The sequence below is a fragment of the Streptomyces sp. NPDC091280 genome (assembly GCF_044768565.1).
GTDB lineage: Bacteria > Actinomycetota > Actinomycetes > Streptomycetales > Streptomycetaceae > Streptomyces.
Genome location: NZ_JBIVUZ010000013.1, coordinates 57672 through 170226, shown reverse-complemented (window position 1 = coordinate 170226; position 112555 = coordinate 57672). Strand labels below are relative to the sequence as shown.

Below are 112555 nucleotides of genomic sequence, written 5' to 3'. Positions count from 1 at the left end.
CTCCCTCGGCAGGTACTCCTGGAGGATCACGCCGGGGTGCTCGCCCCAGTCGCGGGCCAGCGCGAGGAGCCCCTCGCGGGTGGCGATCCTCGTGGTGCCGTGCACCGCGGGCCGGGAGCGTCGTACGAACGCCTCCCTGTTCTTCGCCACGATCGGGAAGCGGGCCTTCTCCGCGAAGTCGGCGATGTCGTCGTAGGACTGCGGGAAGGCGGCGGCGGGGCTCGGTATGCCGTGTTCCGCGCAGAGTTCGTGCAGTCCCTGTTTGCTGGCGAGGCGGCGCGGCAGCTTCGGCTCGACGCGGGGTAAGAGGAAACGGCCGGTGAGCGCGTCCTGGTGCTCGGCGATCAGGACGGCGGCCTCCTCGTCGGTGGGGATGAGGACGGCGGGACGGCCGATGCGGCGGCCGATGCGCAGCAGTCCGTCCACCAGTCGTCCGGGTTCCTCGGTTCCGCTCGTCGGCCAGACGAACGCGCGCTCCAGGTAACGGGACACCGCGGCCGGCGTGTAACGGTCCTCCGTGATCGCGTACATCGGCACGCCGAGGCGCCCCAGACTGCGGATCGCGCCCACCCCGCCGTGGTGCAGCGGATAGGCACCGAACTTCACGATCAGGCCCGGCACCGAGCGGTCGGCCTCGAAAGGCACACCGCTGGTGCTGTCGGCCACGGGTCCCCCCACGTGTCCCCCCTACGGACCGGACCCACCCCGTCCATGTCCCCCAAAGGACGCTAAGCCGGAATTGCCGCCTCCGACAAGACCTATTCGGACATTGCGAACTCTTTAGACACTGCCGGTCCGTGCAACTCACCCGTAACGTGTGGCGCGGCCACATGCGAGTACGTACGAGAGTGAGGCACCACCCATGCCCCCCTTCGATCTCCCCGAGGGTGATCCCTTCGGCCCGCACAACCTTCCCTACGGCGTTTTCTCGCCCCTCGGCTCGGACGAGCGGACCGTCGGCGTCCGGCTCGGCGACCAGGTGCTCGACGCGGGCGCCGCCGCCGCCGCGCTCGGCTCGCCGTACGTCTCCCTGCTCGCGCACCCCACCCTCGGCCCGCTGCTCGCCGCGGGCCGTACCGCCTGGTCGGACGTCCGGCGCGCGCTGACCGCGTGGGTGACGGTGCCCTCCCACCAGGAGACGATCGCCCCCTGTCTGCACCCGCTCGGCGAGGTGACCCTGCACCTCCCCTTCGAGGTCGCGGACTACGTCGACTTCTACGCCTCCGAGAACCACGCCCGCAACGTCGGCCGTATCTTCCGCCCGGACGCCCCGGACTCCCTCACCCCCAACTGGAAGCACCTGCCCATCGGTTACCACGGCCGCGCGGGCACGGTCGTGGTCTCGGGCACGGATGTCGTACGGCCCTCCGGGCAGCGCAAGTCCCCGTCCGACCCCGCGCCCGTGTTCGGCCCGTCCGTCCGCCTCGACATCGAGGCGGAGGTCGGCTTCGTGGTCGGAACCCCGTCGCGGCTGGGCGAGCCGGTGGCGCTCGCCGACTTCCGCGAGCACGTCTTCGGACTGTGCCTCCTCAACGACTGGTCGGCGCGCGACATCCAGGCCTGGGAGTACGTCCCCCTCGGCCCGTTCCTCGGCAAGTCCTTCGCGACGTCGGTGTCGGCGTGGATCACCCCGCTGGACGCGCTGGAGGACTCGCGCGTGGCCCCACCGCAGCGCACGCACGACCTCCTCCCCTATCTGGACGACTCGGCGGAGGAGCCCGGCGGCTACGACCTGCGCATCTCGGTCGCGGTCAACGGCCACGTCGTCGCCGAGCCGCCGTTCTCCACCATGTACTGGACCGCCGCGCAGCAACTCGCCCAGATGACGGTGAACGGCGCCTCCCTGCGCACGGGCGACCTCTACGGCTCGGGCACGGTCAGCGGGCCGACGGAACGTGAGCGCGGTTCGCTGCTCGAGCTGACCTGGAACGGCCGCGACACCCTCGAACTCCCGGACGGCAAGCGGACGTTCCTGGAGGACGGCGATGTCGTGACCCTGACGGCATGGGCCCCGGGCACGGACGGAACCCGGCTGGGCCTCGGCGAGGTCACGGGACGGATCGTGGCGCGGGGCTGAGGTGGGGGGCGGGGGTGAAGAGGAGGGTGAGGTGGAGGGCGGGGACGCGTGGGACTGCCTCGGGTCGCCGGCTTGCGGCGGGTCGGCGGTGCGGCCGGTGCTGCGACCGGTGGTGCGGTCGGTGCTCGCCGTACACCTGACTCCGGCCGCGCGGACCGTCATACTGACGGCGGGTGGGCCCACACCTCGTGCGCTCGCCCTCGGGTACAGCCGCACCCGCGCCCCCGTTCGCCCCTCTGTCTGTGCCGTTGACCAGGATCCGGAGCCCGTGGCATGACTGTCTGCCTGCTCCTGCTGAGCGTCGTCGCCCTCTCGGCCGCCGTGCCGGTGCCGCGCGCGCTGACCCGGGCCGTGTGGCCCGAGCGGGAACCCGTGGTCGGCCTGTGGGCGTGGCAGTGCCTGGTCGCGACGGTGCTGCTGTGCTGTCTGGGCGCCCTCGTGCTCGGCGCGGCGGCCGTCTTCCACACCGTCCGCGACCATGTCTTCGCCCCGGCCCCGCCCGCCGTCACCGCGGCCTACGACCTCTCCGGCGTCCCCGTCTGGGCCGTCGCCCTCACGCTGTCGCTGGCGTGCGGCGCGGCCTGGACGACCGCGATGCTGGCCCGCGAACTCGCCGAGGCCCGCCGCCGGCGCGGCCGGGCCCGCGCGCATCTGCGCGAGCGCGCCCCGGACCTGCCCGCCGGGCTGCCTCCGGCGCGCGGTCCGCTGCTCGTCCTGGAGGACGAGTACCCGGACGCGTGGTGGATGCCCGGCCATCCGCCCCAACTGGTCGTCACCACGGGTGCCCTGCACCGCCTCACCGGACACCAGCTCGACGCGGTCCTCACCCACGAACGCGGTCACGCCCGCGCCCACCACGACTGGTTGCTGCACCTGTCGACCGCGCTGGCCTCCGGCTTCCCGCGCGTCCCGCTGTTCGCCCACTTCTGCGACCAGACCCACCGCCTGGTGGAGCTCGCCGCCGACGACACCGCGTCCCGTCGCTGCGGCCACCTGACCACGGCACTGGCCCTGATCGAACTCAACAACCACCGCGGTGTCCTCTCCTGCGCCTCCAGCCACCGCCTCCTCGGCGAACGCGTCGACCGCCTCCTGACCCCGCGCCCGAGGCTGGGCCGCCGGCGCCGCGCCCTGACGACGACGGTGGCGGCGCTGATCCCCCTGCTGCCGCTGCTGATCGTGTTCGCACCGGGACTGACGGCACTGAGCTGACGGCGCCGGCCTGCCTACCCGCCGGTCGGCCGGCGCGGAAGCGGGGACTCGGAGGTGAGGGCCCGGAGGTGACGGCGCGGAGGTGACGGCGCGTGGCGCTGGTCGGCGAACGTGGCAGATCTCCCCCGCCCGTGACCATCCGCCCAGCTCAGCCGCCCCGTCGCCGGAGGTCCCGGTGGCGCAACACTCCCGCAACACCGCATTCCCTACCTGCTCGCTATGGTTCGGAACATGCCACCCACGGACCGCATCCGAGACCACGCCGGACAGGGCGCGACCACCGTCGCCGCCCACCGCGCGCGGCGACGGCTGCGGGCCGACCAGGCCCGGCAGCTCGCCGATCTGCTGCGCCACGAGCTGCTGGCCGACGGCTTCCCGGACGGCACGCTCCCGCACGAGAGCACCCTCGCCACGGAGTACGGCGCCTCCCGCAACACGGTCCGCCAGGCCCTGGACCTGCTGCGCGCGGAAGGCCTCGTCGACCGGCTGCCCGGCGTCGGCACGGTCGTCGTGGCGCGGAAGTACCCGCACGGCCTCGACCGCCTGATGGGCCTCGCGGAGACCCTGCACGAACACGGCCAGGTCACCAACGAGGTCCGCACCCTGGGCCCCGCCCCGGCACCGGCCACGGTCGCCGCCCGCCTCCGCGTCCCGCCCGGCGCCGACGTCCTCTACGTCGAACGCCTGCGCCGCCTGAACGGCATCCCCCTCTCCCTCGACCTCACCTATCTCCCGCTCGACATCGGCACCGCGCTGCTCGACGCCGACCTGGAGAACACCGACGTCTTCCGCCTCCTGGAGTCCGTCACGGGCCAGGGCCTCGGCCACGCCGAGATCACCCTGGAGGCCGTGAACGCGGACGCGCACTCCGCCGCCGTACTCGAAGCCCCGCGCGGCGCGGCCGTGTTGATGCTGGAACGCCTCACCCACCTCGCCGACGGCCGCCCGGTGGACCTGGAGTTCATCCGCTTCCGCGGCGACCGCATCACCATGAGCGGCCTGCTGCACCGCTCCCTCTGATCTCGCCCTCCTGCTCGTACCTCCCTGGAGACAGCCATGCCCTTGGCGCCCCAGCGGGCCGACGTGCCCGTGACCATCGACGAGTCGAAGTGCATCGACGGCTGCACCCTGTGCGTCGACATGTGCCCGCTGGACTCCCTGGCCATCGACGAGAGCAACGGCAAGGCCTACATGCACGTCGACGAGTGCTGGTACTGCGGCCCGTGCGCGGCCCGCTGTCCCACCGGAGCCGTCACGGTCAACATGCCCTATCTGCTCCGTTGAGAGGCCCGAACCCCCATGAAACGCACGGCAGTCGCCCTGTCCGCGGTCGCCCTGCTGCTGCCCCTGTCCGGCTGCGGCGGCAGCGCGCAGGCCGGTAGCGGCAGCACGGTGACGATCACGATCGGCTACCAGTCGAAGACCATCAACACCGTCACCGCCGGCACCCTCCTGCGCTCCCTCGGCTACTTCGAGCAGCGGCTCGACGCCCTGCACGACGGCCACACCTACAAGGTCGCCTGGCAGGACTACGCGACCGGCGCCCCCATCACCGCGCAGATGACCGCCGGGAAGATCGACATCGGCTCGATGGGCGACTTCCCGCTGCTCATCAACGCGGCCCGCGGCAAGCAGCTCGGCCAGCCCACCCGGCTGGTCTCCGTCACCGGCTACAACCTGCGCGGCGGCCTCAACACCATTGTCACCGCGCCGAGTTCGAAGCTGTCCTCCCTCACGGACCTCAAGGGCAAGAAGGTCTCCACGAGCGTCGGCTCCGCCGCCGACGGCACCCTCGTCCGCGCCCTGCAACGCGCCGGCATCGACCCCGACAAGGGCATCGAGAAGCTCAACCAGCAGCCCGCGGTGGGCGCTTCGGCCCTCACGGCGGGCAGCGCGGACGCGCTCTCCCAGTTCGTCGCCTGGCCCGGCCTGCTCGCCTACCAGGGCCGCGCGAAGGCCCTCTACGACGGTGCCCGACTGAACCTCCCCACCTTCCACGGCGTCACCGCCCGCGAGAACTTCGCGAAGCAGCACCCCGCCGTACTCGACGCGTTCCTCAAAGCCCAGGCCCAGGCGACCGACTACCTCACCGCGCACCCGGTGACCGCCGCCGAGAAGGTCGCCAAGGCCACCGGCCTGCCCGCCGAGGTCGTGTACCTCTACAACGGCGCCCACGGCATCGCCACCTTCGACCCGGCCCTCAAGCCCCAACTGGTCTCCGCCCTCAAGCAGGACGTCTCGGTCCTGAAGTCGGCGAAGCTCGTCGGGGACGTGGATGTCGACGCGTTCGTGGACGACAGCTACGTGAAGCGGGCCCTGGGCACGACGGCGTACGCCCGCCGGCTCGCCGCGACCCCGCCCGCCGCGGCGAGCGAGGCCTGGCCCAAGAACTCCGAGCGGACCCTCACCTTCAAGTCCCCCACGGAACTGCTGACTTACATCGCCGCCCACCGCACCGCCCTGCGCGCCGCCTATGTGCCGGACGCCACCACCGGCACGCTCTGGTTCGCCGACCGGGCGGTATGGGTGAGCGACGGGGCGAAGCTGCTGCCGTTCGTGACCCCGGAGACCGCGCGGACGTACGTCACCGCACACGGCGGCGCCCGGGTCGTCACGTACGCCGAGGCCCTGGAGCAGGCGTCGTGACCCGGTACGCAGCTCGGTATCCGAAGCGGGCGGGCCGCTACGCCCTCCGGCTCGGCTCGCTGGCCGCCGCCCTCGGCGTCTGGCAGCTGCTGACCAGCCTGAACGTCGATCTGTGGCTGCGCTTCTCGCAGTTCCCCACGGTCGCCGACGTGGCCCGCGCCTTCGCCGACCGGGTCACCGGCGACGACTACTGGACGGACCTCACCGACAGCCTCACCCGCATCCTCACGGGTTTCGCTCTCGCGGCCGTCCTCGGCGTGGCGGCCGGCGTGCTCGTGGCCCGCTCCCGTCTCGCCGAGGACCTGCTCGGCCCGCTCGTCGAGGTGCTGCGCCCGATCCCCGCCATCGCCCTGGTCCCGGTCGCGATCCTGCTCTTCCCCTCCAACGAACAGGGCATCGTCTTCATCACCTGCACGGCCGCCTTCTTCCCGGTCCTGGTCTCCACCCGGCACGCCGTCCGGGCGCTGACTCCCGTGTGGGAGGAGGCGGTCCGCACGATGGGCGGCGGCCGGTGGCGGGTCCTGTTCTCGGTGGTCCTGCCAGGCGCGCTGCCCGGCATCTTCGGCGGTCTGTCGGTCGGCATCGGTGTCTCGTGGATCTGTGTGATCTCCGCCGAGATGATCTCCGGCCAGTACGGCGTCGGTTACCGCACCTGGCAGGACTACACGGTCGTCGACTACCCGGGTGTCTTCGTCGGCATGGTCACGATCGGCCTGCTCGGCTGGCTCACGTCCACGGCCGTGGAACTCCTCGGCCGCCGCCTGACCCACTGGCTGCCGCGCACGTCGTACGTCCCGGCCGGCCGCGCCCCACGACCCGCGCACGGCACCGCACCGGCCGCACCGGCGAACGCCGCACCCCAGGAGGGCCCCGCATCCCAGGAGGGCCCGACACCCCAGGAGGGAGTACCCCATGAACAGCTCGCCTGAGGTCCGGTCGCCCTCCGGGACGCGCGCCGGGGGCGAGACGCGGGCCGACTCCCGTACCGGCGCGGCCCTGGCACTGCGCTCCGCCGCCCTCGGCCGCCCCGGTGCTCCCGTCCTGGACGCCGTCGACCTCGACGTCTCCCCCGGCGAGATCCTCACCGTCGTGGGCCCCTCGGGCTGCGGCAAGTCCACGCTGCTGCGCACCCTCGCCGGACTGCTGCCCCCGCTCTCCGGCGAGGTCACCCAGGACGGCCGCCCGCTGACCGGCCCCGGCGCCGACCGTGCCCTGATCTTCCAGGACGACGCCCTCCTGCCCTGGCGCAGCCTGCGCGCCAACGTCGAACTGCCGCTCGCCATCAAGAAGTCGCCGCGCGCCGAGCGCCGGACCCAGGCGGCGGCGTGGCTCGACCGGGTCGGACTCACCGCGCAGGCAAGCCAGTTGCCCCACCGCGTCTCCGGCGGACAGCGCCAGCGCGCCCAACTCGCCCGCGCCCTCGCCGGAACCCCGCGCGCCGTCCTGATGGACGAACCCTTCGGCGCCCTCGACGCCCAGACCCGCGCCGGCATGCAGGACCTGCTGGTCGAGGTGTTGCGCGGCACCGGCGCGACCGTCGTCTTCGTCACCCACGACGTGGACGAGGCCCTGTACCTCGGCGACCGCGTCGCCCTCCTCGGCGCCGGCCGGCTCCTCGCCGTACGCGAGGTACCGCGTCCACGGGACCGTGCCGCGCACGACGATCCCGCGCGCGCGGCGCTGCGCCGCGACGTCCTGACCTCGCTCGGTTCCTGAAAGGCCCCCTGGTGACCACCTCCGCGCACCCGCCCCTGGAGATCCCCTCGCTCGCCGAGGCCGAAGAGCTGACCTGCGACGTCCTGGTCATCGGCGGCGGCACGGCCGGCACCATGGCGGCCCTGACCGCCGCCGAGCACGGCGCGGACGTCCTCCTCCTGGAGAAGGCGCACGTCCGCCACTCCGGCGCGCTCGCCATGGGCATGGACGGCGTCAACAACGCGGTCATCCCCGGCCGCGCCGAACCCGACGACTACGTCGCCGAGATCACCCGCGCCAACGACGGCATCGTCGACCAGTCCACCGTCCGCCAGACCGCCACCCGCGGCTTCGCCATGGTGCAGCGCCTTGAGTCCTACGGCGTGAAGTTCGAGAAGGACGAGCACGGCGAGTACGCGGTCCGCCAGGTCCACCGCTCCGGCTCGTACGTGCTGCCGATGCCGGAGGGCAAGGACGTCAAGAAGGTCCTGTACCGGCAACTGCGGCGGCGGGAGATGCGGGAGCGGATCCGCATCGAGAACCGGGTGATGCCGGTGCGCGTACTCACCTCCGGTGGCCGCGCGGTGGGCGCGGCGGGCTTCAACACCCGTACCGGCGGCTTCGTCACGGTCCGCGCGGGCGCCGTGATCCTCGCGACCGGCGCCTGCGGACGCCTCGGCCTGCCCGCCTCCGGCTACCTGTACGGCACGTACGAGAACCCGACGAACGCGGGCGACGGCTACGCGATGGCCTACCACGCGGGCGCCGAGCTCACCGGCATCGAGTGCTTCCAGATCAACCCGCTGATCAAGGACTACAACGGCCCCGCCTGCGCCTACGTCGCCAACCCCTTCGGCGGCTACCAGGTCAACCGGCACGGTGAACGCTTCGTCGACTCCGACTACTGGTCCGGCCAGATGATGGCCGAGTTCGCGGCGGAGGTCGCGAGCGACCGGGGGCCCGTGTACCTGAAACTGAGCCACCTCCCGGAGGAGTCGATCTCCGCCCTGGAGTCGATCCTGCACTCCACGGAACGCCCCACCCGGGGCACCTTCCACGAAGGCCGCGGCCACGACTACCGCACCCACGACGTCGAGATGCACATCTCCGAGATCGGCCTGTGCGGCGGCCACTCGGCCTCGGGCGTACGGGTCGACGACCACGCCCGGACGACCGTCCCCCGGCTGTACGCCGCCGGCGACCTCGCGTGCGTCCCGCACAACTACATGATCGGCGCGTTCGTCTTCGGTGACCTCGCGGGCGCGGACGCGGCCCAGTACCGGCCCTACGAGGGCGAGTTGCCCGCCGACCAGCTGCGTGACGCGCACGAGCTGGTCTACCGCCCGCTGCGCAACCCGGACGGCGCGCCGCAGCCCCAGGTCGAGTACAAACTGCGCCGCTTCGTGAACGACTACGTGGCCCCGCCGAAGTCCGGCGCCCGCCTGTCGCTCGCCCTGGAGGCCTTCGAGCGGATGCGTGCGGACATCGCCGGGATGGGCGCCCGTACCCCGCACGAACTGATGCGCTGCGCCGAGGTCACCTTCATCCGCGACTGCGCGGAGATGGCGGCCCGCGCCTCCCTGGCCCGCACGGAGTCCCGCTGGGGCCTCTACCACGACCGCCTCGACCATCCGGCTCGCGACGACGTCTCCTGGTTCCACCACCTCGATCTGCACAAGTCCCCCTCCGGTGCGATGGAGTTCACGGCCCGACCCGTGGCCCCCTACCTGGTTCCGATCGAGGACTTCACCCCGACCGGTGGTCCCTCCCGCCGACTCGGCGAGATCCATCCCGAGAACGTCGCCACGGCGGGCTCGCGGGAACTCGCCCCGCTGGTGTCCCCCGCCGAGCCGCGGCCGACGTACTCCCTTACTGCTCCGGCTCCCGCCGCCGAAGAGTCCTCCTCCCGTCTCCTGGAACTCGTCGCCCTCGCCGAGCAGGAACCCGAACTCGACGCCCTGCGCCCCTACTTGACCGACCCGGCGGCGGCCGTCCGGCGCGAGGCGGTCACCGTCCTGACGGAGACCCTCCCCACCGGCACGGGCCCCGCCCTCGCCGAGGCCCTTCGCGACCCCGCCGCCGAAGTCCGCACGGCCGCCGCGGCCTCACTGCGCGAACTGGTGGAGACGCTGCCGCCCTCCCCCGCCCTCCGCGACGGCCTCGCCGCCGCCCTGGCCGAGCCCGACCCGGTCGTCCGCGCCGCCGCCCTCGACGTCCTGCGCGCGCTGCGCCTCGGCGACGCCGGCCTCTTCGCCCGCTCCCTCTCCGACCACGACACCGCCGTCCGCATCGAGGCCGTCCGCGCCCTCGTCTCGGTCGACGCCACCGCCGAACTGGCCCACGCGGCGCCGTCCGACCCCTCCCGCGAGGTGCGCGTCACCTTCGCGAAGGCACTGGGGACGGTGGCGGCGGGACGCCTTCTGGACACCCCCGCCGAGCCGGCGCTCACCGCCCTCACCACTCTCGCCGACGACCCGGACGCCCTGGTCCGCGCCGCCGCCTACGGTGCCCTGGGCACCACCGGCTGCCCGGCGCCGCTCACCGCCCGTGCCGTGGCCGCGTTGGCGGACGCGGCCTGGCAGGTGCGGGCCGGTGCGGCGACCGCGCTGTCCGCCGCCGACCCCGAGACAGCGGTCCCCGCCCTGGCCAAGACCCTGGCCGACCCGAACGCCGACGTACGCAAGGCCGCCGTGCTCGCGCTGACCCGGCACCGCACCACCGACGCCCGCGCGGCTCTCGCCACGGCGACGGCCGACTCGGACGCGGACGTCAGGGCGTACGCGACCCGCGCCCTGTAGGAGCTGCCCCCGCACGGGCCAGTCCCCCTACATCGAGTCCTCGGGCTCCGGCTCCGGTTCCGGCGCCAGCTTCGGCTTCGGCTTCGGCTCCTCTACATCCAGTCCTCGGGCTCCGGCTCCTCGTCCATCTCGGGCCAGTGGTCCGCTCCGGGATCGGCACCGGTCGCCGCCGAAGCCGCAGTCGGAGCCGCCGCCGGGGCGAGTGCTGGGGCGGGTGCCGGAGCCGGAGTCGCGTCCGGCGCCGCGCCCAGTGCGGCCAGGACTCCGACCACGCCCTCGCCGTACGTCGCCAGCTTCTTCTCGCCGACTCCGCTGATCTCTCCCAACTGCCCCACCGAGGTGGGCCACACCGTCGCGATCTCTCTCAGCGTGGCGTCGTGGAAGATGACGTACGCCGGGACGCCCTGCTCACGGGCCTGTTCGGCGCGCCAGGCGCGCAGGGCCTCGAAGGCGGGGCGGAGCGACTCGGGCAGTTCGGCCGCCGCGGCCTTGGCCTTGCGCTCGCCCCGGCCGGAGGACGAGGAACCCGACCGCGAGTTCGCCGGCTTCTTGGGCTCCTTGCGCAGCGGGACCTCCCGCTCGCGCCGCAGCACGGTGCCGCTCGCCTCGGTGAGCACCAGCGTGCCGTACTCCCCCTCTACCGCCAGCAGCCCCTGGGCGAGCAACTGCCGTACGACGCCCCGCCATTCGCCCTCGGCCAGGTCCTCGCCGATGCCGAACACGGAGAGCTGGTCGTGGTCGAACTGGATCACCTTGGCGGTGCGGCGCCCCATGAGGATGTCGACGATCTGCACGGCGCCGAACTTCTGGCCCCGCTCCCGCTGGAGCCGTACCACCGTCGACAGCACCTTCTGCGCGGCGACCGTGCCGTCCCAGGTCTCCGGCGGGGTGAGGCAGGTGTCGCAGTTGCCGCAGGCCGCCGCGTGAGGGTCCTGGCCGAAGTAGGCGAGCAGTTGGCCGCGCCTGCACTGCGCGGTCTCGCACAGCGCGAGCATGGCCTCCAGGTGGGCGGCGGCGCGGCGGCGGAACGCCTCGTCGCCCTCGCTGGACTGGATCATCTTGCGCTGCTGTATGACGTCGTTCAGGCCGTACGCCATCCAGGCCGTGGACCGCATTCCGTCGCGTCCGGCGCGGCCCGTCTCCTGGTAGTAGCCCTCGACCGACTTGGGCAGGTCGAGGTGGGCGACGAACCGTACGTCCGGCTTGTCGATGCCCATGCCGAAGGCGATGGTCGCGACGACGATCAGTCCGTCCTCGCGCAGGAACCGCGACTGGTGCGCCGCGCGGGTGCCCGCGTCGAGGCCCGCGTGGTACGGGACCGCCTCGATGCCGTTGCGGGACAGGAACTCGGCGGTGGTCTCGACCGACTTGCGCGACAGGCAGTACACGATGCCCGCGTCGCCCGCGTGCTCCTCGCGCAGGAAGCTCAGCAGCTGCTTCTTGGGGTCGGCCTTGGGCACGATCCGGTACTGGATGTTGGGGCGGTCGAAGCTCGCGACGAAGTGCCGGGCGTCCGGCATCCTCAGCCGCTGGGTGATCTCCTTGTGCGTGGCGTCCGTGGCCGTGGCCGTGAGGGCGATCCTCGGGACGTCGGGCCAGCGCTCGCCCAGGACGGAGAGGGAGAGGTAGTCGGGGCGGAAGTCGTGGCCCCACGAGGACACGCAGTGCGCCTCGTCGATCGCGAACACCGAGATCTTGCCGCGCGAGAGCAGGTCCAGGGTGGAGTCGAGCCGCAGCCGCTCCGGTGCGAGATAGATGAGGTCCAGTTCGCCGGCGAGGAACTCGGCCTCGACCACGCGCCGCTCGTCGAAGTCCTGCGTGGAGTTCATGAACCCGGCGCGCACGCCCAGTGCCCGCAGCGCGTCGACCTGGTCCTGCATCAGCGCGATGAGGGGGGAGACGACCACGCCCGTGCCGGCTCTGACCAGGGACGGGATCTGGTAGCACAGCGACTTGCCGCCGCCGGTCGGCATGAGGACCACGGCGTCGCCGCCGGCCACCACATGCTCGATGACCTCTTCCTGCGCGCCGCGGAAGCTGTCGTAGCCGAAGACCCGGTGGAGCGTGGCCAGGGCCTCGCTCTCGCCGTGTGCCGTCGGCGTCCGTACCTCGGTCGTCACAACCGTCCCGCCCATCCCGTGCATCGCTCGTCCCCCGTACGTCGTCCCTCGACCACTGCGTCCACGATAGGGGTCCGCGCTGACAGCGTCGGAGTTATCCACAGGCGGGCGGCGGGGACCGGGTGCGGTCAGTCGAATGGCTCCCGTCGCATGGCGCGGCCTGTGCGGCCGGAAGATGCTGCTCGGGCGGGCCGGGGGAGGTCCGCCACGCCATCGAACGGACGGCGCGCCCTGCGCGGACGCCTCCCGAAGTCCAAGGAGCCCCACCATGTTCCCTCGGCCGCTGTCCCTTCGGCCGCTGTCCCCTCGGCCTCCGTCCGCCCGGTTCTCGCGGGGCGCGGTCAAGACCGCCGTCGCGGTGGCGACGGCCGCGGCCTTCGCGCTGACCGCCGCCCCGGCCCAGGCCGTCTCCGGTCCGGACCCGGCGGTGTGGACGACGCTGAGCAAGACGTACCAGGCCACCTCGAAGTACGGGTACGAGGCGTTCGCCGCGGGCGGCGGCTACGCACGCACCGACACCTGTGTCTCCGACCCGGCCGAGGGCGGCATGGGCTACCACTACGTCAACCCGGCGAATATCGGTTCACTCGATCCGGCGAAACCGGCGGCCCTGCTGTACGCGGACGGGTCCGGGTTCGTCGAGGGGCGCCGGCTGGTCGCCGTGGAGTGGGTGGTGAAGGACTCGGGACAGGCCGCGCCGACGCTGTTCGGACAGACCTTCCAGAAGGACCAGCTGCCCGGCTATTTCACGCTCCACGCCTGGGTCTACGAACCGAACTCCAAGGGCCTGTTCGCGCCGTGGAACCCCGAGGTCGTCTGTCCCTCGGGCTGACCGCAGACACGCGAAGGCCCCGGCCCCCCTCGCGGGGACCGGGGCCTTCGGCTCGCGCTCAGCTCAGCGGGCGAAGATGCCCGCCTGGTTGGCCAGGTCGAGGAAGTACTGCGGGGCCACACCGAGGACGAGCGTGACGGCCACGCCGATCCCGATCGTCGCCATGGTCAGCGGGGACGGGACCGCGACGGTGGGGCCGTCGGGCCTCGGCTCGCTGAAGAACATGAGCACGATCACGCGGATGTAGAAGAACGCGGCGATGGCGGAGGAGAGCACACCGACCACGACCAGCGGGGCCGCGCCGCCTGCCGCCGCCGCCTTGAACACGGCGAACTTCCCGGCGAAGCCCGCCGTCAGCGGAATGCCCGCGAAGGACAGCAGGAACACGGCGAACACCGCCGCGACCAGTGGTGACCTCCGGCCGAGCCCGGCCCACTTGGACAGGTGGGTCGCCTCGCCGCCCGCGTCCCGTACAAGGGTGACGACCGCGAAGGCGCCGATCGTCACGAACGAGTACGCGCCCAGGTAGAAGAGCACGGACGAGACGCCGTCCCGGGTGGTCGCGATGACGCCCGCGAGGATGAAGCCCGCGTGCGCGATCGACGAGTACGCCAGGAGCCGCTTGATGTCGGTCTGGGTGATCGCGACGATCGCGCCGCCCAGCATCGTGATGATCGCCACGGCCCACATCACGGGCCGCCAGTCCCAGCGCAGACCCGGCAGCACGACGTAGAGGAGCCGGAGCAGCGCGCCGAAGGCGGCCACCTTGGTCGCGGCGGCCATGAAGCCGGTGACCGGGGTCGGGGCGCCCTGGTAGACGTCGGGCGTCCACATGTGGAACGGCACCGCGCCCACCTTGAACAGCAGCCCCATGACGATCATCGCGCCGCCGATGAGCAGCAGCGCGTCGTTGCCCATGGTGTCCGCGAGGGCGGGGTTGATGTTGGTGATGGAGCCGTCGACGACCTGCGCGATCGTGGCGTACGACATCGAGCCCGCGTAGCCGTAGAGCAGCGCGATGCCGAACAGGGTGAACGCGGAGGCGAAGGCGCCGAGGAGGAAGTACTTGACCGCGGCCTCCTGCGACAGGAGCCGCTTGCGGCGGGCCAGGGCGCACAGGAGGTAGAGCGGGAGGGAGAAGACCTCCAGGGCGACGAACAGGGTCAACAGGTCGTTGGCGGACGGGAAGACGAGCATTCCGGAGACCGCGAAGAGCAGGAGCGGGAACACCTCGGTGGTGGTGAACCCGGCCTTGACGGCGGCCTTCTCGCTGTCGCTGCCGGGCACGGACGCGCCCTGTGCGGCGAAGGAGTCGACCCGGTTGCCGTGCGCCTCGGGGTCGAGGCGCCGTTCGGCGAAGGTGAACAGGCCGAGGAGGCCGGAGAGCAGGATCACGCCCTGGAGGAACAGGGACGGTCCGTCGACCGCGATGGCGCCCATGGCCGCGATGTGCGCCTTGGTGGTGCCGTATCCGTCCGCGGCCAGCGCCACGACCGCCGCGAAGGCGGCGCAGAGCGCCACGACGGACACGAACACCTGGGCGTAGTAACGGGACTTGCGCGGCACGAACGCCTCGACCAGTACCCCGATGAGCGCCGCGCCGAGGATGATCAAGGTGGGCGACAACTGCCCGTACTCGATCTTCGGGGCGGGGATCTTCGAGATCGGGTCCACGGTCGCCGCCGTTGTCCACAGGCTGTGGACGGCTGTTGCGCTCACTTGGCCGCCTCCACCGAGGGCTTGGGATCCTTCTTGTGTACGTCGGACAGGGTCTGCTTGACCGACGGGTTCACGATGTCCGTGATCGGCTTCGGGTAGACGCCGAGGAAGATCAGCAGCACGATCAGCGGGGCGACGACCAGGAGTTCACGAGGTCGCAGGTCCGGCATCGTGGCGACCTCGGGCTTCACCGGGCCGGTCATCGTCCGCTGGTAGAGGACGAGGGTGTACAGCGCGGCCAGGACGATGCCGAAGGTCGCGATGATCCCGATCGCCGGGTAGCGCGAGAACGTGCCGACCAGGACCAGGAACTCGCTCACGAAGGGCGCCAGGCCCGGCAGCGACAGGGTGGCCAGACCGCCGATCAGGAAGGTGCCGGCGAGCACGGGGGCCACTTTCTGCACCCCTCCGTAGTCGGCGATCAGACGCGAGCCGCGCCGCGAGATCAGGAAGCCGGCGACCAGCATCAACGCGGCCGTGGAAATACCGTGGTTGACCATGTAGAGCGTCGCGCCGGACTGGCCCTGGCTGGTCATCGCGAAGATGCCCAGGATGATGAACCCGAAGTGCGAGATCGACGCGTACGCCACCAGCCGCTTGATGTCCCGCTGTCCGACCGCGAGCAGCGCCCCGTAGATGATGCTGATCAGGGCGAGGACGAGGATGACGGGCGTCGCCCATTTGCTGGCCTCGGGGAAGAGCTGGAGGCAGAAGCGGAGCATCGCGAAGGTGCCCACCTTGTCCACGACCGCCGTGATCAGTACGGCGACCGGGGCGGTGGACTCCTGCATGGCGTTGGGCAGCCAGGTGTGCAGCGGCCACAGCGGCGCCTTCACCGCGAAGGCGAAGAAGAAGCCGAGGAACAGCCAGCGTTCGGTGTTGGTCGCCATGTGCAGCGTGCCGTTGGCCCGCGCCTGGGCGATCTCCTGGAGGGAGAAGTTCCCGGCCACTACGTAGAGGCCGATCACGGCGGCCAGCATGATGAGTCCGCCGACCAGGTTGTAGAGCAGGAACTTGACGGCCGCGTACGAGCGTTGGGTGGCCGCCGCCTCGTCGCCGTGCTCGTGGGCCCGGTCCCCGAAGCCGCCGATGAGGAAGTACATCGGGATCAGCATGGCTTCGAAGAAGATGTAGAACAGGAAGACGTCGGTGGCCTCGAAGGAGATGATCACCATCGCCTCCACCGCGAGGATGAGGGCGAAGAAGCCCTGGGTGGGCCGCCAGCGCCTGCTGCCGGTCTCCAGGGGGTCGGCGTCGTGCCAGCCGGCCAGGATCACGAACGGGATCAGCAGGGCTGTGAGCGCGATGAGCGCGACCGCGATGCCGTCCACACCCAGCTCGTAGCGGACCCCGAAGTCGGCGATCCAGGCGTGGGACTCGGTGAGTTGGTAGCGGTCGCCGCCGGGGTCGAAGCGCACCAGGACGACGATGCCCAGCGCGAGCGTCGCCAGCGAGACGAGCAGCGCCAGCCATTTCGCGGCGGTGCGCCGGGCGGCCGGGACGGCGGCCGTGGCGACCGCCCCGAGGGCCGGGAGCGCCGCCGTCGCTGTCAGGAGGGGAAAGGACATCGGTATCAGACCGCCCTCATCAGCAGGGTCGCGGCGACGAGGATGGCCGCACCGCCGAACATCGAGACCGCGTACGACCGCGCGTAGCCGTTCTGGAGCTTGCGCAGCCTTCCGGAAAGGCCGCCCATGGAGGCCGCCGTGCCGTTGACGACGCCGTCGACCAGGGTGTGGTCGACGTAGACCAGGGAGCGGGTGAGGTGCTCGCCGCCGCGCACCAGGACGACGTGGTTGAAGTCGTCCTGGAGGAGGTCGCGGCGGGCGGCCCGGGTGAGCAGCGAACCGCGCGGTGCGACGGCCGGGACGGGACGGCGCCCGTACTGCGCCCAGGCGATGGCGACACCGACGACCAGCACGACCATGGTGGCCAGGGTGACCGTCAGGGCGCTGACCGGGGAGTGGCCCTCCTCGTGGCCCGTGATGGGCTCCAGCCAGTGCAGGAAGCGGTCGCCGATGCCGAAGATGCCGCCGGCGAAGACCGATCCGAAGGCCAGCACGATCATCGGGATCGTCATGGTCCTCGGGGACTCGTGCGGGTGCGGCTCGTTGCCGTTCTCGTCGGGCTGCCAGCGCTTCTCGCCGAAGAAGGTCATCAGCATCACGCGCGTCATGTAGTACGCCGTGATGGCCGCGCCCAGCAGGGCCGCGCCGCCGAGGATCCAGCCCTCGGTGCCGCCCTTGGCGAAGGCCGCCTCGATGATCTTGTCCTTGGAGAAGAAGCCGGACAGGCCCGGGAAGCCGATGATGGCGAGGTAGCCGAGGCCGAAGGTGATGAAGGTGACCGGCATGTACTTCCTGAGGCCGCCGTACTTCCTCATGTCGACCTCGTCGTTCATGCCGTGCATGACGGAGCCGGCGCCGAGGAAGAGCCCGGCCTTGAAGAAGCCGTGCGTCACCAGGTGCATGATCGCGAAGACGTAGCCGATGGGGCCGAGTCCGGCGGCGAGCACCATGTAGCCGATCTGCGACATCGTCGAGCCGGCGAGGGCCTTCTTGATGTCGTCCTTCGCGCAACCGACGATCGCACCGAACAGGAGCGTGACGGCGCCGACGACGGTGACGACGAGCTGCGCGTCCGGGGCCGCGTTGAAGATCGCTCCGGAACGGACGATCAGGTACACGCCCGCGGTCACCATGGTCGCCGCGTGGATGAGGGCCGAGACCGGGGTCGGGCCCTCCATCGCGTCGCCGAGCCAGGACTGGAGCGGCACCTGGGCGGACTTGCCGCAGGCGGCGAGCAGCAGCATCAGGGCGATGCCGGTGAGCTTGCCCTCGGAGGCGTCACCGACGTGGCTGAGGACCGGGCCGAAGGCGAAGGTCCCGAACGTCGTGAACATCAGCATGATGGCGATCGACAGGCCCATGTCGCCGACCCGGTTGACCAGGAAGGCCTTCTTCGCGGCGGTGGCCGCGCTGGGCTTGTGCTGCCAGAAACCGATCAGCAGGTAGGAGGCGAGACCGACGCCCTCCCAACCGACGTACAGCAGAAGGTAGTTGTCGGCGAGGACGAGGATCAGCATCGCCGCGAGGAACAGGTTCAGATAGCCGAAGAAGCGGCGGCGGCGCTCGTCGTGCTCCATGTACCCGACCGAGTACAGGTGGATGAGCGAGCCGACACCGGTGATCAGCAGGACGAAGGTCATCGACAGCTGGTCGAGGCGGAAGGCGACGTCCGCCTGGAAGCCCTCGACGGGGACCCAGGTCCACAGGTGCTGCAAGAGCGTCCGGTGCTCGGCGTTCTTCCCCAGCAGGTCGGTGAAGAGGACGACACCGATCACGAAGGAGGCGGACGACAGGAGCGTGCCGATCCAGTGGCCGACGGCATCGAGCCGCCGGCCGCCGCACAGCAGTACGACCGCTCCGAGCAGAGGCGCCGCTACCAGCAGCGCAATCAGGTTCTCCACGATTCAGCGACCCCTCAGAGCTTCATCAGGCTGGCGTCGTCGACCGAGGCCGAGTGGCGGGAACGGAACAGCGACACGATGATCGCGAGCCCGACCACGACCTCCGCGGCGGCGACGACCATCGTGAAGAAGGCGATGACCTGACCGTCGAGGTTGCCGTGCATCCGGGAGAAGGTGACGAACGCGAGGTTGCAGGCGTTGAGCATCAGCTCGACGCACATGAACACGACGATCGCGTTCCGCCTGATCAGGACGCCGGTGGCACCGATCGTGAACAACAGGGCGGAGAGATAGAGGTAGTTGACGGGGTTCACTTCGACGCCTCCTCGGTCCGCTTGAGGTTCGCCGGCTCGATCGCGGTCCGCTCCAGGCGCTCCTCGGCGCGCTGCTCCAGGGCCCGCAGGTCGTTGAGCGCCTCGTCGGACACGTCACGGATCTGGCCGCGGTCGCGGAGCGTCTTGCTGACCGTCAGCTCGGACGGGGTGCCGTCGGGCAACAGGCCCTGGACGTCCACCGCGTTGTGCCGGGCGTAGACGCCGGGGGCGGGGAGCGGCGGGACGTGCTTGCCCTCGCGGACGCGCTGCTCGGACAGCTCGCGCTGGGTCTTGGCCCGCTCGGTGCGCTCGCGGTGCGTGAGCACCATGGCGCCGACCGCGGCCGTGATCAGCAGGGCGCCGGTGATCTCGAAGGCGAAGACGTACTTGGTGAAGATGAGGGCGGCCAGGCCCTGCACATTGCCGTTCGCGTTGGCCGTGCTCAGGCCGTCGAACTGGTTGAGCGAGGCGTTCCCGATGCCCGCGACCAGCAGGATGCCGAAGCCGAGCCCGCAGAGAAGGGCCAGCCAGCGCTGGCCCTTGATGGTCTCCGTCAGGGAGTCGGCGGCCGTGACGCCGACCAGCATCACCACGAAGAGGAACAGCATCATGATCGCGCCGGTGTAGACGACGATCTGGACGACGCCCAGGAAGTAGGCGCCGTTGGCGAGGTAGAAGACCGCCAGGATGATCATGGTCCCGGCGAGGGAGAGGGCGCTGTGCACGGCCCTCTTCATGAGGATGGTGGACAGGGCACCGATCACCGCGACCGTGCCGAGGACCCAGAACTGGAAGGCCTCGCCGGTCGAGGTGGAGTAGGCAGCGGCGGCGAACTGCGGGCTCATGCCTCCACCTCCTCTCCGGCAGGCTTCTCGCCCTTGGTGACGGCGACCTGGCGCACCGTGCCGGGCGCGGCCTCCGTGACCAGGCCCCGGTAGTAGTCCTGTTCGTCCATCCCCGGGTAGATGGCGTGCGGGCTGTCGACCATCGTGTCGTCGAGGCCGGCCAGCAGCTGTTCCTTGGTGTAGATGAGGTTGGCGCGGCTGGAGTCGGCCAGTTCGAACTCGTTGGTCATCGTCAACGCGCGCGTGGGGCACGCCTCGATGCACAGGCCGCACAGGATGCAGCGGGCGTAGTTGATCTGGTAGACGCGGCCGTACCGCTCGCCCGGCGAGTAGCGCTCCTCGTCGGTGTTGTCGGCGCCCTCCACATAGATGGCGTCGGCGGGGCAGGCCCAGGCGCACAGCTCGCAGCCGACGCACTTCTCCAGGCCGTCCGGATGGCGGTTGAGCTGGTGCCGTCCGTGGAACCGGGGGGCTGTGGTCTTCTGCTGCTCCGGGTACTGCTCGGTCAGCCGCTTCTTGAACATGGCCTTGAAGGTCACGCCGAAGCCGGCCACGGGGTTCTGGAAACCGGGTGTGGTCTCCTTGGGCTCCTCAGCCATCGGACGCCTCCTTTCCATCCAGAGATCCGTCACTGCCAGTATCCGAGCCACCACTGACAATCAGCTCCCGCTCGCGTCGCGAGGGGCGCCGCGGCACCGGTGGCAACTCCTGTCCAGGCAGCGGCGGTACGGGGAATCCGCCCGCCATCGCGTCGAACCCGGCGGGTTCCTCGGCCACTCGCGCGTCGTCCTTGGCCTTCTGGCGGAACATGTCCGCGATGAAGGACAGCAACAGCAGGGCGAGCACACCGCCGCCGATGTAGAGGGCGATGTCGGCGAAGTCGTAGTTCTGGTTCCTGAGGGTCCGCACGGTCGCGACCAGCATCAGCCAGACCACGGAGACCGGGATGAGGACCTTCCAGCCGAGCTTCATCAACTGGTCGTAGCGCACGCGCGGGAGGGTGCCGCGGAGCCAGATGAAGAAGAACAGCAGCAGCTGGACCTTGACGACGAACCAGAGCATCGGCCACCAGCCGTGGTTCGCGCCCTCCCAGAAGGAGCTGATCGGCCACGGGGCCCGCCAGCCGCCCAGGAAGAGCGTGGTCGACACCGCGGAGACCGTCACCATGTTCACGTACTCGGCGAGCATGAAGAGCGCGAACTTGATGGACGAGTACTCGGTGTTGAAGCCGCCGACCAGGTCGCCCTCGGACTCCGGCATGTCGAAGGGGGCGCGGTTGGTCTCGCCGACCATCGTGACGACGTAGATGATGAAGGAGACCGGCAGCAGGATGATGTACCAGCGGTCGTGCTGTTGTTCAACGATCGTCGACGTCGACATCGACCCGGAGTAGAGGAACACCGAGGCGAACGCGGCGCCCATCGCGATCTCGTAGGAGATCATCTGGGCGCAGGAGCGCAGGCCGCCCAGGAGCGGGTAGGTGGAGCCGGAGCTCCAGCCCGCCAGGACGATGCCGTAGATGCCGACCGAGGCGACCGCGAGGATGTAGAGCATCGCGATCGGGAGGTCGGTGAGCTGCATCGTGGTGCGGTGGCCGAAGATCGACACCTCGTTGTCGGCCGGCCCGAAGGGGATGACCGCGATCGCCATGAAGGCCGGGATGGCCGCGACGACCGGCGCGAGGATGTACACCACCTTGTCGGCGCGCTTGACGATCAGGTCTTCCTTGAGCATCAGCTTCACGCCGTCGGCGAGCGACTGGAGCATGCCCCAGGGGCCGTGCCGGTTGGGGCCGATGCGCAGCTGCATCCAGGCGACGACCTTGCGTTCCCAGACGATCGAGAACAGCACGGTGACCATCAGGAAGGCGAAGCAGAACACCGCCTTGACGACGACCAGCCACCAGGGGTCGCGGCCGAACATCGAGAGGTCTTCCGCGGCGAAGTACAGATCGCTCATGCCTCCACCTCCTTGGGGGCTTCGCCCGCGAGCGTGGCCGGGCCGATGCGGACGAGTGCGCCGGGCAGCGCCCCGGTGTCGGAGGCGACGCCCCCGCCGGTGGAGTTCAGCGGGAGCCAGACCACGCGGTCGGGCATCTCCGTGATCCGCAGCGGGAGTTCGACGGTCCCGGAGGCGCCCGTCACGGCGAGGCTGTCGCCGTCCTTGACGCCCGCCTCGGCGGCGGTGGCGGCCGACACGCGCGCGTGGGCGGCGTGCCGGGTCCCGGCGAGCGCTTCGTCGCCCTCCTGGAGGGCGCCCTGATCGAGCAGCAGCCGGTGCCCGGCGAGCACGGCCTCCCCGGCGGCCGGCCGGGGCAGCACGCCCGCGCTCTCCAGCGGTTCGGTGGCCCGCACACCGTCCCAGGCGCCCAGCCGGTCCAACTCCGCGCGCGCGGTGCGCAGATCGGGCAGCCCCAGGTGTACGTCCATGGCGTCGGCCAGCATGTGCAGGACGCGCGCGTCGGTGGGAGCGAGGGTCCGGGTCATCTGGTCGGGCTTGAGCGCGGCCTCGAAGAAGCGCACCCTGCCCTCCCAGTTGAGGAAGGCGCCCGCCTTCTCGGCGACCGCCGCGACCGGGAGAACCACGTCCGCGTGCTCGGTGATCTCGCTGGGCCGCAGTTCGAGCGACACCAGGAAGCCCACTTCGTCGAGTGCGGCACGCGCGCGTGCCGGATCGGGCAGGTCGCCCGGCTCCACTCCGGCGACCAGCAGCGCCCGGAGTTCACCACCGGCGGCGGCCTCGACGATCTGGCCGGCGTCGCGGCCGTAGCGGTGCGGGAGTTCGGCGACACCCCAGGCGGCGGCGACCTCCTCCCGCGCGCGCGGGTCGGTCGCCGGACGCCCGCCCGGCAGCAGCGACGGCAGCGCCCCCGCCTCGATGGAACCGCGCTCCCCGGCCCGGCGCGGAATCCACACCAGCCGCGCACCGGTCGCGGACGCGGCCCGTACGGCGGCGGTGAGACCCCCGGCGACGGCGGCCAGCCGCTCGCCCACGACGATCACCGCGCCCTCGGAACGCAACGCCTCGGAGGCGCGCGCTCCGTCATCCTCAAGGCCGACCCCGCTGGCGAGCGCGTCCAGCCACTCGGTCTCGGTGCCGGGAGCGGCCGGCAGCAGTGTGCCGCCCGCCTTCTCCAGCCCGCGCGTGGCGAAGGTGGCCAGCGAGAACACCCGCTGCCCGTGCGTGCGCGAGGCCTTGCGCAGCCTCAGGAAGACGCCGGGCGCCTCCTCCTCGGACTCGAACCCGACCAGCAGGACGGCGGGCGCCTTCTCCAGGGAGGTGTACGTGACGCCGCTGCCGTCGAGGTCCCGGCCGCGGCCCGCGACCCGGGCGGCCAGGAAGTCGGCCTCCTCACTGCTGTGCACGCGCGCGCGGAAGTCGATGTCGTTCGTGTCGAGCGCCACGCGCGCGAACTTGCTGTACGCGTAGGCGTCCTCGATGGTGAGCCGGCCGCCGGTCAGGACACCGGTACGGCCCCGCGAGGCGAGCAGTCCCTGCGCGGCGATCTGGAGCGCCTCCGGCCAGGAGGCCGGGACGAGTTCGCCCTCGGGGTTGCGGATCAGCGGCGTCTGAAGCCGGTCGCGCTGCTGCGCGTACCGGAAGCCGAAGCGCCCCTTGTCGCAGATCCACTCCTCGTTGACCTCGGGGTCCACGGCCGCCAGGCGCCGCATGACCTTGCCGCGCCGGTGGTCGGTGCGGGTCGCGCAGCCCCCGGAGCAGTGCTCGCACACCGAGGGCGTGGAGACCAGGTCGAAGGGGCGGGAGCGGAATCGGTACGCCGCCGAGGTCAGCGCGCCCACCGGGCAGATCTGGATGGTGTTCCCGGAGAAGTACGACTCGAAGGGGTCGCCCTCACCGGTGCCGACCTGCTGGAGCGCGCCACGCTCCAGCAGCTCGATCATCGGGTCGCCCGCGATCTGGTTGGAGAAGCGGGTGCAGCGCGCGCACAGCACGCACCGCTCGCGGTCCAGCAGCACCTGGGTGGAGATCGGGACGGGCTTCTCGTAGGTCCGCTTGCGGCCCTCGAAGCGGGAGTCCGCCTGGCCGTGGGACATCGCCTGGTTCTGCAGGGGGCACTCGCCGCCCTTGTCGCAGACCGGGCAGTCCAACGGGTGGTTGATGAGGAGCAGTTCCATCACACCGTGCTGGGCCTTCTCGGCCACCGGCGAACTGAGCTGGGTCTTGACGACCATGCCGTCCGTGCACGTGATCGTGCAGGACGCCATCGGTTTGCGCTGGCCCTCGACCTCGACGATGCACTGACGGCAGGCGCCGGCCGGGTCGAGGAGAGGGTGGTCGCAGAACCGGGGGATCTCGATGCCGAGTTGCTCGGCGGCGCGGATGACCAGGGTGCCCTTGGGCACACTGATCTCGGCGCCGTCGATGGTCAGCGAGACGAGATCTTCCGGCGGGACCGCCGCCTCTCCCCCACCCGCGGGAGCGCTCGTGGTCACCGTCATGCGTTCACCTCCGTGCGGTCGGCCCAGGCCGTGGACTTGGCCGGGTCGAAGGGGCAGCCCCGGCCCGTGATGTGCTGCTCGTACTCCTCGCGGAAGTACTTGAGCGAGGAGAAGATCGGCGAGGCGGCGCCGTCACCGAGGGCGCAGAAGGACTTGCCGTTGATGTTGTCGGCGATGTCGTTCAGCTTGTCGAGGTCGGACATCGCGCCCTTGCCGGCCTCGATGTCGCGCAGCAACTGCACGAGCCAGTACGTCCCTTCGCGGCACGGTGTGCACTTGCCGCAGGACTCGTGGGCGTAGAACTCGGTCCAGCGGGTGACGGCACGCACGACGCAGGTCGTCTCGTCGAAACACTGGAGTGCTTTTGTGCCGAGCATGGAACCCGCGGCACCCACTCCTTCGTAATCAAGAGGGACGTCGAGGTGCTCGTCGGTGAACATCGGCGTGGAAGAGCCGCCCGGCGTCCAGAACTTGAGGCGGTGCCCGGCGCGCATCCCGCCGCTCATGTCGAGCAGTTGGCGGAGTGTGATGCCGAGCGGCGCCTCGTACTGGCCGGGACTGGTGACATGGCCGCTGAGCGAGTAGAGCGTGAAGCCCGGAGACTTCTCGCTGCCCATCGACCTGAACCATTCCTTGCCTTTTTGCAGAATCGCGGGAACTGACGCGATCGACTCGACGTTATTCACAACAGTCGGGCACGCATAGAGGCCCGCGACGGCAGGGAAAGGGGGACGAAGCCGCGGTTGACCACGGCGGCCTTCGAGCGAGTCGAGCAGTGCGGTCTCTTCACCGCAGATGTACGCGCCGGCGCCCGCGTGCACGGTGAGTTGCAGGTCAAGGCCACTGCCGAGGATGTTCTCGCCGAGGTAGCCCGCCGCGTAGGCCTCACGTACGGCCTCGTGCAACCGTCGCAGAACGGGGACGACTTCACCACGCAGATAGATGAACGCATGCGAAGACCTGATGGCATAACACGCGATGACAATGCCCTCGATGAGGCTGTGCGGGTTCGCGAAGAGGAGCGGGATGTCCTTACAGGTTCCGGGCTCCGACTCGTCGGCGTTGACAACTAGATAGTGTGGTTTTCCATCCCCTTGGGGAATGAATTGCCATTTCATTCCGGTGGGGAAGCCTGCGCCACCGCGACCGCGCAGACCGGAGTCCTTCACATAGGCGATGAGGTCGTCCGGCGACATGGCGAGCGCCTTGCGGAGCCCCTCGTATCCCTCGTGCCTTCGGTACGTGTCCAGAGTCCAGGACTCGTCCTCGTCCCAGAAGGCCGACAGCACGGGTGCGAGCAGCTTCTCGGGGCTGTGGTCTTTCAGTTCGGGTGCCAAGGTCATCACTCCCCCTCCTCGGCGACAGGCCCCGCCGGGTGGGCGGGGTCGGAGGCCGACGTGTCCTGCGGCGCATCGTGCGAACTGAGGTGCTCGGTCGGCGAGTTCAAGGACGCCGAGGACGTCGGCGACTGGTCCTGGGGCGCCGCGGAGCCGCGCGGATGGACCACGCGCGCGGGTGCGGTCTCTCCCCTGGCCAGGCGGAGGCCCACCAGCGACGCGGGTCCCGCACCGCCACTTGCCTCGACGGCCCCTGGCCGCTCGTCGGGGAAGCCGGCGAGGATCCGCGCGGTCTCCTTGAAGGTGCAGATCGGCGCCCCGCGCGTGGGTTCCACGGGGGCGCCCGCGCGCAGGTCGTCGACGAGGCGCCGGGCGCTGGCGGGGGTCTGGTTGTCGAAGAACTCCCAGTTGACCATCACCACCGGCGCGAAGTCGCAGGCGGCGTTGCACTCGATGTGCTCCAGGGTGACCTTGCCGTCGCCGGTGGTCTCGCCGTTGCCGACGCCCAGGTGCTCCTGGAGGGACTCGAAGATGGCGTCGCCGCCCATCACCGCGCACAGCGTGTTGGTGCAGACCCCGACCTGGTAGTCGCCGCTCGGCCGGCGCCGGTACATCGAGTAGAAGGTCGCGACGGCGGCGACCTCGGCCGTGGTCAGCTCCAGCAAGTCGGCGCAGAACTGCTGTCCTGTGCGCGTGACATGGCCTTCCTCCGCCTGCACGAGATGCAGCAACGGCAGGAGGGCCGAGCGGGAGTCCGGGTAGCGGGCGATGATCTCCCGCCCGTCGGCCTCCAGCCGGGCCCGGACGTCGTCCGGGTAAGCGGGCGCGGGCAGTTGGGGCATGCCCAGGCTGACGCCCTGCTCCGAAGAACTGGTGGTCACCGGTCGACGCCTCCCATCACGGGGTCGATGGACGCGACGGCGACGATGACGTCGGCGACCTGGCCGCCCTCGCACATCGCCGCCATGGCCTGAAGGTTGGTGAAGGACGGGTCCCTGAAGTGGACCCGGTAGGGGCGGGTGCCTCCGTCGGACACGGCGTGCACCCCGAGTTCGCCCTTGGGCGACTCGACCGCCGCGTACGCCTGTCCCGGCGGTACGCGGAAGCCCTCGGTCACCAGCTTGAAGTGGTGGATCAGGGCCTCCATGGAGGTGCCCATGATCTTCTTGATGTGGTCGAGCGAGTTGCCCAATCCGTCCGGCCCGAGGGCGAGTTGGGCGGGCCAGGCGATCTTCTTGTCGGCGACCATGACCGGGCCCGGCTGGAGCCGGTCCAGGCACTGTTCGACGATCCGCAGCGACTGGCGCATCTCCTCAAGGCGGATGAGGAAGCGGCCGTAGGAGTCGCAGGTGTCGGCGGTCGGGACGTCGAAGTCGTAGGTCTCGTAGCCGCAGTACGGCTGCGCCTTGCGCAGGTCGTGCGGCAGACCGGTGGAGCGCAGGATCGGGCCGGTGGCGCCGAGGGCCATGCAGCCGGCCAGGTCGAGGTAACCGACGTCCTGCATACGGGCCTTGAAGATGGGGTTCCCGGTGGCGAGCTTGTCGTACTCGGGGAGGTTCTTCTTCATCTTCTTCACGAACTCGCGGATCTGGTCCACCGCGCCGGGCGGCAGGTCCTGGGCGAGTCCGCCGGGGCGGATGTACGCGTGGTTCATCCGCAGGCCCGTGATGAGCTCGTAGATGTCGAGAATCATTTCACGATCGCGGAATCCGTAGATCATGATCGTGGTGGCGCCGAGTTCCATCCCGCCGGTGGCGATGCACACCAGGTGGGAGGACATCCGGTTCAGCTCCATCAGGAGCACCCGGATGATCTTCGCCCGCTCGGTGATCTGGTCCTCGACACCGAGGAGTTTCTCGACGGCGAGACAGTAGGCGGTCTCGTTGAAGAAGGACGTCAGGTAGTCCATGCGCGTCACGAACGTGGTGCCCTGCGTCCACGTTCGGTATTCGAGGTTCTTCTCGATACCGGTGTGCAGGTAGCCGATGCCGCAGCGGGCCTCGGTGACCGTCTCGCCGTCGATCTCCAGGATGAGCCGGAGCACACCGTGCGTGGAGGGGTGCTGGGGCCCCATGTTGACGACGATGCGCTCGTCGTCGGCCCGGGCCGCGGACTGGACGACCTCGTCCCAGTCGCCACCGGTGACCGTATATACGGTGCCCTCGGTGGTCTCGCGCGCCGAAGCGGCGGAAGCGGCCGAAGCGGATGCTGACTGCGTGCTCACGAGTACGACCTCCGCTGGTCCGGAGCCGGGATCTGGGCGCCCTTGTACTCGACGGCGATGCCGCCGAGGGGGTAGTCCTTGCGCTGCGGGTGGCCCGGCCAGTCGTCCGGCATCATGATCCGCGTCAGCGCCGGGTGGCCGTCGAAGACGATGCCGAAGAAGTCGTAGGTCTCGCGCTCGTGCCAGTCGTTGGTCGGATAGACCGGGACCAGTGACGGGATGTGCGGATCGCTGTCCGGGGCACTGACTTCGAGGCGGATCAGCCGGTTGTGGGTGATCGAGCGCAGGTGGTAGACGGCGTGCAGCTCGCGGCCCTTGTCGTGCGGGTAGTGCACCGCGCTGACACCCGTGCAGAGTTCGAAGCGCAGGGCCGGGTCGTCGCGCAGGGTGCGGGCGACGCGCAGCAGGTGCTCGCGCTCGATGTGGAAGGTGACCTCACCGCGGTCCACGATCGTCTTCTCGATCGCGTTGTCGGGCAGCAGTCCCTGTTCCTCCAGGGCGCCTTCCAGTTCGTCGGCGACCTCGTCGAACCAACCGCCGTAGGGCCGGCTGGCGGCTCCGGGCAGGCGGACCGAGCGGACCAGGCCGCCGTAACCGGAGGTGTCACCGCCGTTGTTGGCGCCGAACATGCCGCGCTGGACGCGGATCTCCTCACCCTCGCCGCGCTGGCCGGGAAGGTTGGAGGCGCCCGGATCCTGGTCCGGGGCGGCTCCGTTGGTGCCGTTCGCGTCGCTCACCGCAGCAGGCCCTTCATCTCGATGGTGGGCAGTGCCTTGAGCGCCGCCTCCTCCGCCTCGCGGGCCGCCTCCTCGGCGTTCACGCCGAGCTTGGAGGACTGGATCTTCTGGTGGAGCTTGAGGATCGCGTCCATCAGCATCTCGGGCCGTGGCGGGCAGCCCGGGAGGTAGATGTCGACCGGGACGATGTGGTCGACGCCCTGGACGATCGCGTAGTTGTTGAACATGCCGCCCGACGAGGCGCAGACCCCCATGGAGATCACCCACTTGGGGTTCGGCATCTGGTCGTAGACCTGCCGCAGCACCGGCGCCATCTTCTGGCTGACCCGGCCCGCGACGATCATCAGGTCGGCCTGGCGCGGAGAGCCGCGGAAGACCTCCATGCCGAAGCGCGCCAGGTCGTAGCGTCCGGCGCCGGTCGTCATCATCTCGATGGCGCAGCAGGCGAGTCCGAACGTGGCCGGGAAGACGGACGCCTTGCGCACCCAGCCCGCGGCCTGCTCGACGGTGGTGAGCAGAAAGCCGCTCGGCAGCTTTTCTTCGAGTCCCATGAGTTAAAGGCCCCTCAGTCCCATTCCAGGCCGCCGCGCCGCCATACGTACGCGTACGCGACGAAGACGGTGAGCACGAAGAGCAGCATCTCCACGAGCCCGAAAACACCCAGGGCGTCGAAGGTGACGGCCCAGGGGTAGAGGAAGACGATCTCGATGTCGAAGACGATGAAGAGCATCGCCGTCAGGTAGTACTTGATGGGGAAGCGCCCGCCGCCGGCCGGCGTGGGGGTCGGCTCGATGCCGCACTCGTACGCTTCGAGCTTGGCCCGGTTGTAACGCTTCGGACCGATCAGCGTGGCCATGACCACGGAGAAGATCGCAAAGCCTGCCCCGAGGGCTCCCAGTACGAGGATGGGCGCATACGCGTTCACCGCTCCTCGCTCCTCTCAGTCGGCACTGACTGCTGGCGATGGCGTCGGACTCACACCCACCTCACACCCTCGGCAACTCCCGCCCGTCCCGGCGAAGATCGCGAACATGTGAAGCAGGTCACAAGCCCAACCGCTCCGCATCTTATGCCCGTCGCTCTGTGATCTGCGACACGGGGTATTGCACAAGCTTTGTGATCTCCACCACCCGGCGAAGGATCACCGCGTCGGGCGGGCGGCGATCTTCGCACGCGAAGCGCCCGAGCGATCACCAGACGTCACATTTGCGCTCGTCACCGCAGGCGGAAAGCGGCGTCTCAATATCAAGAGACTTCTCTTGCATGCAAATTGGAGTTGGACGCGACCGCTTGATAGTGGGAGCCCGTTCACACGTCGGAAGGAGTCGGTCGGCACGGTGTGGACGCGTGCACGCGTTCACGAAGTCGACCGCCCGGGGTACCCACGCGAGACGCGAGCATTCCGGTAACCGTTCCGTGACCTGCACCACACCCATGAGAGGCCGATGAGAACCGGGCTTGGCCACCTGTCCCAACCAGTGGTAGGCGGCGGGCAATTCGGGCGTAACGACGAAAGACCGTGATCACCGGCCTGATCGGGCAGGTCCGCAATGTCCGTTACGGCGTCAATAAGGAACGGCGGACCCGAAGTTCGCGGTGCCCGTTGAACAATTGTGGCGCAGCACACGTTTCTTGAAGGTATGGAGGAGCCCCTGATACCGGTTGGTCTCATGTCCCACACCGCTCACATACGCAGCCACCGGAAACCCCGCCGCAGCGCGACGACGAACATCGCCGTGCGTGCCGGAGTTGCCGGTGGCGTTCTCAGCATGGCGGCGGCGGGCGCGGCCTCGGCCAACGCGGCCGAGACGACGCAGACCCTGCAACTGCCCACCCTGACGGCCGATCTGTCGACCCAGGTCGCGCAGTCCGCCGAAGCCACCCAGCAGGCCGCGGCGAACTACCAGCTGCGCGCCGAGCGCGACGCGGCTGCCGCAAACGCCGCGAAGCAGGCCAAGGCGGACCTCGCGGACGCCAAGAAGAAGGCGGAGGCGAAGAAGAAGGCCCAGGAGGACGCCCGTAAGGCCGCTGCGGAGCGCGCCACGTCCCGCAGCACCGAGCGGACCACCCTGTCCGCTTCCACGGGCACCAGCACGTCCACGAGCTCGTCCACGGCCACCGGTTCGGCCGCGGCCGTCGTCGCCTTCGTCAAGGCACAGATCGGCAAGTCCTACGTCCTGGGCGCCACCGGCCCCAGCGCCTACGACTGCTCGGGCCTCGTCCGTGCCGCCTTCAACCAGGTCGGCATCAGCCTGCCGCGCGTCTCCCAGGACCAGTCGACCGCCGGAACTCAGGTGTCCCTGAGCAACCTTCAGGTCGGCGACATCCTGTACTGGGGCAGCGCGGGCAGCGCGTACCACGTGGCGGTGTACGTCGGCGACGGCATGTTCGTCGGCGCGCAGAACCCCTCCACGGGCATCGTGGAGCGACCGCTGTCCTACGACCCGCCGACCGGCGCGGTGCGGGTGCTCTGAGCCCGCGTACGACGCCGTGAGCTTGGGACCGTTGCCTCGGGGGCAGCGGTCCCCTCGGCGTACCCGCTACTCGGCCTGCCCCTACCGGAGTTCACCGCTCTGCTGAAAGGCTCTTCTCTCAAGGTTCTCAGGTTCGGCTGACCACTCAGCCGGACACCAAACCCGAGGAGAGCAACTCATGCCACGTGTCTTCGTCCAGGGACGTCCCGTCGGCTCCCACCCCCGCCCCGCGCCCGAGGCCGGGCGCGGCCGGGTGCGCCGCGTCACCGAGGTCGGCGAGGAGGTCCTGCACCGGCCGAGCCGGGACGTCACCGAGTTCGGACCCGACCTCGCCGCGCTCATCGACGACATGTTCCTCACCATGTACGTCGCCGACGGAGCCGGCCTCGCGGCCAATCAAGTGGGCGTGGATCTGCGCCTGTTCGTGTACGACTGCCCCGACGACGACGGTGTCCGACATGTCGGGCACATCGTCAACCCGGTCCTCGACCCGCTCGAACCGGCCGGGCGCCGGCTGCTCGACGAGGGCGAGGGGTGCCTCTCGGTGCCGGGCGCGGTGATGGACGTACCGCGCCCCGACCGGGCCGTGGTGCGCGGGCTCGACAAAGAGGGCAACGCGCTCGTGATCGAGGGCACGGGGTACTTCGCGCGCTGCCTCGCCCACGAGACCGACCACGTCAACGGCCGGGTCTACCTGGACCGGCTCTCCAAGCGGGACCGCAAGGAGGCGCTGCGGCAGGTAGCGGACCGGCGGGACGAGGTGTTCGCCCGCCGGGCCGCCAAGGCGGCGGCGCTCAGCGGCTGATCACGCCTTCGGCGCCACCTTGCTCAGCCCGTTGATGATCCGGTCCATCGCGTCGCCGCCCGTGGGGTCGGTGAGGTTGGCCAGCATCTTCAGGGTGAACTTCATCAGCAGGGGGTGCGTCAGGCCGCGCTGGGCCGCGATCTTCATGACCTTCGGGTTGCCGATGAGCTTCACGAAGGCGCGGCCCAGCGTGTAGTAGCCGCCGTAGGTGTCCTTGAGGACCTGCGGGTAGCGGCGCAGGGCCAGTTCGCGGCTCGCGGGGGTGGGGCGGGCGTGGGCCTGGACGATGACGTCGGCAGCGATCTGGCCGGACTCCATGGCGTAGGCGATGCCCTCGCCGTTGAAGGGGTTCACCAGGCCGCCGGCGTCACCGACCAACAACAACCCCTTCGTGTAGTGGGGCTGGCGGTTGAAGGCCATGGGGAGGGCGGCGCCGCGGATCGGGCCGGTCATGTTTTCGGGGGTGTAGCCCCAGTCCTCGGGCATGGACGCGCACCACGCCTTCAGCACCTCGCGCCAGTCCAACTCCTTGAAGGAGTCGGAGGTGTTGAGGACACCGAGGCCGACGTTCGAGGTGCCGTCGCCCATGCCGAAGATCCAGCCGTAGCCGGGCAGCAGGCGGTCCTGGGCGCCGCGGCGGTCCCACAGTTCCAGCCAGGACTCCAGGTAGTCGTCCTTGTGGCGGGGGCTCTCGAAGTAGGTCCGCACCGCCACGCCCATGGGGCGGTCCTCGCGGCGGTGCAGGCCCATCGCGAGGGAGAGGCGGGTGGAGTTGCCGTCGGCGGCGACCACCAGGGGCGCGTGGAAGGTGACTTCGCGCTTCTCCTCGCCCAACTTGGCGTGCACACCGGTGATGTGGCCGGTGCGCTCGTCGATGATCGGGGCGCCGACGTTGCAGCGCTCGTAGAGGCGGGCGCCCGCCTTCTGGGCGTTGCGGGCGAGTTGTTCGTCGAAGTCGTCGCGCTTACGGACGAGGCCGTAGTCCGGGAAGGAGGCGAGTTCCGGCCAGTCCAGCTGGAGGCGTACCCCTCCGCCGATGATGCGCAGGCCCTTGTTGCGCAGCCAGCCGGCCTCCTCGGAGATGTCGATGCCCATGGCCACGAGCTGTTTGGTGGCGCGCGGGGTGAGGCCGTCGCCGCAGACCTTCTCGCGCGGGAACTCGGTCTTCTCCAGCAGGAGGACGTCGAGCCCGGACTTGGCGAGGTGGTAGGCGGTGGCGGAGCCGGCTGGCCCCGCGCCGACGACGATCACATCGGCGGTGTTTTCGGAGAGGGGCTCGGTCACGGCGGGATCTCCCCAAGTTCGGAATCTGCGTGCCGACGGGCACTGGACATGGGCAGTCTATTCAGCGCCACTGATCACCCGGCTGAAGGGCTGCCCCGTGAACCGAGCTCTCCCCGCAGTACGGCTGCGTGTCCCCACCGACGAGGACGCCGTCGCCTGGCACCGGGTCTTCGACCACCCGGACGTCATGGAGTTCCACGGCGGCAGGCCCGCGGAACTGTCCGTCTACGAGGAGCTCACCGCCCGCCAGCGCCGGCACGACGCGGAACGCGGTTTCTGCCTGTGGACGATGCTCGACGACACCGACCGGGTGATCGGCTTCACCGGCGCCCAGCCGTGGCCGCAGGACTGGGGCCCGAAGGGCGAGATCGAGATCGGCTGGCGGCTGGGGCGGGAGTTCTGGGGCCAGGGGTATGCCACGGCGGCGGCGGAGATGACCCTGGAGCGGGTGCGCGCGGCGGGCGTGCCGAGCGTGGTGGCGATGGTGCTGGCCCGCAACGCCCGGTCGATCGCGGTGACCCGGCGGCTGGGGATGAGCCTCGACGAGGTGTTCACCACGCCCTCACGCGCGGAGGAGGGGCACTGCTACCGGCTCGTACTGTAACTGAGAGTAACTAACAGCTACAGAACGACACTTGGCGCTTCCGGTCGGGACCGGACCGGGGTTACCCTTCCGGTACCGCTGGGGGTGACATCTGTGCGCTTAACGCCCAAAACACCTGAAGTGCGCGTGCCGCGGCTCGTCGGCCTGATGGCCGTGGACGCGCGCGAGACGGCCCAGGCCCGCGGCCTGTTCATCAACGCGCCGGACCGGCCCGACTTCCATCTCGCCGTCGTCGACTACGTCGTACGGCAGTACCCGCAGCCCGATGCCGAGGTGCCGCGGGACTCCATGGTCTACGTGTGGTTCGACTTCGGTGAGGGGGACGGCGGGGGCGGTATGCGCGAGCCGCGGATTCCGAGGCCGCCGAGCGGCGGGATGCAGCGCGAGCTGGACGAGCCGCCGGGCGACACGTTCTTCGCGACGGTGATCAGCTGACCGGGTCGACGGAACCCTTGAAACCGCGGTGCAGGGCCACGATCCCGCCGCTGAGGTCGCGATGGGCGACCTTCGACCAGCCGGCCTCGCGCAGTCGCCCGGCCAGCGCGCGCTGGTCGGGCCAGGCGCGGATGGACTCGGCGAGATAGACGTAGGCGTCCGGGTTCGAGGAGACCGCGCGGGCCACCGGCGGCAGCGCGCGCATCAGGTACTCGGTGTAGACCGTGCGGAAGGGCGCCCAGGTCGGGTGCGAGAACTCGCAGATGACGACCCGGCCGCCGGGCTTGGTCACCCGGTACAGCTCGCGCAGCGCGGTGTCCGTGTCCTGCACGTTGCGCAGCCCGAAGGAGATCGTCACGGCGTCGAACGTGTCGTCCTTGAACGGCAGCCTCGTGGCATCGCCGGCCGTGAGCGGCAGCCAGGGGTGGCGCTTCTTGCCCACCTGGAGCATGCCGAGCGAGAAGTCGCAGGGGACGACATAGGCGCCGCTCTGGGCGAAGGGCAGCGAGGAGGTGGCCGTACCGGCGGCCAGGTCCAGGATCTTCTGCGCGGGGCGGGCGTCGACCGCCTTCGTGACCTCCTTGCGCCAGCGGCGGTCCTGGCCGAGCGAGAGCACGTCGTTGGTGAGGTCGTACCGTTCCGCCACGTCGTCGAACATCGAGGCGACTTCGTGCGGCTGCTTGTCCAGGGATGCGCGGGTCACGGGCCCATTGTGGCAGTAAGGGCCGGGCACCCCGAAGGCACCCGGCCCATAGGGCCTGTCCGAGCACCCGCGCCGAAGTGGAGACTCACCCCGGCAGCAGCTGAGGTTTCTTCTTCGCCGCCACGTCCTCCACCCAGCCGCAGAGCAGGATGAAGACGGCGATGAGGATCCAGCCGATGCCGAACATGAACCACTGGCTCTCCAGCGGCAGCCACTTCTCGAAGGCGGGCACCTTCCAGAACTGGTCGGTCAGCGGCACCGCGAGCACCAGCGCGATCTCGTGCCAGAGATAGATCGTCACGGCCCGGGAGTTGAAGATCGTGACGACCCGGTCGAGGCGCTTGAAGCGGGTCAGCCAGGCGAAGTCGATGTTGAAGTAGGCCTTGGCCCACATCAGCAGCATGACGTAACCGGCGGACCAGTAGGTCTGGGCGAGCGGGTTCTCGTCCAGGTCGTAGGTCCCGGCCTCGGCCTGGTGCGTGAAGGCGTACCAGCCGCCGAACACGATCGCGGCGACCGACAGCGTCACCACCAGGAAGGGCTTCAGCCTCTGGAGCACCCCGTCGCGGTGGGCGAAGCCGAGGATCCAGCAGAAGAGGTACGTCGACAGGTCCCACAGGGCGTTGCCGAAGCGGTTGTCCGGCCCCGACCACACGTACTTCAGGACGACGATCGGCACCAGCGTCAGCAGCAGCACCGGGATCGGCGCCTTGCGGAAGATCCACAGCAGCGCAGGGGAGAGCAGCACGAACCACAGATACGTCCGCAGGTACCAGAGGATCTCCCAGGCCTGGAGCCCCCAGGAGTTGCCCGGCGGATCCCCGACCGGCACCACCCAGAAGACGATCTGCCAGCCCGGCATCCAGTCGTGGATGAGCATCGCCAGGACCACGAAGAAGCCCCAGAACCAGAACGGCGGCAGCAGCCTCCGCATCCGGCTCTTGACCACCTTGAAGGCGGGCCGCTCCAGCGACTTCGCCATCAGCGTCCCGGCCAGCCCGAACATGATCCCCATCGAGGGGAACACCATCCCGCACCAGGCCCACCCGAAGGTGTGGTACGTCACGACCCGGATCAGCGCGACGGCCCGCAGGGTGTCGAAGTACCGGTCCCGACCGGCCGGTTTGGGCGCGGGCGCCGGCTCCTCCACAGCCGCCTCGACGACCTCCTCGGCAACCGCCTCGGCCTCCGGCCCGGACTGCGGCTCGACCGCCGGTTCCGACTCTGGTTCCGACTCCGGTTCTACGACGGGAAGCGGCGCCGTGGCGTACACCGGCTGCCCGTAGTCGACGTACTGCGGAGGCTGTTGCTGCTGTTGTGGATACGGGTACGGCTGCTGCGGCTGGCCGTATCCGTCGTAGCCGTAGGGCTGTTGGGGGTACTGCGGTTGCTGGGGGTACTGAGGTTGCTGGGGCTGTCCGTAGCCGCCGTACCCATGCTGCTGCTGTTCCCAGGTCATGAGCTCGCCCCCGCCGGTGTGCCGACCTCGCCGGTGCGCTTGAGTTTCTGCCAGCGCAGCCGGCCGCCGGTCAGGGCGGTGATGCTGGAGTGGATGAGGACCAGGTACATCATCTGGCGGTAGGCCAGTTGCTGGAGCGGCATCATCAGCAGGTAGCGGTACTTCTCCCGGTCCAGCCTGAACGCGTAGGCCGCGCACAGGAGTTGGATGGCGAGGACCGCGAACCACATCGCGAGGGACGCCCAGAAGTCGACGAAGATCATCGAGTAGACGGTGAAGACGTCGATCAGCGGGGCGAAGACCGGCGTGATGATCTGGAAGATCACCACCAGGGGCATGCCGACCCGGCCGAAGCGGCCCGAAGGACCCTTGTCCGTGAGGGACTTGCGGTGCTTCCACAGGGCCTGCATGGTGCCGTAGGACCAGCGGTAGCGCTGCGACCAGAGCTGCTTGAGGGAGGCCGGGGCCTCGGTCCAGGCCCTGGCGTGCTCCTGGTAGACGACCCGCCAGCCCTGGCGGTGCATGGCGATGGTGATGTCCGTGTCCTCGGCGAGGGTGTCCTCGCTCATGCCGCCGACCTGGAGCACCGCGTCACGGCGGAACGCGCCGATCGCGCCCGGGATGGTGGGCATGCAGCGCAGCAGGTCGTACATGCGGCGGTCGAGGTTGAAGCCCATCACGTACTCGATGTGCTGCCAGGCGCCGATGACCGTGTTGCGGTTGCCGACCTTGGCGTTGCCCGCGACCGCGCCGACCTCGGGGTCGGCGAAGGGCTGCACGAGCTGCCGTACGGTGTCGGGTTCGAAGACGGTGTCGCCGTCCATCATCACGACGATGTCGTAACTGGCGCTGCGGACGCCGTTGTTGAGGGCGGCGGGCTTGCCCGCGTTCTCCTGGCGGATGACCCGGACGTTCGTCATGCCGAAGGAGCGGGCCGCCTCGCGGGCGATCTCGGAGGTGCCGTCCGAGGAGCCGTCGTCGACGACGATGATCTCGATCGGGTGGGTGCTCTTCGCCAGCGACTCAAGGGTGTTGGCGATGCACTCCTTCTCGTTGTACGCCGGGACGATCACCGTCACCGGGCGGGTGACGGTCGGACCCCAGCTGAACCGGCGTTTGTTGCGCTGTCTGTAGTGGCGCCGGGCGAGGACCAGCATCATCCCGAACCGGCCCATGACGGCCACGCCGACGACCGTGAGGCCGGCCGCGAGTCCCGGCACCACCCATTCGGCGACCGTGACGGCGTAGATGAGCGCCTTGCCCTCGTAGAGGGTCATGCCGGTGGCCTCGCGGTGGGCGCCCTGCTGGACCGAGATCCCGCGGGTGCCGCTGCGGGTGCCGCCCGTGCCGCCGACGGCCGAGCCGACCGTCTGGCCGCCGGACGTGCCTCCGCCGGACGTGCTGCTGCCGGGCGCGCTGCCGTCGGCGTTGACGGACGGCGCGGCGGAGGGCGCGGCGGAGGGCTGCGCCCCGGCCTCCACGGTGCCGGTGCCCGAACCGGCGGCGGCACCCGCGCCGGTGCCCGCGCCCGTGCCGTTGGCGGCCCGCTGGGCGGAGGCGTTCTTGGCGATGGCGCCGCTCACCGTGGTGAACGTGTAGCCCTTCGCCTTCATCTTCTCGATGTACTTCGGCAGCGCCTTCATGGTCTGCGAGCGCACCCCGCCGGCGTCGTGGAAGAGCACCGAGGAGCCCGAAGTCCCGGACGGCGTCGCCCACTTGATGATCTTCGCGACACCGGGCTGCTTCCAGTCGTCGCTGTCGGTGTCGACGAAGACGCTGGTGTAGCCGGAGGCGCCGAGCTTCTTGTAGACGGGGTAGCTGTAGTTGTCGATGGCGTCCGTCTCCGAGGAGTACGGCGCGCGGAACAGCGTCGTCGTGATGCCGGCCGCGCCCGCGAGCGCGAGCTGGGTCTGCTCCATTTCCCGCTTGACGCGGGCGTCGCTCTGGTAGGAGAGGTCGACGTGGGTGAAGGTGTGGATGCCGACCTCGTTGCCCTGCGCGACCATCTGCTTCACGATGTCCGGATAGCGCGAGACCATCGAGCCCACCAGGAAGAACGTGCCCGGCACGTCGTACTTCTGGAGGATCTTCAGGACCGTGGGCGTGTAGGTGGGGTTCGGTCCGTCGTCGAACGTGAGGACGATGGTCTTCTTCGGGATGCTCTGGGTGACCGGCTTGCCGTCCCGGAAGGTCAGGATCGGGCCGCCGTTGAGCACCTTGTCGGGGACCTTGCTGGCGCTCGCGCCGTCCCGGACGCGCTGGTCGCCGCCGACTTCCGCGCGCAGGTAGCCGTCGAGCAGCATCACGCAGGTGAGGCCGAGGAGAAGCAGCAGGGCGAGGATCACCCGGGGGCGTTGCAGCGCGGCGGCCTTGCCGGCCGCGCGCTCCATCCGGGTGGGGGCGCGTCGGCGCCCGCGCGAGGGAGTCGTCGTAGTCATGGCTGCGGTGGCGCTCCGGTCAGTGTGCGGTGGCTGAGGAGGACGGGGCCGCACCCGTGGGGGTGCCCGAGGGGAGGTCGGTCGGGGCGCCGCTCGGAACACCGGAGGGCGCTACGCCGCCTCTGCCACCGTCGGGGCCGTAGCCGCCGCCGGGAGCCGAACCGGCCTGGCCGCCGCCGAAGGGCAGCAGCGAGGAGGGGTTGAGCGAGGTGCCCCAGCCCATGAACGCCATGCCGAGTACGAACGCGTACCCGAGGCAGACGACGCCCATGAGGAGGCCGATCCGGCGCAGCACCTTTGACCGGCGGCCGGAGTTGTCGACGAACACGGGGCCTTCCGCGGACCCGTTGCCGGCTTTGCGACGGCGACCGCGCGCAGAGCTGTGGTTATCGATGGCGGACTCGGATTGCATTCCCCAGACATTAGGTCGCCTTTATGTGACAGAAACTCTGGTTCTCTTGTGAGCCCGCCAAGAGAAACGCCGCAACCTGTGCCTTCACTTAGAGAACCCAGGAAATGCCTTATGAACGACCGGTGTCAGTAGTGTCCTCAATCTTCCGCTTCGTCGCCCGACTTGACCGATTCGAGCGACGATACCCGTGGGTTTCCTATGTTTTATCTGTCTTCGTAAGACACAGCCCCATGTGCTTCATTTAAGCTTCGGAAACCGACTCTGTTTCCATTCTGAGACAGAAATCACCGTCCCGAGACGAAAAGGGTGCATGCTCATATGAGGAGTTTCCTGAAACCGGCGGCCGGGCTCACCTGCTTGTTTGCCCTGACGGTCACCGGCTGCTCCTCCAGCTCCGACAGCTCGTCGGACGCGGCACCCAGAGCCACGGAGAAGGCCGACACCACGCCCTCCGAAAGCGCCTCTTCGACGTCCTCGGCCGCCGCGTCGGGCACGGCGTCGGGCACCGCCTACGCACCGTACGTCAGCGTCAGCACCGCCGCCGACACCGACAGCGCGGGCTCCCCGACGACGTACAACCTCGCCTTCGCCATCGCCTCCGGCAGCAGCTGCACCCCGAAGTGGAACGGTACGACCGCGATCGGCGACGCGGCCGTGAAGTCCCGGATCGCGGCGCTCAAGACGTCCGGCGCGAGCGTCCGGGTCTCCTTCGGCGGGGCGTCCGGCAAGGAACTGGCCGAGACCTGTACCAGCGCGACCGCCCTCGCGAAGGCCTACGGCGCGGCGCTGGACGCGGCCGGTTCGACGCAGGCCGACTTCGACATCGAGGGCGACGCGCTCACCGACTCGACCTCGGTCGCCCTGCGCTCCAAGGCGATAGCGCTGCTCCAGAAGGAACGCACCGGCCTCAAGGTCTCCTTCACCCTGCCCGTGATGCCGTCCGGTCTCGACTCCGACAGCCTGGCGCTGCTGGAGTCCGCGAACGACCACGCGGTCCAGGTCTCCACGGTCAACATCATGACGATGAACTACGGCGAGTCGTACACCAAGGACATGGGTGACTACGCGATCACGTCCGCCACGGCCGCGCACACCCAGTTGAAGAAGGTCTTCGGGCTCTCGGACGCGGGGGCCTGGCAGGGAATGGCGCTCACTTCGATGATCGGCGTCAACGACGTTTCCGGGGAGACGTTCTCGCTCTCGGACGCGGCGCAGGTGCGGAAATTCGCCGAGGAGAAGAGCATCGCGTGGGTGTCGATGTGGTCGACGTTCCGGGATCAGCAGTGCGAGAGCGGAACGTCGGACGACGACGCGGCCACCGATTGCAGTGGGGTGAAGCAGACGTCCGGGGCGTTCGGGGAGGCGTTCGCGGGATGACGGGAGAAATCCGCGCCTAGCGGCGTCTGTGCACCAGCCGGCCCGCGCACACCGTCGCGACGCACTCGCCGGCCTCGTCGAACACGGCGAGGTCGGCCCGGCCGGGGTCGGTGGCGGTCGGGTGGGTGAGGATCAGGACGTCGTTGCGCTTCGCCGCCGACCGGAGTTCGGCCGAGTCGACGTACCGCTCCAGGACGGCCGTGGCGCCCGACTTGAGGACGGCGTGGACGCGCTCGCGCGGGCTCGGGGCGTCCGGGAGCGGGCCCTCGTGCACGCGGGCGGGACCCAGGGTGCCCGGCCAACTCCGCACCCGCGCGCGCGGGAAGCGCTCCTGGATCTCCGCCAGTGTGCCGACGCCCGCGATCCGGGTGCCCTCGACGGCGACGGCCCCGCCCCGTTCCGCCGTGTGAATGGTCAGCACGGCCGGGTCAGTTGGCCGACAGGAGCTTCAACTCGGGGTGCGCCGTGCCGCCTTCGATCGCCGTGGACGAGATGTGCGACATGACCCGCTCGTCGACGGGGTCGTCCGCCGGGTCGTCGTGGACGACGATGTGCTCGTAGGTGGTGGTGCGTTGGGCCGGGACGCGGCCCGCCTTGCGGATCAGGTCGATGATCTCCAGGCGGTTGGAGCGGTGCTTGGCACCGGCCGAGGAGACCACGTTCTCCTCCAGCATGATCGAGCCGAGGTCGTCCGCGCCGTAGTGCAGGGAGAGTTGGCCGACCTCCTTGCCGGTGGTGAGCCAACTGCCCTGGATGTGGGCGATGTTGTCCATGAACAGGCGCGCGATGGCGATCATCCGCAGGTACTCGAAGAGCGTGGCCTGCGTGCGGCCCTTCAGGTGGTTGTTCTCGGGCTGGTAGGTGTACGGGATGAAGGCCCGGAAGCCGCCCGTCCGGTCCTGCACGTCACGGATCATCCGCAGGTGCTCGATGCGCTCGGCGTTGGTCTCGCCGGTGCCCATGAGCATGGTGGACGTGGACTCGACGCCCAGCCCGTGCGCGATCTCCATGATCTCCAGCCAGCGCTCGCCGGACTCCTTGAGGGGCGCGATGGCCTTGCGGGGGCGCGCGGGGAGGAGTTCCGCTCCGGCACCGGCGAAGGAGTCGAGACCGGCCGTGTGGATGCGCGAGATCGCCTCCTCGACGGAGACCTTCGAGATGCGGGCCATGTGCTCGACCTCGGACGCGCCGAGGGAGTGGATGACCAGCTGGGGGTACGCGGCCTTGATCGCGGCGAAGTGCTTCTCGTAGTACTCGACGCCGTAGTCCGGGTGGTGTCCGCCCTGGAACATGATCTGCGTGCCGCCCAGTTCGACGGTCTCCGCGCAGCGGCGCAGGATGTCGTCGAGGTCACGCGTCCAGCCCTTGGCGGTGTCCTTCGGAGCGGCGTAGAAGGCGCAGAACTTGCACGCCGTGACGCACACGTTCGTGTAGTTGATGTTCCGCTCGATGATGTACGTCGCGATGTGCTCCGTACCCGCGTACCGCCGCTTGCGTACGGCGTCGGCGGCGGCGCCGAGCGCGTGCAGCGGGGCGTCGCGGTAGAGGTCGAGCGCCTCTTCGGGGGTGATGCGCCCGCCCTCGGCGGCACGGTCGAGGACGGACTGAAGCTCGGCCTTCTCGGTCACCGGGAGGTCCCTTTCGTCAAGGGTTGTGGACGGACCTCGCCAGCCTACGCCAGCGGATTTCCCACCCCGACCTCAGGCCGTGCCCGCCCTGACCTCAGGCCGTGTACGCGCCGACCAGCAGACCGAGGAGGGCGCCCGCGAGCAGAAACGGCCCGAAACGGACATCGGCCCGCCGTCTCCGGCCGAGGACACCCCCGTAGCGCCCATGGAACCCGTAGCGCGCATAGAACCCGTAGCACCCCCTGAGCACGAACCCCGCGAACGCGCCCAGCATCAGCGTCGGCCAGCCGTACCACCCGAGGGCCACGCCCGCGCCGACCGCGAGTCTCACCTCTCCCGGGCCCAGACCGCCCCCGCCGGGGTCGAGGCGGGACAGCCCGTAGTACCCGGCGCCGAGCGCGAGCGCCCCGAGCAGCGCGGTCGTCCAGTGTCCGGCGTGTTCGGGCAGGAGACGCACGATGCCGAGGAGGGCGAGGGCGACGCCCGTGGCCGGGAGCGCCAGGTCGGTGGCGGCGGGCAGGAGCGCGATCGGCGCGAGCAGCAGCCAGACCGCCAGTTCGGGTCTGATCCCGGTGGCGACGGCGAGGGCCACGCACACCAGGACCACGAGGAGCGCGGTCCCGGCGCCGCGCCGCCCGGCCCGCGCGACCACCGCGCCCGCACCGGCGCCCCACACTCCCGCGAGGGCGATGAGCACATGGTCGTAGTCCACGCGGCGGCTACCCGACCTTGGAGAGGCGGGCGGTCGGGGAGCCCTCGGCGGAGCTGTCCGACGCGTAGGTGAGGTCGTCGCCGGTGGGGGTGAGGGTGACCGTGTGGGCGGCCTGGTTGCACACGTCGCGGTTGGTCTTCGCGCCCGCCGCGCTCGCGACGAGCCGGGTACTGGTCACCTGCTTCAGGGTCAGTACGTCGTCGCAGACGCCGCCGAGCTGGTCGGTCTGCCGCAGGACACCGAGCTGCTGCCCGACGCTCGCCCTGGAGACGGTGAGCCGGAAGGTGCCGTCCGGGAGGGTGCCGCCGAGCGCGGTGCCCTCGCCCTCCCAGGTGCCGAGGTAGGCGGCGGGGACGGACTGCGCCGAGGTGGCGCCCGGCGAACTCGGCGCACGGGTCGGCTCGGCGCTGGTTCCGGTACTGGTTCCGGTGCTGGGCTCCGTGCTGGGTTCGGCGCCGGACGTGCTGCCCGGCCCGCCGGTCGAGGTCGCGCTGGGGGCCGAGCCCGCGGAGGTGTCCGTGCCCTTGTCGCCCGGCAGCATCCGGTACAGGAAGACGGAGCCCACGGTCACCGCCGCGAGCGCCCCGGCGACGGCGAGCGCGAGGGTGCAACTGACCCTGCGCCCACGGCCGTCGGCCCCCGGAGCGGCCGTGGCGGCGAGGGAGACGGAGACCTTCCCCGGGGCGCGGTCGGGCGCCGGGGGAAGGGTGTCGTGCGGGCGCGCGTCACGGGGTTCGGGCACGAGACCGGGCGTGACCGTGGGCGGGACCGGCATCACCGGCGCCGGCCCGAACACCCCCGCCCCTGTACCTCCGGTCGCGCCGACCCCCGCCCCCACCGAGGGGCTGCTGAACCCCACCGGCCCGGACGGCAGCCCCTCGGCCACCCCCGCCGCTTCAAGATTCAGCAGCTGTACGGCACTTCGGCTGACCTGCTCGACCAGCGCGCCCGGCAGCCAGCCACCGGCGACCAGCCGGGCGGCGCCCTCCGGGGCGAGCCGCCGGGACACCTCGCCCGGAGTCGGCCGCGAGGCAGGGGTCTTGGCGAGACAGGCCACCGCCAGCTCCCGCAACTCGCCGTCCGTCCGGCCCAGTTCGGGCTCCTCGTGGACGACCTTGTAGAGCAGCGCGGCCGAGGAGTCGCCGGGGAATGGGGACTCCCCCGTGGCCGCGTACACCAGCACCGCCCCCAGGGAGAAGACGTCCGACGCGCCGGTCGCCCCCTTCCCGAGGATCTGCTCGGGGGCCATGTAGCCGGGCGAGCCGACGGAGACACCGGTGGAGGTGAGGGAGGCCGTGCCGTCCGTGGCGCGGGCGATCCCGAAGTCGATGAGGAGGGGGCCGTCGAGCGTGAGGAGGACGTTGGACGGCTTCACGTCCCGGTGCACGAGCCCCAGTTCGTGGACGGCGGTCAGCGCCTCGGCGAGCCCCGCGCCCAGCGCCCGTACGGTGGCCGTGGGCAGGGGGCCGCCGTCCGCGACGGCGGCGGCGAGCGACGGACCGGCCGCGTAGGCGGTGGCGACCCACGGCACCGCGGCCTCCGGATCGGCGTCCAGGACGGGCGCGGTCCAGGCGCCGCCGACCCGGCGCGCGGCGTCGACCTCGCGGCGGAAGCGGGCGCGGAACTCCTCGTCGAGCGCGAAGTGCGGATGCACGATCTTGACCGCGACCGTACGGCCGCCCGCGCTGCGCCCGAGATAGACCCGGCCCATCCCGCCGGAGCCGAGCCGTCCGAGCAGCCGGTAGGGCCCCACGACCGTGGGTTCGTCGCTGCCGAGCGGTTGCATGCCGTCCACCCCTCCCCCGTACGACTTCCAGCAGGGTAGTGCGCGGTGCGCCGCCGTGATTACGGCTGGAGCAGATCCACCGTCACGTCGGCCGGGAAGCCGGTCGTCGCGCCCACCCGGCGGGCGAACTCGGTGACCGCGGCGAGCTGGGGCGCGCCGAAGCGGAAGTCGAGGGTGGTGAAGTAGCGCTCCAGGACCTCCTCGTCGAAGTCCTCCCAGCGGGCGGCCTGTTCGGCGACCTTGCCGACCTCTTCGAGGGAGAGGTTGCGGGAGGCGAGGAAGGCCTCGTGCACCTTGCGGGTGATGACCGGTTCGCGCTCCAGGTAGTCGCGGCGGGCGGCCCAGACGGCGAAGACGAACGGCAGCCCGGTCCACTCCTTCCAGAGCGTGCCGAGGTCGTGCACTTCGAGCCCGAAGCGCGGCCCGTCGAGCAGGTTGGCGCGCAGCGCCGCGTCTCCGATGAGTACGGCGGCCTCGGCCTCCTGCATCATCAGGCTCAGGTCGGGCGGGCAGGTGTAGTAGTCGGGGCGGACGCCGTAGCGCTCGGCCAGCAGCAGCTGGGCCAGGCGCACCGAGGTGCGCGAGGTGGAGCCGAGGGCGACCCGGCGGCCGTCGAGCTGGTCCAGCGGGACCTGCGAGACGATCACGCAGGACATCACCGGGCCGTCGCAGCCGACGGCGATGTCGGGGAAGGCGACCAGGTCGTCCGCGTTGCGGAGGAACTCGACGAGCGTGATGGGCCCGATGTCGAGGTCCCCCTGCACCAACTGCTCGCTGAGCTTCTCCGGGGTGTCCTTGGTGAGCTCGAAGTCGAGGAGCGTGCCCGTTCTCGCGAGCCCCCAGTACAGGGGCAGGCAGTTCAGGAACTGGATGTGGCCGACGCGCGGCCGGGTGCGAGAATTGTCCACAACGTGAGGCTAGACCTCATGAGGTACGCTCCATACTTCGGCCCCACAGTCAAGCCTCTGGCGATCTTCAAACGTCCGGGTGATGTGATCTTGGCCTCTATTGCTTTCGGCTGCCCGCGTGCTAGGCTCGCCGCAAGTTGCAGTTTGGTTTCCCTTGCAGTACAGAGCCTGCGGAGCATGTAACCGCAGGCTCTAGTCGTTTTCAGACGTATGCAGTAGTGCGGGACTTGTTTTCACACTTGCAGGGTTCTGGAGCAGGGCAACCCTTTGGGCCCAAGGAGGGCTTATGGCTACCGGAACCGTGAAGTGGTTCAACGCCGAAAAGGGCTTTGGCTTCATCGCCCAAGAAGGCGGCGGCCCCGACGTCTTCGTTCACTACTCCGCGATCAACGCGAGCGGCTTCCGTTCGCTGGAGGAGAACCAGCAGGTCTCCTTCGACGTGACCCAGGGTCCGAAGGGCCCGCAGGCGGAGAACGTCACCCCCGTCTGAGTCACACGATCGTAGTTATTCGGTCTCGGAGCCTGGTGCTTTGATCCGGAACAGATAGCAGTACCCAAGGAGCCCCGTGCCGTCAGGCAACGGGGCTCCTGCCTTTGCCTCCGGCGGTCGGGCGGAGAGTGTCGGTGCGGCAGCTTCGCCGAGCTGGTCGGTGCGGGCGGAGGCGTAGAAGTAGGCGAAGGCGTGGGTGGAGAGGTAGGCGTAGGCGAAGGTGGAGAGGTAGGCGCAGGCGACGGTGTTGGCAGGGGTGGGCTGGTCGCTGACCTCGGTTGTGGGCCGGGGCGGACGACCGCGTATCTCGCCTCGCTCGGGCTGGACGTCCTCGGGGTCGACCTGTCCGGGGCGATGCTCGCCATCGCCCGGCGCGAGAACCCGGGCCTGTGCTTCCGGCAGGGTTCGATGCTGGAGCTGGACGTCCCGGACGGGGCGCTCGCGGGGGTGGTCTCCTGGTACTCGTCCATCCACACCCCGGTGGACCGGCTCCCGTCACTCTTCGCGGAGTTCCACCGGGTCCTGGCACCCGGCGGTCATCTGCTGCTCGCCTTCCAGGCCGGCGACCGGCCCCTCACCCTCGACCGGCCCTTCGGCCACCCGGTCCGGCTGGACTTCGAACGGCGGCGGCCGGAGGCGATGGCCGGGCTGCTGGAGGCGGCGGGATTCACGCTGCGGTCGCGGACCGTACGGGAGGCGAACCCGGAGCTAGGCGAGTCGTCACCGCAGGCGTTTCTGACCGCCCACAAGCCGGTCCCGGTTCGCCAGAGCCCGGCGGGCGCCGACCTCGCTGGGGTATTCGCGGACGGTGAAGGCGGCGGCCAGTGTGCCGAGGCTCCAGGCGAAGAGTGACGGCACGACCGGGATCACGAGCAGTGCGGGGATGAGCGCGGCGCGGCCGAGGTTCTGCCCGCGCCGGGAGTCGTAGCGCCTGTCCGTCCAGGCCTGGGCGGGGGTCGGCGGGTTCAGCAGCTTCTCGCGGATGGCGCGGCGCTGCCGCATCCAGCCCCGGGCCGCGAATCCGCACGACGCGGCCACCTGCGTCCAGTCCCACACCACGCGCGGGGCAGGGGGCAGGTGGACGCGGAAGGACCGGTAGAGCTCGACGACGACGGCGCACATCATGGCCGTCAGCACGAGCCAGAGGAGCGCGCCGGAGGCACGGCGCAGCCAGTAGCCCGCGCCGCGCCGGTACCAGGTCCTGCCGAGTCCGGGGAGCTTCGGGATGTCGGGCGGGATCATGTTCCGGAGGGGTGCTCCTGGAGCCAGCGGCGGGCGCCGACCTCGCTGGGGTACTCGCGGACGGTGAGCATGGCGGCACACCAGCCGACGGCCCACGCGGCGAGCGCCGGCAGGACGGGGGCGGCGAGGACCACCGCGAAGCGGCCCACGAGGGCCAGGCCCGTCGTACGGCGGGCCTCGGCGCGCTTGCGGCTGCGGAACTCGTCGGGGGCGGGCGGGTCCTGGAGGTCCCGGTGATGGCTCCGGCGCTGCACGACCCAGCCCCAGACGGGCGCGCCGCAGGAGGCGATCACCTGCGCCCAGTCCCACACCGTGCGCACGCCCGGCGGCAGCACCGTCCGGAAGCCCCGGTAGAGGCTGATCGCGGCAAAGCAGAGGAAGGCCATGACGAGCAGCAGGAGTACGGCGGTGCGCACCCGCCGCAGCCAGTAGCGCGTCCCGCGCTCGTACCAGGTCGTGCCGAGCCCCGGCAGGGCCGGGATCCTGGCGGGCGTCCGGGAGGCCGCGTCAGAAGAGGCTTGTGACCCCATGCCACACGTCCTTTCCCAGTCGTTCGAAGTCCTGGCCCGTCTCGGACAGGACGTTGCCGGTGCCGTGCAGCACTCCGCCGACCACACCGTGGTCGTGGATGTCCTCGCTCCAGTGCTCGTGCAGGGAGTGGTCGATGAGGCCGGTCGCTCCGATCACCACGAGGCCGCCGCCCGCGGCGACGGCGAGCGCGGGGACCTCGACGGGCAGGGCGGCCACCACGGCGGCGGTGGCCGCCGCGCCGACCACCAGCCCGGCCACGTTCGCACCTCCGTCCACGGCGACGGAGTGCTGCCAGGACCAGCCCTTGTCGTGGTCGTCGGATGCCTCCAGCAACCCGCAGGCACCGGCGGCGGCGACGTCCAGGACCGGGATCTCCTTGAGGAAGTCCGGCAGTTTCTCCAGGCTCTCGCCCGCGCGCAGCGCGTCCGCGGCGTCGGCCAGCTTGACGTTGAGGACACGGTCGTACGGGAGCTTCGTACTGCCGTTGTCCGCGGCGGCGATGTCGTCCTCCAGGGACCGCACCTTGGCGACCGCGTCGGCGTAGGCACCCTTGGCCGGAAGATCCTTCGGCAGGGCGCGGCCCGCCTTCTGGAACGCCTTGCGTTCCGCGCGGAGTTCCTTCTTCGCGGCCTGCGCCTGGGACCTCGCGTCGTCGATCTTCGTGCGGGCCTTGGCGCCGTCGACCCGGGTGTCCTCGGCGTCGAACGCGTACAGGCCCCGCAGATAGTCCGCGACGGTGACCTTGTCACCGGGCGACACGGCGGCGGTCACCTCCTCGTACAGTCCGGCGAGTCGGTCGGCGGCCACCAGCCGGGCCTGCTGGGCGGTGTGCAGAACCTCCGTGCGGACCGTGTCGTACTCGGTCATCGCGGAGATCGCCTTCTGTTCCGCGGCACTGGGCGGGTTCGCCGTGACCATGGACAGCGGCACGCCCTTGTCCCCCATGGGCACGCCCTTGCCCGTGGCGACGTGTTCGGCGTTCTGGAGGGCCGTCTCGCACGCGGACAGCGCGTCGGCGAGGGTGTCCAGGATCTCTCCGGCCGAGTGCACCAGTCCGGCGAAGGCACCGGCCGTCACCGCGTCCTCGGTGTACGTGGCGCGGAAGGACTCGGCCGACTCGCCCTTCCAGCCCGCGTCGTCGACGAGGGCGTCCACCGCCCGGGTGAGCGGGGTGATGACGTCGTCGAGCTTGTCCTTGGCGTTCTTGTACGTCGTGGCCATCGTGCGGAGCCCGCCGATGTCGCCGCCCACCCAGCTGTCGGTCATCGGCTCCTCATCCCGCCATCAGGTCTTCGAACACGCCGTGGACGTCGACGTCGTGCCGGTGGAAGGAGTCGCGGGCGTACGCGACCTTGTCGCCCCGGTCGTCCAGCCGGTCGGCGAAGCCGATGTGGAGGGCGACGATGAGGTCGGCGACCTCCTTGATGGCGTGGTCGAGGCCGGAGTCCCCGCCGCTCACCACGGGCGGGGACACCTGGTCGCGCAGCTTCCGGTAGTCCGTGGCCTGGTCGTGGAACGTCGTGGCCATCGAGGTCAGGTCGCTCATGACCGCTTTGAAGTCGGCCGACATCAGCGCACCTCCCGCGCGTAGGCGGCCAGATCGGCCGGTCGCCAGTTGGGTTGCCCGGGGGTCACCCGGGGGTCGAGCAGCACGGTGACTCCCTGTTCGGCGACGCCTTCGGCCAGCGGGCCGAGGGAGGTGGCGACCCACGGCTGGGCCTCGCCGAGCGCGCCGACCAGCTTCTCCAGGGTGGTGAAGGCGAAGGCCGCGGTCCCGTTCGCGTCGGTGGGGTGCGCGAAGAGTTCGTACGCGATGAACGGCACGCGGACCGGCCGCCCGTCGTCGTACGTCGTGTCGACGTACCGAGGATGGGCCGGCACGAAGACGGGTGTCTCGTACGGCGGAACCCCCGGTCGCGGTCCCGGCCGCCCCGCTGTCGTCGGGTCCGGGGGCGGGGTCGCCTCCGCGTAGTCGAGCAGGCTGGAACGGCGTGGCTCGGGCGCGGCCGGTGTCGTCGGGTCCTGCGCGTACTCAAGAAGGCGTGAACGGTTCGGCTCCCCCACCGCCGTCTCCTCTTCCCCGTGATGCGCTGTGATGCGCTGTGATGCGTGTTCGCGCCATCACAGTAGCGACCGGCCGAGGAGGCAAATCCGGCTATGTCCGCCCTGTGGGCCCGTTGCATGCGCAATGCATACGGCCGCTTGGGCACGGCCTGGTCATCCCTTGACCGGTTGATGACCTGGCCGTGCCCGTGGCGCCGCGCCCCCTACAGCGCCCCCGCCAGATCCAGCGCCGCCACATACCCGAACGTCATCGCGGGGCCGATCGTCGAGCCCGCGCCCGCGTAGCTGTGGCCCATCACCGCCGCGCTCGCGTTGCCCGCCGCGTACAGGCCGGGGATCACCGAACCGTCCGCCCGCAGCACCCGCGCCCGTGCGTCCGTGCGCATGCCGCCCTTGGTGCCGAGGTCGCCGGGGACGATGCGGAGGGCGTAGTACGGGGGCAGCCAGAGCGGGGCGAGGCAGGAGTTGGGGAGGATCGCGGGGTCCGTGTAGTAGTGGTCGTAGGCGCTGTCGCCGCGTCCGAAGTCGGTGTCCTTGCCGCTCGCCGCAAGGGAGTTGAAGCGGGTGACGGTGGCGCGGAGGGCTGCCGCCGGGACGCCGATCGAGGAGGCCAGGGCGTCCCAGGTCCACGCCTTGTACGCCGCGCCCGAGCTGTACCAGGCGTCGGGGAAGGGGAGCGTCGGCAGGATGTCCCGGAAGAGGTAGCGGTTGCGGTAGTTCTGGTCGACGATCAGCCAGGCCGGGATGTCGGGGGCGGTGGGATCGCGGTCGTACATCGTGTGGACGACGTCGCTGTAGGGGGCGGCCTCGTTGACGAAGCGGGCACCGGCCTGGTTGATCAACAGGCCGCCGGGGAGGGTGCGTTCGGCGAGGCAGAAGTACGGGTCGGCGGGGAGCGGGATGGCCGGTCCCCACCAGGCGTCGTCCATCAGCGCGAGCGCGGCGCCCGCCCGCTGGCCGGCCAGGATGCCGTCGCCGGTGTTCTCCTTCGCGCCGACCGTCCAGTCCGTGCCGATGGGCCCGCGCTGGTACTGGGCGCGCATGGCCGCGTTGTGCTCGAAGCCGCCGGAGCCGACCACGACCCCGCGCCGGGCCCGGACCAGTCCGGCGGTTCCGTCGCGGGTGACGACGGCTCCGGTGACCGCGCCGCCCTCCGTGTACAGGTCCGTCAAAGGGGTGTTGAGCCATACGGGCACCTGCGCGGACTGGAGTCCGGCGCGCAGTCCGGCGGCGAGGGACTGTCCCATGGTGAGCGGCTTCTGTCCGAGCAGGGCCGCCTGTGTGCCGCGGGCCAGGCACGCGGTCGCCACGGCGGCGCCCTTGGCGTTCACGGCGGCCAGGTCGAGCCATTTGTAGTCGGCGCTGAAGACGACCATGCCGGCCGGGACGGCGAGGTACGGCGGGTTGAGGTGGGCGAGTTCGGCGCCGAGGATGTTGCCGTCGAGCTGGTCGGGTTCGATGGAACGGCCGCCCGGGAGACCGCCCGGCAGCTCCGGGTAGTAGTCGCTGTAGCCCTCCATCCAGCGGAAGCGCAGCGGGCTGTTGGCCATGACGAAGGAGATCATGGCGGGGCCGTGGGCGAGGAAGGACTGCTGGCGGTCGGCGGAGACGTCGGTGCCGACGACCGCGGCGAGGTAGGTGGCCGCTTTGGCGGGGGTGTCGGGGACTCCGGCGGCGAGGATCACCGGGTTGTTGGGGATCCAGATCCCGGCCCCCGAGCGGGCGGCCGAGCCTCCGAAGGTCGGCGCCTTCTCGACCACGACACAGCTGAGGCCCTGCTGGGCGGCGGTCAGCGCGGCGGTCATCCCGGCGGCTCCCGACCCGATCACCACGACGTCGTAGGTGCCGAGGAGGGGAAGGTCGGCCGCGCGGGCCGAGGAGGGGACTCCGGCGACGGCGAGCGCGGCGACCGCACCACCGGCCAACACGCTTCTTCTGCGCGGGAGTTCCGCATGTGCGTCGGTGTTCGGGGTCATGGCCGCTCCAGCCCGACGGGGAAAGGGGCTGGGAATGTCGCGCGGGGGTCTTGTGAAGTCAATAACCAGGCCTGCACCAATACGCCAAATCGCCCCGAACGGCGCTTAGTTCGCGTACAGCGCCTCGACATCCTTCGCGAAGTCCCGCATCACGACCTCGCGCCGCAGCTTCATCGAGGGTGTCAGATGGCCGGCCGCCTCGGTGAAGTCCACCGGGAGGACGCTGAAGCGGCGGATGGACTCGGGGCGGGAGACGAGCTTGTTGGCGTCGTCGACGGCGCGTTGCAGGACCGATCTCAACTCCTCGTCCTGGACCAGGAGTTCGGCGGGGACCGGGTGTTTGCCGTTCATCTGGCGCCAGTGGGTGATGCCTTCGAGGTCGAGGGTGATGAGGGCGGCGACATAGGGGCGGCGGTCGCCGACGACGATGCACTGGGCGATCAGCGGGTGGGAGCGCAGCCAGTTCTCCAGCGGGGCCGGGGCGACGTTCTTGCCGCCGGCGGTGATCAGGATCTCCTTCTTGCGGCCGGTGATGGTCAGATAGCCGTCGTCGTCGAGGTGGCCGATGTCGCCGGTGGCGAGCCAGCCGTCCTGGGAGGCGGGGGCGACCCCTTCGCCGTGCGGGTCCCAGTAGCCCCGGAAGACCTGGGCGCCGGCGAGCAGGATCTCGCCGTCTGAGGCGATCCGGACCTTGGTGCCGGGCATCGGCCAACCCACCGTCCCCAGCCGGGGTTTGAGGGGTGGCGTGCAGGTGGCCGCCGCGGTGGTCTCGGTGAGGCCGTAGCCCTCGAAGATCTCGATGCCCGCGCCGGCGTAGAACGCGGCGAGACGGCGGCCCAGCGGGGAGCCGCCGCAGATGACGTAACGGAGCTTGCCGCCCAGGGCGTTGCGGATCTTGCGGTAGACGAGCGGGTCGTAGAAGGCGCGGGCCGTCTTCAGCGGGCCGCTGGGGCCCGAGCCCTTGCCGGACTGGCGGGCCTCCAGTGCCTCGCCGTAGCGGCAGGCCACGTTGGTGGCGCGGTCGAAGACCTTGCTCCGGCCGCCCCTCTCGGCCTTGGCGCGGGCGTTGTTGAAGACCTTCTCCAGCATGTACGGGATGGCGAGGAGGAAGGTGGGCTGGAAGCTCGCCAGGTCCGCGAGCAGGTCCTCGGACTTGAGGCTCGCGGCGTGGCCGAGGCGGACCCGGGCGCGGATGCAGGCGACCGCGACCATCCGGCCGAAGACATGGGAGTAGGGCAGGAAGAGGAGGGTGGAGGGTTCCTCGTTCTGCTTGTTCTTGAAGACTCCGTAGAGGAGTTCGATCGCGTTGTCGACCTCGGCGAGGAAGTTGCCGTGGGTGATCGCGCAGCCCCGGGGGCGGCCGGTGGTGCCCGAGGTGTAGATGACGGTGGCGAGCGTGTCGGGCAGCAACACCCCGCGGCGTACGGCGACTTCCTGGTCCGGGACGGTCCGGCCCAGTTCGGCCAGCCGGTCCAGGTGGCCCTTCTCGAAGACCCACATGTGGCGCAGGTCGGGCAGCCGGGGTGTCTCCGGGCCGAGCGAGGAGGCCTGTGCGACGGTCTCGGCGGCCATCGCCACCGCGCCGGTGTCCTGGAGGATCCAGCGGATCTGGAAGAGGGAGGAGGTCGGGTAGATGGGGACGGTGACCAGACCGGCCGCCCACGCGGCGAAGTCGAGGAGGGTCCACTCGTACGAGGTGCGCGCCATGACCGCGATCCGGTCGCCCGGCGCGAGGCCCTCGGCGATCAGTCCCTTGGCGACGGCCTGCACCTGCTCGGCGAACTCGGCGGCCGTGACGTCCACCCAACTCCCGTCCTCCGCCTGCCTGCTGAGGACCAGGTGGTCGGGGGCCGCCGCCGCGTTCTCGAACGGCACGTCGGCGAGCGAGCCGTGGGTGGCCGGCGGCACCAGCGGCGGTACGGAGACCTCGCGCACGACGCCGTCCAGCCGTCGTATCTCGGGCTCGACGAGTACGGGCACGCCGTCGTAGTCGTAGCCGGACGGGTACGCGAGGGACATGGCAGCTCCTGAGGCGCGCAGCTTGTACCGCTCTGCTGCATTAGGTACGCATGGCGCGTACCGAGGTGTTCATCCAGACCCACGGCCGGGTGTTACCTCGGGTCAGGTCGAAGATCGTACGGGCCCCTCGTGGGGACTTTGTGCGGGTTCGGGGGTGGTACGGAGCCGGGCCTGTGCAACCTCGGCGGGTTCGCAGGGCTTTGTCGGCCATGCGCCCGCCAGGTGCGGCCGGTGCGTCGCCCATGCATCCGCCATGGGTCGTCCGGCTCGCCCCACTTGGACTTACCTGCGGTAACCTTACTCCGAAGTAAGCCGAAAAGAGCCGCCCAGGACACGACCCGGGAGTGGGACATGGCCGACCCCTATCCGCCGCTCACCGAGACCCCCGCGCTCACCCCGCTCCTGCTCCGCGGTGCCCTCCTCTCCCCCTTCAAGCGGCCCCGCGCCGACGCCGAGTTCCCCCGCACCCGGCTCGTGCTGCCCGGTGTCCGCGTGGACCTGGGCCGGCTGGCCGCCTACGAGCGGGTCTGCGGCTTCCCGACCGGCGACGACGCCCTGCCCGTCACCTATCCGCACGTCCTCGGCTTCCCGCTGGCCATGCGCCTGATGAGCCGCCGGGCCTTCCCGCTGCCGCTGCTCGGCCTGGTCCACACCTCGGTCGAGATCACCCGGCACACGGCGACACCCGCCACCGGGGAGTACGAACTCACGGTCTACGTCGACGAGTTGGCACCGCACCGGCGCGGCACGCAGGCGACGGTCAGCACCGAGATGCGGACCGGGGACGCCCTCGTCTGGGAGTCACGGAGCACCTATCTCGCCCGGCACCGCACCGAGGACCGCACACCCAGGCCCACCGAGGAGCCGAGCCCGCTGCCCACCGTCGCCGAGTGGCGGCTCGGCGAGGACGTGGGCCGGCGCTACGGCGCCGCGTCCGGCGACCGCAACCCCATCCACCTCTACCCGCTCACCGCCCGCCTGTTCGGCTTCCCGCGCGCCATCGCGCACGGCATGTGGACGGCGGCCCGCTGCCTGGCCGCCCACGGGACCCCCGAACGCGCGCTGGTCCGGGCCGAGTTCAGGGCACCCGTACTGTTGCCGGGCACCGTCGAGTACGCGGCGCTCGACGACCGCTTCGCCCTGCGGGACGCGACCGGCCGGATCCACGTGGAGGGGTTCGCGCGTCCGGCCGTTGCCTGAACCCGAATGAACACTGGGCGAACAAAAAACGTCCAGTTCTTTGCGGTCTCTCGCGAAATCCCAGGCGAACAAAGGGCCCTTGAGGATTCCGCACAGGAAAACCCCAGCTCACCCAAGGCACTTTCAAGACATCGCTCATACGTTCCTCAGGGTTCCTTCTTACCCTCGCCTCACTTCGCCGGACCCGCCAGGAAGGGCCCCTGAGCCATGCCGCCCAGACGCATCGCCGTACTCGCCGACTCGGACACCCGCTGGAAGTGGGGCGCATCCGTGGCACAGCAGATCGCCCCCGGGCACGCCCTCGACGCGTACTTCCTGCGCGGCCGGTCGACCCCGACCGAGCGGCAGCTCGCCGAGATCGGCATCGAGCCCGACAGCCGGCGCGAACTCCCCGCCGCCGAACTGGTCGACGACGCGGAACTGGCCGACGCCGACATCGTCGTCATGGCCGTCTCCGGCGGCACGGTCCTCGCCCTCACCCACAGCCTCGGCCTCGCCTGGGCCGGCCGCGAGCACCGGCCGATCACCGTCACCGGCTACGTCGGCGTCGTCTACGAGAAGATGGTCGACGGCCTGCTCACCCGCGGCGGCAGCGACATCGTCCTCGCCAACTCCACCTACGACGCGCACCGGTTCGGCGCCGCGTTCGCGAGCGTCGGCGTCGACCCGGACTCGGTCGTGGAGTGCGCGCTGCCCTTCCTCGGCGGCGAGCCCTACCGGCCGTCCACCGAGCGGCCGTTCACCCTCACCTTCGCCGTCCAGCCCTCCGTCCCCAAGAGCAAGCAGGACCGGCTGCGGCTCCTGGAGCGGGCCGCCGCGCACGCCCGGCGCCACCCCGACCGCCAGGTCCTGATGAAGCTGCGCAGCCTCCCCGGCGAACACACCACCCACGTCGAGGCCGACCCCTACCAGCTCCTCGTCCAGAGCCTCGCCGAACCCGCCCCCGCCAACCTCCAGTTGGTCTACGGCAACATGGGCGAGGTCCTCGACCGCACCGACCTCCTGGTCACCGTCAGCTCCACCGCCGCGCTGGAGTCGATGCAGCGGGGCATCCCCACCGCGATCCTCACCGACTTCGGCGTCCGCGAGGCGCACGGCAACCACTACTTCATCCACTCCGGCTGCCTGGCCTCCTGGGACGAACTCGACGCGGGCGCCCTGCCGTTGCCCGACCCCGCCTGGGCCGACGCGCAGGGCATCGGCAAGAGCGACCCCTACGCCGCCGCCCGCACCCGGGTGGCCGCGCTGCGCGCCGCGGGACCGCTGCCGACGCTGCGCCCCTACTACACCCCCGAACGCGCCGGCATCTACCTGAGCGGCCTGCTGACCCGCAACGGCTTCGACGAGAAGGGCCGCCCGCTCGACACCCCGCTGGGCGCGGGCGGTTCGGGCCGGGTCAAGCGAGCCGTACGGGGAGTGGCCCGGCGCGGCGCCAAGGCGGTGTACCGGGTGGGCTACCAGCGGGTCGCACCGACACTGCGCAAGTGGGGAGCCGTCTGAGGCGGGCCGGGAACGGGCCTACGGCCGGTCCTCGGGGCCGGCCGGCGGGGACCAGGGGCGCCCCTCCACCAGGTTGCCCAGGCCCGCCCAGGCGAAGTTCATCAGGGTCGCCGCCGTCTGCCGGGCGGTGACGCCCTCGGTCGCGTTGGACCAGGCGGCGAGCGACTCGGCGGCACCGACCAGCGCCTCCGCGAGACCGGCCACCTCGCGCTCGGCGAGGTCGGGGTCGCGGTCGCGGTGCGCCTCGCGGGCCGTGATGGCGATCAACTCGGTGACGAACGCGACGAGTTCGGCGCGCAGCGCGGCCACCTCGGCCGCGAAGGGCTCACCGTGGGTGCGGGCCTGGAGATGCAGGACGGACCAGCCGTCCGGGTGCTGGGCGGTGTGGGTGAAGAACGCCCGCAGTCCGTCCCAGAGTTGGCGGTCGGCGGGCGAACGGGTGTCGACCCCGGCCCGCACCGCCTCGGTGAGCGCGTGCCCCTCGCGCCGGATGCACGCGGTGAACAGGTCTTCCTTCGAGTTCAGGTAGAGATACACCAACGGCTTGGACACGCCCGCCAGTTCGGCTATCTCGTCCATCGACGCGGCCATGTAGCCGCGCTGTCCGAAGGTCCGCACGGCGGCGTCGAGCATCTGCTGCTCACGGACCGCGCGCGGCATCCGTTTGGTCTTCACGGCACCCATGGGGGCAAGGGTAGTTCGACCCCAGGTGTCAGGAAGTCTGGCCCTGCGGGTGGGGCGTGGGCTGGGCGGCGTCGACGGTCTCGTCCTCCTGGCTGCGGTTGGCGTCCAGGTTGGCCTTCATCCGGTCGACCCGCTCGACGATCTGCACCGAGGCCTGGTCGCGCACCCCGCGCAGCACCACGAAGCTGATCGGCGCCGAGATCACCAGCGCCAGCAGGACGATCCACATGCCGTTGGACTCACCGAAGCCGCGCGGGAAGACGCCGAGATAGACGAGGCCCCAGACGACGCCGAGGCAGCCCGCGAAGACTCCGAGGCGCCACAGGGTGTAGCGGAACATCTCAATCCACTCTTCCGATTCGGGACAAGGGCATCCATCAGTGAAGCACGGTGCCGCACGGATCTTGCAAGGGGGTCACAGCAGGGGCAGCAGCATGAAGATGTCGTCCCGGTCGTCCCCCGGCGCGACCCGGATCGCGCCGGGCACCCGGCCGACCTCCTTGTAGCCGCAGGAGCCGTAGAACCGTTCCAGGCCGTGGCCGCCCCGGCAGGTGAGGCGGATCGCCTCGATACCGTCGATACCGCGGGCCGCCTGTTCGGCGGCGGCCAGCAGGTCCCGTCCGTAGCCCTGGCCCTGGTGGCGGGGGTGGACCATCACCGTGTAGAGCCACAGCCAGTGCCGCATCAGCCGGTGGGTGTTGAAGGCGAGGAACACGGTCGCGGCGACCGTGCCCGTCTCGTCCCGGCCGACCAGCAGCCGGGTGCGGCCCTCCGCCATCGCGACGAAGTGCTTGATCAGCTCGGGCCGTATCTCGTCCGCCGTGACCGGCGCGACGAAGCCGACCGAGCCGCCCGCGTTCGACACGTCCGCCCACAGGGCGAGGATCTCCTCGCGCAGGGCAGGGGTCGTCGCGGGATCGAGTTCGAAAGTGAGCGCCATCGTTCCGTTCTCACACTCGCATCGGCTGCGGGGACTCGCGCCGCGCCGGGTCCGGGCCGTCGTACTCGCGGATGATCTCGTAGCGCGTGTTCCGCTCGACCGGCCGGAAACCGGCGTCCCGGATCAGGTCGAGGAGGTCGTCGCGGGTGAGCTTGTTCGGGGTCCCGTAGTTGTCGGCGTCGTGCGTGATCTTGTACTCGACGACCGAGCCGTCCATGTCGTCCGCGCCGTGCTGGAGGGCGAGTTGGGCGGTCTGGACGCCGTGCATGACCCAGAAGACCTTGACGTGCGGGACGTTGTCGAAGAGCAGCCGCGAGACCGCGAAGGTCTTGAGGGCCTCCGCGCCGGTGGCCATCTGCGTGCGCGCCTGGAGGCGGTTGCGGACCTTGCCGTCCTTCATGTCCACGAAGTCGTGCTGGTAGCGCAGCGGGATGAAGACCTGGAACCCGCCGGTCTCGTCCTGGAGTTCACGCAGTCGCAGCACGTGGTCCACGCGGTGGCGCGGCTCCTCGATGTGGCCGTACAGCATGGTGCACGGGGTCTTCAGACCCTTCTCGTGCGCCAGCCGGTGGATGCGCGACCAGTCCTCCCAGTGCGTGCGGTGGTCCACGATGTGCTGCCGGACCTCCCAGTCGAAGATCTCCGCGCCACCGCCGGTGAGCGATTCGAGCCCGGCCTCGATCAGCTCGTCGAGGATGTCGCTCGCGCTCAGCCCCGAGATCGTCTCGAAGTGGTGGATCTCCGTGGCCGTGAACGCCTTCAGCGAGACGTCCGGCAGCGCCTTCTTCAGCTCGCTCAGCGACCGCGGGTAGTAGCGCCAGGGGAGGTTCGGGTGCAGGCCGTTGACGATGTGCAGCTCGGTGAGGTTCTCGCCCTCCATCGCCTTGGCGAGGCGGACGGCCTCCTCGATGCGCATCGTGTACGCGTCCTTCTCGCCCGGCTTGCGCTGGAACGAGCAGTAGGCGCAGGACGCGGTGCACACGTTCGTCATGTTCAGGTGGCGGTTGACGTTGAAGTGGACGACATCGCCGTTCTTCCGCGTCCGCACCTCGTGCGCCAGCCCGCCCAGCCAGGCCAGGTCGTCCGACTCGTACAGCGCGACGCCGTCCTCGCGGGACAGCCGCTCACCGGAGCGGACCTTCTGCTCCAGCTCGCGCTTGAGCCCGACATCCATGCCCTTACCTCTTCCTACGACAGACTCCGTCAACGGTACGCCCAACCCCCTACGCCTCTTCCGGCAGCTCCCCGACCCGGTTCTCCCACTTCGTGGAGAGCACGATCGTCGTACGGGTACGGGAGACGCCCTTGGTCCCGGACAGCCGCCGGATGGTCTTCTCCAGCCCGTCCACGTCCGGTGCCCGCACCTTGAGCATGAACGAGTCCTCGCCCGCGATGAACCAGCAGTCCTCGATCTCGCTGAGGTCCTTCAGCCGGGCCGCCACGTCCTCGTGGTCGGCGGCGTCCGACAGGGAGATGCCGATCAGGGCGATCACGCCGAGGCCGAGGGAGGCCGAGTCGACGGTCGCGCGGTAGCCGGTGATGACACCGGCCGCCTCCAGCCGGTTGATGCGGTCGGTGACGCTGGGTCCCGACAGGCCGACGAGGCGCCCCAGCTCCGCGTAGGAGGCCCGGCCGTTCTCTCTCAGGGCCTGGATGAGCTGCCTGTCCACCGCGTCCATGCGATCGATTGCCTTCCGGTGATGACGAGTGATGACGAGTAGTGCCAAGTGATGACGAGTGATGCCGAGTGATGAGACGACGACGAATTCGCGGGTGCCCTACGTCAGTCGCCGGTGGGGCGGGAACCCCCGAGGTCGCCCTTCCACCGGCGGTACAGATCGTGCTCGACGCCCGCCGCGTCCAGGACCCGCCCGGCGACGAAGTCCACCAGGTCCTGGATGTGGGTGGCGCCGGCGTAGAAACCGGGCGAGGCCGGCACCACGGCCGCGCCCAGGTCGTCCAGGGTCACGAGGTGGCGCAGCGTCTGCCCGTTCAACGGGGTCTCGCGTACGGACACCACCAGCCTGCGGCGCTCCTTGAGGGTCACGCTCGCCGCGCGCTGGAGCAGGTCCTTGCTCAGCCCGAGGGCGACCCCGGCGACACAGGCGGTCGACGCGGGCACGATCAGCATGCCCTTCGCGGGATACGACCCCGAGGACGGCCCCGCCGCGAGGTCGCCCGCGCTCCAGTGCCGTACGGCGTCGGTGTCGATGGCGGGCTCGAAGGTGCCGGGCTTGCCGTCGGCGCCGCGGGCCAGCCATTCGCGCAGGTCGTCCTGCCAGTGCGCGTCCCTGAACGAGATCCCCGTCTCGTCCAGCAGGGTGAGCCGGGACGCCCGGGACACGACGAGGTCGACACTCTCGCCCGCGTCGAGGAGCCCGCGGAGCACCGCAGCCGCGTATGGGGTGCCGGAAGCGCCGGACACCCCTACGATCCAAGGCGTACGCGGCGTCTCTCCTGGCTTGACTGGGTTCACGGGACCGAGCCTAGCTGGCGTCCCGGAACGGGAACCGGTCAAGGGGGCCGGGGCGTTCTTCTGTGGGGACGAGTGGACCGTGGGGGGTGCCATGTCCGGTACGGGCTCGGAGTGGTCGCAGGGCGACCGCGCGAAGGCCGCGGCCAAGCTGATGGTGGGCTGGATCGCGCTGTTGTGGCTGCTCGAAGTGGTGGACGTGGTGTCCGGCCACGCGCTCGACAGCCTCGGGATCGTGCCGCGCGAGCCGTCCCAGCTGATCGACATCGTGCCGGCCGCGTTCATCCACTTCGGCTTCGCCCATGTGGCGGCGAACAGTGTGCCGCTGCTGGTGTTCGGTTTCCTCGCCGCGCTGGGCGGGATCCGGCGGTTCGCCGCGGTGTGCGCGCTGATCATCGTCGCGGACGGGCTCGGCGTCTGGCTGATATCCCCGGCCCACACCAACACCGCGGGCGCCTCCGGCCTGATCTTCGGCCTCTTCGGCTTCCTCCTGCTGACCGGCTTCGTCGAGCGCCGCCCACTGGGCATAGCGGTCGGCCTGCTGATCGGCGCGATCTGGGGCACGTCGATCCTGCTCGGCCTGGCCCCCACCCAGTCGGGGGTCAGCTGGCAGGGGCATCTGGTGGGGCTGGTGGCGGGGGTGGGGGCGGCGTTCGTGTTCCGGCGCCCCGCACAACGCCGGCCGACGCTTCAGGCCTGAGGACGGGCCTTCGGGTCGACCGGAAGGTGCGCGGTGGGGATCTTCAGCCTGCCCAGCGGGGAATCGACGGTGACCTCGGGACCGTAGGGGACGGTGTCGCGGCCCCGGTAGCCGTCCGGGCCGGGGTTCCACATCGTGACGGCGTGGCCCTGGAGAGGGTCGAGGACCAGGTAGTTGGCGATGCCTCTGGAGGCGTACCACTGGGCCTTGATTTCGTAGTCGCGGCGAATGCTTTCCGGGGACACGACCTCGGCGACGAACTCGATCAGGTCGAACGGGTAAGCACTCAGGTTCTCGGCCTCCGCCTCGGCGGGAATGACAGCGAGGTCGGGACAGAACTCGTTGGCGTCGTCGAAGGGAAACGCCACATCGCTCACCACGGCCCAGCCCGGCGGCAGTTGGTCCTCAACGACCGCCCACAGACGCTGAATGGTCCGTCCGTGGAACGCCCTGACCGGATTCATCACGATGCTGCCCTCGACAATCTCCGTCAGATAGCCGGGGAACATGCCCTCCAGCTTGCTGAGCTGCGAGTGCAGGCGGTCGATGCCCGAGACGGTCACACTGGCCTCCCTGGGGGTCCTGCTCTCGATGGTAAGCCGCACGCTACTCACACGGTCAGCCCCCGAACCAGCAGATCCAGCAGCGCGCACACGAACAGGGCGATCCCGATGAACCCGTTGACGCTGAAGAATGCCCTGTTCAGGCGGGACAGATCGTGCGGGCGGACGATCGAGTGCTCGTACACGAACGCGCCCGCGACGATCAGGAGGCCGAACCAGTAGAACGCGCCCGCGCCGGTCGTCGCGCCGTACCAGGCGAGGAGGGCCGTGGTGATCGTGTGGCAGACGCGGGCGCCCCAGATGGACGCCGGGACGCCGAAGCGGGCCGGGACCGACATGACGCCGGTCTCGCGGTCGGTCTCGATGTCCTGGCAGGCGTAGATCAGGTCGAAGCCGCCGATCCAGATGCCGACGGCGAGACCGAGGATCACCGCGTCCCAGGACCACTCGCCGGTGATCGCCAGCCAGCCGCCGACCGGGCCCATGGCCTGGGCGAGACCGAGGATGGCCTGCGGGAAGTTCGTGAACCGCTTGCCGTAGGGGTAGACCACCATCGGGATCACCGCGATGGGGGCGAGCGCCAGGCAGAGCGGGTTCAGCAGGGCCGCCGAGCCCAGGAACACGACGAGGGCGACGAGCGCGCCGGTCCACGCGTGCTTGACCGTCATCGCGCCGGTCACCAGCTCGCGGTGCGCGGTGCGCGGGTTACGGGCGTCGATCTCGCGGTCGATGATCCGGTTGACGGCCATCGCGAAGGTCCGCAGACCGACCATGCAGATCGTCACCAGGAGCAGCCGCCCCCAGTGGATGTTCTTGTCCAGCTCGAACATCGCGGTCAGCGCCGCGATGTAGGCGAAGGGCAGGGCGAAGACGGAGTGCTCGATCATGACGAGACGTAGGAACGCCTTGGTGCGCCCCGGCTGCGGGATCGCGGCTGATGCGCTGCTCACGAAAGTCCGTACTCCTTCCACCGGCGGTCGACCTTCGCCGCCGTCTCCGGGTCCGACAGCACCATCTCGGGCCAGCCGCCGTCCCGTGTGTAGCCCTCCTCGGGCCACTTCCTCGTCGCGTCGATACCCGCCTTGCCGCCCCAGAACTGCTGGTAGGAGGCGTGGTCGAGATGGTCGACGGGTCCTTCCACGACCGAGAGGTCGCGGGCGTAGTCCGTGTTGCCGAGAGCCCGCCACGCGACCTCGTGCAGATCGTGGACGTCGCAGTCGGAGTCGACGACCACGATCAGCTTGGTCAGGGACATCATGTGCGCACCCCAGACCGCGTGCATCACCTTCTGCGCGTGCTTCGGGTACTTCTTGTCGATCGACACGATCGCGCAGTTGTGGAATCCGCCCGCCTCGGGCAGGTGGTAGTCCACGATGTCCGGCACGATGATCTTCAGGAGGGGGAGGAAGAAGCGCTCGGTGGCCCGCCCCAGCGGTCCGTCCTCCGTCGGGGGCCGGCCCACGACGATCGACTGGAGCAACGGCCGCTTCCGCATCGTGACGCAGTCGATGGTGAGGGCGGGGAAGGGTTCCTGCGGGGTGTAGAACCCGGTGTGGTCGCCGAACGGCCCTTCCGGCAGCATCTCGCCGGGCTCCAGCCACCCCTCGATGACGACCTCGGCCTGCGCGGGCACCTGCAACGGCACGGTCTTGCAGTCGACCATCTCGATCCGCCTGCCCGCGATGAACCCGGCGAACAGGTACTCGTCGATGTCACCGGGGAGGGGGGCCGTCGAGGCGTAGGTCACGGCGGGCGGGCAGCCGAAGGCGATGGCGACCGGCAGCCGCTCCCCGCGCCGGGCGGCGACCTGGTAGTGGTTGCGGCTGTCCTTGTGGATCTGCCAGTGCATGCCGATGGTGCGCTTGTCGTGCCGCTGGAGCCGGTAGAGCCCGAGGTTGCGGATGCCGCTCTCCGGGTCCTTGGTGTGCGTGAGCCCGAGGTTGAAGAAGGACCCGCCGTCCTGCGGCCAGGTGAACAGCGCGGGCAGCGCGTCGAGATCGACGTCGTCGCCGTGCAGCACGACCTCCTGCACCGGCGCGTCCTTGACCTTCTTCGGCGGTACGTGGGTCATCGACCCGAGCTTCCCGAAGGCGTCCCGCACCCCCACGAACCCCTGCGGCAGCTCGGGCCGCAGCAGTCCGCCGATCTTGTCGGAGATGTCGCCGTACGACTTCAGCCCGAGCGCCTTCAGCAGTCGCCGGTCGGTCCCGAAGACGTTCATGGCGAGGGGCATCGAGGACCCCTTCACGTTCTCGAAGAGAAGCGCGGGCCCGCCGGCCTTCTGGACCCGGTCGACGATCTCCCCGACCTCCAGGTACGGGTCCACCTCGGCCTTGATGCGCTTGAGGTCTCCCTCGCGTTCCAGTGCCCTGAGCAGGGAGCGAAGATCGTCGTAAGCCATGTGTCCAAGTATCGGCCACCCGCTAACCTGACCCCGTCACCGGGGCCGTCTCACCTCTCTGGAGAATCTCGCCGCCATGCTCAGGTATCTGCCGTTCCTGCTGGTCCTGGCTCTGTGGATCTACGCCTTCGTGGACTGCCTGAACACGCCCGAGGAGGATGTGCGGGGCATGCCGAAGCTGGCGTGGGTGTTCGTGATCCTGCTCTTCGGTGAGGTCCTGGTGGGCCCGGTCGCCTGGCTGATCGCGGGCAGGCCGCGGCGCGACCCGGCCGGGGCGACGGCCGCGCCGGGCCGGTGGGTCGCGCCGGACGACAACCCCGAGTTCCTGAAGTCGCTGAACAAGGACGACCCCAAGCCGGACCCCAAGACCGAGTAGCGAGCGGCGAGCAGCGAGCGGTACGTGCAGGTTGTACGCAGGTGGGCGGCCCGGTACGGACATCGCGCCTCTGGGCCCGGACCGGCCGGAACCGGACACTTACCTCGCATGACGACTGCTCCCGCCGACTCCACCGGCACCCTCGCCCCCGCCTACGGTGACAAGGTCATCGCCGTCGAGACGGCGGGCGCCGAGCCCATCCCCGACGCCGAACGGCACGGCAGCCCGCTCCAGTTGCTCTGGACCTGGGCGTCCCCGAACATCGAGTTCGCGACCGTCTACATCGGCGTGATCTCGGTCCTCTTCTTCGGCCTGAGCTTCTGGCAGGCGACCGCGGCGATCGTCCTGGGCACCGGCCTCGGCGCGATCACCCAGGGCTTCCTGTCGCTGGACGGCCCGCGCTTCGGCGTCCCGCAGATGGTGATCGGCCGCTTCTCCTTCGGCTTCCGCGGCAACATCATTCCGTCGGCGGCCAACGGCCTGGTGGCGGGCGTCGGTTGGTTCGCGGTGAACAGCGTGAGCGCGGCCTTCGCACTGAACACCCTGACGGGCCTACGTCCCCTCCCATCCCTCCTCCTGGTGGTCGTCGCCGAGATCCTCATCGGGTTCATCGGCCACAACTTCGTGCACACCTTCGAGAAGTACGCGTTCCCGGCACTCGCGGTGATCTTCCTGCTGGCCGGGGTGTGGACCTTCAAGGACGCGCACCTCGGCGGGGGCGGCACGGGCGGCGGCGTGGGCGGCTTCCTGCTCGCCTTCAGCGCGGCCTGGGGCTACGCGGCCGGCTGGAACCCGTACGCCTCGGACTACGCGCGCTATCTCCCGCGTACGGCGGACAAGTTCAAGACGGTTCTGTACCCCGCGCTCGGCCTGTTCGTGTCGGTGACGTTCGTGGCGGTGATGGGCGCGGCCTCGGCGACGCTGCTGGCCCCCAAGGACGCGACCCCGACCGCCGCCTTCACCGGTCATCTCCCGTCCTGGCTGGGCGACTTGGTGCTGATCGCGATCATCCTCGGCGCGATCTCCGCGAACGCGCTCAACGTCTACTCCGGCGCGATCTCCCTCACCGCCCTCGGCCTGAAACTCCCGGCGTGGCTCAACCGCAGCGTCCTGGTGGTGGTCTCGGGCGTGGCCGGTACGGCGGCGGCCTGGGCGTCCCTGTCCGACGCGGGCTCGGCGTACGAGGCGTTCCTGCTGGTCATCGCGTACTGGGTGGCGCCCTGGCTGGGCGTGGTCCTGGTGGAGCGCTGGTACCAGTCCCGCATCCCCACCGACGAGCTGTCCCCCCGCCTGACCGACCCCAAGTTCACCAACTGGCCAGGCCTGGCGGCCCTGTTGATCGGCATCGCGGTCTCGGTCCCGCTCTTCTCCAACCAGGAGGACTACGTCGGCTACGTCCCGAAGCACTGGCCGTCGTTCGGCGACAGCACGCCGATCGTCGGGTTCGTGCTGAGCGCGGTGCTGTACGTGGTGCTGCGGGCGGCGCTGCGGCCGAAGGGGCCTCAGGAGCAGCAGGCGTAGGACCGGCGACGCGAGCGGCGGCTCTCCGTCTCAGCCGCCGCCGAGCCGGATCGCCCGGCGTACGTCGCGGACGTAGGCCTCGGGCTGTTCCCAGGCCGCGAAGTGGCCGCCGGCGCGGTGTTCCACGTAGTCGCGGACGTTCAGGAACACCTCGGCGTAGCTGCGCGGTTCCGGCTTGGTGTCGTGCGGGAACACGGAGAGCACGGTCGGTGTGTCGATCCGTCCGGGGAGGGAGACGGGTTCGGTGTAGGTGGCGAAAGAGGTGCCGATCGTGCCGGTGACCCAGTAGGCGGTGACCCAGGTGAGGAGTTCGTCCGGGGTGAAGGCCGACTCGTCGGACCAGGACTCCAGTTTCTCCACGATCCATGCCGCGAGGCCGGCCGGTGAGTCGCCGAGGGCGACGGCGAGCGTGTTGGGCCGCGTCGACTGTTCGGCGATGTACCCGCCCTCGGCCCGGAACCACTGCGCCGCCCGGCCGAGATAGGCCGCCGCGTCGGGCGCGAGCGTCGCCGGGTCCGCCGTGAACGCGTGCTGCGGGGCGATGTTCGTGAGGTGCAGGGCGGCCACCCGGTCGGGGTGTCGGGCCGCCAGGAGTTCCGCGACGGTGCCGCCCACGTCGCCGCCGGACACCGTGTAGCGCGAGTGACCGAGTTCGTCGAGCGCGTCCGCGACGATCCCGGCGATCCGGTCGGCCGACATGCCGGGGGCGGTGAGCGGGGCCGCGAACGGGAAGCCCGGCAGCGCGGGAACCACCACGTGGGCGTCCGTGAGCAGCGGCAGGACGCGCTCGAACCGCAGCACCGAGTCCGGCCAGCCGTGCAGCAGCACGACAACCGGGGCGCCCGGGTCCGCCGACCGCTGGTGGATCACCCGCAGGTCGGTGCCACCGGCCCGCACCGTCACCCAGGGCAGGGCCTCGATACGGCGCTCGTGCGCGCTCCAGTCGTAGCCGTTCGCCCAGTGTTCGAGCAGTTCGTCGAGGCGGGTGCCGCGGATGCCGCGCGTCCCGTCGTCACTCCACGGGGTCGTGACCCGCCGCGTCCGCCCGAGCCGTTCCCGTATGTCGCTCATCATGTGTATCACCGTACACATGATGTGTATGCTTGTACACATGACATCGCGCAACGCCGCCGCCACGAGGCAGCGCATCCTGGAGCACGCACAACGACAGTTCGCCCAGTACGGGTTTACGGCCATCACGGTCAAAGGTGTGGCCGACGCGGCCGAGGTGTCGCCGAACCTCATCACGCGCTACTTCGGCGGCAAGGACGGCCTTTTCCTGGCGGCGACCCAGGTGAAGATCCCGGTCTCCGCCTCCTTCGACGGCGACCGTTCCTCGTTGGGGTCGCGGCTCGCGGCGAGCATCGTCCAGCGCTGGTTCGGCGCGCCCGGGGAGGATCCGCTGCTGGTCCTGCAACGCGCGTCCGGCGAACGCCCTGAAGCGGCCGAGGCGTTGGCCGCCTTCCTCGACACGAACTCACTGGAGCCGCTGCACCGCTATCTGCGCGACAGCGGCCTGGACGACGCGGACGCCCGCAGCCGGGCGGCGGCGATCGACGCGTTCGTGCTCGGCGTCTCGACCCGCCGCCGAATCCTCCGCGCCGAACTCGGCGAACCCGCCGAACTCCAGGCCTGGTTGAGCACCACCATCCAACGCCTCGCCGACGGGTGACACACGTCCGGCGGGGACGTCAGCGCAGCGCGTCCATGAACGCGGACCAGGCGGAGCGGGTCACGAGCAGCACGGGTCCTTCGGAGACCTTGCTGTCACGCACCGGCACGACGACGGGGGAACCGGGGGCGATTTCCACGCAGTTGCCGCCGTTGTCGCCGCTGTAGCTGCTCTTGATCCAGGTCGCCGCGTTGAGGTCGTGCCTGTCCATGGTGCTCGTACCCCTCCATCACGTCGCTGATCAGAGCGGCGGATTCGCGGGCTGACGGGATGTCTGCCCTGAGCACATCATAGGTCTGGCTGTGGCGCGCGAAGGTGGTCGGATCGTTGTTGAAGTGCCCACGGTCCAGGGACTCCGAGTACACCCACCGCCCCTCCGGCAACTCGATCAACGACATCGAGTTGCGGGGACGGATGAGTCCGAAGAGACCTGCCGGAGCCACCTGAATACGGATGTTGGGACGCAGACCGACACTCAGTAGATGGGCGCACTGGTCCCGCATGACCTCCGGACTGCCCACCGCGTTGCGCAGACAACTCTCGTCCAGAACGGCGACGTACAACGGGCCCTCGTCGGCCAGGAAGCGCGGTTGACGACTCAACCGAGCCCGGACACGCGACTCGATCTCGTCAACGTCCGTGCGGTTACGGCCGAACAGGGCATACGCATAGCCCCGAGTCTGCAACAGGCCTGGGATGACCTGGTCTTGATACTCCCGCAGCGCAACGGCCCGCCCATCCATCTCCGCCCGGCGCTCGAACCAGTCCGGATGCTGTACCTCGGGATACCAGTCGATCTGGCGCCACATCCGCAGCAACGCCCCACCCGTACCCAGGATTTCGTCGCACTTCTTCGCGAACGACTCCTGCGGGACCCGCGTCCCCGCCTCGACCTTCGCCACATGGGAACGGTCGCAAGGGATCTGTCTGGCCAACGCCTCCTGGGTGAGCAACTCGGCTTCGCGATAGAAGCGGAGTAAGTCGCCGAACAGCACCGCGTTACTGACTCCGCCCGTGGCCTCCGCATTTCGCTGGGTCACAGAACCCGCCTCCCCTCCGTGGCAATGGCCCAGTGGCACGCGTCAAGCATTGATACGCACCGTTCCCGCACGCGACTCTCTATACACCCAGAGTGATCAAGTGGCCCCGGAGCGAACATGGTTGAGCCAAACCCGAAGCAGATCGAACAAGGAACGCTCGTGCACGACTCCCGTACGAACAAAGTAGGTGAGTACCGGGGCAAGGCGGGCCCCTACGCGATGCTGCGCCCGGTCGGCGGCGGCCGGGAGTGGGAGACCGACCCCGGGTCGATCCGCCCGGCGACCCGGGAGGAACGGCTGAGCGCCAGCGTGAAGGCGGCCAACTCCCGCTCCGGCGAAGGGAATTCCGTGCCGTACGACATCGGGACGCCACCCGCGCCCGTCCCCGACTGTGCCGCCTGCGCCGAGCTGGCCGCACTCCGGCACGAGGCCCGTACCCGTGGCGACGGAACCGCCGAGACCGACGCGAACGTGCTGCTGCGCCGGCACCAGCACCGGGACCACGACATCCGGCACCGGCGGATCTTCCGGTTCGTGCCGTACGCGATCACGCAGGACCCGGCGGCGGAACCGGAGTACGAGGCGCGTTGCGTCTCGGGGGACGAGGCCGACTGCGGAGCCGGTTCGGGGCCCCGGGCCGACCCGGCGGACGTCGAGGAGTGGCAGCGCCGTCACACCCAGGAGACCCGCCACACCCGCTACCGCCGCAGCTTCGCCGACTACGCGGTGCTGGAGGCAGGGACCCCGGCCTGAGGCCCCCGCAGTGGCGGTCGGCCGGGTCCGCAGCCGTCCGTATCCCCCGGAACGGACGGACGCGGGACCCGGCCACAGCCCAGTGTGAATCGGCGCGTTGTCGGACCGGAAGCAGGTTCTCGAAACCTACTCTAGAAATTCACTCTAGAAACGAGCCCCCTCCCCCCTTCAGTCCCACACGCTGATCCGTCGCGCACAGATCGAGATCGACTTCCTCGGCTTGGTGCTCGCGTAGACGAGAACCCTGTCGGAAGCGCTCAGGCATGTCGTCGAGTTGACCGAGACGACCTTGTAGTCCTGGTCCCACGGCACGGGGAACTGGCACGACTGGACATATCCAGAACCCTTGCCTCCGTCCTCGACACGGATGCAGTCACCGGCCTTGGCACCGAAGATGTCCCGCGAGTCGACATGGTTGTAGAAGATGAAGGCGACGGCCAGCACGCCCCCGAGGAACTTCAGCAGACCGAGGCCGGACGACTTCCCCGACGCCGGCGTCGACACCGGTATCGGCGTCGGTGTCGGCGTCGGCTGGATCAGGCCGAGGACATCCCCGACCACCACCGTCCTGCCCAACTCCGGCCCCACCTGCCGGAGTTGACCGTCCACCGGCGCGACGACCGAGGCGCGCGTCCGTCCGTCGGTCACCGAGCACAGGGCCTCGCCCTTGCCGACCGTGTCCCCCGGCCGCCGGTGCCAGCGCGTCAGCGTCACCCGTCCCGCCCCGGCCAACTCCCCTGCCAGCGGCGGCAGTCGCACCGGTACGACCCCGTCCGCGTCCGCCCTCCGCAGGAACAGCGCGCCCATCGCGTCCGCGAGGTCCCCCAGCAGCGCCTTGCGCACCACCGTGTCCGACGCGTCCGTACCCTCCTGCGGCATGAGCAGGGTCGCCATCAGCGCGCCCCGCCGCACGATCATCGTGGCGACCTCGTCGGGATTCCGGCGCGCGGCCGGGTCGTAGGCCTGCGTGGCCGCCGCGAAGCGGTCCAGGAGTTCCGGCGCGGTCGGCCGGTGCGCCGGGTCCTTCTCCAGGCAGGGCAGGAGCAGCGCGGCGAGCGCCGGGGGCACGCCGGTCAGGTCGGGGTCCTCGTAGACGACGCGGTGCAGTACGGCGAAGGTCGTGCCGTCGCCGAACGGGGTCCGCCCGGTGACCGCGTGGGCGAGCAGGCTCGCGAGGCTGAACACATCCGATCTGGGGCCGACTTGGCCGTCCCGCACCTGTTCCGGGGACATGAAGGCAGGGGTGCCGATCACTCCGTGGGTGGTCAGCCGGGGCGACGCGTCGAGGGCGCGGGCGATGCCGAAGTCGATGATCCGGGGGCCGTCCTCGGCCAGGATCACGTTGCCCGGTTTGAGGTCCCGGTGCACGAGTCCGCAGGCGTGGATGGCGGCCAGCCCCTCGGCGAGCCCGGCGCCGAGCGCGGTCACGTTCCCCACCGGCAGCGGGCCGAACGCGGCCACCGCCTCCTGGAGCGAGGGCCCGGGTATGTAGGCCGTGGCCAGCCAGGGCGTCCCGGCCTCGGGGTCGGCGTCCACCACGGGTGCGGTGTAGAAGCCGCCGACCTTGCGGGCCGCCTCGACCTCGGCACGGAAGCGGCGCCGGAAGCCGGGGTCCTGGGCGAGATGCGGCCGTACGACCTTCACCGCGACCAGCCGCCCGCCCCGCGACCTGGCCAGATACACATCGCCCATGCCACCCCCGCCCAGGCGGCGCAGCAGGTCGTACGGGCCGATCCGGGCGTCCGCGCGCAAGGCTTCTGGCATACGGGCATTCTGGACGACGAACGGCACTATCGAAACTATCTTCTAGAAAACAGTTCTAGAAATTCACGGAGTCGGGGGTGACACTATGGAGCCGTGAGACGCAAACAGCAGCGGGGTGAGGCCACCTACGAGCAACTGCTGGACGTCGCCTTGCGCGTGTACGTGGAGTCCGGCGACCAGGGGCTGACCGTCGGCGCCGTCACCAAGGCGAGCGGGGTGAGCCTGGGCAGTCTCTACCACCACTTCGGCAGCATCGACGGCCTGTTGAACGTGCTGATCACGCGCTGGCTCGGCCGGCTGCTGGAGACCACGGCCGCCGCCCTTGTGGGCACGCGCTCGGCCCGGACCGGCATCCAGGCCGTCGTCACCGCCTACCTGGGCTTCGTGCGGGAGCACCACGACGCCGCCCTGCTGCTGCACTCCGCCGACGCGGACCGCCGGGGCATGGCCGACGGCAAGGGGCTGCGGGACGCGCAGGAGGCCCGGCTCTCGCCGCTCGCGCAGTGGGTGCAGGGATATGTGGACGCCGGTGAACTCGCCCCGCTGCCCCCGGCGTTGATCGAGGTACTAGTCCTCGGCCCGGTGATCGGCGTGGCCCGGCGCTGGCTGTCCGGCGTCGACGACGTCGACCTGGAGGAGGCGGCCCGGCTGCTGCCGGAGCGGATCTGGCGCTCGGTCGCCGCGGACCCGACGTAGGCGACTCCTAGGCCACCGTCCGCAGGCCCCGGGACCGCACCGCCCCCATCCCCCGCACCACCCGGTGCGCGCACACCGCGGCCAGCAACTCCCCCAGCAGATCGGGGTCGTCGATCTCCAGGCCGAGCAACGACTCGATGCGTTCGAGGCGTTGGTAGAGCGACTGGCGGCCGATGTGCAGGAGGGACGCGGTGCGGGTGGGCGAGCAGCCGTGGCGCAGATGGACCTCCAACGTCCGCACCAGGTCGCTGGGATGGGCCGCCTCCCAGGCCAGCAGCGGGCCCAGCGTGTGCTGCACCAGCCGGGCCAGCCGGTCCCGGTTCGCGTCGACGCCGCCACGCGTCAGCTCGCGCTCCAGTGCCAGGGCCCGAGCCGAGGTCACCAACGGGCCCTCCGGCAGGGCGGGTTCGGCCGCCGGGACGGTCAGCGCCAGCTCCAGCGTCGTACGGGCCGCCCGCAGGGTGTCGCTCCAGCGCAGCCAGCCGCCGCCCGCCTCGACCGCGTGCCCGACCGCGACCGTCAGGCCCGGGTCGGCGGCCGTACGGAAGGCCTCCTGCACGGCGCGGACCGGGTCGCCGGAGACGGCGGCGGGCAGGGCGAGCAGGGCCAGGACGTCCCCGGGGAACGCGGCCCGCAGAACACTCGCGCCGCCCAGCAGCCGCACCGCCCGGTCGACGGAGGCCACCTCGCGCGCGCCGTGCACCGAGACCCCGATCAGCCGGGCGCCCGGTCCGGGGTGGAAGCCGGCGAGGGCGGACCGCGCCTCGACCTCCGGCTGGTTGAGGGCGGCCCGGTCGGCGAGGTCGGCCAGCAGGGCGGCGGTGTGGTCGTCGCCCCAGGGCCGTACGACGGAACGGCCGGACAGGCCGCGGGCCACGATCGCCCGGTTGGCGGCCTCGGTGATCCGCACGAAGGGGACGACCCGGTGCAGGGCCAGCAGCGGAAGGCCCAGGCGGCGGGCCTCGTCGGTGACCTCCGGCGGCATCGTCGGCAGCGAACGGCCGACCTCCACGGCCAGACCGGACGCGCCCCGGGCCGCCAGCTCGCGGACGTAGCGGCGGCGGATCTCGGCGTCCGTGTCGGTGAGGCCGAAGCCGTTGGTGAGGAGGAGTTCACCGCCGTCGAGGAAGTTCGCGCCCTCGTAGACCTCGCTGGAGTGGACCCAGCGCACGGGACGGTCCAGGGCGCTCTCCCCGGCGAGGAGTTCGGGCTCGCTGGCCCGGACCGGGTCGAGGGACAGGACCTCGCGGAGGGTGAGTGCGGGCACGGGAACCTCCAGAGGCGCGGACAGTTCGTCCGGGTACGGGTTCCGGGGAGAGTACTTTCCGCACGTTGCCCTCGTGTTTCGGCCACTGGAGAGTGAACACATGAAGCCTTTGGATCAGGCACAAGCAAGCGGCTGGCTCGCCACCGCCGTCGAGGAGGCCCGCGCCGGACTCGGCGAGGGCGGCATCCCGATCGGCGCCGCGCTCTACGGCGCCGACGGCACCCTGCTGGGGCGCGGCCACAACCGGCGCGTCCAGGACGACGACCCCTCCATGCACGCGGAGACCGCCGCCTTCCGGGCGGCGGGACGGCAGCGGTCGTACCGGGGCACGACGATGGTGACGACCCTCTCCCCCTGCTGGTACTGCTCCGGCCTGGTGCGCCAGTTCGGCATCTCACGGGTCGTGGTCGGCGAGGCCACGACCTTCCACGGCGGACACGACTGGCTGGCCGAGCACGGCGTGGAGATCATCCTGCTCGACGACGCCGAGTGCACCGGCCTGATGCGCGACTTCATCAAGGACCACCCGGCACTCTGGAACGAGGACATCGGTGACTGAGCCCCGCATTCCCACGATCGACCTGCGCCCATGGCTCACCGGTGACGAGGAGGCCCGCAAGGACATCGCGCGTACCGTCGACGACGCGCTCCAGACCGCCGGGTTCCTGCTCGTCACCGGGCACGGGGTCGATCCGGTGCTGCGGTCCCGGATCCGGGAGGCCGCGCGGGCCTTCTTCGCACTGCCCGTCGGGGTCAAGGAGCCGTACTCCGCGAAGGTCGGCGGGCGCGGGTGGCTCGGGCCCGGTGCCGAGGCCAACGGGTACTCGGAGGGGACCGAGACCCCGCCGGATCTGAAGGAGTCGCTGACGTTCGCCACGCACCGGCCGTTCGAGGACCCGGTGGTCAACGCGGAGTGGTACGCGCCCAACGTGTGGCCGACGGAGATCCCGGGACTCCAGGAGCTGTGCGAGGAGTACCTCGACCGGATGGGCGAGCTGGAGAAGCAGCTGCTGTCGCTGCTCGGGGAGGCGCTGGGGCTCGAACCCGACTTCTTCTCACGGCACATGGACCATCCGACGTACGGGTTCAACATCAACTGGTACCCGGGAGCGGAGGTCGTCGGGGAGCCGGAGCCGGGGCAGTTCCGGATCGGGCCGCACACCGACTTCGGGACGGTCACCATCCTCGACCGGCAGGCCGGGAAGGGGGGCCTTCAGGTCTTCACCGACGAGGGCGGCTGGGAGGACGCGCCGTTCGATCCGGCCGCGTTCACCATCAACATCGGTGATCTGATGGCCCGTTGGACCGGCGACCGGTGGCGGTCGGGGCGCCACCGCGTGCTGCCGCCGCCCGCCGACGCGCCCGCCGAGGAGCTGATGTCGCTGGTGTACTTCGGCGAGTGCACCCCGGGCACGCTGGTGGAGTCGGTGCCCGCGCCGGTCGGGCGGGTGGCGTACGAGGCTGTCGACTCGCATGTGTATCTGCGGGAGAAGCTGGACTCGATCACCGTCGAATAGATCATCCACCCGGCCGCCGTTCCGACATTTTCGTAACTCAACGGACACCACCCGACCTAGTCCGAACCAACTCCCCCTATTTACCCTGGTGTTGATAGACAGGTTCGGGTGTGCAGGGCAACCGCTCAGGGGGAGACGCGGTGAGTAGAGGGCTGCACGGCCGCGGGGCGCTGTTCGAGGCACAACCGCCCGGTCTCGCCTCGCGCCTGACCGGGCTGCGCCCCTACCAGCTGCTCACCTCGCCGTACGAACACCCGGAGCCGCCCTTCGTGGTGCTCGCGGGCGCGCGCGGGCTCGGCAAGAGCACGGTGCTGGCGGAGCTGCGCGCCGCCTACCGCGGGCACACGCCGGTCGCCCTGATCGACTGCGAGGCCGACCGGCTCGTACGGCTGCCGGACGGGCGGCCCGCGGCGACCTGGTCGCCGGTGTGGCAGGCGCTGACCACGGTCGCGGAGCAGCTGCGGGAGCCGGTGGTGCACGGCGCCGGCGCCATCGATTTCCCCCGTCTGGAGGCCGGGCTGCTGGCGGTCTGCGCGACCGGCTGGGACGCCCGGGACGAGGACAGCGCCCGTGCGGAGGCCCGGCGCATCCTGCTGCTGAGCGATCCGGCCCGGCGCTGGTCGGTGATCGCGCAGGGGTGGGCGGCCAAGGTCGCCTCCCGGCTGATCGCCAATGTGTCCGGTACCGGTCCGGTCGGCCAGGCCTTCATCGAGGCCACCCTCGACACCCTGTTCGACGTGGTGTGGACGCCGAACGGGCTGCTGAAGGCGGGTGCCGACTGGTACCGCGACTATCCGGGCGCGAGCGGCGACCCCAAGCGCGGGCTGATCGAGATCGCCCGGGACTTCCGTGCCGACGGCACCTCCCGTACGGACGCCGAACGCTGGCTGCTGCGCGCCCTGTTGGCCGATCTGGGCGACACCTACCGGCGGCGCTGGGAGCGGCTGCGCCGGGTCGGGCGGCCGGTCGTGCTGATCGACAACGTGCAGTCGGGGCCGGGGCCGGGCCTGATGAAGGCCGTGCTGAAGGAGCGTTCCGACGGGGTCGGCGACCAGGTGGCGTTCTTCGCCGCGCTGCGCGGGGACCGGCATCCCGATCTGCCGGACGCGGTACGTCATCCGCTGCCGGAGGTGGCGCGGGCGAGCGGCTGGGTGCCGGGGGCCTCGGCGTCCTCGCGGGCCCTGCTGGTGACGCTGCCGCCGCTGACTCCGGAGGAGACCCGGCGGGTCGTCGCGGACGTGTGCGCGACGGAGCAGACCCGGGTCGAGGTGCCGCCCCAACTGCCGTACGCCATCCACCGGTTGACGGCCGGCAGTCCGCTGGGGGCGGCGCTGCTCGGCGAGGCGGTACGGCAGACCCGGCCCGTGGGGGCCGTGAGTCCCGGGGAGTTGCTGACGGCGGGGCTGAAGCCGGAGGGGGACGCGGCGGGTGATCCGCGGCCGGTGTACCGGGAGTTGCTGGACCGGCTGGTGGCTCCGGGGATCGCGGAGGAGCTGGCCGTGCTGGCCACCGCGCACGACGGTGACTCGGCGCGGGCGCTGGCCCAGGGGCGGCGGCTGCGGGACAGTTTCGGCGCGTCCGGGGTCAACCGGCTGCGTACCCAGCTGACTTCGGAGGGGCTGCCGCCGGCGGCGGGCTACTTCGTGGGCGATTCGTTCCTGCGCACGCTGCTCCTGCTGCGGCTGCATCTGGACGACGCGGACCACGGGCGGTGGCGGGCCGTGCACCGTTCGCTGCTCTCGTACTACGAGGGGCTGCCCGGCAGCCCGGACGCCCCGGGCCGGGCCCGCTACCGGCTGCACCACGAACTCGCCCTCGGCGACACGGCGGACGCGGTGGAGTACCTGCGGGACAACTTCCGTCTCGTCGCGCCGCGCGCGTGGCTGGAGACACTGCTGTTCGTGACGGCCGCGCCCTACTACCACGCGCACGATCCGCACGGCCGGGACATCGGCGCGGCCGGCGACCACCGCAAGGCCGTCGCGCTGGCCCGCACGGACGCCCAGGAGCAGCCGCCGGAGGGCGTGGACCCGGTCCTGCATCTGACGGTACGGCGGCTGCTGCACGCGGTGTGGCAGGTGACCGATCCGCTGGTGCTGCCGGACGCGGAGGTCGCGGACCGGATGCACTTCGACCTGGAGCAGCTCTCCACGGTCTGGCCGGCGGGCAGCGAACTGCTGTGGCGGGCGGCGCGGCAGTGGCCGGAGCACGCGCTGGCGGGCCGCCCGCTGCGGGTCCCGGCGGACACGGACGGCGGCGACGACGGAAGCGGGGGGCCGCGGTGAGGCGACGGCTGCGCGAGCTGTTCGAGGAGATCCGGACCATCCCGGTGTACCGGTACACGGCCCTGGTGCTGGCGGCCGTCCTGGTCGCCGGACTGGTCGTGCTGGTCCGCACGGCCCTGCGCGAGGACCGTTCCTGCGCGGCCGGGGTGGCCCGGCCCGAGGGCAGCGACGAGTGCGTGGGGGTGTCGACGTCCGGCTTCGACTTCGGGCAGCGCCGGCTCGCCGACACGGTCCGGGCGGTGGCGCGCGAGAACGCCAGGCTGAAGGCGGGCACCTATGTCTCGGTCGCGCTCTACGAGCCGTTCACCGCGACCGACACCGACACGCTGAACGATGTCCAGCACGAGTTGCAGGGCGCCTATCTCGCGCAGTACGCGGCCAACCACGACGACAACGGCGAGACGCCGTACATCCGGCTGGTGCTCGCCAACCCCGGTGCCACGGGCTCCCATTGGGAGCGGGCGGTGGACCGGATCGTGGCGATGACGACCTCGTCGGACCGGTTGCGGGCGGTCACCGGGATAGGGACCAGCACCGACAACAACAAGAAGGCCGTGGCGAAGCTGACCCGGCTCGGCGTGCCGGTGGTCGGCTCCTCCATCACCGCCGACGACCTCGCCAACGGGCAGCACGGCAAGGACCCTTACCCCGGTCTGGCCCGGGTCTCCCCCACCAACACGGACGAGGCGCGTGCGCTGACCTCGTTCGCCAAGGTGGCGGCCGACCGGGCGCTGCTGGTCTACGACAAGCCGGGCGACCCGTACACCAAGACACTGCAACAGGCCTTCACCGCACTGCTGAAGGGATCGCCGTACGGCTCCTGGCCGTTCACCCCGCCCGCGGACCGCAGCCAGGAGGGCAGTACGCCCAACACGTTCCGGCAGATCACCGACCTCGTGTGCGACACGGACGCGAAGCTGGACACCGTGTTCTTCGCCGGGCGGCACACCCAACTGCGCCAGTTCATCAACGCGTTGGGCCGCCGCGGCTGCCAGTCACGGAAGTTCACGGTGCTCAGCGGCGACGAGGGCTCGTACCTGACCGGCGACAGCCGCCTCGACACCAGCGCCCTCCAGCACGGGGTCTCCGTGCGCTACACCGCGCTCGCCCACCCCGACGCCTGGCTCAAGAACGCCCCGGCGACCGGGGGTTCGGCCCGGGACTCGGCGGAACTCGACAGGCTGCTGGCCGCCGCCAAGGCCGCTCCGGTGGGCCCGATCGGCCCGGTCGCCCTCGACGACGGGCAGTCGATCATCGCCTACGACGCGATGCAACTCGCCGTCCACGGCGTCCGCGAGGCCACCCCCGCCCAGCGGAAGATCCCGCCGCTGTCCGACGTCGGCCTCCAATGGCCGCAGGTCAAGGGCTCGTTGCGGGTGAGCGGGGCGAGCGGCTGGATCTGCCTGGACGTCCACGGCAACCCGTACGACAAGGCCGTACCGATCGTGGAACTCACCCCGAAGGGCACCGCGCGCTTCGTGAAACTCGCCTGGCCGGAGGGCAGGCCCCCGTCGAAGGAGTGCCTGCCTCCGGCCTAGGCGGCGTAAGGGAGGAGCGTCTCAGACGCCGGCGTAGGAGTGCTTGCCGCCGACGAAGATGTTGACGCCGTAGTAGTTGAACAGCCAGCAGCCGAAGGCGATCAGGGCCAGGTAGGCGGCCTTGCGGCCCTTCCAGCCGGCCGTGGCGCGGGCGTGCAGGTAGCAGGCGTAGGCGACCCAGGTGATGAACGCCCAGGTCTCCTTCGGGTCCCAGCCCCAGTAGCGGCCCCACGCGGACTCGGCCCAGATGGCGCCCGCGATGATCGTGAACGTCCACAGCGGGAAGACGGCCGCGTTGACGCGGTAGGAGAACTTGTCGAGGTTCGCGGAGGCGGGCAGCCGCTCCATCACGGAGGTGGCGAAGGCGCCCGGCTTGCCGCCGCCTGCCAGCTTGTTCTCGTAGCTGTCCTTGAAGAGATAGAGCAGCGTGCCGACCGCGCCCACGTAGAAGACCGCGCCGCAGATGATCGCGGTCGAGACGTGGATGTACAGCCAGTACGAGTGGAGGGCGGGCACCAGCTGGTCGCTCGCGGTGTACAGGACGGTGACCGCGATACCGAGGTCGAGGAGGACCGTGGTGACCAGGAACAGGCCGAGCCAGCGCACGTTCTTCCGGAGCAGCAGCAGCGTGAGGTACACACCGACGGCGACCGTGGAGAAGGTGATGTTGAACTCGTACATGTTGCCCCAGGGCGCCCGCTCCACCGAGGCCGCGCGGGCGAGGACACCGCTCAGCTCGACGAGGAACGCGAGCACCGTGAGGGACACGGCGATCCGGCCGTAGAGGTCGCCCTGCTCGTCCCCGCCGTGCGCGCCGGGACCGTCCGGCACGTCACGGGCGCCGGACGCGGCCCGGACCACGACCTTCGGCCGCTCCAGGACGGCGGTGCCGCCCGCACTCTGCACGGTCACGGCGGGCGCGCCCGCCTTCTTCGCGGCGGCACCGGTCAGCGCGGCGGCCGTACGGCCGATCTTGCTGCGGCTGCCGAAGGTCCATTCGGCGATGTACGCCAGGAAGGCCAGGGTGTAGACGGCCATCGAGGAGTAGATCAGCGTGTTGCTGACATTGGCGAGATGTTCGTTGGTGGCGGCGGCGAGATTCATCACTGCTGCTCAGCCCCTTCGGCGGGTACGGGGAGGTCTTCGTCGGTCTTCGTCGGGGCCCGGTCGTGCACGAGTGCCGCCAGGTCGCCGAGTTCCTCGGGGAGTTTCGCGGACTCGCTGCGGCCGAGCCCGGCCATCTCGACGACGGTGCTGCCGTCGTCGCCGGTGGTGGCGCGCACCCAGACCCGGCGGCGCTGGATGAACAGGGAGGCGGCCAGACCGAAGATCGCGGTGAGCGCGCCGGTCAGCGCCCAGTCGGTGCCGGGCTGCTGGACGACCTGGAAGCCCGCCCACTCCTTGATCTGCTTGTCGAAGGTGATCGACCCGGCGCCGTTCGGCAGGGTCATCGTCTCGCCGGGCAGCAGCTGCTGCTTGAGGATGTTGCCCTTGGAGTCCTTGAACTGCTTCAGGTTCTTGGTCACCAGCTGGTACACGTTCTGCGGGATGCCCGAGTTGACGCCCAGGTCGCCGTGGTAGCCGGTGACATTGAGCACCGGGTAGTCCAGCCCCGGGTACTGGGAGAACATCGTCCCGCTGCTCTTGGCGTACGTCGGCACGAACACGGCCGCGAAGCCGAGCTGTTCGGAGACGCCCTGGGCGTTCTTGTAGCCGTCGAGGACCTTGATCGCGCCCTGCGAGGTGACGTTCGAGTCGAGCGGCAGCATCGGCACGGCCTGGTGGAAGACCACGTTGCCCTTGCCGTCCCGGACGGTGACGACGGGGGCGTAGCCGTGGCTGACCAGATAGACCTTCGAATCGCCGATCTCCAGCGGCTCGTTGACCTTGATGGTGTGCTTCTTGGCCTTGCCGTAGGCGCCGACGCTGTAGGTGATGTCGGCCTGGAAGGTGCGCGGGGTGCCGCGGTTGGGGCCGGTGCGCTCGTAGGTGCCGACGAAGTTCTTCAGGTTGAAGCTGAACGGGACGAGGTCGTCGTCGCTGAAGAGGTTGCCGGACTTGAAGTCGTCGTACTGGGTGAGGGTGTTGGAGAAGCCGTCGCCCTCGACGATCAGCTTGTCGCCCTCGGACTTGAAGAGCTGGCCCCACGCGAAGGCGATCAGCATCACGATCAGCGCGAGGTGGAAGAGCAGGTTGCCGGTCTCGCGCAGATAGCCCTTCTCGGCGGCCACGGCGTCACCCTCGACGTGGGCGCGGAAGCGGCGCTTCTTCAGCACCGCGAGGGCGACCTCGCGGACCTGCTCCGGCTCGGCCGCGGTACGCCAGGTCGCGTAGGCGGGAAGGCGGTCCAGACGTCTGGGGGCGCCCGGCGGACGGCCGCGGAGCTGGCCGACGAACTGCCAGGTGCGCGGGACGATGCAGCCGATCAGGGAGACGAACAGCAGGACGTAGATCGCGCCGAACCAGGCGGAGCCGTAGACGTGGAAGAGGCCGAGCTTCTCGTAGATCGGGCCCAGCGTCTTGTGCGCGGCCTGGAACTCGGACACCTTCAGCGCGTCGGTGCCGGTCTGCGGGATCAGCGAACCGGGGACCGCGCCCAGCGACAGCAGGAACAGCAGCATCAGCGCGACCCGCATCGAGGTCAGCTGCCGCCACGTCCAGCGCGCCCAGCCGAGCACTTCACGGCCGGTCCAGGCGAGCCAGCCGGTCAGGCCGGGCTTCCGGTTGCCGCCGAAGGAACCGGGCATCGCGGTCTCGACGGGGGCCGTGGAGAGCTGCGAACCGGCCGCGCCGAGGTCCTGCTCCTCGCCCGCCGGGTTCCCGGGCGCTTCCGTGGACGTCTTGCTCATCGATCAGATCCCTACAGTGAAGCCGTCGGACCAGCTCTGCATGTCCTGCACCAGCGCGTCCCACGCGCCGGTGAGCAGCAGCACGCCGGTCACGATCATCATGGTGCCGCCGACGCGCATCACCCAGACGTAGTGGCGCTTGACCCAGCCGAAGGCACCGAGGGCCTTGCGGAAGGCGACCGCGGTGAGGACGAAGGGGACACCCAGGCCGAGACAGTACGCGACGGTCAGTACGGCGCCGCGACCGGCACTGGCCTGGTTCATCGACAGCGCCTGCACGGAGGCGAGGGTCGGTCCGATGCACGGGGTCCAGCCGATGCCGAACAGGGCGCCCAGCAGCGGTGCTCCTATCAGGCCGGTCGTCGGCCGCTTGTGGAAGCGGAACTCACGCTGGGTCAGCCAGGGCATCAGCCCCATGAAGAACACGCCCATGACGATCATGAGCACCCCGAGCGTCTTCGACAGGACGTCCTTGTTCTCCTGGAGCGTCTGCCCGAAGTAGCCGAACAGGGCCCCGCCGGACACGAACACCACGGTGAAGCCGAGGACGAACAGGGAGGCGCCCGCGACCATCCGGCCGCGCCGGGCGTCGCCCAGGTCGGTGCCGCTGACGCCGGTGACGTAGGAGAGGTAGCCGGGGACCAGGGGCAGGACGCACGGGGAGAAGAAGGAGACGAGTCCGCCGAGCACGGCGATCGGCAGGGCGAGCAGCAGGGCCCCGCTGTAGACCGTCTCGTTCTGGCCCGGCAGGGCGGCGGCGGCGAGCAGCACGTCAGCTCACTTCTCCGCGATGACCGGGTCGAGCATCTCGCGCAGCTTCTCCTCGCTGAGTGCCTGGAGGGCGCGCGCCGCGATCTTGCCGTCCCGGTCGATGACGATCGTGGAGGGGATCGCCTGTGGGTTGAGGGTGCCCTTCTTGAACCGGAGCATCAGCTTGCCCGTCGGGTCGTACAGGCTGGGGTAGGGCACGGCGTACTTCTTCTCGAAGGCCACGGCCGGTTCGGTGCTGGTGTCGCGGGTGTTGAGGCCGACGAACTGGACGTCCTTGTCCGCGGTGGCCTTGGCGACCTGGACCAGGTTGTCCGCCTCGGCCCGGCACGGGGAGCACCAGGAGCCCCACACGTTGACGACGAGGACCTTGCCCTTGTAGTCGGCGGTGTCGAGCGTCCTGCCGTCGATGGTCTTGCCGGACAGGTCGGGGGCGGCCTGGCGGTCGCCCTTCTTGACGGTCGCGATGCCGTCGGAGCCGGTGATGAAGTTGGTGTTGCCGGAGCCTCCGGAGGTTCCTCCGGAGCTGCACGCGGAAAGCACCAACGCGGCGACCGCGACACCGGCGGTCGACAGGACGGCGCGGCTACGGGCGCGGGTACGAACGCGGCTGGCGGCACTCATGTGAAAAGTTTCGCATGCCCGTTCTGGGGATCTTGCGCGCCCCCCTCAAGGGCGTCCGACGGGCGGAAACCCGCATTTCAGACGATGTTTCAGGCAGCGCCGCCGGTCGCCGTGGAGGAAGCGGTCGGGCTCGCCGCCAGGTAGGACTTCCAGCCGCCGGCCGGTGCCTGGCCGACGTCGAGGCCGCGCAGCTTGGCCAGCACCTCGGGCTTCTGCACATCGATCCAGTCGGTGAACTGCTTGAAGGAGACCATGCGGACATCGGCGCCCTTCTCCTTCTCCGCCGCGATGTGCTTGAAGGCCTGCTCCACGGCGTCCATGTAGATGCCGCCGTTCCAGTGCTCGAAGTGGTTGCCGATGAAGAAGGGTGCGCGGTTCGTCTCGTACGCGCGCTGGAAGCCGGAGATGTAGGCCTGCGCGGCCTGCGTACGCCAGCCCGGGTAGTTGTAGGCGGGCGCGTTGGTGGAGTTGACCGACTGGTTGGCCAGCATGTTGTAGTCCATCGAGAGGACCTCGAAGGTGTGCCCGGGGAACGGGACGGCCTGGAGGGGGTAGTCCCACACGCCGTTCTTCTTCTCCGGCCAGACCTGCCGGCCGCCGGGCGAGGAGGCGTCGTAGCGCCAGCCGAGCGAACGGGCGGTGGGCAGCAGCTGGTTCTGGCCCAGGAGACAGGGCGTACGGCCGCCGACGAGCTCCTTGTCGTAGTCGAAGGGCAGGGACGGCAGGTCGTGCCAGCCGGTGTTGGTGCGCCACTCCTTGACGAAGGACTTGGCCTGGTCGATCTCGCTGCGCCACTGCTGGGGCGTCCAGTTGGCGACCGTGCCGTAGCCGGAGCAGAAGTGGCCGTTGAAGTGGGTGCCTATCTCGTGGCCCTCAAGCCAGGCGCGCCGCACGTTGGTGAGCGTGGCCTTGACGTGTTCGTCGGTGAGGTAGCCGATGTCGGAGGCGCCGCGCGGGTTGTTCGGCGGGTTGTACTGGCGCTTCTTCGACTCGGGCAGCAGATAGAGACCGGAGAGGAAGAAGGTCATGCTCGCGCCGTGCTGCTTGGCGAGGTCGAGGAAGCGGGGGAACAGACCGTTGCCGACCTCGCCCGCGCCGTCCCAGGAGAAGATCACGAACTGCGGCGGGGTCTGCCCGGCCTCCAGCGGCACGGGCTTCGCGGGCTGCTTCGGCTGGGTGCCGGTGAAGGACGTGGAGCCGTCACCGATGGGCTTGGCCCGCGGTTCCATGGACTTGGTGGGGCTGCCGGAACGGCCCTTGCCCGAGCCGGCGGAGGGGCTGTCGGATCCCTTCGAACCGAGTGTGCCGCAGCCCGCGAGTCCTACGGCCGCCGCGGCACCCGCACCGGCTCCGAGCACTCCCCGTCGCGTGAGACTCCGCATTGCTTCCCCATCCGTCGCATCCTCTGTGGTCTACCTGTGAGAGGACGCGACGGACAGGAAAGTTCGCCGGGAACGGTGTGGGTTCCGAAACAAATGTCACAGGCTCGTCCCGGCGACGGGCCTTGACGCACAACGGGACGGTGACGTCAGGCGCCGAACGCCTTGTCCTTACCCTTCACCGGCTTCGCGCCCGCGAGGAGATGCGCCGGGACCAGATCCCGGGCCGGCTCGGTGTAGCCGACGGACACGATCTTGTCGCCACGGTAGGTGAAGGTCGTCAGGGAGGCGAGCGTGCACTGCCGCTTGCGCGGGTCGTGCCACAGCCGGCGCCGCTCGACGTAGGACCGCACGATCCAGATCGGCAGCTGATGGCTGACCAGCACGGCTTCGTGCCCGCGCGCCGCGTCCTTGGCCGCGTCCAGCGCCCCCATCATCCGCACCACCTGGTCGACGTACGGCTCGCCCCAGGACGGCTTGAACGGATTGACCAGGTACTTCCAGTTGTCCGGCTTCTTCAGCGCGCCGTCGCCGACGCCGAAGGTCTTGCCCTGGAAGACGTTGTCGGCCTCGATGAGCCGCCCGTCGGTCGCGAGGTCGAGCCCGTGCGCCTTGGCGATCGGCGTCGCGGTCTCCTGCGCCCGCTCCAGCGGGGAGGCCACGACGTGCGTGACATCGCGGGAGGAGAGGTGCTCGGCGACCCGGTCGGCCATCCGCCGGCCGAGTTCGGAAAGGTGGTAGCCGGGCAGCCGCCCGTACAACACCCCTTCGGGATTGGCGACTTCGCCGTGCCGCATCACATGCACGACGGTGATGTCACTGTTGGTGCCGCTGCTCATCGGGTGGCCTCCGCCGCCGCTCGGGCCGCCGCCGGGAGGGCGTCGGCGATCCGCTGGATGGCCCGTTCGTCGTGGGCCGTGGACACGAACCAGGACTCGAAGGACGAGGGCGGCAGATAGACACCCTGCGCCAGCATCGAGTGGAAGAAGGCGGTGAAGCGGTACGACTCCTGCGCCTTGGCGTCCTCGTAGTCGCGCACGCTCCGATCGGTGAAGAACACGGAGAACATGTTGGACGCGTTCTGGATCCGGTGCGCGACCCCCTCCTTGCCGAGCGCCTCGGTGACCAGCGCCCGGACCTGCGCCGACACGGCGTCCACGGTCGCGTAGGCCGCGTCGTCGAGGAGCCGCAGCTGGGCGAGACCGGCGGCGGTGGCGACGGGGTTCCCGGAGAGGGTGCCCGCCTGGTACACCGGCCCGGCCGGGGCGAGGTGCGCCATGATGTCGGCCCGCCCGCCGAACGCGGCGGCGGGGAAACCGCCGCCCATCACCTTCCCGAAGGTCATCAGGTCCGGGACGACCCCGTCGATCCCGAACCACCCGGCACGGCTGGTCCGGAACCCGGTCATCACCTCGTCGGAGATGAAGAGCGCGCCGTTCTTGCGGCAGGCGTCCTTGAGCCCCTGGTTGAACCCGGCGACGGGCGGCACCACACCCATGTTCCCGGGCGAAGCCTCGGTGATGACGCACGCGATCTCACCGGGATGCCGATGGAAGGCCTCGTTCACGGCTTCGAGATCGTTGTACGGCAGCACGATCGTGTCGCCGGCCTGGGCGCCGGTGACGCCGGGGGTGTCGGGCAGCGCGAAGGTGGCGACACCGGAACCGGCGGCGGCCAGCAGCGCGTCGACGTGACCGTGGTAACACCCGGCGAACTTGATGACCTTGGGCCGCCCGGTGAACCCGCGGGCGAGCCGGATCGCGGACATGGTCGCCTCGGTGCCGCTGCTGACCAGCCGCACCTGCTGCACGGGCTCCACCCGGGCGACGATCTCCTCGGCGAGCGCGACCTCGCCCTCACCGGGGGTCCCGAAGGAGGTCCCGCGCGAGACGGCCTCCTGCACGGCGGCGATCACCTCGGGGTGCGAGTGCCCGAGGATCATCGGACCCCAGGAGCACACGAGGTCGACGTACTCGCGCCCGTCCGCGTCCGTCAGATACGGCCCCTTGCCCGACACCATGAACCGGGGCGTGCCGCCCACGGCACGGAAGGCGCGCACCGGGGAGTTCACACCGCCCGGCGTGACGACCGACGCACGGTCGAAAAGAGCCTGCGAGACGGGTGCTTCGTAGGGATAGGGCGGTGCGCCGGGCAGTACACCTGCCGGTTCGCTGGGCGTCTCGCGTGGCGTCTCGCTTGGCGTTTGGCTCATGACCTGCGACTTCTCCGACTTCTCGGACTCCGGGACCTCAGTTACCTCCACAGGGTAGGCGGCGGGAGCGCGGGCACGGCCCCCCACCCATCTGCGAGACTGGGAGGTGATACACACGGATACACACGGATACACACAGCTCGTGCGGGCGTCGGTGTTCAGGGCTTGCGCAGATCCTGCGGACAGGTGTTTCAGCGCACGTTTCGGCGGGCGGCCGTGGGGGAGGTCACTGACACGATGATCGGGTTGCGCGGCTGGGGCCACGCGTCCTAGAAAAGCAGTCGGGTGGAGATATGCATCGCGGTGGCGGACTGGGCGAGGGGACTGACGATCTGGGTCCTCGGCGTGCCCGGCGGGGGAAGCACCGACGCGACGCGGAGGAGGCCGAGGCACGGCAGGGCGGTACGGGGTCCGGGTCCGGCACGGGTGGCAGCGGAACGGGTGGAACAGGCCCGGGTTCGGGCGCGGGCCCGGGTGTGACGTCAGCTTCAGGTTTGACTTCGAGCCCGGGTTCGGGTTCAGGTGAGTCGGATCGCGATGAGCGACGTATCGAACGTCGGATCGATCAGTTGCGGGCGGGGAGCAGGAATGGTGGTCGGGTGGGGGTGACGTACAAATACTTCGGCGCGCCCGACGGCGCGACCGCGGCCCGCGTCCCGATCTCGATGCGCCCCGAGGAACTCGGCGGCGACGAGCTCGGGATGAACGGCATGTTCACCAAGATCAAGCCGGAGACGATGGCCGCGATGGTCCTCACCGGCATCGAGGGCGTCCCGCTCAACAAGGTGCCCCCGCTGGAACTGGTCGTCCTCCACCCCGACTACGCCGTGGTCAAACTCCCGATGACGGTCGTCGACCCCCTCCGCGGAATCGGCGAGGAGGCGGTGGGCGCGGCAGCGTTCATCTGGTCCACGGTCCCGGACCGGGGCGGCCCCCGGGACGCGTTCAATGTGTACCAACTGCTGCACGAGTGGCAGGACTTCAGCCATCGGTTGCATGAGGCGGGGCATCAGCCTTATTGCCTTGTTTGGCCGTGACCTGGGGTTTCATTGGTAGCGGGCGGGGTCTTCGGACCTCGCCCTTTTCAGTGCCGGAGAGGGGCCGTCAGGCAGCCAGGGCACATTGGTTTCGCTGGGGGCACTGAAGTGCCCTGTGCGGCGGGCGGATCGGTGTCGTCTTCCGCCTCGGCTTCCGTGAGGGCGTCGTCGATCGCCTTGCGGGTGCGGGTCTCGCTGGACGGCAGCAGGTGCGTGTACGTCCGCAGCGTGAAGCCCGGGTCCGAGTGACCGAGGTATTCGGAGAGCGCCTTGATGCTCTCCCCCGCGTCCAGGAGTACGGAGGCGTAGGCGTGCCGGAGGGCGTGCATGCCGTCTTCCGGGGCCGCTTGGAGGTAGCGCGCGCCGCGCTCGCGCGGAGGGATCACGCCGGCGGCAGCCAGGGCGAGCTTCCAGGCACCCATGTTGAAGACGCTGCGGTTGCACGCCCGGCTCTTCTCGTCCACGAAAAGGAGCCGGAAGGTCTTCGGTTCCGCCGTCCGGCTTGGCCCAGGGCAGCGTGACGTCGACGGGTGGGAACTCCTTCATGTGGGCCTTGAGGGTGGCGGCAAGTTGGGCCGGCAGGGGCACTGACCGGATCTTGTTGCCCTTGGGCAGGGCGAAGACGGGCTTCGTACCGACCAGCCGCACCTGGCGGTTGACGTGGATCCAGCCGCCCTTGAAGTCGATGTCGTCGGCTGCGAAGCCGAACACCTCGCCCTAGCGCAGGCCGCAGCCGAAAGCGGGATTGCCACCGGCCTGGAAGCGCTTCGGGAGTCCGGCGACGACCGCACGTCCGAGCCCTTGCGGGGTGGCGACGACGCCGACGTCCCAGTGCCGCTCGTGTGCTGCGGTGATCAGCTTGCTGACGTCAGCGGCGACCCCGGCGGCGCAGACCACGATCTGGAGGAACGGCTTGTCGAGCTGATCACTCACGCGTGGTCTCCATTGAGGCGAACTTCTCGTTCGGCAGTCAGTCTGGTCGCCAGTTCACTCGGGCCGGTCGCACTCAACGCCCAGAGGCTGCTGACCCGTCGGGCCCACTTCCAGAGCCGGTCGCCTGCATCCACAGGGGTGTGGAAAGGCACAACGGTGATGCCATGGAGGGCGAACGGCTGGTAGTCGAGGTAGCGCAGGCCGCCGGTGCCACACAGGTAGTAGTTGCTGCCGGTGGCCACGGCGAGGTCGGCCAGTCGCTCGGACCGGCCTTGGCGGGTCGGGATGGCGCTGCTTTCCAGCACTTCACCATTCCAGCCGAGAGCGGCGAGCAGGGCGAGGGTCGATGTCCTCGCGAGGTCCGCCACACAGTCCGTGTTCTCGAACCGATCGAGGACCACGTCCAGGACCTCACTCACCGCAGGCCAGTAGCGGCTACGACCGTAGTACTGGCGAATGAGCAGGCTGACCGTTCGGCGAGACCGGCGCGGCTCGACGAGCAACGTCTGGTTGACGAGCGTCGGGCGTCCGTTGGGCAGGCGCGTGGGGAGCGTGAGCCACTGCTGCCTGCTCGGGTCGTCGAGAGCCGCGAGCCGCGTGCGCTGCTGGTAGTCCCGGCGAGCGAACTGAACATCGTCGAGGACGATCCACCGGTCGGCGGCGAACAGCTTGGCCAACGTGGACAGCCGAGGAAACAGGTTCGGCTGGTGGATCGCGCACACCCCGCCGCTCGCCCCGAGTCGACGTGTGTCAGCTGTTGATGAGTCGGCTGTCGAAGCCGGCGCCCAGGAGGCGCTCGTAAGCGTCATGCACATCCCCCGGTACGTTCTGCTCGACGGCGAAGCCGAGCTTCGGGTACTCGATCACCCGTTGCAGGTCCCCGACGAGCATGTCGACGACGAGCTTTTCGTCGCCGATGGACTTGATGTAGTCGTCCAACTCCAGCGGCTCGGAGGCGCAGACCACCTCGGCCTCGGGCCATAGCTTGCGGCAGGTCGCGTACGAGCGGCGTTCCATGTACGGCTTGGAGATCAGCAGCAACGACTCCACCTCCACGCCCGCCTCCGCCAGCAACTCCCGGGAGAAAGTGATGTTCTGGCCGGTGTTCGCCGCCTTCGACTCGACCAGGATCGCCTCGTCCGGCACGCCCAGGCTCAGCGCGTGCTCGCGGTAGTGGACGGCCTCGCCGCGCGGGAAGCGGGCGCGGGTGGTGGGGCTGTTTCCGCCGCTGAACACGACGACGGGGAAGACGCCGGCACGGTAGAGGTCGGCGGCTGTGGTGGCCACGCCCAGGTCGTGGCTGCCCAGGCCGATCGCCACCGAGCAGGGGCGCTCCTCATGTCCCATTTGGTGGTAGTTCCAGATCAACGTCGCATCGTGGAACTGCTCGTCGGTGATCTGACGCTGCTGGTGCTCCGGCACTGGCACTCCCTGACTCATCCCTGCTGGCCCTTTCGGATGCCCTCGATGCTGCGCAACTGGTGGCTCAGTCCGAACTGCCGGGCCACCTGTGCCGCCTGGTCGAGGACGGACAGCCCATCATTCCGGGTCGCCGCATCCGACAGAAGGATGTGCCCGTACGCGGTGTCCAACCGCACTCGCTGCATCGGGGAGTCAACCGTGCCGGTGGTGCGCGCGATGTCGATGTAGTGCAGGGCCTGTTTCAGGTCGCCGGCGCCGCGGTGGGCCAGGGCGAGCTTCTGGTGTGCCACGGACCAGTCCTCCGGCTCACCGAGTTCCTCGAACTCGCGGGTGGCAGCAGCCATGACGTTGGTGGCGTACTCGTTGTTGCCCTCTTTGCTCAGAGCCGTGCCGATCCACAACCGGGCCCGGGCTCGGTCCCGTCGGCTGAGCCGCTGGTCGGCGGCGAGTTGCTCGTACCATCGGGCGGAGGCATCCAGCTGACCTGACATCTCCTGCACGACGGCGAGGGACAACTCGATCTGGGCGACCCGGCGCGGAATGGCGAGCTCAGAGAACATGTCGCGCGCGGTCAGGTAGGACTGCCGGGCGGACAGCGGGCCGAGGATCGCGCCCTGGTCTCGTTGCACATCACCGAGCAGGACAAGTGAACGCCCGTACAGATAAAGGCCCTTGTCATCCAGGCCGTGCGCGTCACGACTCGCCAGCCAGCGGTTCAACAAGGTCGCAGCGAAGGGGAAGTCCTGGCGGCGGACGCAGACTACGGCGCGCTCGATGTCCTCGGTCCAGGTCTCGTAGTCCGCCGGCCGCACGCTCTTCCGCTCCGGGAACAGCACCGCCTCGAACCAGGCATGGGCAGCAGCGTCGGCACGAGCGAGCGCGGTGTCGAGGATCGCCTGGGTATCAGGCCGGGGCTGGGTTTCGGCTCCCAGGCTCTCCCACTTGGCCACCGTACGCAGCGCGACACCCAGGTGCTCGGCGAACGCACGCATGCTCATTCGCAGAGCAGCGCGCAGAACGCTCGCTTCCCGGCCCGTCCACTGCCGCACGCTGACCACGGATTACCTCCCTCCGTCACGTATGGAAGCACTCTCGGTGACGACGTGGGGCGTGAAGTGCAACGGAAGTACAACAGCGGGTCATTTCACGGCCGTTCACGTCGACCGACGCTGTGGACATGGACGACGAACTCATCACGGAACGCCGACGCGTCGCCTTCCCGCAGGTCTTCGGCTACCTACGACACGTCACCGGCGGCCTGGTCCGCCATGCGGCGCTCGTCGACTGCCTCACCGACTACTGCCGCCGACACGAACTGGCCCTCTGCGGCGTCTTCACCGACCGCGACGCCACGGTGGCCATCCGCTCCCCCGCCTTCATCGGGCTGGTCGACACCCTCGAACTACCCGACACCTACGGCGCCGTGGTCCCCGCCCTCAGCCACCTCGGCCCCAGGAGCATCGGCAACGAACGGAAGCGACAGATAACAGCAACGGGCACCCGACTGATCGTGGTCCGCTCCCTCAAGCCGATCACGGGGTCCGCACCTTCCCGCAGCACGAGCCCCAACCTCCAGCCGCAGGGGGACACATGATGTCCGTGCGCGACGCGCTGCGCAGCGCGCCCATGGTCAGCGACGTTCCCGGACTGCGTCTGCTGAAGGTCGGCAACGGCTGGGATCTCGTGCGCACCTCTGCCGAGACCGGCCTCCTGGCCCTGGCCCACCTTCGCGGCACCGGTGCGTCGATCGGCCCGGTGCTCTACGACGGGCCCAACGAGCGCCTCTATTACGCCATCGCGACCGGCACCGCCGACCGCTGGGACGACCTGCCGGTACGGCACCTCTCCACCAACTCCTGGCTCGTCGCACCCGGCGTGGAGCGGCTCGACGACTGGTTGGGCGGCTGGTGCGAGCTACCGGACGACGACACCCTCACCGACACGGACGCCCTCCGCACCGCGCTCCAACACCCGTACGTCGCGGGTACCCAGGAAGAAGCGCGCTCTGACGCTGGTCTCTAGTGCCGGGCACATCCCGCCAAACCCGGCAACACCTACTTCAGTCCGGCCTGACCGCAAGGGGACATCCATGACGGCCCATCTCGTCTCACCGAACACCGTCCTCGCCAACGCTCTTCTCCGCGCCGAGGACGTCCTGACGCCACGCATCCTGGCCGCTCCGCCCGAGCGGATCGTGCTGGTCGTCGGCACCCAGATCAACGGCGCCCCGCATATCGGCACCTCGCTCGTCCAGTCACTCGCCTTCGCCATGGCGGCCCGACTGCGCGACCGCTTCGGCATCCCCACCGAGGTCCTGTTCAGCGCCCTCGACAACGCCCCGTACGAACTGTCCACAGACCCGGCCAGCGGCCACCGCTACCAACGCCCCTACGCACAGGCCCTCGGCAACCATGCCCTCACCGACCTCGTCGCCGCCCTGTACCAACCCCTGTTCACAGCGCTGTCCCGGCGGCTGGGCATCCCGCACCGCGTGGAGACCTACACCGAGCAGCAAGCCGGCGAACACTTCCGGCGCACCTGGCTGCGGCTGCTGCCTCGACTCGACGCCGCCCGCTGGTGGCTCGCCCCCTCCACCGGCACCCCACACGTGCGCATCCCCTGTCCGCACCCCGGCTGCGGCTGGTCCGAGAAGCACGCCGAACGCACGCGCGTGCACCTCACCGACCGAGAAGGTGCCAGCGTCGACGCCGTCTGCCTCCACCACGGCCCTTACCAGGTCACCATCACGCCTACCACCGGCGCCTACATCGACTTGGCCACCCTGTACCGCAACCTCGTCAAGGAACTCGCCCTTACCAGCACGGGGGCAGGTGGAACTCTGCACGTCATGGTCAAGGGCGGCGACTGGGTCTTCGGCTCCCTCCTCGTCGACGAAGCCCTCCAAGCCGTCGGCCTCACTCGCGCTCAGCTCCCCGCCCGCCTGTTCTGCCCACAAGTCGTCACCGACACCGGCGCGAAACTCTCCAAGTCCCTCATCCGCGAAGGCCACGCCCCCTTGCCCGAAGGCGCCGCCGCCTGGATGCTCGACACTCGACAATGGCCCGGCACTGTCACCGAGTACGCCGACCAACTGCTGGCCACGGCCGAGACCCTGCTGTCCGACCCCCGGCACTTCTTCCGCTCGTACTCCGCATCCGAGATCGGCCGCCTGATCACCGCACCAGCGACCAGGAGCATTCCCGCCCCATGAGCAACACCACCCCACGCGTCCGCGAACTCAACCTCTACCGCCAGTACTTCGACCTCGTCGCCGCCGGCACCAAGACCATCGAGGTACGGGTCAAATACCCACACCTCGCCGACCTCGCGGCCGGTGACGTCATCCGGTTCTGCATCAAGGGCGCAGACGAGACCTGCGAGGTCGAGGTCAAGCGCGTGATCGAATACGCAGGCTTCGGAGCCCTGCTCGACGGCGAGGGACCCTCCAACGTCAACCCCACCGCCAGCCGCGACGAGCAACTCGCCAACATCCGGGCCATCTACCCGCCCGAGAAGGAGGCTCTCGGTGCCCTTGCTATCCGGATAGAACTCATCAGCTAACGCACTGCGACCAGTCCCTTCGTGAGCCACGGTCCCGCTCCTTCCGCCCAGCACCACCACCCACACAGCAGACGCTCACCGTCGGTGCGGCTGCTACTGAACGGACACCCGTATTCGGCACCTTGGACGGCACTCTCGACGAGGAGTGATGTTGTGTTTACTGTGAGTTGAGGAACATGCGGGGATGTGCTGGCCTCGGGGGGGCGGGATGCAGCGCAAGGACCGGTTTCGGGGCATCGTCAGCGACTTCGGTGCGACGTGTAAACAGGCGTTGCTGCACGGGCAGAAGGAAGCCGCGATCCGCCGAGCGGTGGAAACCCTTCTCGTCGACGCGGCACGGGTACTGGGATTACAGGCGGTCCTGCACGCCGAGGTGGCCATCACAGCGCACCGGATACGCCCCGACCTGGCAGTGCGGATCGGAAAGTTACCGCGCAACATCGTCGGCTATGTCGAGCTGAAAAGCCCCGACAAGAGCGTGATCCATCCTGGCGGTCTGAACCAACGCGACCGCCGCCAGTGGGAAGGCATGGCAAAACTGCCCAACCTGATCTACACGAACGGTCAGACATGGATCATGTACCGCTCGGGTCGGCAGTACGGCGACACCATCCACTTCGAGGGTGATCTACACAGCGCCGGCTCTCGCCTACGGCTTCCCTTAGCCAGCGAGGCCGCCTTCGAGGCGATGCTTGCCTCGTTCTTCGGCTGGCAGCCCCAACCACTGACGTCAATGCGGGAAGTGGTTGCCCAGGTCGCCCCGTTGTGCACTCTTCTGCGTGATGCTGTTCACGACCGCCTCGATGCTGAAGCGGTTCTCCCCCGTAACCAGCGCCCTTTCACCGACCTGGCCTCCACGCTTGAGGTTGATCTCTTCCCAACCACGGACGACCGGGACCAGCGGGCGACCTTCGCTGACCGCTACGCCCAGTCCGTCACTTTCGCTCTCCTGCTCGCCGGTTCCAACACCGCCAACGGCAACGCGTTGGTCGGTATGAGCCTGCACGAGGTAGGCCGGCGCCTTGGGGCTGAGCACTCCGTCATGGGCCGCGCCTTGCAGATCCTCACCGATCAGGTCGAGGGAGAATTCCGCGACAGTCTGGACATGCTGGTCCGCGTCATTGACACCATCGACTGGAGGAGTTCCCTGGCCGGCGACCCCGGCTTCCACATCCATCTCTACGAGCACTTCCTGCAGGAGTACGACGCCGACCTGCGCAAGGACTCCGGCACCTACTACACCCCAGCCCCACTGGTAACGGAGATGATCCGCCTCGTCGACGAAGTGCTGGCAACCACACTGGATTGCCCAGACGGCTTCGCCGACCCCGGTGTGTCCATCATCGACCCGGCAATGGGAACCGGCACCTTCCTCACCGGCATCATCGACCTCGTCGCCCGCAAGCAGTCCGAGGGCGGCAACGAAGGCTTCCGTGCCGAATCCGTTCAGGAACTCGCCGGCCGACTGATCGGCTTCGAAAAGCAGATGGGCGCCTTCGCCGTGGCTCAGATGCGCGTCGGGCAGATGCTGCGCCACCTCAATGCCCGGGTCCAACTGCGCGATATGCGCCTGCACCTGGCCGACACCCTCGCCGACCCCTGGCGACCCAGTGAACTCTTCGATCGCTACGGTGCCCTGTGGGGCCCCTTGCGTGATGACGCCGAAGCCGCCAGCACCATCCAGCGCAACGAACGCATCACCGTCGTCATCGGCAATCCTCCCCACCGCGAACAAGCAGAAGGCCAGGGTGGATGGATCGAAAAGGGCTCACCGGGCCGCGGCGCCCCACCCTTGGACGCGTTCCGGCTGCGCGGTGCGGCAGGCGTGTACGAGAACAAACTGAAAAACCTGTGCACCTACTTCTGGCGCTGGGCCACTCACAAGGTTTTCGACCAACATGACGACCACCGTCACGGCGTCGTCTGCTTCATCAGCACCGGCGGATTCATCCGCGGCGCAGGCTTCCAGGGCATGCGCTCCTACCTACGACGCACCTGCACCGAGGGCTGGGTCATCGACCTCACACCTGAGACCAAAAGGCCCCCGGTCAATAGCCGCTTCTTCCCTGGAGTCCAGCAGGAGTTAGCCATTGCCATCTTCGTCCGTCGGCAAGGAGAGCGACAAGACGAACCAGCCCCCGTCCACTACATGGCCGTTCACGGCACACGCCAGAGCAAAGAAGAGCAACTGCACAACCTGCGCATCAACAGTCCCGGCTGGCGCACTTCACGGCCTGTCGAGCGCGTCCCTTTCACCCCCGCCTCTCAAAGTGGGTGGGACGCCTTCCCCGCCCTCACCGACCTCATGCCCTGGCATAAACCCGGCATCAAACCCAACAGGAACTGGGTCGTCAGCCCCTCAAAGACCATCCTGCGCCGACGCTGGAACCGTCTCGTCCAAGAACGCGACCCGGTCATAAAGCAGGCCCTATTCAAAGAGACCGGCGACCGTAGCCTGGACAAGGAAGCACTCCAGATCCCCGGTCACCCCCACCCACCAACTCTTCTCCGCGTCGAACAAGGCTCCTGCCCTGCTCCGGAACGTATCGCCCGCCGAGCCCTGGACCGCCAATGGCTCATACCCGACGGCCGCGTCATCGACCGTCCCCGACCCGAGCTGTGGCAAGCCGTCATCGACGGTCAGGTCTTCGTCGTTGAACAGCACACCCAGCGTCTGCAGACCGGCCCAGCGCTGCTCTTCACTGCCCTCGTTCCTGACAATGACTATTTCAAGGGAAATGGCGGCCGTGTCCTGCCGCTCCTACACGCAGATCAAACTCCCAACATCACCCCAGGACTGTTACACCACCTCGCCAACTCCTATGGCCTCAAGGAAGTCCTCCCCGAGGACCTACTCGCCTACATTGCCGGGGTCACCGCCCACCCCGCCTTCACCGAACGCTACGCGGACGACCTCAACTCCCTCGGCGTACGCATCCCCCTGACCGCCGATCGCAGCTTCTGGCACGAGGCCATCAGCCTGGGACACCACGTGTTGTGGGCCTCGACGTTTGGCGCACGCTGCGTCAATCCCGACGACGGCCGCCCAGCAGGCACATCGAATTGGTGGCGACGCCTACACCCCGAGATCATGTACGCCCGAGAAGTCGCGCCCGAAACGCTCCCTTCGATCGTCAGCTACGACAGCGAAAGCGAGCAACTTGTCATCGAGGGAGGCATCTTCACCGGTGTGACCCCACGCATGCGCGACTACACCACCGGCGGCCGCAACGTACTCGACAGCTGGCTCGCCTACCGCAGCGACCGCACCGCCGGCAAAGTAACCAGTGAACTCGACCGTGAGCGCCCCGAGCGCTGGGAACCCGATTGGAGCCGGGAACTCGTCGAAATCCTTGCCGTGCTCAGGCATCTCGCCGCCCTGGAACCTCAGCAGACAGAGCTCCTCAACCGCATCGTCAACGCCCCCTTGATCGACGTCGCTGAACTCACCCGCCGCCGGATCCTCCCAGTACCCGAGCGCGCCCAGCACGCTCACACCGGCCCGGACTATGCCTTTCTGCCCGGCATGGAGACGGTCGATGGCCAACCGCCAGGCCCCGTCGACCCCCTGTCACTCCCGAACGACCCCGCGGGTACCGCGCCACCCAAGTCCCATTCACCTGCGCACCCCGGCCCACGCGCTCGGCGGCGTCGCGGCCCGGCCTGATTAATAGCGTCAGCAGCCGCTACCGCGCTGCATCAACAGCTGCTAGCGGAGGCAAAGTTGGAGATCGCGGCACTGGTGGTATCGCTGGTTGCACTGGCGGTAAGCGGAGTCGCCTCGCTTCGACAATTGCGGCTGACCGAGCATGCCAACACGCTGCCGGTTCTTGTGGATCTCTTCCGCGAGCATCGAAGCGTGCGGTTGGCGCAGGCACGGCAGGTCGTGCACGAACGGCTGCCGGCCTGTGACCTGTCAGCCGGACTGGCCGGGTTACCGGACGATGACCGGGATCTGGTCCGTGAACTGGCCTGGTTCTACGACAATCTCGGGGCTCTCGTCGCTCATGGGGTGGTGGACATCGAACCCGTCTCCGGATACCTCGGAGGTTCCGTGATCTCCGCCTGGGAGGGTATGCAACCGCTGGTGCAGGCGGAGCGTGCGAAGCGCGCGCAGAACGCCATGCCAGATCCGAACCGCTGGCAGGAGTACTTCGAGAACCTGTACCACCTCGTCCGCGAGACTCCTGCGGACCGAGCTCGGGCAGCGACGCATCTGTGGCGGCTTCCACACCCCTGACCATTTCCACCTGTATCGAAGATGGCTGGCCCACCGTCCCACTATTCGAGGGCACATCCAGGGCACATGAGCCTGGGAAAAGGCGTCGACCAGTGAGAACTACGGAGAGGAGTTTCCCCTGGTCGGCACACATCTCACCAAGAAACCCCAGGTCACCACCCCGCCACTCCCATTCGCTGCACGAGTGCCGGGACTTCAGCCACCGCCTCCACGAGGCGGGCCATCAGCCGTATTGCCTGGTGTGGCCCTGAGTCTCGTCGTCGGCATGCCAGGATGATGATCTGACCGCCACTCACCAAGACGGAGCCTGGCCTCATGACCTCTCCCAGCGGGGACGGCAGTGGCGCCCAGCCACTGATCATCGACACCAGCAAGCCCCACCCGGCGCGGATGTACGACTACTTCCTCGGGGGCAAGGACAACTACCCGGTCGACCGGGACGCCGCCGAGCAGTTCATCAAGGCCGCGCCCGAGGTGCGGGAGGGGGTCCGGGCCAACCGGCGCTTCATGCACCGGGCCGTCCGGCATGTCGTCGAAAAGGGCGGGGTGCGGCAGATCCTCGACATCGGGACCGGGCTGCCGACCGAACCGAACGTCCATCAGATCGCGCACGCCATCGCCCCCGACACCCGGATCGTCTACGTCGACAACGACCCGATCGTCAGCACCCACTCGATGGCCCTCATGGAGGGCACCGACACCTCCGTCATCCTGGCCGACCTGCGCGACCCCCGCGCGATCCTCGACCACCCCGAGGTCCGCAAGGCCATCGACTTCGGCCGGCCGGTGGCCGTGCTGCTGGTGGCCGTCGTGCACTTCCTCGCCGACGACACGGACGCGCACGGCATCGTCGCCACCCTGCGCGACGCGCTGCCGGCCGGTTCCTATCTCGTCCTCTCGCACGCCACCGGTGACGTCCACGAGGACCACCGCGAGGAGGCGGCGTCCGTCTACAACCGGGCCACCGCCACCCTCAACCTCCGCACCCACGCCCAAGTCCTGGACTTCTTCGGCGACTTCACCCTCGTGGAACCGGGCCTGGTCCGCGTCACACACTGGCGCCCGGAGACGCCCCCGACCCCCGACGCCCCGCCCATCGGCATCTACGGCGGGGTGGCCCGGAAGGAGGGTTAGGACGCGGGGCAAGGCGAAGGGCAGGACGTGGTCGGCGTCATGCCTCGGTGCGGGCGCGGGCTCGGTCCAGGTAGTCCGTCAGGTCGTGCCAGGCGTCGGGCGCGGCCGTGGGGTCGCCGGACATCGCGGCCGGCTCGTCCCGCCAGGCCGCGCGCACCCCGGCCGAGATCTCGCCGTCGCCTCCGTTGAACAGCGAGCTCAGCTCGTCCATGCGGGCCGCCAGCCTCCGTACCCGGGGGTCGGCGGGCTCCACCCCTGCGGTGCGCAGCGCCTCGGCCCGGCGGTACAGCTCCGGCCACTCGACCTCCAGCAGGTAGTGGGCTGCGGGGCCGAGGGCCGCCGTACGGTCGTGCAGGGTCCGTAGTCGGTCGGCGTCGAGGTGGTGGCGCAGGGCCTGCGCGCGCTCGGGGTCCGCGCCGCCCATCGCCCCCAAGGCGCCGATCAGCGTGGAGATCTCCGGTGTCCGGCTGGCGGCCAACTCGGCCTGTATGCCCGTGAGTTGTTGCCTCAGGGCGGTCAGGAAGGCCAGGGCGGCCTCGACAGCGGCCAGGTGCTCGCCCACCAGTCGGACGGGGTCGACCCCGACGTCCAGGCACGTGCCGATGGTCTCCAGGCCCAGCCCGAGCCGCCGTAGCGCCAGCACCTGGTAGAGGCGGATCGCATCCTCCTCGGTGTACTCGCGATGCCCGGCCGCCGTACGTCTGGACGGGCTGAGCAGCCCGATCCGGTCCCAGTGGTGCAGGGTGCGAACAGTCAGCCCACTCGCCTCGGCGAGCGCTCCGACCTTCCATGTCTGGTCGATGCCCATACGCCAACGATGCGCCCTGACGCCGGGTGAGGTGCAAGCCCTCCTCCCCGCCCGCCGACACGACGGTGGAGCCGGCTACACCCCCGACCGGGCAGCCCACCCCCTCGTCCCGGCGGCCCCCGGACGGGATCGTTGATCTCAGAAGGCCAAGGCCAAGGCCTCGGTCAACGTCAGCTGCTCGCCGGAAGGACATCGCCATGCCTCACACCGCCGCCGCCGTCTCCCTCGCGAAGAACACCCGTACCGCCGCCCGGCCGTCCGCCGACGTTCCCCGGCGGGCTCCTCGCTCCACGCCCCGCGTGATGCCCCTGTGGCAGGCGATGGCCCAGCTGTTCGCCCCGGTGGACGAACGGGTCTGCTGAGGACAGGAGTACGCCCCCGCCCGCTCCCCGTCCGTTCCGCCTCCGCTGCCCAGCCGGTAAGCCGAGCCCCCGGAGTCACCCCCAGTGCACCCCTCGTTCATGTGCCCCGCGAACCATGCGGCTCATGAGACGACGTGTCACCCCCGCCGTGATCCTCGGCGTGGCCGCGCTGATGGCCACTCCGTTCGCCGCGCAGGCCGCCCCCGGCGGCGACGCCCAGACCGACAGTTACGGTACGAAGGCCGTGTACACGCCGGAGCAGAGCTCCCGGTCGTACCAGTCGGCCCCGGCCGGTTTCACCCCCGTGTTCACCGAGAACGTGTCCCGGCACGGTTCGCGCTCCGCGACCGACGGTTCGGACGGCGACCTGATCCTCGCGCTGTGGGACAAGGCCGAGGCGGAGGGCCAACTCACCGCGAAGGGGCGCGAGTTCGGCCCGAAGGTGCAGGCCCTCGAAGCCGCCATGAGCACCATCGGGTACGGCAACCTCAGCGCCCGCGGCAAGGCCGAGATCCAGGCCACCGCGACCCGTATGGAGAAGCGGCTGCCGACCCTCTTCGCGTCGATCGCGAAGAACAAGGAGCCCATCGACGTCGTCAGTTCGGGCCAGGGACGGGCCGTCGACAGCGCCAACCTCTACGGCGCGGCCCTCGCCAAGACCGACCCCGACCTGACCTCCCTCATCGGCGCGACCCGCACCGACAAGGATCTCCTCTACTTCCACAAGGCCGCGGGCGGTGCCGCCTACCGCGACTACATCGCCAACGACCAGCGCCTGGCCACCACCCTGGCCTCCGTCACGGACCAGCCGAAGACCCACCGGGCCGCCCGTGACGTACTGAGGAAGCTGTTCAAGCCGGCGTTCGTGGACCGGATCACGGCGGGCGAGTTCGCGTCGATCGGCACGGACGTCGAGGCCGCAACGGCCGTCTACAACCTGTACGCCATCGCCCCGGCGATGAGCGAGGAGAGCCCGGACGGCAAGGGCTGGGGCATGGACCGGTACATCTCGGCGCGCGACGCCGACTGGTTCGGGTACCTCTCCGACGCCGAGGACTTCTACGAGAAGGGGCCCGGCTTCGCGGACAGCGACATCACGTACAAGATGGCCGGTGTCCTGCTCGACGACTTCTTCAAGAAGGTCGAGGCCAAGCGCGACGGCACGAGCGACCTGGGCGCGGAACTCCGGTTCACGCACGCCGAGGAGATCATCCCGCTGGCCGCACTGATGGGCCTGCCGGGCAGCACGCAGGGCGTGACCGTCGAGCGACCGTACACCTACGCCACCAACTCCTGGCGCGGTGCGGCCGTCGCCCCGCTGGGCTCGAACATCCAGTGGGACGTCTACCGCAAGGGCGGCACCTACCTCGTCCGCATGCTCTACAACGAGAAGGAGACCGCCTTCAAGACCGGCTGCCGCCCCGTCTCGAAGGGCAGCAAGTTCTACGACCTGAACGAACTGGAGCGCTGCTTCGGCCGCACACCCTCGAACAGCTGAGCGACACCGGCACCAGCCAGCAGCACCGGGACCGGCGTCGGTGTCAGCCTGCACGGGCCACGGCCCCGCGCTCCCCCAGGCGCGGGCCGCCGTCGCGGACTCCCGGCGCCGGGTCCCGGCCCGCCGGTACGCGGCGATCGCGGCCGGGCTGCCGGCGTCCACGATCAGCGCGGTCCGAGGGCACTCCCGCGGCTACGCGTCGACGACGACCCGCGACACGGCCGCGCCCGGCCCGCACGCCCCCGCGCCTCCGCGCCTCCGCGCCTCCGCGCCTCCGGCCACGTCATGCCCCGGCCCTGGAGCCGCCACCGGCCGGGCAGGGCCACCGCGTCGAGCCATCGCGCCCCCCTCCGGCACAGCACACGGCGACTCCGCCGTCTCCATCCGCCGGCCCCCTCGGCGTACAGCCCGTCAGCCCCGCCCCCGCGCCCCCAGCCCCGTGCGCGGTTCGACCACTCCGCCCACCGTGAAGCCGATCACCGCGCCGCCGCCCTCACGTCGTAGTGCGAAGGGGGAGCCGCCGTGGGCGAGGGCCACCTCGCGGACGATGGAGAGGCCGAGGCCCGAGCCGGGGAGGGAGCGGGCGTCGGCGGCGCGGTAGAAGCGGTCGAAGATGCGGAAGAGGTCGGTCTCGGAGACTCCGGGGCCCCGGTCGAGGACCTCGACGCGGACGGTGCCGGGCCGGGCGGGGCCGGAGACCGCGATCTCGATCGGGGTCTGGCCCGCGCGGTCGAACTTGGCCGCGTTCTCGACCAGGTTGGAGATCGCGCGCTGGAGCATGCCGGGGCGGCCGTCGGTCGTGGTGTCGCCGCTCGCGCGGACCGTGATGTCGCGGCCGGTACGGCGGCGGGCCAGCACCGCCACGTCCTCCGCGATGTCGGCGAGGTCCACCTGCTGAGGCGGCTCGGTGTCGGACTGGCCCGCCGCCAGGTCCACCAACTCGTTGACCAGGTCGGTGAGTTCGCGGGCCTCCTGCGAGAGGTCGGCGACCAGTTCCTCACGGGTGCCGGGCGGCAGTTCGTCCATGCGGCGGAGCAGGGAGATGTTCGTACGCAGGGAGGTCAGGGGGGTGCGGAGTTCGTGGCCCGCGTCCTGGACCAGTCGGCGCTGGTCCTCCTCCGACTGCGCGAGGCGGCCGAGCATCCGGTCGAAGGCGCGACCCAGGCGGCCCACCTCGTCGTAGCCGGTGACGGGGACCTGAACGCCGAGGCGGCGGGTGCGGGCCACGTCCTCGGCCGCCGCCGTGAGGATGATCAGGCGCCGGGTGATGCGCCGGGCCAGCCACCAGCCGCACAGCCCGGCCAGCACCACGACCGCCGCCATCAGCACGAACGTCCGCTGCTGCAAGGCCCGCAGCAGGTCCTCGGTGTCGCTGAACTCCTGCGCGACCTGCACCGCCCCCTGCCCGCGCCCCAGCGAGACGGTCGCGATGCGGTACACGTCCTCGGCGACGGCGACGTCCTTGTGCTCGACCGTCTTGCCGGCCACCTTCTCGCCCGCCACGGCCCGGTCGTCACCGGTGACGGGCAGCGCGGGGCTGCCGCTGTCGAGGACGCCGCCGGCCGGTCCGAGCACCTGCACGTCCGTACGGGCCGGCCGCACGATGTCGTGGCCGGGCGCCGAGGAGGAGAAGTCGTCGGGGGTCATCTGGTGCGTGCGCACCTCGTCCTGGAGATCCTGGACGACCTGGTCGAACACGGACTCCTGGTCGACCCGGACCAGCCGGGCCGCGGCGCCGTAGGAGAGCACGCCGACGAGGAGGGTGACGGCGGCGGTCACCGCCGCGAAGGACAGCACGAAGGTCGTACGGAGCGAGACGAGTCTCGGCCGCCGGGCGGCCACCAGCCGCCGCAGGCGGCCCACTCAGTCCTCCCGCAGCACGTAACCCACGCCACGCACCGTGTGGATCAGCTGCGGTGCGCCGGGCTCGTCGAGCTTGCGGCGCAGATAGCCGACGTAGACGGCGAGGTTCTTGGAGCCGGGGCCGAAGTCGTAGCCCCAGATGCGGTCGTAGATGGTGGAGTGGTCGAGGACGATGCCCGCGTTGCGGACCAGGAGTTCGAGGAGTTCGAACTCGGTGCGGGTCAGCTCCAGTTCACGCGTCCCGCGCCAGACGCGACGGGCCTGGAGGTCCATGCGCAGCCCGGCCGCCGAGATCTGCTTGTCGGAGGCGGCGAACGACGACGACGCATGCGGGTCCCCCTTGACCGCGTCGGCGGAGGTGCCGGAGGTCCCGGGCGGTCCCGGGACGCCGTTCGCCGGGACCGGGGTGGTGCGGCGGAGCAGGGCGCGCAGCCGGGCGAAGACCTCCTCCACGTCGAAGGGCTTCACCACGTAGTCGTCGGCGCCCGCGTCCAGGCCCGCGATGCGGTCGGCGGTCTCCACGAGGGCGGTGAGCATGAGGATCGGGGTGCGGTCGCCCTCGGCGCGCAGCACCCGGCAGACCTGGAGGCCGTCGATGCCGGGCATCATCACGTCGAGGAGCAGCACGTCCGGTGGGGTGCGGTGGGCCTGTGCGAGCGCCTCGACGCCGTCGGCGACCGCGGTCACCTGGTAGCCCTCCAGGGTCAGGGCCCGCTCCAGGGCATGACGGATGGCACGGTCGTCTTCGGCGAGCAGCACAGTCTGGGGCACGTCCCCCAGTGTGCCAAGGCCTCCGGCGGTAGGGCGGTGGGGGCAGGCCTACGATCACCCTTTTTACCTGGCTCTCACCGTGGTGGACGCAACCCGGGCCGACCTCCTACCGTCTTCTCACGGTCGGCTGCCCCGCCCTCCCGGGACCCCCGCGTCGGCCCCGGCGACCGACAGCGCGGCGAGCTGCTGCGCGAACGGCACGAGCGCCGGCTTCCTCTCCGGGCGGGCCGTGGACAGGCCCGTCATCAGCGCCCCCAGCTCCCCCGCCGCCCGTTCGATCCGCTCCGGCAGACCCTCCGCGCCCCAGTCCTCCGAGGCCGCGTAGACCCCGGTCGGGACGACGACGGCGCGCAGGTGGGCGAAGAGCGGGCGCAGCGCGTGTTCGAGGACGAGCGAGTGGCGGGCGCTGCCGCCCGTCGCGGCGATCAGCACCGGCTTCCCGGCCAGCGCGTCCTTGTCCAGGACGTCGAAGAAGGACTTGAACAGCCCGCTGTACGACGCCGAGAACACGGGGGTGACGACGATCAGGCCGTCCGCCTCCGTCACCGATTCCAGCGCGGCGGCGAGGGCCCGCCCGGGAAAGCCGTTGGTGAAGTTGTGCGCTATCTCCACCGCGAGCTCGCGCAGCTCCACGACCTCGATGTCGGCGGGGGTCCCGCGGTCCACCGCCGCCGCCAGCCGGTCGGCCAGCAGCCTGGTGGAGGAGGGGACACTCAGCCCCGCCGAGACGACCACGAGCCTCATGCGACGGTCACCTTCTCCGATGCGGCGGCGAGCAGCGACTGATGGGTCGGCGCGTCCGGCACGTCCGCCGGACGGTTCACCGCGAACTCCTTGCGCAGCACCGGTACGACCTCCTCGCCGAGCAGGTCGAGCTGCTCCAGGACGGTCTTCAGCGGCAGGCCCGCGTGGTCCAGCAGGAACAGCTGGCGCTGGTAGTCGCCGGCGTACTCCCTGAACGCGAGGGTCTTCTCGATGACCTCCTGCGGGGAGCCGACGGTCAGCGGTGTCTGGTCGGTGAAGTCCTCCAGGGAGGGCCCGTGGCCGTAGACCGGGGCGTTGTCGAAGTACGGGCGGAACTCGCGCACCGCGTCCTGGGAGTTGCGGCGCATGAAGACCTGCCCGCCGAGGCCGACGATGGCCTGTTCCGCGGTGCCGTGGCCGTAGTGCGCGTACCGCTCCCGGTACAGCTCGACCATGCGCTTGGTGTGGTCGGCCGGCCAGAAGATGTTGTTGTGGAAGAAGCCGTCGCCGTAGAAGGCCGCCTGTTCGGCGATCTCGGGGCTGCGGATCGAGCCGTGCCAGACGAACGGCGGTACGTCGTCCAGCGGTCGGGGTGTGGCGGTGAAGCCCTGGAGCGGGGAGCGGAACTTGCCCTCCCAGTTCACGACGTCCTCGCGCCACAGGCGGCGCAGCAGGGCGTAGTTCTCGATGGCGAGGTTGATGCCCTGGCGGATGTCCTGCCCGAACCAGGGGTAGACCGGGCCGGTGTTGCCGCGGCCCATCATCAGGTCGACCCGGCCGTCGGCCAGGTGCTGGAGCATCGCGAAGTCCTCGGCGATCTTCACCGGGTCGTTGGTGGTGATGAGGGTGGTGGAGGTGGAGAGGATCAGCTTCTCGGTCCGCGCGGCGATGTAGCCGAGCATCGTCGTCGGGGACGAGGGCACGAAGGGCGGGTTGTGGTGCTCGCCGGTCGCGAAGACGTCGAGTCCGACCTCCTCGGCCTTCAGCGCGATGGCGACCATGGCCTTGATGCGCTCACGCTCGGTCGGTGTCCGTCCGGTGGTCGGGTCCGGTGTGACGTCACCGACGCTGAAGATCCCGAACTGCATGGTCGTTCACCCTCCATGTTGTTGATTATTCAACTATACCCTCCAACGGCCACCCCCGCCCACATATTCCGACCACTGTCAGTGCCTCGCCCTACGATCCCCTCATGGCCGCCCCACGCCACAGCGCCACCGGAGAACCCGACGGGACACGAGAGGACCGGACACGGGAGGACGAGGCACGGGAGGACGAGACACGGGACGAAGACACGCAGGTGGACGGCACGCGGGCGGACGACACCCGGGGAATCGTCGACCCCGCCGAACTCCTCACCCGCGTCCGCTTCCGCCGCCCCGAACCGGCCCCGCCCCTGCGCCCCTACGTCGAGCACTACTGGCTGATCGACTGGGACCTCACCGAGCCCTACGTCTCCCACGTCGTCCCGCACCCAGCCGTGCACATCGTCTTCCAGCGACTGGCCGGCGAGGACGCCTTCGTCGAGATCGCGGGCATCCCGCACGGCCTCTTCGCCCAGAAACTGGAGGGGCGCGGGCGGGTCTGCGGGATCAAGTTCCGGCCCGGTGCCTTCCGGACCGTCGTCCCCGAGCGGCCCGTGTCGCAGTGGACGGGCGCGCGGGTACGGCAGCCCGAGGTGTTCCCGGACACCGACCCCGCCACCGTCCTCGACCCGGCCGACGACCGTGCCCGTGTCGCCGCCCTCGACACCTTCCTGCTCGCTCTCGACCCGCGCCCGGACCCGCAGGCCGAACTGGCGACGGCCCTCGTCGACCGCATCCGCACCGACCGCACGATCCGCCGCGTCACCGACTTCGCCCGCACCGAGGGCCTGTCCGTACGACTGCTGCAACGCCTCTTCGCCGCGTACGTCGGCGTCGGCCCCAAGTGGGTCATCCTGCGCTACCGCATCCACGAGGCCCTGGAACGCGCGGGCACCGGGACCCCCGTGGACTGGGCGGGCCTCGCCGCCGACCTGGGCTACGCCGACCAGGCCCACCTGGTCCGCGACTTCACGACGACGGTCGGGGTGTCACCGACTGCTTATGCGCAGGGCGTGCACTGACCTCGCCTCCTCTTGTCCGGTCGACCGGCAGGGCACCGCGCCGGTCGCCAACCCCGTTACGGGGAACGGCGGTTGGACTCTCGTACCACCTCTCCCGCGCCGGTCGGGCCCGGTGACGGTCGCTGACCGCCCCGACCGACGCCCCCGCGCGCTGGTAGCTTTCGCTCCGGCCGAACGGTGATGGGAAGAGAGCCGCAGTGACCCGAACTCAGGCCCTGAACCGGTGGTTCACGGCGGACAACAACCCTGTCCAGGTCTTCGGCACCGTCGTCGCCGTCACCGTGGGCGCTTTGGTCGTACGGCCGGTGGGCGGGTCCGGTACCGGGCTCGCGGTGCTGTGTCTGCTCGTCCTGGAGTCGCTGCTGCTGTGCACGCGGCTCATTCCCGAGGGCCGGTTCCCGCCCCGTGTGCAGTTCGCGGTGCTGTGCGTCTGGGCGGTCGGGGCGGCGGCGCTGTTGAGCCTGGAGACCTCGGGGGCGTCGGCGCTGTTCGCCTATTTCGCGACCGGCCACGCCGGTTACCGTCTCGACTCCCGCCGCGCGCTGCCCTTCGCGGCGGCCACCAGCGCCCTGAGCGCGGGTGCGCTGCTCGCGCCGTGGGGCGGCCACCACACCTCGTGGATCGTGGGCGCCTTCAGCGGTGTCAGCGTGCTGGTCGGTATCTCCAACCGCGCCCACACCGACGCCTTGCGCGCCGCGCGGGCCGCCGCCGAGCAGGCCGAGCGGGCCGCGCAGGCCGTGGCGCGGGCGGAGGCGCTGGCCGAGCGGGCCCGGATCGCCCGGGACGTGCACGACGTACTGGCCCACTCGCTGGCCGGGGTGAACATGCAACTGGAGGTCACCGACGCCCTGTTGGAGTCCGGCGACATCGACCGGGCCCGGCAGGCGGCCCAGCGGGCGCAGAGCCTGGTCCGCTCGGGGCTGACCGAGGTGCAACGCACGGTCAGGGACCTGCGTGAGGACGCGCTGCCGCTGGTGGAGACGCTGCGGTCGCTGCTCGCGTCCACGTCCGACGCCGGTACGCTGACCGTCGACGGGCCGCCGCGCGAACTGCCCGTCCGCCTGGCCCAGGTGATCGTGCGCTGCGCCCAGGAGGCGCTGACCAACGCGCACAAGTACGCGCCCGGCGCCTCGGTACGTATGCGGCTGGAGTACCCGGAGAGCGGGGGGAGCGCGGGGAGCGGGGGGACTTCGGAGCCCGCGGAGAATGCGGGGCCTGCGGGGCCTGCGGGGATTGCGGAGAGGGCGGCGGGCGCGGCGAGTTCGGAGAGTGCGGCGGGTGCCGGACCGCAGGCCGGGACGGTCGTCTTCGAGGTGGTGAACTCCGCGCCGCCCGCCGGCTCACGGCCCTTGGCCGGTGCGGGAGGCGGGATGGGGCTGGTCGGGATGCGCGAGCGGCTCGACCTGGTGGGCGGCACGGTCACGGCCGGGCCGATCGTGGACGGTGACGACGCTGGAGGCTGGCAGGTGCGCGTGGTGATCCCGGGATGAGCGAGCAGCGGCAGGGCGAACACCCGCCTGTGGTCAGGGTGGTCGTGGCCGACGACCAGACCGCGGTGCGCGAGGCGCTGGCGACCGTACTGGATCTCCAGTCCGGTGTGGAGGTCGTGGCGACGGCCAAGGACGGCGGGGAGGCCGTGCGCGCGGCCGAGGAGCACACGCCCGACGTGGTCCTGATGGACCTCAACATGCCCCGGGTGGACGGGGTGGAGGCCACCCGGCTGATCGGCGAACGCCTCCCCGGGGTCGCCGTGGTGGTGCTCACGACCTTCGCCGACGAGGAGTACATCCTCGCCGCGCTCGGTGCCGGTGCCCGCGGCTACCTGACCAAGGAGTCGGGCCGGGAGGACATCACCCGCGCGGTGCGGGCGGCGGCGGCCGGGCAGTCGGTGCTCGACCCCGCCGTACGGGACCGGCTCGTCGCCGCCGCCGCGCGGGGCGGGGTCCCCGTCGAGCGGCCGGGCAGCGGACTCGCCCCGGACCTCACCCCCCGGGAGGTGGAGGTCCTCACGCTGATCGGCGAGGGGCTCACCAACCGGGGCATCGCCGAGCGGCTGGTGGTGAGCGAGGCCACCGTGAAGACCCATATCAACAACCTCTTCTCCAAGGCTCATCTGCGGGACCGGGCGCATGCCGTGAAGTACGCGTTCATCCACGGACTGGTGAAGACTCCCGGGTGAGGGGCTGGACCTGGGCGGCGGCGGCCGGCGCCAGGAGGCGTACGCGGGCCAGCAGCAGGAACACCCGGGTGAGGACCATGGCCAGCGCCATGATCACGAAGAACGGCGCGACCGCGTCCTCGGCTATGTGGTGCTCCACCATGAACGTGCCGAGGTGGTCGCGGAACCAGGTGTTGTGCTCGGCGAGACAGATGAAGGCGACGCGCAGGGCGACCACCGCGGTCCAGATCGCCACGAAGCCCGCGCCGCACCGGGTGTGGACCTTGCCCGAGGCCGGGTCGCGCTCCACGCCGGTGGCGAGGGTGGCGACGGCGCCGCAGGCGAGCCCGATCGCGGCGCCCACGAGATAGACCACGATGTCGACGTGCTGGCTGGGCATGCCCTTCAGATACGCGTAGCCGACCGCGGACACCGTGCCGATCGGCAGCAGCACCTTGTGCAGGTCGTACTTCCGGCGCCCGTACTGCGTCAGCATCATCACCGCGAAGATGCCCCCGCTGATCGCCAGCGCCTGCTCCATGTCCGTCATGCCGTCCCACTCCTCGGTCTCCGGCGGTCGTCCCGCCCCACGTCCTCGTGAGATCGACTCTCCCGCCGAAGCCGAAAAACCTCCCGGACCCACGGGTGGATTTCCGGGTGGAGACCCAGGGTGGAGCTTTCCCCTACGGGCGACTCAGGGGCGGGACCGTAGGGGGCGCCGACGCCACCGGATGCCCAAGCGACCGACCGAATCCCCTACGGCACCAGCACCAACCGCCCCCGTACCCCGCCCTCCGCGAGTCGTGCGTGTGCCGTCGCCGCGTCCGCCAAGGGGTACGTGCCGGCCACCCGCAGGGTCAGTACGTCCTTCTCCACCAGGGCGACCAGTTCGGTGAGCCGGGTACCGTCCGCGGTCACCTCGACCGCCCCGGTCCGCACCCCGCGTTCCGGGGCCGGCGCGGCCTGCGGGATCACACCGGTGAACGCGCCTCCGTCCCGCACCCACGTCAGTGCCCGCGCGCCGAGGACCGCCGCGTCCAGGACCGCGTCGACACTCGCCGCCGCCACCCCCTCGCTCGTGAACTCGGCCGCGCCCAGGGCCCGTACGAACTCCTCGTCGGCGGGACGGGCGAGGGCGGTCACCGATATCCCCCGCTGCGCGGCGAGTTGGACGGCGAAGCCGCCCACCGCCCCCGCCGCGCCCGTCACCAGCAGGGCCTGACCCGGCGTCAACTCCAGTAGGTCCAGGGCCTGTACGGCGGTCAGCGCGTTCAGCGGCAGGGTGGCCGCGTGTGCCGCGTCGACGCCCGCCGGGGCCTTCGCGACCGCGTCGGCGTCCACCACGACGTACTCGGCGTGGGTGCCCAGCGGCCGGCCCATCCCGTGGTGCAGGGCGATCACCTCGTCGCCCACCCGCCACGCGCCGGTGGCACCGACCGCGTCCACCGTCCCGGCCACGTCCCAGCCGAGTCCGAGCTGCTTGCCCGCGCCCCCGAAGGCGCCCGCGCGCACTCCGGCGTCGACCGGATTGAGCGAGGCCGCCGCGACCTTGATCCGCACCTGCTGTGCGCCCGGCTCGGGAATTTCCGTCTCCACGACCCGAACCGCCTCGGGCCCGCCGAACGTCGTCACCACTACAGCACGCATGGCAGATACAGCACGCATGGCAGACAACTCCTCGTCACAGGGTTCTCGCCGGGGTTCCCCCGGCGCCGACAACCCTAGGAAGAGCTACTATCCATCGGGAAGTAGTTACCTGTAGGTGCGTATCTACCCCCGGAGTACCAGGAAACGAGCGGAGGCCACGGCCCATGGCGACCATGACAGCGGCCCAGCGGCGCGAACAGGCACGCATCGAGTACGACGCCTTCATCCGCAGCTGCCCCACCAACCAGCTGCTGGACCGCATCAGCGACAAGTGGGTCAGCCTGGTCGTCGCCGCCCTGGCCGCCGGCCCGATGCGCTACAGCGACCTCGCCCGCAAGATCGCCGGTGTCAGCCCCAAGATGCTGACGCAGACGCTCCGTTCACTGGAACGCGACGGCATCCTCTCCCGCACGGTCACCCCGTCCGTACCGGTCCGCGTCGACTACGAACTCACCCCGCTCGGCGCCAGCCTCAGCATGCTGCTGCTCGCCGTGAAGGACTGGGCGGAGACCCACATCGAGGAGGTCCACGAGGCGCGCGGGCGCTACGACGGGGACGACAGGGACCACGGAAGGCCCTCCTAGGGGGCGCGCCCCCTCAGCCGTCCCCCCTCAGCCGTTCCTCCGCCAGTGGTCAGAAGTAGTAGGTGTCGCCGGTGTCGAGGACGAGCACCCTTTGCTGGTCGTTGGCCCGGTTGCCGTCCACCGCGCCGCCGCCCCAGACCGTGTCCAGTTCCAGCAGCACCTCGGAGGACGCGTCCCGCAGCCGTACCCGCAGTTCGATTCCCTCGCCCACCCCGTCCGCCGCCAGCGCTCCCGTCCGGCACACCACCGCCCGCTCCCCCGACCGGGCACACCCCTCCGGCAGCGTCTGCCGGTCCGCGAGCGGCTTCGACCAGCGCAGTCGTACGGTCGCGTCGGGGACGGCGGAGGGGCCGTGGTTGCGCGGGGTGAACCGCACGTCGACCCGGCCGGCGGTCATCGCGACCGAGCCGTGGTAGGAGAGGTCGGCCTCCGGAGCGGGCACACCTGGGGCCGCGCCCATCACCGCGAACGCGGCACCCGCGACGACACCGCCCCGCAGTACCCGCGGAACCGTTAGTACCCGCAGTACCCGCAGTACCCGTACGACTGCCCGCATGCCATCCACTCCTCTGTCCATCTGTCCATCTGTCCATCTGTCCATCTGTGCTCTGCGCGCCCGTGCGCCGCCGGCCGGGTCGTACGGATGTATCCCACGCGCGGCCCCGGACAGGCGCCGTCCATCAGGTGACACCCGCGTGGGCGGGTGGCGCCCGTGTGATGGGGTGGCGGTCATGCTCGTACTTCGTTCCGCGGCCCTCTTCGTCGTCGCCGCCGTCTTCGAGATCGGTGGCGCCTGGCTGGTCTGGCAGGGGGTGCGTGAACACCGCGGCTGGCTGTGGGTGGTCGGCGGGGTCATGGCCCTCGGGGCGTACGGCTTCGTCGCCACCTTCCAGCCGGACGCGCACTTCGGCCGCATCCTCGCCGCGTACGGCGGGATCTTCGTCGCCGGGTCACTGGCCTGGGGCGCGGTCGCGGACGGGTACCGGCCCGACCGCTGGGACCTCGCCGGCGCGCTGATCTGCCTGGCGGGGATGGCCGTGATCATGTGGGCGCCACGCGGCAACTGAGCGCCCGCCGGGCCCGCCTATCCTGGACGGAGTCGTACGCACGAACCAGCAGGTCCCTCCCGAGG

At 70.1% G+C, this 112555-nt stretch carries 107 protein-coding genes and 3 pseudogenes (1 of these 110 running past the window's edge); 43 read left to right on the top strand and 67 right to left on the bottom strand.

Annotated features, from left to right (window positions below; genetic code table 11):
- On the bottom strand, positions 1-666 hold the 5' portion of the coding sequence (locus tag ACIQPR_RS35335; RefSeq protein ID WP_403656875.1) for an ATP-grasp domain-containing protein. The gene continues 600 nt to the left of window position 1, outside the view; the window shows 666 of its 1266 coding nt (coding positions 1-666); its start codon is at positions 664-666; the stop codon falls past the left edge of the window.
- Between the two features lie 196 nt (positions 667-862).
- Between ACIQPR_RS35335 and fahA the strand changes: the two genes are divergently transcribed.
- The 8 genes from fahA (at position 863) to ACIQPR_RS35295 (ending at position 10428) form a co-directional block, all read left to right on the top strand.
- The gene (fahA, locus tag ACIQPR_RS35330) at positions 863-2077 is read left to right on the top strand and encodes a fumarylacetoacetase (RefSeq protein WP_403656872.1); all 1215 of its coding nucleotides are present in this window, start codon (positions 863-865) and stop codon (positions 2075-2077) included.
- A 273-nt stretch (positions 2078-2350) separates the two neighbouring features.
- Positions 2351-3289: a M56 family metallopeptidase gene (locus ACIQPR_RS35325; protein WP_403656869.1), complete on the top strand. Its 939-nt coding sequence runs from the start codon at positions 2351-2353 to the stop codon at positions 3287-3289.
- Between the two features lie 231 nt (positions 3290-3520).
- Positions 3521-4309: a GntR family transcriptional regulator gene (locus ACIQPR_RS35320; RefSeq protein ID WP_403656866.1), complete on the top strand. Its 789-nt coding sequence runs from the start codon at positions 3521-3523 to the stop codon at positions 4307-4309.
- Between the two features lie 36 nt (positions 4310-4345).
- Positions 4346-4573: a ferredoxin family protein gene (locus ACIQPR_RS35315; RefSeq protein WP_010986276.1), complete on the top strand. Its 228-nt coding sequence runs from the start codon at positions 4346-4348 to the stop codon at positions 4571-4573.
- Between the two features lie 15 nt (positions 4574-4588).
- The gene (locus tag ACIQPR_RS35310; protein ID WP_403656863.1) at positions 4589-5935 is read left to right on the top strand and encodes an ABC transporter substrate-binding protein; all 1347 of its coding nucleotides are present in this window, start codon (positions 4589-4591) and stop codon (positions 5933-5935) included.
- On the top strand, positions 5932-6864 hold the full coding sequence (locus ACIQPR_RS35305; RefSeq protein WP_403656860.1) for an ABC transporter permease: 933 nt from the start codon (positions 5932-5934) through the stop codon (positions 6862-6864). Before ACIQPR_RS35310 ends, ACIQPR_RS35305 begins: the two co-directional genes overlap by 4 nt.
- Positions 6848-7651: an ABC transporter ATP-binding protein gene (locus ACIQPR_RS35300; protein ID WP_403656857.1), complete on the top strand. Its 804-nt coding sequence runs from the start codon at positions 6848-6850 to the stop codon at positions 7649-7651. Before ACIQPR_RS35305 ends, ACIQPR_RS35300 begins: the two co-directional genes overlap by 17 nt.
- An 11-nt stretch (positions 7652-7662) precedes the next feature.
- On the top strand, positions 7663-10428 hold the full coding sequence (locus ACIQPR_RS35295; protein ID WP_403656854.1) for a fumarate reductase/succinate dehydrogenase flavoprotein subunit: 2766 nt from the start codon (positions 7663-7665) through the stop codon (positions 10426-10428).
- Positions 10429-10520: 92 nt separating this feature from the next.
- On the opposite strand, the gene recQ is transcribed toward ACIQPR_RS35295, so the two are convergent.
- Complete coding sequence (gene recQ / locus ACIQPR_RS35290; protein ID WP_403656851.1) at positions 10521-12563, bottom strand: DNA helicase RecQ; 2043 nt, start codon at positions 12561-12563, stop codon at positions 10521-10523.
- Between the two features lie 253 nt (positions 12564-12816).
- Between recQ and ACIQPR_RS35285 the strand changes: the two genes are divergently transcribed.
- Positions 12817-13380, top strand: coding sequence for a hypothetical protein (locus ACIQPR_RS35285; protein WP_403656848.1), 564 nt, complete (start codon positions 12817-12819; stop codon positions 13378-13380).
- A gap of 63 nt (positions 13381-13443) precedes the next feature.
- Here ACIQPR_RS35285 and nuoN read toward each other — a convergent pair whose 3' ends face one another.
- From nuoN to ACIQPR_RS35215, 14 genes are read right to left on the bottom strand one after another with little or no spacing between them, the layout of a single operon-like run.
- A complete protein-coding gene (nuoN, locus tag ACIQPR_RS35280) occupies positions 13444-15099 on the bottom strand; it encodes an NADH-quinone oxidoreductase subunit NuoN (protein ID WP_403656845.1) in 1656 nt (551 codons plus the stop codon).
- Positions 15096-16667 carry an NADH-quinone oxidoreductase subunit M gene (locus tag ACIQPR_RS35275; RefSeq protein ID WP_403656842.1) on the bottom strand — a complete coding sequence of 524 codons (1572 nt, stop codon included), beginning with the start codon at positions 16665-16667 and terminating at the stop codon, positions 15096-15098. The genes nuoN and ACIQPR_RS35275 overlap by 4 nt, the downstream gene beginning before the upstream one ends.
- Positions 16668-16672: 5 nt before the next feature.
- Entirely contained in the window at positions 16673-18568 is a 1896-nt protein-coding gene (gene nuoL, locus ACIQPR_RS35270; RefSeq protein WP_403656839.1) for an NADH-quinone oxidoreductase subunit L, read from the bottom strand.
- A 14-nt stretch (positions 18569-18582) separates the two neighbouring features.
- On the bottom strand, positions 18583-18882 hold the full coding sequence (nuoK, locus tag ACIQPR_RS35265) for an NADH-quinone oxidoreductase subunit NuoK (protein WP_019074282.1): 300 nt from the start codon (positions 18880-18882) through the stop codon (positions 18583-18585).
- A complete protein-coding gene (locus tag ACIQPR_RS35260) occupies positions 18879-19727 on the bottom strand; it encodes an NADH-quinone oxidoreductase subunit J (protein WP_403656836.1) in 849 nt (282 codons plus the stop codon). Before ACIQPR_RS35260 ends, nuoK begins: the two co-directional genes overlap by 4 nt.
- Positions 19724-20326, bottom strand: coding sequence for an NADH-quinone oxidoreductase subunit NuoI (nuoI, locus tag ACIQPR_RS35255; RefSeq protein WP_403656833.1), 603 nt, complete (start codon positions 20324-20326; stop codon positions 19724-19726). Before nuoI ends, ACIQPR_RS35260 begins: the two co-directional genes overlap by 4 nt.
- Entirely contained in the window at positions 20319-21686 is a 1368-nt protein-coding gene (gene nuoH / locus ACIQPR_RS35250) for an NADH-quinone oxidoreductase subunit NuoH (RefSeq protein WP_403656831.1), read from the bottom strand. Before nuoH ends, nuoI begins: the two co-directional genes overlap by 8 nt.
- Positions 21683-24187, bottom strand: coding sequence for an NADH-quinone oxidoreductase subunit G (locus ACIQPR_RS35245; protein WP_403656828.1), 2505 nt, complete (start codon positions 24185-24187; stop codon positions 21683-21685). Before ACIQPR_RS35245 ends, nuoH begins: the two co-directional genes overlap by 4 nt.
- Entirely contained in the window at positions 24184-25530 is a 1347-nt protein-coding gene (gene nuoF / locus ACIQPR_RS35240) for an NADH-quinone oxidoreductase subunit NuoF (protein ID WP_019074287.1), read from the bottom strand. Before nuoF ends, ACIQPR_RS35245 begins: the two co-directional genes overlap by 4 nt.
- Positions 25530-26405 carry an NADH-quinone oxidoreductase subunit NuoE gene (gene nuoE, locus ACIQPR_RS35235; protein ID WP_403656825.1) on the bottom strand — a complete coding sequence of 292 codons (876 nt, stop codon included), beginning with the start codon at positions 26403-26405 and terminating at the stop codon, positions 25530-25532. The genes nuoF and nuoE overlap by 1 nt, the downstream gene beginning before the upstream one ends.
- Positions 26402-27748, bottom strand: coding sequence for an NADH-quinone oxidoreductase subunit D (locus ACIQPR_RS35230; RefSeq protein ID WP_403656822.1), 1347 nt, complete (start codon positions 27746-27748; stop codon positions 26402-26404). The genes nuoE and ACIQPR_RS35230 overlap by 4 nt, the downstream gene beginning before the upstream one ends.
- On the bottom strand, positions 27745-28485 hold the full coding sequence (locus ACIQPR_RS35225; protein WP_403656819.1) for an NADH-quinone oxidoreductase subunit C: 741 nt from the start codon (positions 28483-28485) through the stop codon (positions 27745-27747). Before ACIQPR_RS35225 ends, ACIQPR_RS35230 begins: the two co-directional genes overlap by 4 nt.
- Positions 28482-29036: an NADH-quinone oxidoreductase subunit B family protein gene (locus tag ACIQPR_RS35220; RefSeq protein WP_007383964.1), complete on the bottom strand. Its 555-nt coding sequence runs from the start codon at positions 29034-29036 to the stop codon at positions 28482-28484. Before ACIQPR_RS35220 ends, ACIQPR_RS35225 begins: the two co-directional genes overlap by 4 nt.
- Before the next feature lie 14 nt (positions 29037-29050).
- Positions 29051-29410 (bottom strand): NADH-quinone oxidoreductase subunit A, encoded by a 360-nt coding sequence (locus ACIQPR_RS35215; protein WP_007383963.1) that lies wholly within the window; start codon positions 29408-29410, stop codon positions 29051-29053.
- Between the two features lie 745 nt (positions 29411-30155).
- Here ACIQPR_RS35215 and ACIQPR_RS35210 point away from each other — a divergent pair.
- Together ACIQPR_RS35210 and def are read left to right on the top strand one after the other, a co-directional pair.
- Complete coding sequence (locus ACIQPR_RS35210) at positions 30156-30959, top strand: C40 family peptidase (protein ID WP_403656816.1); 804 nt, start codon at positions 30156-30158, stop codon at positions 30957-30959.
- 178 nt (positions 30960-31137) lie between these two features.
- Complete coding sequence (def, locus tag ACIQPR_RS35205) at positions 31138-31764, top strand: peptide deformylase (RefSeq protein ID WP_403656813.1); 627 nt, start codon at positions 31138-31140, stop codon at positions 31762-31764.
- Here the strand turns inward: def and ACIQPR_RS35200 are convergent, their stop codons facing one another.
- The gene (locus ACIQPR_RS35200; RefSeq protein ID WP_403656810.1) at positions 31765-33048 is read right to left on the bottom strand and encodes a geranylgeranyl reductase family protein; all 1284 of its coding nucleotides are present in this window, start codon (positions 33046-33048) and stop codon (positions 31765-31767) included. It abuts the gene before it with no gap.
- Between the two features lie 97 nt (positions 33049-33145).
- Between ACIQPR_RS35200 and ACIQPR_RS35195 the strand changes: the two genes are divergently transcribed.
- Together ACIQPR_RS35195 and ACIQPR_RS35190 are read left to right on the top strand one after the other, a co-directional pair.
- The gene (locus ACIQPR_RS35195; RefSeq protein ID WP_403656807.1) at positions 33146-33652 is read left to right on the top strand and encodes a GNAT family N-acetyltransferase; all 507 of its coding nucleotides are present in this window, start codon (positions 33146-33148) and stop codon (positions 33650-33652) included.
- A gap of 120 nt (positions 33653-33772) precedes the next feature.
- Positions 33773-34087: a PASTA domain-containing protein gene (locus ACIQPR_RS35190; RefSeq protein ID WP_200711435.1), complete on the top strand. Its 315-nt coding sequence runs from the start codon at positions 33773-33775 to the stop codon at positions 34085-34087.
- Here the strand turns inward: ACIQPR_RS35190 and ACIQPR_RS35185 are convergent.
- From ACIQPR_RS35185 to ACIQPR_RS35170, 4 genes are all read right to left on the bottom strand, one after another.
- Complete coding sequence (locus ACIQPR_RS35185; protein ID WP_403656804.1) at positions 34080-34790, bottom strand: demethylmenaquinone methyltransferase; 711 nt, start codon at positions 34788-34790, stop codon at positions 34080-34082. The genes ACIQPR_RS35190 and ACIQPR_RS35185 overlap by 8 nt on opposite strands.
- Positions 34791-34875: 85 nt before the next feature.
- Positions 34876-36249 (bottom strand): acyltransferase, encoded by a 1374-nt coding sequence (locus tag ACIQPR_RS35180; protein ID WP_403656802.1) that lies wholly within the window; start codon positions 36247-36249, stop codon positions 34876-34878.
- Entirely contained in the window at positions 36246-38687 is a 2442-nt protein-coding gene (locus tag ACIQPR_RS35175; protein WP_403656799.1) for a bifunctional polysaccharide deacetylase/glycosyltransferase family 2 protein, read from the bottom strand. The genes ACIQPR_RS35180 and ACIQPR_RS35175 overlap by 4 nt, the downstream gene beginning before the upstream one ends.
- 19 nt (positions 38688-38706) lie before the next feature.
- Positions 38707-39015, bottom strand: a complete 309-nt coding sequence (locus ACIQPR_RS35170; protein ID WP_403656796.1) for a hypothetical protein — start codon at positions 39013-39015, stop codon at positions 38707-38709.
- Positions 39016-39417: 402 nt separating this feature from the next.
- Between ACIQPR_RS35170 and ACIQPR_RS35165 the strand changes: the two genes are divergently transcribed.
- The gene (locus ACIQPR_RS35165) at positions 39418-40476 is read left to right on the top strand and encodes a chitinase (protein WP_403656793.1); all 1059 of its coding nucleotides are present in this window, start codon (positions 39418-39420) and stop codon (positions 40474-40476) included.
- A 16-nt stretch (positions 40477-40492) separates the two neighbouring features.
- On the opposite strand, the gene ACIQPR_RS35160 is transcribed toward ACIQPR_RS35165, so the two are convergent.
- The 5 genes from ACIQPR_RS35160 to ACIQPR_RS35140 all read right to left on the bottom strand — a co-directional run bounded on the left by ACIQPR_RS35160 (position 40493) and on the right by ACIQPR_RS35140 (position 45510).
- Positions 40493-40897 (bottom strand): imidazolonepropionase-like domain-containing protein, encoded by a 405-nt coding sequence (locus ACIQPR_RS35160; protein WP_403656790.1) that lies wholly within the window; start codon positions 40895-40897, stop codon positions 40493-40495.
- Between the two features lie 7 nt (positions 40898-40904).
- Positions 40905-42104, bottom strand: a complete 1200-nt coding sequence (gene mqnC / locus ACIQPR_RS35155) for a cyclic dehypoxanthinyl futalosine synthase (RefSeq protein WP_403656787.1) — start codon at positions 42102-42104, stop codon at positions 40905-40907.
- A 94-nt stretch (positions 42105-42198) separates the two neighbouring features.
- The gene (locus tag ACIQPR_RS35150; protein WP_403656784.1) at positions 42199-42816 is read right to left on the bottom strand and encodes a hypothetical protein; all 618 of its coding nucleotides are present in this window, start codon (positions 42814-42816) and stop codon (positions 42199-42201) included.
- Positions 42817-42823: 7 nt separating this feature from the next.
- Positions 42824-44602 (bottom strand): serine/threonine-protein kinase, encoded by a 1779-nt coding sequence (locus ACIQPR_RS35145; RefSeq protein ID WP_403657326.1) that lies wholly within the window; start codon positions 44600-44602, stop codon positions 42824-42826.
- Positions 44603-44661: 59 nt separating this feature from the next.
- Positions 44662-45510, bottom strand: a complete 849-nt coding sequence (locus ACIQPR_RS35140; RefSeq protein WP_403656781.1) for a menaquinone biosynthetic enzyme MqnA/MqnD family protein — start codon at positions 45508-45510, stop codon at positions 44662-44664.
- Between the two features lie 286 nt (positions 45511-45796).
- Between ACIQPR_RS35140 and ACIQPR_RS35135 the strand changes: the two genes are divergently transcribed.
- Positions 45797-46000: a cold-shock protein gene (locus ACIQPR_RS35135; protein WP_003992177.1), complete on the top strand. Its 204-nt coding sequence runs from the start codon at positions 45797-45799 to the stop codon at positions 45998-46000.
- Positions 46001-46246: 246 nt separating this feature from the next.
- A pseudogene (locus tag ACIQPR_RS35130) lies at positions 46247-46753 on the top strand (class I SAM-dependent methyltransferase); the annotation flags it as partial.
- Here ACIQPR_RS35130 and ACIQPR_RS35125 read toward each other — a convergent pair.
- From ACIQPR_RS35125 to ACIQPR_RS35095, 7 genes are all read right to left on the bottom strand, one after another.
- A complete protein-coding gene (locus tag ACIQPR_RS35125; RefSeq protein ID WP_403656779.1) occupies positions 46721-47242 on the bottom strand; it encodes a hypothetical protein in 522 nt (173 codons plus the stop codon). The pseudogene ACIQPR_RS35130 and the gene ACIQPR_RS35125 overlap by 33 nt on opposite strands.
- Positions 47239-47772 (bottom strand): hypothetical protein, encoded by a 534-nt coding sequence (locus ACIQPR_RS35120; RefSeq protein WP_403656776.1) that lies wholly within the window; start codon positions 47770-47772, stop codon positions 47239-47241. Before ACIQPR_RS35120 ends, ACIQPR_RS35125 begins: the two co-directional genes overlap by 4 nt.
- Positions 47750-49039 (bottom strand): WXG100 family type VII secretion target, encoded by a 1290-nt coding sequence (locus ACIQPR_RS35115; protein WP_403656773.1) that lies wholly within the window; start codon positions 49037-49039, stop codon positions 47750-47752. The genes ACIQPR_RS35120 and ACIQPR_RS35115 overlap by 23 nt, the downstream gene beginning before the upstream one ends.
- A 7-nt stretch (positions 49040-49046) precedes the next feature.
- Complete coding sequence (locus tag ACIQPR_RS35110; RefSeq protein WP_403656770.1) at positions 49047-49343, bottom strand: DUF6317 family protein; 297 nt, start codon at positions 49341-49343, stop codon at positions 49047-49049.
- On the bottom strand, positions 49343-49837 hold the full coding sequence (locus tag ACIQPR_RS35105; protein WP_403656767.1) for an SAV_915 family protein: 495 nt from the start codon (positions 49835-49837) through the stop codon (positions 49343-49345). Before ACIQPR_RS35105 ends, ACIQPR_RS35110 begins: the two co-directional genes overlap by 1 nt.
- A 203-nt stretch (positions 49838-50040) precedes the next feature.
- Positions 50041-51813 (bottom strand): 3-oxosteroid 1-dehydrogenase, encoded by a 1773-nt coding sequence (kstD, locus tag ACIQPR_RS35100; RefSeq protein WP_403656764.1) that lies wholly within the window; start codon positions 51811-51813, stop codon positions 50041-50043.
- A gap of 105 nt (positions 51814-51918) precedes the next feature.
- A complete protein-coding gene (locus tag ACIQPR_RS35095) occupies positions 51919-53832 on the bottom strand; it encodes an AMP-dependent synthetase/ligase (RefSeq protein WP_403656761.1) in 1914 nt (637 codons plus the stop codon).
- Between the two features lie 351 nt (positions 53833-54183).
- On the opposite strand from ACIQPR_RS35095, the gene ACIQPR_RS35090 reads away from it, so the two are divergent.
- The gene (locus ACIQPR_RS35090) at positions 54184-55032 is read left to right on the top strand and encodes a MaoC family dehydratase (protein ID WP_403656758.1); all 849 of its coding nucleotides are present in this window, start codon (positions 54184-54186) and stop codon (positions 55030-55032) included.
- A 207-nt stretch (positions 55033-55239) separates the two neighbouring features.
- On the top strand, positions 55240-56532 hold the full coding sequence (locus ACIQPR_RS35085) for a DUF6716 putative glycosyltransferase (RefSeq protein ID WP_403656755.1): 1293 nt from the start codon (positions 55240-55242) through the stop codon (positions 56530-56532).
- Positions 56533-56550: 18 nt separating this feature from the next.
- Here the strand turns inward: ACIQPR_RS35085 and ACIQPR_RS35080 are convergent, their stop codons facing one another.
- The 6 genes from ACIQPR_RS35080 to ACIQPR_RS35055 form a co-directional block, all read right to left on the bottom strand.
- Positions 56551-57216: a TetR/AcrR family transcriptional regulator gene (locus ACIQPR_RS35080; RefSeq protein ID WP_403656752.1), complete on the bottom strand. Its 666-nt coding sequence runs from the start codon at positions 57214-57216 to the stop codon at positions 56551-56553.
- Between the two features lie 28 nt (positions 57217-57244).
- On the bottom strand, positions 57245-57556 hold the full coding sequence (locus tag ACIQPR_RS35075) for a DUF4229 domain-containing protein (RefSeq protein WP_403656749.1): 312 nt from the start codon (positions 57554-57556) through the stop codon (positions 57245-57247).
- Positions 57557-57631: 75 nt separating this feature from the next.
- Positions 57632-58156: a GNAT family N-acetyltransferase gene (locus ACIQPR_RS35070; RefSeq protein WP_403656746.1), complete on the bottom strand. Its 525-nt coding sequence runs from the start codon at positions 58154-58156 to the stop codon at positions 57632-57634.
- Positions 58157-58166: 10 nt separating this feature from the next.
- Positions 58167-59330: an aminofutalosine synthase MqnE gene (gene mqnE, locus ACIQPR_RS35065; RefSeq protein ID WP_403656743.1), complete on the bottom strand. Its 1164-nt coding sequence runs from the start codon at positions 59328-59330 to the stop codon at positions 58167-58169.
- Between the two features lie 49 nt (positions 59331-59379).
- Positions 59380-59835, bottom strand: coding sequence for an Lrp/AsnC family transcriptional regulator (locus tag ACIQPR_RS35060; protein WP_262063773.1), 456 nt, complete (start codon positions 59833-59835; stop codon positions 59380-59382).
- A gap of 104 nt (positions 59836-59939) precedes the next feature.
- On the bottom strand, positions 59940-60632 hold the full coding sequence (locus ACIQPR_RS35055; RefSeq protein WP_403656739.1) for a UbiX family flavin prenyltransferase: 693 nt from the start codon (positions 60630-60632) through the stop codon (positions 59940-59942).
- A 91-nt stretch (positions 60633-60723) separates the two neighbouring features.
- Here ACIQPR_RS35055 and ACIQPR_RS35050 point away from each other — a divergent pair, with 91 nt between their 5' ends.
- On the top strand, positions 60724-61329 hold the full coding sequence (locus tag ACIQPR_RS35050; RefSeq protein WP_403656736.1) for a rhomboid family intramembrane serine protease: 606 nt from the start codon (positions 60724-60726) through the stop codon (positions 61327-61329).
- Here ACIQPR_RS35050 and ACIQPR_RS35045 read toward each other — a convergent pair.
- From ACIQPR_RS35045 to ACIQPR_RS35035, 3 genes are read right to left on the bottom strand one after another with little or no spacing between them, the layout of a single operon-like run.
- Positions 61320-61892, bottom strand: coding sequence for a Uma2 family endonuclease (locus ACIQPR_RS35045; RefSeq protein WP_403656733.1), 573 nt, complete (start codon positions 61890-61892; stop codon positions 61320-61322). The two genes, ACIQPR_RS35050 and ACIQPR_RS35045, sit on opposite strands and share 10 nt — an antisense overlap.
- A 47-nt stretch (positions 61893-61939) precedes the next feature.
- Complete coding sequence (mqnP, locus tag ACIQPR_RS35040; protein ID WP_403656730.1) at positions 61940-62842, bottom strand: menaquinone biosynthesis prenyltransferase MqnP; 903 nt, start codon at positions 62840-62842, stop codon at positions 61940-61942.
- Entirely contained in the window at positions 62839-64293 is a 1455-nt protein-coding gene (locus ACIQPR_RS35035; RefSeq protein ID WP_403656727.1) for a menaquinone biosynthesis decarboxylase, read from the bottom strand. Before ACIQPR_RS35035 ends, mqnP begins: the two co-directional genes overlap by 4 nt.
- 76 nt (positions 64294-64369) lie before the next feature.
- Here ACIQPR_RS35035 and ACIQPR_RS35030 point away from each other — a divergent pair, with 76 nt between their 5' ends.
- Together ACIQPR_RS35030 and ACIQPR_RS35025 are read left to right on the top strand one after the other, a co-directional pair.
- Positions 64370-64669 carry a PLD nuclease N-terminal domain-containing protein gene (locus ACIQPR_RS35030; protein ID WP_403656724.1) on the top strand — a complete coding sequence of 100 codons (300 nt, stop codon included), beginning with the start codon at positions 64370-64372 and terminating at the stop codon, positions 64667-64669.
- Between the two features lie 108 nt (positions 64670-64777).
- Positions 64778-66190 (top strand): purine-cytosine permease family protein, encoded by a 1413-nt coding sequence (locus tag ACIQPR_RS35025; RefSeq protein ID WP_403656721.1) that lies wholly within the window; start codon positions 64778-64780, stop codon positions 66188-66190.
- 30 nt (positions 66191-66220) lie between these two features.
- Here ACIQPR_RS35025 and ACIQPR_RS35020 read toward each other — a convergent pair whose 3' ends face one another.
- A complete protein-coding gene (locus ACIQPR_RS35020; protein ID WP_403656718.1) occupies positions 66221-67264 on the bottom strand; it encodes an epoxide hydrolase family protein in 1044 nt (347 codons plus the stop codon).
- A 37-nt stretch (positions 67265-67301) separates the two neighbouring features.
- On the opposite strand from ACIQPR_RS35020, the gene ACIQPR_RS35015 reads away from it, so the two are divergent.
- A complete protein-coding gene (locus ACIQPR_RS35015; protein WP_403656715.1) occupies positions 67302-67862 on the top strand; it encodes a TetR/AcrR family transcriptional regulator in 561 nt (186 codons plus the stop codon).
- A gap of 19 nt (positions 67863-67881) precedes the next feature.
- Here ACIQPR_RS35015 and ACIQPR_RS35010 read toward each other — a convergent pair whose 3' ends face one another.
- Positions 67882-68001: a DUF397 domain-containing protein gene (locus ACIQPR_RS35010; RefSeq protein WP_403656712.1), complete on the bottom strand. Its 120-nt coding sequence runs from the start codon at positions 67999-68001 to the stop codon at positions 67882-67884.
- Entirely contained in the window at positions 67958-68902 is a 945-nt protein-coding gene (locus tag ACIQPR_RS35005) for a Scr1 family TA system antitoxin-like transcriptional regulator (protein WP_403656709.1), read from the bottom strand. Before ACIQPR_RS35005 ends, ACIQPR_RS35010 begins: the two co-directional genes overlap by 44 nt.
- Positions 68903-69019: 117 nt before the next feature.
- Here ACIQPR_RS35005 and ACIQPR_RS35000 point away from each other — a divergent pair, with 117 nt between their 5' ends.
- On the top strand, positions 69020-69655 hold the full coding sequence (locus ACIQPR_RS35000; RefSeq protein WP_403656706.1) for a hypothetical protein: 636 nt from the start codon (positions 69020-69022) through the stop codon (positions 69653-69655).
- Between the two features lie 168 nt (positions 69656-69823).
- Here the strand turns inward: ACIQPR_RS35000 and ACIQPR_RS34995 are convergent, their stop codons facing one another.
- On the bottom strand, positions 69824-71419 hold the full coding sequence (locus tag ACIQPR_RS34995) for a protein kinase (RefSeq protein ID WP_403656703.1): 1596 nt from the start codon (positions 71417-71419) through the stop codon (positions 69824-69826).
- A 93-nt stretch (positions 71420-71512) separates the two neighbouring features.
- Between ACIQPR_RS34995 and ACIQPR_RS34990 the strand changes: the two genes are divergently transcribed.
- Entirely contained in the window at positions 71513-72115 is a 603-nt protein-coding gene (locus ACIQPR_RS34990; RefSeq protein WP_403656700.1) for a TetR/AcrR family transcriptional regulator, read from the top strand.
- A gap of 7 nt (positions 72116-72122) precedes the next feature.
- Here the strand turns inward: ACIQPR_RS34990 and ACIQPR_RS34985 are convergent, their stop codons facing one another.
- Positions 72123-73382 carry a PucR family transcriptional regulator gene (locus ACIQPR_RS34985; protein WP_403656697.1) on the bottom strand — a complete coding sequence of 420 codons (1260 nt, stop codon included), beginning with the start codon at positions 73380-73382 and terminating at the stop codon, positions 72123-72125.
- 100 nt (positions 73383-73482) lie between these two features.
- Here ACIQPR_RS34985 and ACIQPR_RS34980 point away from each other — a divergent pair, with 100 nt between their 5' ends.
- The 4 genes from ACIQPR_RS34980 (at position 73483) to ACIQPR_RS34965 (ending at position 78722) form a co-directional block, all read left to right on the top strand.
- Positions 73483-73941 carry a nucleoside deaminase gene (locus ACIQPR_RS34980; RefSeq protein WP_403656694.1) on the top strand — a complete coding sequence of 153 codons (459 nt, stop codon included), beginning with the start codon at positions 73483-73485 and terminating at the stop codon, positions 73939-73941.
- Entirely contained in the window at positions 73934-74899 is a 966-nt protein-coding gene (locus ACIQPR_RS34975; RefSeq protein WP_403656691.1) for an isopenicillin N synthase family dioxygenase, read from the top strand. The genes ACIQPR_RS34980 and ACIQPR_RS34975 overlap by 8 nt, the downstream gene beginning before the upstream one ends.
- 140 nt (positions 74900-75039) lie before the next feature.
- Positions 75040-77184 carry a hypothetical protein gene (locus tag ACIQPR_RS34970; protein WP_403656688.1) on the top strand — a complete coding sequence of 715 codons (2145 nt, stop codon included), beginning with the start codon at positions 75040-75042 and terminating at the stop codon, positions 77182-77184.
- Positions 77181-78722, top strand: coding sequence for a hypothetical protein (locus ACIQPR_RS34965; RefSeq protein ID WP_403656686.1), 1542 nt, complete (start codon positions 77181-77183; stop codon positions 78720-78722). The genes ACIQPR_RS34970 and ACIQPR_RS34965 overlap by 4 nt, the downstream gene beginning before the upstream one ends.
- A 21-nt stretch (positions 78723-78743) precedes the next feature.
- Here the strand turns inward: ACIQPR_RS34965 and ccsB are convergent, their stop codons facing one another.
- From ccsB to hemL, 7 genes are all read right to left on the bottom strand, one after another.
- Positions 78744-79826, bottom strand: coding sequence for a c-type cytochrome biogenesis protein CcsB (gene ccsB / locus ACIQPR_RS34960; protein WP_403656683.1), 1083 nt, complete (start codon positions 79824-79826; stop codon positions 78744-78746).
- Positions 79826-81571 carry a cytochrome c biogenesis protein ResB gene (locus ACIQPR_RS34955; RefSeq protein WP_403656680.1) on the bottom strand — a complete coding sequence of 582 codons (1746 nt, stop codon included), beginning with the start codon at positions 81569-81571 and terminating at the stop codon, positions 79826-79828. Before ACIQPR_RS34955 ends, ccsB begins: the two co-directional genes overlap by 1 nt.
- A 3-nt stretch (positions 81572-81574) precedes the next feature.
- Complete coding sequence (locus tag ACIQPR_RS34950) at positions 81575-82342, bottom strand: cytochrome c biogenesis CcdA family protein (RefSeq protein WP_403656677.1); 768 nt, start codon at positions 82340-82342, stop codon at positions 81575-81577.
- A 6-nt stretch (positions 82343-82348) separates the two neighbouring features.
- Positions 82349-82963 (bottom strand): TlpA family protein disulfide reductase, encoded by a 615-nt coding sequence (locus ACIQPR_RS34945; protein WP_403656675.1) that lies wholly within the window; start codon positions 82961-82963, stop codon positions 82349-82351.
- 89 nt (positions 82964-83052) lie between these two features.
- Positions 83053-84345, bottom strand: a complete 1293-nt coding sequence (locus ACIQPR_RS34940; protein ID WP_403656673.1) for a hypothetical protein — start codon at positions 84343-84345, stop codon at positions 83053-83055.
- Between the two features lie 146 nt (positions 84346-84491).
- Entirely contained in the window at positions 84492-85181 is a 690-nt protein-coding gene (locus ACIQPR_RS34935) for a histidine phosphatase family protein (RefSeq protein WP_403656670.1), read from the bottom strand.
- Positions 85178-86554, bottom strand: coding sequence for a glutamate-1-semialdehyde 2,1-aminomutase (gene hemL / locus ACIQPR_RS34930; RefSeq protein ID WP_403656668.1), 1377 nt, complete (start codon positions 86552-86554; stop codon positions 85178-85180). The genes ACIQPR_RS34935 and hemL overlap by 4 nt, the downstream gene beginning before the upstream one ends.
- A 599-nt stretch (positions 86555-87153) precedes the next feature.
- Here hemL and ACIQPR_RS34925 point away from each other — a divergent pair.
- Positions 87154-87591: a hypothetical protein gene (locus ACIQPR_RS34925; RefSeq protein WP_019061278.1), complete on the top strand. Its 438-nt coding sequence runs from the start codon at positions 87154-87156 to the stop codon at positions 87589-87591.
- Between the two features lie 47 nt (positions 87592-87638).
- On the opposite strand, the pseudogene ACIQPR_RS34920 reads toward ACIQPR_RS34925, so the two are convergent.
- The 5 genes and pseudogenes from ACIQPR_RS34920 to ACIQPR_RS34900 all read right to left on the bottom strand — a co-directional run.
- Positions 87639-88383: pseudogene (locus ACIQPR_RS34920) on the bottom strand (tyrosine-type recombinase/integrase); the annotation flags it as partial.
- Positions 88384-88524: pseudogene (locus ACIQPR_RS34915) on the bottom strand (flavoprotein); the annotation flags it as partial.
- A complete protein-coding gene (locus ACIQPR_RS34910; RefSeq protein ID WP_403656666.1) occupies positions 88521-89246 on the bottom strand; it encodes a WbqC family protein in 726 nt (241 codons plus the stop codon). The gene ACIQPR_RS34910 and the pseudogene ACIQPR_RS34915, both read right to left, overlap by 4 nt.
- A 28-nt stretch (positions 89247-89274) precedes the next feature.
- Positions 89275-89964, bottom strand: a complete 690-nt coding sequence (locus ACIQPR_RS34905) for a YdcF family protein (protein ID WP_403656664.1) — start codon at positions 89962-89964, stop codon at positions 89275-89277.
- Complete coding sequence (locus ACIQPR_RS34900; protein WP_403656662.1) at positions 89961-91004, bottom strand: helix-turn-helix domain-containing protein; 1044 nt, start codon at positions 91002-91004, stop codon at positions 89961-89963. The genes ACIQPR_RS34905 and ACIQPR_RS34900 overlap by 4 nt, the downstream gene beginning before the upstream one ends.
- Positions 91005-91123: 119 nt before the next feature.
- Here ACIQPR_RS34900 and ACIQPR_RS34895 point away from each other — a divergent pair, with 119 nt between their 5' ends.
- From ACIQPR_RS34895 to ACIQPR_RS34865, 7 genes are all read left to right on the top strand, one after another.
- Positions 91124-91540: a hypothetical protein gene (locus ACIQPR_RS34895; RefSeq protein ID WP_403656660.1), complete on the top strand. Its 417-nt coding sequence runs from the start codon at positions 91124-91126 to the stop codon at positions 91538-91540.
- Positions 91537-91968, top strand: coding sequence for a hypothetical protein (locus ACIQPR_RS34890; RefSeq protein WP_403656658.1), 432 nt, complete (start codon positions 91537-91539; stop codon positions 91966-91968). Before ACIQPR_RS34895 ends, ACIQPR_RS34890 begins: the two co-directional genes overlap by 4 nt.
- 67 nt (positions 91969-92035) lie before the next feature.
- On the top strand, positions 92036-93157 hold the full coding sequence (locus tag ACIQPR_RS34885) for a hypothetical protein (RefSeq protein ID WP_403656657.1): 1122 nt from the start codon (positions 92036-92038) through the stop codon (positions 93155-93157).
- Positions 93154-93507, top strand: a complete 354-nt coding sequence (locus tag ACIQPR_RS34880) for an ASCH domain-containing protein (RefSeq protein ID WP_403656655.1) — start codon at positions 93154-93156, stop codon at positions 93505-93507. Before ACIQPR_RS34885 ends, ACIQPR_RS34880 begins: the two co-directional genes overlap by 4 nt.
- A 208-nt stretch (positions 93508-93715) precedes the next feature.
- Positions 93716-97174 carry a type ISP restriction/modification enzyme gene (locus ACIQPR_RS34875; protein WP_403656653.1) on the top strand — a complete coding sequence of 1153 codons (3459 nt, stop codon included), beginning with the start codon at positions 93716-93718 and terminating at the stop codon, positions 97172-97174.
- Between the two features lie 57 nt (positions 97175-97231).
- The gene (locus ACIQPR_RS34870; protein ID WP_403656650.1) at positions 97232-97747 is read left to right on the top strand and encodes a hypothetical protein; all 516 of its coding nucleotides are present in this window, start codon (positions 97232-97234) and stop codon (positions 97745-97747) included.
- Between the two features lie 315 nt (positions 97748-98062).
- A complete protein-coding gene (locus ACIQPR_RS34865; RefSeq protein WP_403656647.1) occupies positions 98063-98881 on the top strand; it encodes an SAM-dependent methyltransferase in 819 nt (272 codons plus the stop codon).
- 37 nt (positions 98882-98918) lie between these two features.
- On the opposite strand, the gene ACIQPR_RS34860 is transcribed toward ACIQPR_RS34865, so the two are convergent.
- Entirely contained in the window at positions 98919-99689 is a 771-nt protein-coding gene (locus tag ACIQPR_RS34860; RefSeq protein WP_403656645.1) for a MerR family transcriptional regulator, read from the bottom strand.
- A gap of 197 nt (positions 99690-99886) precedes the next feature.
- Here ACIQPR_RS34860 and ACIQPR_RS34855 point away from each other — a divergent pair, with 197 nt between their 5' ends.
- On the top strand, positions 99887-100051 hold the full coding sequence (locus tag ACIQPR_RS34855) for a hypothetical protein (protein ID WP_403656643.1): 165 nt from the start codon (positions 99887-99889) through the stop codon (positions 100049-100051).
- 124 nt (positions 100052-100175) lie between these two features.
- On the top strand, positions 100176-101549 hold the full coding sequence (locus ACIQPR_RS34850) for a histidine-type phosphatase (RefSeq protein ID WP_403656641.1): 1374 nt from the start codon (positions 100176-100178) through the stop codon (positions 101547-101549).
- A 411-nt stretch (positions 101550-101960) separates the two neighbouring features.
- Here ACIQPR_RS34850 and ACIQPR_RS34845 read toward each other — a convergent pair whose 3' ends face one another.
- The 4 genes from ACIQPR_RS34845 to ACIQPR_RS34830 all read right to left on the bottom strand — a co-directional run bounded on the left by ACIQPR_RS34845 (position 101961) and on the right by ACIQPR_RS34830 (position 106015).
- Entirely contained in the window at positions 101961-103412 is a 1452-nt protein-coding gene (locus ACIQPR_RS34845) for an ATP-binding protein (protein ID WP_403656638.1), read from the bottom strand.
- The gene (locus ACIQPR_RS34840) at positions 103413-104183 is read right to left on the bottom strand and encodes a response regulator transcription factor (protein WP_403656636.1); all 771 of its coding nucleotides are present in this window, start codon (positions 104181-104183) and stop codon (positions 103413-103415) included.
- Positions 104184-104300: 117 nt separating this feature from the next.
- On the bottom strand, positions 104301-104927 hold the full coding sequence (locus ACIQPR_RS34835) for an FMN reductase (protein WP_403656634.1): 627 nt from the start codon (positions 104925-104927) through the stop codon (positions 104301-104303).
- Positions 104924-106015 carry an LLM class flavin-dependent oxidoreductase gene (locus tag ACIQPR_RS34830; protein ID WP_403656632.1) on the bottom strand — a complete coding sequence of 364 codons (1092 nt, stop codon included), beginning with the start codon at positions 106013-106015 and terminating at the stop codon, positions 104924-104926. The genes ACIQPR_RS34835 and ACIQPR_RS34830 overlap by 4 nt, the downstream gene beginning before the upstream one ends.
- 104 nt (positions 106016-106119) lie before the next feature.
- On the opposite strand from ACIQPR_RS34830, the gene ACIQPR_RS34825 reads away from it, so the two are divergent.
- From ACIQPR_RS34825 to ACIQPR_RS34815, 3 genes are all read left to right on the top strand, one after another.
- Positions 106120-107034, top strand: coding sequence for a DUF6597 domain-containing transcriptional factor (locus tag ACIQPR_RS34825; RefSeq protein WP_403656630.1), 915 nt, complete (start codon positions 106120-106122; stop codon positions 107032-107034).
- A 197-nt stretch (positions 107035-107231) separates the two neighbouring features.
- Positions 107232-108524, top strand: a complete 1293-nt coding sequence (locus ACIQPR_RS34820) for a sensor histidine kinase (protein ID WP_403656628.1) — start codon at positions 107232-107234, stop codon at positions 108522-108524.
- A complete protein-coding gene (locus tag ACIQPR_RS34815; RefSeq protein WP_403656626.1) occupies positions 108521-109213 on the top strand; it encodes a response regulator in 693 nt (230 codons plus the stop codon). Before ACIQPR_RS34820 ends, ACIQPR_RS34815 begins: the two co-directional genes overlap by 4 nt.
- Here ACIQPR_RS34815 and ACIQPR_RS34810 read toward each other — a convergent pair.
- Together ACIQPR_RS34810 and ACIQPR_RS34805 are read right to left on the bottom strand one after the other, a co-directional pair.
- A complete protein-coding gene (locus tag ACIQPR_RS34810; protein ID WP_403656624.1) occupies positions 109182-109742 on the bottom strand; it encodes a hypothetical protein in 561 nt (186 codons plus the stop codon). The two genes, ACIQPR_RS34815 and ACIQPR_RS34810, sit on opposite strands and share 32 nt — an antisense overlap.
- A gap of 206 nt (positions 109743-109948) precedes the next feature.
- On the bottom strand, positions 109949-110839 hold the full coding sequence (locus ACIQPR_RS34805) for an NADP-dependent oxidoreductase (RefSeq protein WP_403657323.1): 891 nt from the start codon (positions 110837-110839) through the stop codon (positions 109949-109951).
- Positions 110840-111003: 164 nt separating this feature from the next.
- On the opposite strand from ACIQPR_RS34805, the gene ACIQPR_RS34800 reads away from it, so the two are divergent.
- Entirely contained in the window at positions 111004-111423 is a 420-nt protein-coding gene (locus tag ACIQPR_RS34800; RefSeq protein WP_403656621.1) for a winged helix-turn-helix transcriptional regulator, read from the top strand.
- Between the two features lie 49 nt (positions 111424-111472).
- Here ACIQPR_RS34800 and ACIQPR_RS34795 read toward each other — a convergent pair whose 3' ends face one another.
- A complete protein-coding gene (locus ACIQPR_RS34795; protein WP_403656619.1) occupies positions 111473-111979 on the bottom strand; it encodes a hypothetical protein in 507 nt (168 codons plus the stop codon).
- A gap of 175 nt (positions 111980-112154) precedes the next feature.
- Here ACIQPR_RS34795 and ACIQPR_RS34790 point away from each other — a divergent pair, with 175 nt between their 5' ends.
- Positions 112155-112490, top strand: a complete 336-nt coding sequence (locus tag ACIQPR_RS34790) for a YnfA family protein (RefSeq protein ID WP_403656618.1) — start codon at positions 112155-112157, stop codon at positions 112488-112490.
- The last annotated feature ends 65 nt before the right edge of the window (positions 112491-112555 follow it).

Coding starts and splice junctions, on each gene's coding strand:
- fahA (WP_403656872.1), top strand. CDS start 863: ATGCCCCCCTTCGATCTCCCCGAGGGTGATCCCTTCGGCCCGCACAAC.
- ACIQPR_RS35325 (WP_403656869.1), top strand. CDS start 2,351: ATGACTGTCTGCCTGCTCCTGCTGAGCGTCGTCGCCCTCTCGGCCGCC.
- ACIQPR_RS35320 (WP_403656866.1), top strand. CDS start 3,521: ATGCCACCCACGGACCGCATCCGAGACCACGCCGGACAGGGCGCGACC.
- ACIQPR_RS35315 (WP_010986276.1), top strand. CDS start 4,346: ATGCCCTTGGCGCCCCAGCGGGCCGACGTGCCCGTGACCATCGACGAG.
- ACIQPR_RS35310 (WP_403656863.1), top strand. CDS start 4,589: ATGAAACGCACGGCAGTCGCCCTGTCCGCGGTCGCCCTGCTGCTGCCC.
- ACIQPR_RS35300 (WP_403656857.1), top strand. CDS start 6,848: ATGAACAGCTCGCCTGAGGTCCGGTCGCCCTCCGGGACGCGCGCCGGG.
- recQ (WP_403656851.1), bottom strand. CDS start 12,563: ATGGGCGGGACGGTTGTGACGACCGAGGTACGGACGCCGACGGCACAC.
- ACIQPR_RS35285 (WP_403656848.1), top strand. CDS start 12,817: ATGTTCCCTCGGCCGCTGTCCCTTCGGCCGCTGTCCCCTCGGCCTCCG.
- ACIQPR_RS35275 (WP_403656842.1), bottom strand. CDS start 16,667: ATGTCCTTTCCCCTCCTGACAGCGACGGCGGCGCTCCCGGCCCTCGGG.
- ACIQPR_RS35260 (WP_403656836.1), bottom strand. CDS start 19,727: ATGAGCCCGCAGTTCGCCGCCGCTGCCTACTCCACCTCGACCGGCGAG.
- nuoI (WP_403656833.1), bottom strand. CDS start 20,326: ATGGCTGAGGAGCCCAAGGAGACCACACCCGGTTTCCAGAACCCCGTG.
- nuoH (WP_403656831.1), bottom strand. CDS start 21,686: ATGAGCGATCTGTACTTCGCCGCGGAAGACCTCTCGATGTTCGGCCGC.
- ACIQPR_RS35245 (WP_403656828.1), bottom strand. CDS start 24,187: ATGACGGTGACCACGAGCGCTCCCGCGGGTGGGGGAGAGGCGGCGGTC.
- nuoF (WP_019074287.1), bottom strand. CDS start 25,530: ATGACCTTGGCACCCGAACTGAAAGACCACAGCCCCGAGAAGCTGCTC.
- ACIQPR_RS35220 (WP_007383964.1), bottom strand. CDS start 29,036: ATGGGACTCGAAGAAAAGCTGCCGAGCGGCTTTCTGCTCACCACCGTC.
- ACIQPR_RS35210 (WP_403656816.1), top strand. CDS start 30,156: ATGTCCCACACCGCTCACATACGCAGCCACCGGAAACCCCGCCGCAGC.
- def (WP_403656813.1), top strand. CDS start 31,138: ATGCCACGTGTCTTCGTCCAGGGACGTCCCGTCGGCTCCCACCCCCGC.
- ACIQPR_RS35180 (WP_403656802.1), bottom strand. CDS start 36,249: ATGACCTGGGAACAGCAGCAGCATGGGTACGGCGGCTACGGACAGCCC.
- ACIQPR_RS35175 (WP_403656799.1), bottom strand. CDS start 38,687: ATGACTACGACGACTCCCTCGCGCGGGCGCCGACGCGCCCCCACCCGG.
- ACIQPR_RS35165 (WP_403656793.1), top strand. CDS start 39,418: ATGAGGAGTTTCCTGAAACCGGCGGCCGGGCTCACCTGCTTGTTTGCC.
- ACIQPR_RS35145 (WP_403657326.1), bottom strand. CDS start 44,602: ATGCAACCGCTCGGCAGCGACGAACCCACGGTCGTGGGGCCCTACCGG.
- ACIQPR_RS35135 (WP_003992177.1), top strand. CDS start 45,797: ATGGCTACCGGAACCGTGAAGTGGTTCAACGCCGAAAAGGGCTTTGGC.
- ACIQPR_RS35125 (WP_403656779.1), bottom strand. CDS start 47,242: ATGATCCCGCCCGACATCCCGAAGCTCCCCGGACTCGGCAGGACCTGG.
- ACIQPR_RS35120 (WP_403656776.1), bottom strand. CDS start 47,772: ATGGGGTCACAAGCCTCTTCTGACGCGGCCTCCCGGACGCCCGCCAGG.
- ACIQPR_RS35115 (WP_403656773.1), bottom strand. CDS start 49,039: ATGACCGACAGCTGGGTGGGCGGCGACATCGGCGGGCTCCGCACGATG.
- ACIQPR_RS35110 (WP_403656770.1), bottom strand. CDS start 49,343: ATGTCGGCCGACTTCAAAGCGGTCATGAGCGACCTGACCTCGATGGCC.
- kstD (WP_403656764.1), bottom strand. CDS start 51,813: ATGACCCCGAACACCGACGCACATGCGGAACTCCCGCGCAGAAGAAGC.
- ACIQPR_RS35095 (WP_403656761.1), bottom strand. CDS start 53,832: ATGTCCCTCGCGTACCCGTCCGGCTACGACTACGACGGCGTGCCCGTA.
- ACIQPR_RS35090 (WP_403656758.1), top strand. CDS start 54,184: ATGGCCGACCCCTATCCGCCGCTCACCGAGACCCCCGCGCTCACCCCG.
- ACIQPR_RS35085 (WP_403656755.1), top strand. CDS start 55,240: ATGCCGCCCAGACGCATCGCCGTACTCGCCGACTCGGACACCCGCTGG.
- ACIQPR_RS35080 (WP_403656752.1), bottom strand. CDS start 57,216: ATGGGTGCCGTGAAGACCAAACGGATGCCGCGCGCGGTCCGTGAGCAG.
- ACIQPR_RS35075 (WP_403656749.1), bottom strand. CDS start 57,556: ATGTTCCGCTACACCCTGTGGCGCCTCGGAGTCTTCGCGGGCTGCCTC.
- ACIQPR_RS35070 (WP_403656746.1), bottom strand. CDS start 58,156: ATGGCGCTCACTTTCGAACTCGATCCCGCGACGACCCCTGCCCTGCGC.
- mqnE (WP_403656743.1), bottom strand. CDS start 59,330: ATGGATGTCGGGCTCAAGCGCGAGCTGGAGCAGAAGGTCCGCTCCGGT.
- ACIQPR_RS35060 (WP_262063773.1), bottom strand. CDS start 59,835: ATGGACGCGGTGGACAGGCAGCTCATCCAGGCCCTGAGAGAGAACGGC.
- ACIQPR_RS35050 (WP_403656736.1), top strand. CDS start 60,724: ATGTCCGGTACGGGCTCGGAGTGGTCGCAGGGCGACCGCGCGAAGGCC.
- ACIQPR_RS35035 (WP_403656727.1), bottom strand. CDS start 64,293: ATGGCTTACGACGATCTTCGCTCCCTGCTCAGGGCACTGGAACGCGAG.
- ACIQPR_RS35030 (WP_403656724.1), top strand. CDS start 64,370: ATGCTCAGGTATCTGCCGTTCCTGCTGGTCCTGGCTCTGTGGATCTAC.
- ACIQPR_RS35025 (WP_403656721.1), top strand. CDS start 64,778: ATGACGACTGCTCCCGCCGACTCCACCGGCACCCTCGCCCCCGCCTAC.
- ACIQPR_RS35020 (WP_403656718.1), bottom strand. CDS start 67,264: ATGATGAGCGACATACGGGAACGGCTCGGGCGGACGCGGCGGGTCACG.
- ACIQPR_RS35015 (WP_403656715.1), top strand. CDS start 67,302: ATGACATCGCGCAACGCCGCCGCCACGAGGCAGCGCATCCTGGAGCAC.
- ACIQPR_RS35000 (WP_403656706.1), top strand. CDS start 69,020: ATGGTTGAGCCAAACCCGAAGCAGATCGAACAAGGAACGCTCGTGCAC.
- ACIQPR_RS34995 (WP_403656703.1), bottom strand. CDS start 71,419: ATGCCAGAAGCCTTGCGCGCGGACGCCCGGATCGGCCCGTACGACCTG.
- ACIQPR_RS34980 (WP_403656694.1), top strand. CDS start 73,483: ATGAAGCCTTTGGATCAGGCACAAGCAAGCGGCTGGCTCGCCACCGCC.
- ccsB (WP_403656683.1), bottom strand. CDS start 79,826: ATGAATCTCGCCGCCGCCACCAACGAACATCTCGCCAATGTCAGCAAC.
- ACIQPR_RS34955 (WP_403656680.1), bottom strand. CDS start 81,571: ATGAGCAAGACGTCCACGGAAGCGCCCGGGAACCCGGCGGGCGAGGAG.
- ACIQPR_RS34945 (WP_403656675.1), bottom strand. CDS start 82,963: ATGAGTGCCGCCAGCCGCGTTCGTACCCGCGCCCGTAGCCGCGCCGTC.
- ACIQPR_RS34940 (WP_403656673.1), bottom strand. CDS start 84,345: ATGCGGAGTCTCACGCGACGGGGAGTGCTCGGAGCCGGTGCGGGTGCC.
- ACIQPR_RS34935 (WP_403656670.1), bottom strand. CDS start 85,181: ATGAGCAGCGGCACCAACAGTGACATCACCGTCGTGCATGTGATGCGG.
- hemL (WP_403656668.1), bottom strand. CDS start 86,554: ATGAGCCAAACGCCAAGCGAGACGCCACGCGAGACGCCCAGCGAACCG.
- ACIQPR_RS34905 (WP_403656664.1), bottom strand. CDS start 89,964: ATGAGTCAGGGAGTGCCAGTGCCGGAGCACCAGCAGCGTCAGATCACC.
- ACIQPR_RS34895 (WP_403656660.1), top strand. CDS start 91,124: ATGGACGACGAACTCATCACGGAACGCCGACGCGTCGCCTTCCCGCAG.
- ACIQPR_RS34890 (WP_403656658.1), top strand. CDS start 91,537: ATGATGTCCGTGCGCGACGCGCTGCGCAGCGCGCCCATGGTCAGCGAC.
- ACIQPR_RS34885 (WP_403656657.1), top strand. CDS start 92,036: ATGACGGCCCATCTCGTCTCACCGAACACCGTCCTCGCCAACGCTCTT.
- ACIQPR_RS34880 (WP_403656655.1), top strand. CDS start 93,154: ATGAGCAACACCACCCCACGCGTCCGCGAACTCAACCTCTACCGCCAG.
- ACIQPR_RS34875 (WP_403656653.1), top strand. CDS start 93,716: ATGCAGCGCAAGGACCGGTTTCGGGGCATCGTCAGCGACTTCGGTGCG.
- ACIQPR_RS34865 (WP_403656647.1), top strand. CDS start 98,063: ATGACCTCTCCCAGCGGGGACGGCAGTGGCGCCCAGCCACTGATCATC.
- ACIQPR_RS34860 (WP_403656645.1), bottom strand. CDS start 99,689: ATGGGCATCGACCAGACATGGAAGGTCGGAGCGCTCGCCGAGGCGAGT.
- ACIQPR_RS34855 (WP_403656643.1), top strand. CDS start 99,887: ATGCCTCACACCGCCGCCGCCGTCTCCCTCGCGAAGAACACCCGTACC.
- ACIQPR_RS34850 (WP_403656641.1), top strand. CDS start 100,176: ATGAGACGACGTGTCACCCCCGCCGTGATCCTCGGCGTGGCCGCGCTG.
- ACIQPR_RS34835 (WP_403656634.1), bottom strand. CDS start 104,927: ATGAGGCTCGTGGTCGTCTCGGCGGGGCTGAGTGTCCCCTCCTCCACC.
- ACIQPR_RS34830 (WP_403656632.1), bottom strand. CDS start 106,015: ATGCAGTTCGGGATCTTCAGCGTCGGTGACGTCACACCGGACCCGACC.
- ACIQPR_RS34825 (WP_403656630.1), top strand. CDS start 106,120: ATGGCCGCCCCACGCCACAGCGCCACCGGAGAACCCGACGGGACACGA.
- ACIQPR_RS34815 (WP_403656626.1), top strand. CDS start 108,521: ATGAGCGAGCAGCGGCAGGGCGAACACCCGCCTGTGGTCAGGGTGGTC.
- ACIQPR_RS34810 (WP_403656624.1), bottom strand. CDS start 109,742: ATGACGGACATGGAGCAGGCGCTGGCGATCAGCGGGGGCATCTTCGCG.
- ACIQPR_RS34805 (WP_403657323.1), bottom strand. CDS start 110,839: ATGCGTGCTGTAGTGGTGACGACGTTCGGCGGGCCCGAGGCGGTTCGG.
- ACIQPR_RS34800 (WP_403656621.1), top strand. CDS start 111,004: ATGGCGACCATGACAGCGGCCCAGCGGCGCGAACAGGCACGCATCGAG.
- ACIQPR_RS34795 (WP_403656619.1), bottom strand. CDS start 111,979: ATGCGGGCAGTCGTACGGGTACTGCGGGTACTGCGGGTACTAACGGTT.
- ACIQPR_RS34790 (WP_403656618.1), top strand. CDS start 112,155: ATGCTCGTACTTCGTTCCGCGGCCCTCTTCGTCGTCGCCGCCGTCTTC.